Here is a 102,568-nt window from a genome sequence, read left to right on the forward strand (position 1 = left end):
CTGGTTGCGTAGAACCGATACGACCAGCAGATCGTAATGGGGCGGTGTCACGCTCCAGAACTGATCGCAGCGTGGCAGTACGGTCACGGTATTCTTGCCAAAAAGCTCTTCACTGGACCAGCAAAGCGGCGTGACCAGATGCCAATGAGAGTCGGGAAAATGCATGCGTTGAGAGAGTCCCAGATTGGCGCTTTCACGAAACAACCGCACGCTCTTGCTCGATATATCGACGATCTCACCAGAGAAAATACCGGATTCGATTTGGCTGGATTCCTGTTGCCAGCCTTCAAGTCGCTTTGCGTGGTCAACGGCGTCAAGGCAGTGGTGCAGGGCAATTGTCATGAAAGACTCCTTCGAGCCGGTTCTCCGTGCCAATGGCATGCAACTTGCCTTTTTATAATGCACGGTATTCAAAAGATGCTCGTCTCATTCAACGGGACTTGACCAATGAGGGGGTGGTATCGAGCGGCCTTTTTACCTAAAGTGAAAACAACCATTAAAATATTAATGAAAATGGTGACCCTATGCTATCCCCCGCTGCAAATGCAACCTCCATGCCGTTTGATGCCTGGATAGGCGCTCTCCGACAAACCTGCGGCTACTTCGACTGTACGCTCAAGGATCGCCGGAGCTTTCAAGGCAGCGTATCGACCCGTACCAATGGCGGCATCGATATCGCCAACATCGTGACGAATGCCGAGAAGGTGACCAGCAGCCGCTCGCAGCGCAGTAACGAAGATCGTTACTGCTTTTTAATCGTGCAGAAGCAAGGGCGCGCCACCTTAGTGCAAAACGGAACCCCTGTTACGCTGCGTCCAGGCGAGATGGCACTGATGGACTCCATCAAAACGTGCGAGATCATCTCCCACGGCTTGATCGAGCACGACTCGCTCCATCTATTGCGCAGCGAAGTAGTGAGATGCTTTGGTGATACAGCGATTCCGTTCATGAAGATCACGCCAGACTGTGCCAGCAGTCAGATTCTGCAGTTGGTTGTCAATCGGGTGGTCACTGAGCCGCTGGTTTCGGTAGGGAAGGGAGAGGAGGGCGTGGTTAACTCGCTGGCGGCGCTGCTGCCGTCGATTTACCAGCATCAAGCGCAGTCGCCGGCTTTCATGGAGCAGGCCGATGGCACGCTGTTCAACTGCATACAGCAGTTCATCGAGCAGCATCTGCATGAGGAGGATATGGGTCCAGAGCGTCTGGCGAGCGCCTTTCATATTTCGGTTCGCCAACTCTACCGCTTGTTCGAGCAGCATGACGAAACGGTATGTCGTTACGTTCAGCGCCGTCGTCTGGCCCGCTGTGCCGAGGAGTTGGCAAGCCCCATGCTGAGCAAGTGCTCGATCACTCAGATCGCCTACAAGTGGGGTTTTACCGATTCGGCGCACTTCAGCCGATCGTTCAAGCGTGAGTTTGCAAGCTCGCCCCGGACGTATCGTCGCGAACACCTGGAACCCGCCTTCTGATGGGGAGGCACAGCCTGCTTTAGTGAACGTCAGAAAAGACAAAATAGAGAAAGGAAAGAAGCAAGGAAGAGAAGGGCGAAGGATAAAGGCCACCCCCGCACGGGAGTGACCATCAAGCGCAGCAGCCTACCAGGCGCTCGCGCTAGTAGGCGATACAGACCGATTTGAGTTCGGTATAGGCGTTGACCGCCTCGGGACCAAACTCCTTGCCGATGCCGGACATCTTGAACCCGCCGAACGGCATGGCCGGGTCAAGCGTTACGTGGGTATTGACCCACACGGTGCCCGCTTCGATACGCGGCGTCAGCGCCATGGCCTTGGACAGGTTATTGGTCCATAGGCTCGCCGCCAGCCCCAGGTCGCTATCATTGACCATGCGCAGCGCTTGCTCTTCGTCATCGAAGGGAATCACGGTCAGTACAGGGCCGAAGACCTCTTCGCGCGCGACCTCCATATCGTGACTGGCGCCGCTGATGATGGCGGGCGACACGTAGAAGCCTTCCGTAGGCACGTCATTACCTACATGGATCTTTGCCCCCTGCTCGCGGGCGCGGTCGAGATAGCCGCGCACGCTCTCCTGCTGACGCCTGGAGACCAGCGGGTTGACCTGCGCTTCCGGGTCCATGCCGGGACCCGCTTGCATGGTATCGATGGCGCTTGCCAACTGCTCGCAGAAAGCGTCGTGAATGCTGCGATGCACGTAAAAGCGCGAGGCAGCCGCGCAAACCTGACCCTGGTTGAACAGTCCCCCCATCAGCGCGCCGTTGACAGCTTTTTCGACGTCGGCATCTTCAAGCACCAGCATCGGGTTCTTGCCGCCCAGCTCCAGCGAGAAGTGCGACATGTGCTCGACCGCGGCGTGGCCCACCTGCTTGCCGACCGCAGTGCTGCCGGTGAAGGTTACTTTGCTGACATCGGGATGTTCGGCCAAACGAGTACCGACCACTGAACCCGAGCCCAGCACCACGTTGAACACGCCTTTCGGCACGCCTGCTTCGATCGCAAGCTCGGCCAAACGCAGTACCGTCAGCGGCGTTTCCGAGGCGGGCTTCAATACCACCGTGCAGCCCGCCGCCAGGGCCGGGATGACCTTCCAGAGCGCGATCATCATGGGGAAGTTCCACGGCACGATGGCCCCCACCACGCCGACCGGCTGGCGCAGGGTGTAGGCGTTGAACTTTGCGCCTTCCGGCATGCCGATGGAAACGTCGCGGGTGCTGCCTTCTAGCTTGGTGGTCCAGCCGGCCATATAGCGGATGAAATCGATCGAGAACCCCACGTCCACGCCGCGCGAAAGATTGATCGACTTGCCCTGATTGAGTGTCTCTAACTGGGCGAGATCCTCACCGTTTGCTTCTACAAGATCGGCAAAGCGCAGCAGAATGCGCTCGCGCGCCGCCGGCGTCATACCACTCCAACGGCCATCGTCGAAGCTTTTTTTGGTTAGCGCGATGGCCTGGTCGGCCAGCTCGCGGTCGCCGGTGGCGAGTGTAACTAGCGGCTGTCCGTTCGACGGGTCGAGCACGTCAAACGGGGTGCCCTCGGCGACGAAGGCGCCGTCGATGAACGAGCCCGTTGCTCGCTCGAAAAATGCCTGTACGGTTTGTAAGTGCTGGCTCATGAACGATCTCCTGTGTGTGCTGGGTGTCGAACGACCCAAGGCCGTTCAACATGAAAAGGCGTGCTTGTGGCTCAGGCTAAAGTGCTATTTTGACAATGGCTTGTCCGTTCTTGCCCTTGGCATGACGCTCTCTGCCGAGCTCTAGAAATTGAATCCGACCAGCAACTGAGTGTAATAGTTGGGGTCGCTGTCACCGAGCTGCGTTCCTCCTTCGGCAGTCGAAGCATCCGGATCGTAACGGCCTACCAGTGGCATGACCCACCAGCGGTCGTTGATCGCCCAGTTGGCGTAAAGGTCTATCTCGTTACCGTCGAGATTCGGCCCTCGCGTGGTATCGAGCGTATCGAAGCGGTACATGAGCAGGCCAATACTGAGCTGCTCGGTGGGCTCTAGCGCCAGGTTGAGCTGGTGAATGCGCGCGTTGGTGGCGAAGGGGCCTGCGTAGTTAGCCGCCACTTCGCCCTGAAACCAGGTGCCGAGCGCTCGGCCATTGCCGTAGAACAGTGGGTCGTAGCCATCGGAGAAGCGGCTGAAACGGTAGCTGGCGTAGGGCGTGCTAGGAAGCTGATCGAAGGTCCAGCCCGCCTCGAGATACCAGGCATTTTCGCTATCGTCGTTGCCCTTCTCCTGGAAGGCGTACTGGCCGGAGAGAAACAGATTCTCCACGCCCGCGTTACCGTTACCGTAGATCGTGTAAACCCGCGTCCCGTCGCGGTCGGGGTAGAGAAAGGCGTAGTCGTCGTCGGTATCGAGCACCTTGAGGTAGGTCGCCCCAAGGGTTGCCTCGTCGGCCACGTGCTCGATGGTGCCCACCGCCATTTCGGGCTTGGCCTGCGCACGGTTGTCCGACTCAAGCCACATCAGCTCGCCGCGCCAGCCCGCCTCGCCGCCAAGGCGCACCACGGCGGTCTTGTCGAAGGATTGCCGCGCCGCCAGATAGTAGCCGCCGCCGCGGTTGAGCTCCCCGCCCAGCACGCCTTTGCCGAAGTTGAGAGAGTCACCGGAAATCAGAAAACCGTCCCCGGTCTGGATGTATTGACGGCCCACGGAGATATCGAGGCCATCACTGCCGAGCGATGGAATCAGGTTGCCGGACCGCCAGCCGACGGCCAGATCCTCAAGCCGGGTGCGTCGCTCGTCACCGGTGGTGAACCCGCCGGCGTCGCCCTGGCCCCAGGTAGCGCTTGAGGTCCAGGCAACGTTGGCGTAAAGCGAACCAGCCATAGGCGAAGGCGTATGAGTGACATCGAGCCCGTACTTGAGAAAACCTTCCTGCCAGTCCCGGCCGCCGGGTTCGGCGGTTTCCGACTGGGCGTAGCCTTTCTGGCTATGAAATGCACCGGCAACGCCGGTGACGTTGAGGTTGACCGTGGTCTGATCGGTGCTGTGAAGTTCATAAGCAGAGACGTTCCCGCTAACGCAGAGCGCTATCGCGGAGCCAAGAGCGAGCCCCGGCAGTAGGGGTAGGTTGCGTGAATTCGTCATGATCGAATGCTCCCTGTGATTGCGATGCTTGTTGTTATACAGCTTGTTTTAAAGGCGCATGGCGCCTATAGGCGTAGCCTTCGACTGACAGGCTAGCGAGCGGCGGAGCATGGTTCTTGTCTGCTGCTGACGGAAATTGGCCTCGGGCTGCCTGAAAGCAATGAGGCGAAAATTACCTGAGGGTGGCGGACGCAAAATGTAAAAGACCGGCACGAGGGCCGGTCCTTGATGCTTGGAGATAGCGGCTAGTCGAGCCAGACCAGTGAGAGCGCCGGTACGAACACCACAATGGCGATACGCACCAGGTCCGCGCCAAGAAACGGTATGATGCCGCGACTGACGGTGCCAAGCGTCGTTCCACGGCTGTATTTCTGCACGATAAACAGGTTCATTCCCATCGGTGGCGTGATCAGACCGATCTCGACGACCATGAGTGCGACGATTCCGAACCAGATGGACTTTTCCGGCCCGCTCAAACCGAACAGCTCGAGCCCCATGATCACCGGGTAGAAAATGGGAATGGTGAGCAGGATCATCGACAGCGAGTCCATGACGCAGCCCAGCAGCAGGTACATCACCAGAATCAGCGCCAGTACGGCAAGCGGCGCAAAGCCGCTGTTTATTACCCACTCCGCCAGCGTCGAGGGAAGTTGGCCCAGGGCCAGACCACTGTTAAGCAGATCGGCACCAATGACGACCAGATAGATCATGGCCGTAGCCTCGGCGGTACCGATTACACTTTTATAGAACCCGGATAGGCGCATCCCGCCACGCACGACCGCGTAGATACCGCAGGCCGCCGCGCCAATGGACGCCGCCTCGGTGAGGTTGGCCCAGCCGCCGTAAAGCCCGACGATGACCACGATGAATATCACCAGTATCGGTGCGATATCGCGCAGGCTTTTTAACCGTTCGCCCCAGGAGTGACGCGGTGCCCGCTCGACGTCGCGCATGGTGCGCATGGCCATAAGGCGAATGACCACCATGTAGCCGATCATCGCCAGCACGCCTGGCAGTATCGCCGCCATGAACAGGGCCGCGATCGACTCCTGGGTCAGCACCGCGTAGACGATCAGCGGCACCGACGGCGGGATCAATATGCCTAGCGTGCCCGCCGCCGCCACGGTGCCGGTCGCAAGCTTCTTGCCGTAGTGGTAGCGTTCAAGCTCCGGTAGTGCCACTTGGCTCATGGTAGTCGCCGTGGCTAACGACGACCCGCAGATAGCGCCGAATCCTGCGCAGGCGCCTGCCGCCGACATTGCAAGCCCTCCCCGCCAATGTCCGATCCAACTGGCACAGGCGCGAAACAGCGAAGCCGAAAGCCCGCCGTGGATGGCGAACTGCCCCATCAGCACGAAAATTGGAATGACCGCCAGGTCGTAGCTTGAAAAGCGCGCGTAGGCGAGATTGTTGAGCGTGAACAGCAGTGAGCCGAATTCGCCGTCATACACTAGCCAGTAACAGATCGCCCCGGCCAGCAGCATCGCCACTCCCACGTGCAGGCGAATACCCAGCATCACCAGCAGTATGCCAAGGGAAATGGCGCCTATCTCGATGCCTCCCATTCAGATACCCTCCCCGGCGGTGTCGTCGTTGCTGGCGTAATACAGGCTGCGAACGCCCATGTAGAGTGCGCAAACGCCCAGTAAGACAAGCCCCGGCAGCATGGCGGCCTGGGGAATCCACTGGGGGACGCCCAGCTGAGTGCTCTGGGCGTTGTAGGCCAGGCTATCCAGCGCCAGCAGTGCCGTGCGCCAGACCAGCAAGGCGCTGAACAGCGCCAGCGTCCAGTGAGCGATTGCCAAAAGCGCCCGATTCAGCCCGTCGGGAAACAGTGTTCCCACGATATCGACACGTATATGGCGATCGTTGATTTCACAAAGCGGCAGAAAGCAGGCCACGGCGACGGCGATCATCATCTGCAAAAGCTCGATGTCCCCCGAAAGTGGCGCTGACCAGAGCCGCCGGCCCAGCATCGAGATCAGCGAGATACCAATCGCGCAGACCAGCAGAAGCCCGCCGAGTAGCGCCAGGGCAATGGCGGATCTTTTCAGCACTATCCTCATGGCGGTGCTCCTTCAAGCCTGTGTCGTAAGTCGTTCAGAGGACCGATCTACTGATGTGTCGCCCTACTGATGTGAAGCCCTATGCTCGAGCGCCGGCGCTTCTTGCTCGACCAGCGCCGTCAGCGACGCCGCGAGCGCCTGGCGATCAATGCCGCCCTGCTGATCGGCGATCCACTGCGCCGCTACGCCCTGGGTAGCTTCCTCCATGGCCTGCCAGGCTTCATCGTCCAGCGTGATAACTGTGTGAGCATCATCAGAAGCGATATCGTCGCGGGCGCGGGCAATGGCCTCGTCCCAAGCGCGACCAAAGCGCTCCGAAAGTACTTCACCGCTTAATTCATCCAGCGCCTGGCGAGCGGCCTCAGGTAGGCGATCGTAGCTTCGCTGGTTCATCAGCATGGCGAGTACCGTCACGGTCGGGGTGGCCTGATCCTCGGCGGTACCGGTGTGATAAAAGGTCACTTCGTTGAGCTTGGTCGGTGGCACGACTTCCCAGGAGGCTGAGGCGCCGTCGATCACGCCCTTGGCCAGAGTGTCGGCGATTTGTGCCGGTGGCATGCTCACCGCCGAAGCGCCCAGCTCGTCGATGATTTGTGACGCCATGCGCGTCGAGGCCCGCAGGCGCAATCCGCTCATGTCATCCATGCTCGAAATCGGCGTTTCCCGGGTATGCAAAACGCTGCCGCCGTCGCTGTGTACCGCCAGCACCTTAAATTCACGGAAGTCGTCGGCGGCCTGTTCTTGGCTGAATCGCCAAGCGATGCGGCTGGCATCGACACCGCCAGCGGGCAGCATGAACGGAAGCTCCAGCGCTTCGCTGCGCGGGAAGCGCCCGGCGGAGTAGCCAAGCGCGGTCCAGCCGATATCCACCACGCCGTTGCGCACCGAATCTGCCAACTGCGCTGGCGTACCGCCCAGCTGCATGGACGGATAGATCTGACAATTGAGCTCGCCCTCGGAGCGGGTTTCGAGTTCCTCGCACCAGGGTTCGATCACCTGCTGCTGGGCATTCGACATGGCCGGTAGAAAATGCATGATTCTGAGCGTCGTTGCCGCTTGGGCGGGTAGTACTGCCGTCAGCAGAGTGAGCGCAGAAAGTCCCAGCACGGTGCGGCGAAAAGCGAACGAATGGCGCATGGCAGTCTCCGTTATTTTGGAAATCAAGGCGTACGTGAAGAGAACATTCGATCCGGCGGTTCGCCTGATCGGCTCCTGCAAGAAGCGCTCGTTAACGCCTCACTGCAATTTCATTAATATATAAACAATATGCTGTTAATAAAAAGCCATACATTAGTCTCATGCTTTAAAAAACAGCACATGGTAATGACGTTGAAATTACAGGCCCCCTACCCGAGGCCTGTAACGCCGCCCCGGTTATTGATCCATCTTCAATAGCGGGCTGAAAAAACGCGCCAACGTGTCGGTGGCCGATAGCGGCAGCACATCAGCCACGTACTGATCGGGGCGTACCACCACCACCGCACCGCCGCGGTCGATACCACGAGCGTCGAAGATATCCTCATCGGGGGCCACGCCGAACACGTTTTCCAGATCCACCAGCGCGAACGGGCCTACCTCAGGCTTGAAAACGTCCGGTACTTTTTCAATGGCGATCTCCTCGTGGCGCTGCTGATAGATCACCTTGACATCGAACCAGTCGACCCACGTGCTACCCACGAGTGCGGCATTGAGCGGAGAGTCGCTCGAGTTAGCTAGCCACTCGGCCAGGCGCTGGGTGTTGGATGCCGTCTCCAGGGCATCGGCACCGGCGAACACGTAGAGGCGCCAGCGGCCGTCGGCTTTGGCCTGATGGCCCAACTGCAGCGGGTTGCCGTCACATACCCGCGATACCAGGGCTGACTTGAAGCGTTTGCCGACCGGAAAGCCGGTAGCAAGCGCCTGGTGTTCGACGTCGCTGGTAATCATGGACGGCGTGTACTCGGTCATGAAACCCGCCGGAAACTCGATGGTGCGGGTGTAGAACGCCTCCAGCTCGTCGGGGGTGTCGAACTCTTCCGGACGCTTGGCCATCATCGCCGACCACTGCTTGTCGAAGTCGATCAGGTTCTTCGCTACCGTCTGGCGCTCGGCGGAATAGGTGGACAGCAGGCGCTTCGGGGCGATACCGCTGAGCACATGGCCCAGTTTCCACGCCAGGTTGAAGCCATCCTGCATCGAGACGTTCATCCCCTGGCCGGCTTTGGCGCTGTGGGTATGGCAGGCATCGCCGGTAATGAATACGCGTGGCAGACGCCCGGAAGACGGATCCTCGACATCGTCGAAGCGATCGGTGAGGCGATGGCCTACCTCGTAAACGCTGTGCCAGGCCACGTTACGCACATCCAGCGTGTAAGGCGCGAGAATGTCGTTGGCCTTTTGAATGATTTGATCGATAGACGTATTGCGCACGGCGCTGCTGCCGTCGACGGGCACTTCGCCCAGGTCGACGTACATGCGAAACAGATGCCCGCCTTCACGCGGAATGAGCAGGATGCTGCCGCCCGATCGAGACTGAATGGCGCACTTGGTGCGAATGTCCGGAAAGTCGGTCTTCGCTAGTACATCCATCACGCCCCAGGCGTGGTTGGCCTGATCGCCCGCCAGTTTGCAGCCAATGGCACTGCGTACACCGCTTCGCGCGCCATCGCAGCCGACCACGTAACGGGCGCGCACGGTACGCTCACGCTCCTGATCCGTGTCGGCGTTCATGCGCAGCGAGACCTTGACCGGGTAGTCTCCGTCGTCATCGATCGTAAGGCCATTGAAGGCGATGCCGAAGTCCGGGCGAATACGCGCAGGGGCGTTCAGGGCGGCCTCGGCCAGGTAATCGAGTACCCGCGCCTGGTTGACGATCAAATGGGGAAACTCGCTGATGCCTTTCGGGTCGTCCGGCGTGCGGGCGGTGCGAACGATGTGCTCGGGGCGGTTCGGGTCCGGCTTCCAGAAGGCCATTTCGGTAATCCGGTACGCCTCGGCGGTAATTCGGTCGGCGAAGCCAAAAGCCTGAAAGGTTTCGACGCTTCGCGCTTGAATGCCGTCGGCATGGCCGATTTCCAGTCGTTCCGGGCGGCGCTCGATGATGCGGGTGCGAACGTTGGGAAACTGGGCAAGCTGCGCGGCCATGATCATGCCGGCAGGGCCGGTGCCGACGATCAGGACATCGACCTCTTCGGGCAACTCGTCGAGCCGGTCGAGTCCTTCTTTGGTCGCGGGCTGTTTGCGCGGGTCGCCGGACACGTAGCCATAGTGATGAAATTGCATGGTGATTCCTTTTTGAGCGTAGAGACACCCTGCGTTGGACACGCGGCTGTATCGAGATGAGGCCTTGGCATGATCTCGATACCCGGTGCCCTGGGTGCCATGACGCCTTCATGCTGACCATTCGATAAGCCCATGGGGATGTGTTTTAGCTTCCCTCGATTGTACTTTTCATAAAAAAGGCCCCTACCTTGGTCGAGCGTAAATTAACGCATCACGCTAATTCGTTAATTTATAAACAATATAGCTTGATAAAGAATAAATGCCTTTACTTTACTGGCAGTAAGAAGTGAGTAAGCATCGATTCATATATGGCTAAATGATTATCCAAGACTGCTTGACAGCGATGGTCTGCTTGTTCATTAATATGTTAATAAGTAGGCGATGGACCCGCTCATTCCATGGTTTTTTCGGTTTCAAGGAGAACGATGTGCCCCATCTGCATATTGAGTACTCGCCAGACCTCGAGCAGCGAATCGACATGAATGACGTATGCAAGGCCGCTCATCGGGTCATGACGGCGTCCGCGCTTTTTCCAACGGCGGGGATTCGCATTCGTGCCTTTGCCGCCGACCACTGCATCGTGGCCGACGACCACCCCGACAACGATTTTTTAGCCATGACGCTGAGCGTGGGGAGCGGGCGCTCCCAGGCAGACCTGAAAGCCGCTGGCGACCAGCTGTTCGCCGCCGTACAGAGTGTGCTGGCGAGTCCACTCGCTACCCCGCACTTCGCCCTGTCGCTTGAAATCCGTGAAATCGATGCCGCGCTGAGCTGGAAGGACACGCCGATTCACGCTCGGCTGTCCCGCCAGTGAGCCCCACCCCTCTTTCAGGAGAATTTTCGATGAGCCAAATGAACGACAATATTGCCCGCGCTCAAGCGTACATGAAGCGCTTTCGCGACGAAGGCGTCCTGAACCACATCAACGGTGAGTCGGTGCCCGCCGATTCCGGCAAGACCTTCGAGACTCTATCGCCGGTGGATCTTGCGCCGCTGGCCAACGTCGCACACGGTGATGCCAGCGACATCGACCGCGCCGTTCAGGCCGCCGAGAATGCCTTCAAGACCTGGAGCAAGACGCCGGGCAAGGAGCGCCGCGCGATTCTGATCAAGGTAGCCGAGGCGATCGAAGCCCGCGCCGAAGAGATCGCCTTCACCGAGTGCATGGACACCGGGCAGTCGCTGCGCTTCATGTCCAAGGCGGCCATCCGGGGGGCGGCCAACTTCCGCTACTACGCCGATCAGGCGCCCCAGGCCGAGGACGGCCTTGCGCTAAGAAACGACACTCAGATGAACGTGACCTCCAAGCGGCCGCTGGGGCCTATCGGCGTCATCACGCCGTGGAACACGCCGTTCATGCTCTCCACCTGGAAGATCGCCCCGGCGCTCGCTGCGGGCTGCACCGTGGTGCATAAGCCGGCGGAATTCTCGCCGATGACCGCCAAGCTGCTGGCCGAGATTGCCGAAGAAGCCGGGCTGCCCAAGGGCGTGCTGAACTTGGTCAACGGTATGGGTGAGGGCGCGGGCAAGGCGCTGACCGAACACCCCGGTATCAAGGCGATCGCCTTCGTCGGTGAAAGCCGCACCGGCCAACTGATCATGGCCCAAGCCGCGCCGACGCTGAAGCGTTTTCACTTCGAGCTGGGCGGCAAGAACCCGGTCATCGTGTTCGACGACGCCGATATCGAGCGCGCGGTCAACGCCGCCTCCTTCATGATTTACTCGCTCAACGGCGAGCGCTGCACCTCATCGTCACGCCTGCTGGTGCACGAAAGCATCTACGAAGAGGTCACCCGTCGTGTGGCCGAGGTCGCCAACGGAGTGAAGGTCGGCCATCCACTGGACCCGGATACCGTGGTGGGCCCGCTGATCCACCCGGAGCACGAGCAGAAGGTGTTGTCGTATTTCGACAAGGCACGCGAAGAGGGCGCGACCATTGCCGCCGGCGGCGAAAAGGTGGGCGAACAGGGCTGCTTCGTACGCCCGACGCTGTTCACCAATGCGCGTAACGACATGACCATCGCTCAGGAAGAGATTTTCGGCCCGGTGCTGACCGCTATTCCCTTCAAGGACGAAGAAGAAGCGCTGCGTCTGGCCAACGATACTCAGTACGGCCTGGCGGCCTATCTCTGGACCAACGACCTCGAACGCGCCATGCGCCTGACCGATGCGCTGGAAGCGGGCATGATCTGGGTCAACTCGGAAAACGTGCGCCACCTGCCGTCACCTTTCGGCGGCGTGAAGTCCTCCGGTATCGGCCGCGACGGCGGCGACTGGTCGTTCGACTTCTACATGGAGACCGTCAATGTCTCCTTCCCGCGCAAGGTTCATCAGGTGCCGAAGCTCGGGTGATGCCACTTGGGCCGGGCGGTACGTACCGCTCGGTTTTCGAATAGCCGTTGGTTCTGACACTCTTAGCTGGTCCTGAAAAGGAGACACGCCATGCCCATTCCCACGCCCAATCTCTACCCCCCGTTCAACATCATTCGCTTGAGCCACCTGGTGTTCGGCGTCCGTAATCTGAGCAAGAGCCGCCACTTCTACGTCGACACCCTCGGGCTTCAGGTCACCGATGAAGATGATAAGCGCATCTATCTGCGCGCGATGGAAGAGCGCGGTCACCACTGTATCGTGCTGGAGCAAAGCGATAGCGCCACCGTTCAGTCGCTGTCGTTCAAGGTGTTCGATGAGCAGGAGCTCGACAAGGCCCACGACTGGTTCAAGGACCAGGGCCATCCGGTCGAGTGGGTCGAGCGTCCCTATCAGGGCCGTACACTGCGCACTACCGACTGCTTCGACGTGCCGATCGAGCTTTACTTCAAGATGGACCGGCTCGCGCCTATCCATCAGCAGTACGCGCTCTACAAGGGCGTAAAGCCCCTGCGCATCGACCACTTCAACCTGTTCTCGCCCAGCGTCGACAAGGCGGTCGAGTTCTACAACCAGCTCGGCTTTCGTGTCACCGAATACACCGAAGACGAGGAGAGCGGCAAGCTGTGGGCGGCCTGGACCCACCGCAAGGGTGGCGTACACGACATGGCCTTCACCAACGGCCGCGGCCCACGTCTGCACCACACTGCCTTCTGGGTGCCGACACCCCTGAATATCATCGACCTGTGCGATTTGATGGCCACCACCGGCTACGTGAGCAACATCGAGCGCGGACCGGGTCGTCACGGCATCTCCAATGCTTTCTTTCTCTACATTCTCGACCCGGACGGCCATCGTATCGAGATCTACTGCTCCGACTACCAGACCGTCGACCCGGATCTGGAAGCGATCAAGTGGGATCTGAAGGATCCGCAGCGTCAGACGCTCTGGGGCGCGCCTGCTCCGCGCTCCTGGTTCGAACACGGCTCCGAGTTCGTCGACCTCGAACCCAAGGATTCCCAGCTCAACGCCACGCCCATCGTCGCGCCCTGAGCCGACCGACTACCGCGTCGCCACAGTGATTCATAAGGCCCGGATACTCGGGCTTTCAGGAGAGTTTTCATGAGTAACGTTCTACCGCCTCGTCTTGCCTCCTTTCGGGCCAACGGCGCCGACCGCTTCGGGGTCGTCACCGACGGCGGCATCGTAGATTTGACCCCGGAGTTCGGCGCCCGCTTCAAGGGTCTCAAGGAAGTGATCGAGGCCGGTGCCATCGATGAGCTCTTGAACGTCGCCGAAGGCCGCAGCCCCAGCTACCGCGAGGAAGACGTCACCTATCTGCTTCCGATCACTAACCCGGAGAAGCTGATCTGCGTCGGCGTCAACTTTCCCTCGCGTAACGAGGAGTACAAGGATGGCCAGGCCGCGCCGGACAAGCCATCGCTGTTCATTCGTTTTCCGCGCAGCTTCGTCGGCCATAACGAAAATCTCGTGCGCCCGCCGGAGAGCGAGCAGCTCGATTACGAAGGCGAAGTCACCATCGTGATCGGCAAGGGCGGTCGTCGAATCTCTCGCGAGAAGGCCTACGAGCACATCGCAGCACTCACACTGTGCAACGAAGGGACCATCCGCGACTGGGTACGCCACGCCAAGTTCAACGTCACCCAAGGCAAGAATTTCGATGCGACCGGCGCCATCGGCCCGTGGCTGGTACCGTTCAAGCGCGCGGAACAGCTCGACGATATCGAATTGACCACCCGCGTCAACGGCGAAGTGCGCCAGAATGATCGCACCTCGCGGATGATGTTCGATTTCCGCTACATCGTGAATTACGTCTCGACCTTCACCACGTTAGTGCCGGGCGACGTCATCGTGTGCGGCACGCCCACCGGCGCCGGTGCACGTTTCGAGCCGCCGATCTGGCTCAAGCCAGGCGATGTGATCGAGGTCGAGGCCGAGGGTATCGGCAAACTGGTAAACGGCGTGGAGGACGAACGCCATGGCGCTCACTGAAACCCAGGTCAACGAAGCGGCAGAAGCGTTGCTCGAGGCCGAGAAAAGCCGCAAGCAGATCGGCCTGCTGTCAAAGGCTTATCCGAACATGATGCTGGATGACGCCTACGCTATCCAGACCGCTCAGATGGCACGCAAGACCCAGGAGCATGCCATCATCGGTTGGAAAATCGGGTTGACGTCTCGCGTCATGCAGGACGCGCTCGGCATCGACACGCCGGACAGCGGCGTGCTCTACGATTACATGCGCTTTGACACCGGTGCAGTGATCCCCGGGGGCCACTTCATCCAGCCGCGTATCGAGGCCGAGATCGCCTTCGTCATGAAGGCACCGCTTGAGGGTGACGTCACCCGCGAGGACGTGCTGGCCGCCACCGGCTACGTGGCGCCAGCGATCGAGATTCTCGATACCCGCATCGTCAGAAAGGACGACGAGACCGGCAAAACGCGGGTGATCGTCGACACCGTCTCCGACAACGCTGCCAATGCCGGCATCGTGCTCGGCGCCGAGCGCCACGACCCCGAAGCGTTCGATCTGCGCTGGGTTGGCTCGATCGTCAAACGCGATGGTGATGTCATGGCCACGGGGCTGGGCGCTGGCGTGCTGGACGATCCGGTCACCGGCATCGTGTGGCTGGCCAAGCGTATGGCGACCTACGGCCAGCGTATCGAGGCCGGTCAGGTCATCCTTTCGGGCTCGTTCATCGGCCCGATAGAGTGCCCATCGGGCAGTCGAATCGAAGCGGATTACGGTACGTTCGGCTTCGTGGCGTTGACGTTCGACTAAACGGGCCGCCCGCTAGCCAAGGCTTGGCGGGTTGTGGCGGTAATTCGAGGGGGTAGTGCCCGCATGGCGCGCAAAGAATCGGCAAAAGTAAGCGGGGTCCTTGAACCCGAGTCGGTAGGCGATCTCGTTGACGCTCATGCGGGTAAAGGTGAGAAGGCGCCGCGCCTCTTGCATCAGGCGATCGTGAATCACCCGCTTGCTGGGTACGCCGGCGATGCGCCGACAAACGGCGTTGAGGCGCGCCTCGGTGACGTTGAGCGCGCGGGCGTAGGCCGCCAGCGTCCAGTGCGCGGTGAAGTGGGCCTCGATCTCCAGATTGAAGCGACGAAAAAGCGACAGCTCGTCGTGACGCACGCTCTGGGCCTTGAGCGAGTTGGCCGAAAGCCGAAAAAGGCTTACAAAGATCAACCGCGTCAGGGTGATCAACGCGGTTTCGCGGCCAGGGCGGTTGGCCTCGAACTCCAGACGCAGCTCATCGAACAGCCGCTCGACCCGGTTCACCTCCGGCCGCGTGTCGTCGCTGACCCGGCCGGTCGCCACGCACACGGGCGCAACGCTCGAAGCGTCGCCCAGCGTCGGCGTCTCCTCGAGCAGCGACCACACCAGCTGTTGTCGCACCGTCAGTACGTGACCATCGCTGTTTTCTTCGGTCGTGAAGGCATGCGGCACGGTCGGCGGCGTCAGAAAGAACATCGGCCCCTGCTGATGAAACGGCCGCTCGTCCAGATAGACCCGTACCATGCCGCGCATGACGTAGTGCACCTGAAAAAAGCGGTCATGATGATGCACCGGCATGTTGCGCCCATAGAAGTCCGCCATGGGGCCCAGCGCATCGTAGTGCACCGCCGCATCGGCGTACCGCTGATCGTACTCCTGGCCGATCGTGATGTTGGGGATAGGATCCAGCGTCATGGTCATCCTTTTGAGCCTGTGCAGGGCGTCTGCCCGGCAAGCACTTATATTAACCACCAACGGACGCTTGGCTCCATGACGTTGACTGCCTGTTGTTCAGGTCGCTCGATCCCGCCCGTCCCTTACAAGGAGTTTTCTCATGGGTGAAATCGTTCTCGCCGCCAAGATCACGCACGTGCCCTCTATGTATCTCTCCGAGCAGCCCGGCCCGCATCAGGGCTGTCGCGCCGAAGCCATCGCCGGGCACAAGGAGATCGCCCGTCGCGCCCGCGCGCTTGGCGCCGACGTCGCCGTGGTGTTCGACACGCACTGGCTGGTCAACAGTGGCTACCACATCAACTGTGGCGACCACTTCGAAGGTCTTTACACCAGCAACGAACTGCCGCACTTCATTCAGAACATGGCCTACCAGTACATCGGCTGTCCGGACCTTGGTAACGCGATTGCCGAGCACGCCAATCGCTCGGATATCCGCACCATGGCGCACAACATTCAGAGTCTCAAACTCGAGTACGGCACCCTGGTGCCCATGCGCTACATGCACATGGACGTGCCGGATGAGCAGCCCTTCAAGGTGATTTCCATCGCCGCCTGGGATGCTTGGCACGATCTCAACGACAGTATTCGTTTCGGCGGTGCCGTGCGCCGCGCAATCGAAGAAAGCGATTTCAAGGTCATGGTGCTGGCGTCCGGGTCGCTATCGCATCGCTTCAGCGACAACGTCAATGCGCTCGAGAACCTGCACCGCTGGACGCGTGAGTTCGACCGCCAGATGGATATGCGCGTGGTCGAGCTGTGGCGCGAAGGCAGGTTCGACGAGTTTCGCGCCATGCTGCCGGAGTACGCCCAGCACTGCTACGGCGAGGGCGGCATGCACGACACCGCGATGCTGATGGGCCTGCTCGGCGAGGGCTATGACCGTCCGGCGGAGATTCTGACTGCGCCTTTCGGCAGCTCTGGTACCGGTCAGATCAACGCCATTTTCCCGATGTAACGCCATACGCCAACTTTCAAGGAGTGCCTCATGGACATGCCTCGCAATACCTTCAAGCAGGCCATTGGCAACCAGCAAGCCCAGATCGGCCTCTGGCTGGGCCTTGCCAACGGTTACTGCGCCGAGCTTGCCGCCAACGCCGGGTTCGACTGGCTTCTGATCGACGGCGAGCATGCGCCGAACGATCTGCGCACCATCCTCGGACAGCTTCAAGCCGTCGCGCCCTATTCGGTTCAGCCGATTGCCCGCCCGCCGGTAGGTGACGCGGCGACGATCAAGCAGTATCTGGATCTCGGCGTGCAGACCCTGCTGGTGCCCATGGTGGACACCGCCGAGCAGGCCCGTGAGCTGGTGCGCGCCACCCGTTACCCGCCAGAAGGCATTCGCGGGGTAGGTAGTGCGCTGGCCCGCGCCTCGCGTTGGAACTCGATTCCGGGCTATCTCGATCACGCCGATGGCGAGGTCTGCCTGCTGGTTCAAATCGAGACCAAACAAGGGCTCAAAAATCTCGACGAGATTGCTGCCGTCGAGGGCGTCGATGGCGTCTTCATCGGCCCGGCGGATCTCAGCGCCTCTCTCGGTCACCGCGGCGATCCGGGGCACGACGATGTGCAGGCCGCCATCGAGGACGGTATCGCGCGTATCCAGAAGGCTGGCAAGGCCGCCGGGATTCTCTCGGCCAACAAGACGCTGGCCCGGCGCTATCTCGAGCTTGGCGCCACCTTCGTGGCCGTGGGAGTCGATACCAGTCTGCTGATGGGCGCGCTGAAAGCCCTGGCCGGTGAGTTCAAGGGCGGCAACGCCCCGCCGGCATCAGCATCATCGGTGTACTGAGCCTTCCTTTTGATCCATCAGGCCAGGCCTTGGGCCCGGCCCCTATTCGGAACCGACCATGAACCTCACTGATTCGAAACTTCTACGCCAACAGGGCTATATCGATGGCCAGTGGCTGGATGCCGACGGCGGCGATACCTTTGACGTAACCAACCCCGCCAACGGCGACACCATCGCTTGTGTGGCGCGCATGGGGGCGGGCGATACCCAGCGCGCTATCGAGGCCGCCGACACCGCTCTACCCGCTTGGCGCGAGATGACTGCCAAGGCACGCTCGCAAATCCTCAAGCGCTGGTTCGCGCTGATGCAAGAGCACAAGGAAGATCTGGCGCGTATTCTGAGCGCGGAGCAAGGCAAGCCGCTGGCCGAAAGCCGCGGCGAAGTGGATTACGGCGCCAGCTTCATCGAGTGGTTCGCCGAGGAGGGCAAGCGCGTCTACGGTGATGTGATTCCCCATGACAAGCCTGGCCGCCGGCTGGTCGTCATCAAGCAGCCGGTGGGCGTGGTGGCGGCCATCACGCCGTGGAACTTCCCCATCGCCATGATCACCCGCAAAGCGGGTCCGGCACTGGCTGCCGGCTGCACCATGGTACTCAAACCCGCCTCGGAAACGCCGCTTTCCGCGCTGGCGCTGGCCGAGCTTGCCGAGCGCGCAGGCGTCCCGGCCGGGGTGTTCAACGTGGTGGCCGGGCGCGCTGGTGAGATCGGCACCGAGCTCACCCACAGCCCGATTATCCGCAAGCTCTCCTTCACCGGCTCCACCGAGATAGGCCGCCAGTTAATGGAGGAGTGTGCCGGTACCATCAAGAAGGTCAGCATGGAGCTTGGCGGCAATGCGCCGTTCATCGTGTTCGAGGATGCCGATCTGGACGCCGCCGTCGAGGGTGCCATTGCGTCAAAATTCCGCAACAGCGGCCAAACCTGCGTTTGCACCAATCGCTTCTTGGTCCACGACGCGGTTTATGACGCCTTCAGCGAGAAGCTGGTGACCGCCGTTAAAGCGCTCAAGGTCGCCGCCGCCGAAGAAGAGGGCGCCCAGCAGGGGCCGCTGATCAACTCTAAGGCCGTCGACAAGGTACGCGCCCACATCGACAACGCTATCGGCCACGGCGCGAAGGTGCTCTGCGGCGGCCAGTCCCACGCGCTGGGGGGTAACTTCTTCGAGCCCACGGTGCTGGGCGATGTGACCTCGGCCATGGACGTAGCCGGTGAGGAGACCTTCGGCCCGCTGGCGCCGCTTTTTCGTTTCCGCACTGAGCAGGAGGCCGTCGCTATGGCCAACGACACGCCGTTTGGTTTGGCGGCCTACGTCTACACCCAGAATCTGGGTCGCAGCTGGCGCATGGGCGAGGCGCTCGAATACGGTATGGTCGGCATCAACGAAGGCATCATCTCCACTGAAGTCGCCCCGTTCGGCGGCATCAAGGCCTCAGGCGTGGGCCGCGAAGGCTCGCACTACGGCATCGAGGACTACCTCGAGGTCAAGTATCTGTGTATGGGTATCGAATAGGGTATTAATGACCCTTTCGTGACGCCATGCTCGCCCTGTCGGCAAAACACTGGGGCGGGCATGCCGACGAAAGGGTATATATGATAGAATTAAATGTCGTTAAAGTTCTTCTTTACGCAGGTAACCGGCACCTTTTGCGGTAGAAAAGTCGCTATCGTTTCAACGCCGCCGAGCAGACAGCGATAGATACCTTGATCAAGCGGGCCGGCATCGTCTCAGTAGTTTTTTTCAAAAGGCAGCACATGGCGCGACCGACTCCTTCAATGACCTTGGCCCTGCTTCAGGCCCGTGAATCCGCCATGGATTTTTTTCGGCCGCACCTTAACAGCAACAACATTACCGAACAGCAGTGGCGGGTGATCCGCATCCTGTGGCAAGCCGAAGAGCAGACGCTAGAAAGCTACCAGTTGGCCGAACTCGCTTGCATCCTGCGCCCGAGCCTGACCGGCGTACTGGTGCGCCTGGAACAAAACGGCCTGGTCACGCGCTGGAAGCCCGAAAACGATCAGCGTCGGCTGTGCGTCACGCTGACCCCCAAGGGCAACGAGCTATTCGATAGCATGAAAGGGGAGATGATGCGCCAATACCACAAGATTCAACAGCGGCTTGGTCCCGAGAAGTATCGTACGCTGATGAAGCTGCTCGATGAGGTACAGCGGCTCGATTCCCGGGATTGAGACCTGTCTTTCGATCAGCGTGTTTGCCTTGCCATGTCGCGAATGGTGCGCTCGAAAAAAGCGGCCGTGGCTCCTTTTGGCTGCTGCAGTGCGATGAAGTCGTGTAACGGGTCGGCCACTTCGGTGGTTACGCCGGATAACGCCTCGATGGTGGCGTGCCCGCAAAAGGGCACGTAGGCCTCCGAATACCCGCCTTCGTGAACCATCACCAGTCGCCCATCGCACAGTCTTTCGGCGGCTTCTCGAACTTGGCGGGTCATGTCGCTAAAGGCGCTACTCGAGAGCAGCATACGCGCTAGCGGATCCACCGCGTTGGCATCGAAGCCGCAGGCTACCAGAATGAGCTGTGGGCGAAAGCGCTCTAGCGCAGGGAGAGCAATGTCGGCCATGGCCTGACGATAGGCCTCGTCGCCCGCCCCCGGCGGTAACGGATTGTTCAAATTGTAGCCTTCCCCGGCGCCGCGCCCGCGGTCTTCAAGGCCATCGTAACCCGGCGGAAAACAGCCTGCCTGATGCAGGGAGATCGTCAGCACGTCGTCGCGCTCGTAGAAGATTTCCTGGGTGCCGTTGCCGTGGTGTACGTCCCAGTCGAGCACCGCCACTCGCTCCAGGCCAAAGCGCGCCCGGCTCTCCTCGATGGCAATGGCGATATTGGCCAGAAAGCAGAATCCCATGGCCTGGTCCGGCAGGCAGTGATGGCCAGGCGGACGTGACAATGCATAGGCGTTGTCGACTTCGCCGTTCATCACCGCTGACACCGCACCGATCGCCAGTCCCGCCGATAGCCGGGCGATGTCGTAACTACCCGGGCCGATGGGGGCGTGATCACCCAGCTCCCCACCGCCCGCATCGCTTAGCTCCCTAAAACGTGCCAGGTACGCGCGCGAATGTACCCGCAGCAGCTGTTCATCGCTTGCGAGTGGGGCGCTGCGAACCTCGAGCGCCGAGGTCAGGCCAGATATGTCCATGAGGTTCTTGAGACGCCGTTTGGTTTCCGGCGACTCGGCCAGACCGCCTGCCGCCGGTGGCTGCACCCAGCCACCTACCGGTAGGGTTAGCGCATACTGGCCGGCGCTGTGCCAAAGGCAGCGCTCGTCGAAGAAAAAGGCGGTTTTAGCAGACATCACACAGCTCCTTGAGGCGGGGTGCTTCGTGATGAAGCTCCCCGTTGGTCAACGCAAAGCGTTACTTGCTTGGATCCGGCTCGAACAGCCCCTTTTTCATCTTGAACTTGACCCAAACGATGGCAATCAGGCTGACAATGCCGAGTACCACGCCCAGCAAGGTGTAGATCAGCGTGGTCATTTCCGGTGACGGGGAGGCGTTGGCCGCTACGTACGCCATGCCGATGATGCCCAGGATCTGCGGCAGCGGGTAGAAGGGCGTGCGGTAAGGGCGGCGATGATCGGAGCGGCGGCGGCGCAGCACGATGACATCGATATGCGCCACGATATAGGCCAGAAGCCAACTGGTCGCCGCCGCGATCACCAGCGCGATGATCTGGTCGGGCTGGATCAGGAGAAAGGGTACGAGCACGCCGACGGCTATAAAGAGGATGCTGACCCAGGGCGTTTTATAGCGTGGGTTGAGCTTGCCCATGATGGCAAACGCCTGGCCGTTGTCGGCCATGCCGGAGAGCATACGGGGTACGGCAGCCAGCACCGTATTGACCGTACTGCAGGTCGCAGTCACGCCCATTACGGTAGCGATGATCAGTCCAGCCTGACCGAAGACGCCATCGACTAAATCGAGGTACGGCAGAGGCGAGGTGGTGAGTGTCTCTACGGAGAGATAGTAGCCAGCGCCAAGGCAGAAGATCGAAAACAGTACGAAGATGATGCCCAGCGACAGGAACATGGCACGGGGAATGCGTTTCTCTGGCTGACGGATCTCGTTGATCATGGGACAAACGAACTCGCAGCCGACGAACATCCACATCGCCAGCGCGATCAAACCGATAAAGCTGCCATCGGTAATTCCGCCAAGACCCCAGTTGATGCCGGGTGCGGCCTGCGCTACCTCCGGTGTGGGTGGCTGGATCAGCGCCGTGGCACCGACCACTAAAATGGCGACTACCATGGCGAAAGTGAACACGTTTTGCAGTTTGGCAAACACGTCGGTGCCCAGGATGTTGAGTATGGCAATGGTCGCCAGTAGCAGAATCGGCACTACGTGAGAGGGCAGCGTTTCGGGGAAGAGTGTCTGGAGCAGCGCATCGACCAGCAGAAACTCGGCCGGAATCGCAAAGATGGCCACTACCACGTAGCCGGCAAACACCGAAACGATGGCCGGAAAATGGCCGATCGCCTTTTGCGTGTAGGTGGCAAGCGTGCCTGCCTGCGGATACATCAGCGAAAGCTCCGAAAAGCTCATGGCGTTACAAGCGGCCAGCAGCGTCGCCGCTAGCATGGCGGCCAGAAAGCTCAGACCACCGATGCCAAAGCCCAGTAGGGCCGATGCCATGGCGCCCTGGACGACCACGGTTCCTACGCAGATGGCGATCATGGTATTGAAGCCGATCGCTTGGCGCGCCGGAGCGCTGACCAGAGGCTCTGAGCCTGTCTTCGAGGTATCGAGCATAATGAATTGTCTCCTGCCAGTTTAATTATTGTGCGGCCGATTCGGACGGCCTGAGATCAATGTGCACCTTATCTTGGTGTCGTTCTTGTTCGCGGCTGCCAGACAGTTTCCTCTGTCTGCCGTTAACCCGCGCCAAGGGCACGTTTGGTGCTCCCCCATTTGGGGGATTTTCTACCGGCACTACCCGGTAGACCATGAATATGTTCATGATCACCCTGCGTGATCCACGTTCAAAGACCAGGAGACAACAACATGACAACGACCACTTCCCCCTCCGACTGGATTTCGGTGACCGGCTTAGAAAAGGGCTTCGAGACGGACTCTTACGCACTGGATAACTCCGCTGATCTAAGTGGCAAAAAGATCGAATTACACGACGTCAGCGGTAACGTCCGCCGCCTCGAGATCGACCAGCAGACGCTGCGCGTCGACGACGGCGAGGCGGTCAAGCTGCGCCTGACCTCCTTGCGCCAAGGCATTTATCTGCTCGACTGGCTGGATGAATCGGCACGCCCGACCGCGTCCTATACCGTGGTGCTGGATACATTGACCGACAGCTATACGCAGATCCTCGGCACGCTGCCCACGTTCGAGACCATCAAGACCGGTCTGTACGAGCGCGCCCTCGGCGGCCGCGCACTGACCGATGTCAACGTCGAGATCAGCCACGGCGCGGTGAACAAGTCCTTCAGCGACAGCGCCTGCCCGCACGCCCTGACCGATGAACTGATCGGCGTGCGCAATCTCTACCGCTACAGCCCCACCGAGGTGTATGAACACACCTACCTGAACCCCAACTTCTACACCTGGCAGTGCCTGAAGGGCGTAGAGCAGGGCCTGTGCGACACCGATCTGTGCCACTACTACAAGATCGCTGACGACCTCTACCTGTTCGTCTGGCGTGAAAAGATCGTACCGACGCTGGGCATCGTCATGATCGATGAGCAGAACCACAGAAGCGACGGCAAGATCTTCGGCGTGGGCGACACTGAGGAGGCGCCGCTGGCCAACTTCCCGATGGCTTCCTACTGCCAGCGCCTGAGCCGTGCGGAGTACCCCGATGACCTCTGAGCTGCGCACCGTCGTCATTACCGGCGCCGGAACCGGCGTCGGCGAGGCCTGCGCCCGCCAGCAGGCCGCACTCGGGCACAATGTGGTGCTGATCGGCCGCCGCCGTGAGCCGCTTGAAGCGCTGGCTGGCGAAATCGGCGGACTGGTGTTGGCAGGCGATGCCGCCAGCGCCAGCGAGTGGGATGGGTTCTGCCGACAGATCATCGACACCTTCGGGCGCCTCGACAGCCTGATCTGCAGCGCCGGCGGTCACGACCCGGGCGTGTCTGCCGCACCTGATCAAGCAAAACGGCACCATGGTGCTGCTGGGCTCGCTGGCCTCGTTCCAAGCCGGCGGCGACATCTGCGGCTACACCACCGCCAAGCATGCGCTGGTCGGACTGACGCGCTCGCTGGCCCGCGACTACGGCCCCAAAGGCGTGCGCGTCAACTGCGTCTGCCCGGGCTGGATTCGAACGCCGATGGCCGATGAAGAGATGCAGCCGCTGATGGATCACTATCAGGAGTCGCTCGATGACGCCTACGCCCGCGTGACGCAGCACGTGCCGCTGCGCCGGGCCGCCAGCGCCCACGAGATCGCCGAGGTCTGCGCCTTTCTGATCGGCCCGGCCTCCGCCATCATCACCGGTGCGATGATCATGGCCGACGGCGGCTCGCATATCGTCGACATGCCGACGCTGGACTTCGAGGCGCTGTCGTAACCGCCACGTTCCCCCGGTCGGGCCGCCAATGGCCCGGCCGTGTCTCCTTTGTGACAGGAGTCCATCACTCATGAGTATCAGCATCGACTACAGCGGCCGCCACGTGCTGGTGACCGGCGGCGCCCAGGGGATCGGCGAGGCCATCGTGACCCGCTTCGCCCAGGCCGGCGCCCGTGTGACGCTCGCTGACATCAATATCGAACAGGCCCGCGAGGTGGCCGAACGGCTTTCAGCCGAGGGTCATCAGGTGGCGGCCTGCCAGGTGGATCTCGCCGACGAGGCCGGCACCCGCGCCATGATCGAAGGCAGTGATCCGATCGACGTGCTGGTGCACAACGCCGGCTACTTCCCGCTGACGCCGTTCGAGGAGCTCACCCGCGAGCGGGTCGAGCGCACGTTTGCTATCAACGTGCAGTCTCTGTTCTGGATGACCCAAGCCCTGCTGCCCCGCTTCAAGCAAAAAGGCCAAGGGGTAATTCTGTGTACCTCTTCGGTGACCGGCAATCGCGTTGCGTATCCGGGGCTTTCCCACTACGCCGCCTCCAAGGCCGCGGTTAATGGTTTCATCCGCAACACGGCGCTGGAGATGGGCGGCTCGGGTATCCGAATCAACGGCGTCGAGCCGGGCATGATTCGAACGCCTGCGATGGACAACCTCGGTGACGACGAGCACAGCCAGAGCCTTGAGCGCGGCATTCCGCTGGGCCGGCTGGGCGACCCGGAAGACATCGCCAACGCCATGCTGTTTCTGGGCTCCGACCTGGCCAGGTACATCACCGGACAGACCATCATCGTCGATGGCGGCGCCCTGCTGCCGGAGAGCGTCACCGCGCTGGTGTAGGTTCGGTTTGAATAGCGGGCAGCAGATTTCCATTGCCCGCCGGTGGCCGTCTCGCTATGTTGGGGTATCGAACTACATGGAGTCGGCCGCCATGCACTCCCCCCAGCAGTTGGGTGCTTACTGTCTGAACGCCTTTACCCGAGCGGTTCCTGCATCGCTTGCCGCGTTCTACCGTATTAACGATGGCTTGAGCGCGGTCGATTTTCAGCTTCATGGCGATCCCGCACGCATGCACGAAAACTACCTGCGCCGCTACCGCCACCTCGATCCGCTGCAACCTGGCTACTGTCAGCGCCTGGAGCGAGGGGTCGTATCGCTGCGCGATGCCCAAAGGCTGCAATCCAAACAGCGCAATAACGGTTATCAGACGTTTCTAAGCCAGCACGACGTGGTGGATGTTACCGAAGTGTTGTTTTACCGCCACCGGCGTCCGGTCATGGGCATGTCGCTGCTGCGCCAGTCTCGTTTCGGCCGTTTTACCCGTCAGGAGCTTGATATCCTGCAATCACTTCAAGAGATGCTTCAGCTGACAGTGACTGCGACCCCGCTCGAGAACGCCCCGGTGTCGCTGACTCAGCGTGAATCCCAGCTCGTGCCGCTTCTGCGCGCAGGCGCTAGCAATAAGGTCATGGCCCGCGAACTCGGCGTCGCGCCATCGACGATCAAGTCCCACCTCGACAATCTGTACTGCAAATTCGAGGTCAACAATCGCACTGAGCTGGTTGGGCGGCTTTGATAGTGTTGGCGGCTTGACGACGAAGGTTCAAGCCGACCCCCCTTTCTTCATACGCTCCATGAAGCCCTGAGCGCTTTCCATCATCGCGCGGTAGGAGGCTCGTGCTTGAAGACGCTGATGCCATGCGGCGATGTTCGGGTAGCGGGCCGGGTCTGGCAGCGTCCGGGCAAGCTCGGCGCTGGCCAGGTGCGTACCCAGCGCGAGGTCGGCGTAGCTCAATTCGCCCTCCACCAACCATGCGCCGCCGGCTGACAACATGGCCTCCAGACGATTCCAGACCGGCGGGAGCTTGTCTTCGAGTACCGCTTCGACGACTGCCTCGTCGGTCGGCTTGCCCAGTCGTACGGGCTTGACCACGCGTTCGATGAACGCATCGATCAGCGCCGGCGCCAGGTCATCATCACCAAACCGCTCCCAGGCAACGATTTGGGCCTGGCGCGTGGGGTTTTGCCCGCCCATGAGATCACTGCCCGCCTGCATGATCAGATAGCGACTGATGGCCGAGGAGTCCACCAGCTCGAACGCTTTGTCGCTGAATGCCGGAATGCGGCCCATGGGACTGATACGACGAAACGTCGCATCATCGCTGTTGGGCGGCACCTCGATGGTGTCGAGCGAAGTGCCAAGCTCGTTAGCCACCAATAATACCTTGCGAACATAGGGGGATAATGGGACGCCGTACAGTGTCATGACTTCCTCCGGAAAGTGGCTATCTCATCGGTACAGCCCCCGGCAGCGATTTCGCTGCCGGGGGCTGTGCTTGCCGTCGAAACAATCAATAGCAGAGTATCAGCTGCCGCGATAGGTCGAGTAGGCGTACGGGCTTAACAGCAGCGGGATGTGATAGTGCTGATCGACGTTATCGACCTGAAACGGGACGGTGATTTCCGGGAAGAAGGTCGAGATATCCTGCGCCTCGTACCAGTCACCGGTTTCAAAAACCGTCCGATACACGCCCGACTCAAAGGTGTCGCCCTCGGGGAACAGCGCCGAAATGCGTCCGTCTTCGCTGGTCGTATCGGTCGCGACGGTTTCCCAGCCGCTGTCCGTCTGGTGCTCCAGCTTGACCTCGACACCCGCAGAGGGGTTGCCCGTTTGGGTATTGAGGACGTGAACGCTGATCGGGTTGGTCGCCGCCATGGTCAGCGTCGAGGCACCGCTCAGCAGCACGGCAGCGCCCAAGGTTGTCAATGTCTTCATGTCGTTCTCCTATAGTGCTTCGTCGTTGACACGGCCAATATCGTCCACGCGAACGGCCATTACCATTACGCCCGGATTACAGATTTGTAATGGTATCCATCAGGGAAAACGCTGAAGATGAATGGCAATAATCACAGGGGAAGACGGTGCGTATTCTGGTCGTGGAAGATGAAGTCAAGACGGCAGACTATTTACAAAAGGGCCTGAGCGAGTCCGGTTACAGCGTGGATGTCGCGCATGACGGGCTTGCAGGACAGCAGCGGATCAGCGATGAACATTTCGATCTGATCATTCTCGACGTCATGCTGCCCGGCATGAACGGTTGGCAGCTGCTTCAGTTCATCCGCAGCCGCTGGCAGACGCCGGTGCTCTTTCTGACCGCCCGCGATGCGGTGGAGTACCGCGTCAAGGGGCTCGAGCTCGGCGCTGATGACTATCTGGTTAAGCCCTTTTCCTACGTGGAGCTGCTGGCCCGGGTGCGAACCCTGTTACGCCGCGGCCCGCCGCGTGAGACGCAGCTGTTCAGCGTTGGCGATCTGTCCCTGGATCTCGTGCAGCACCGGGCGATGCGCCAGGGCCAGCGACTTCAGCTCACCAACAAGGAATTCGCCCTGCTGCATCTATTGATCAGTCACGAAAACGAGGTGCTGTCGCGCACCTTTATCGCGTCACAGATCTGGAACATGAATTTTGAAAGCGACACCAACGTTGTCGATGTGGCCATTCGCCGGCTGCGCGCCAAGGTGGACGATCCCTGGTCTCATCGCCTGATTCATACGGTGCGTGGCATGGGCTACATGCTGGGGCTCGAGCCATGAGCCGAATCCTGGGCTCATTGACACTTCGCCTGGCGTTTTTATTTGCACTGGTGGTCGGGCTGCTGCTGAGCACTCTCGGCCTTTATCTTTATCACTCCCTGTACAGCGAAATTGCCTGGCGTGACGATCAGATGCTGCGAGGCCGCCTTGAGCGCATGCTCGTACTGCTGGACAACAGCGACAGCATCGAGGCACTGCGCCAGCGCCCCCAACTGTATGCCAACATGCTCGATAACCGCGAAAGCGTGCTCTGGGTGCTGACGGATGACGGCTACCCGCTGATTGAAGTCAATCCGATGCATCAGCCGGTGCCGGAACTGACAGGCCGCGATGAAGTTCAGCTGCGCACCTTCGACAACGACACCCCGGCAAGACTCGCCTGGATTGATACCCGTCTTGATGGCCAACCGGTCACACTCATCGCCGGCAAGCGGCTGGCCGAGCGTAACCGCATGCTGGCGAGCTATCGCACCAAGCTCTGGATGTCGCTGGCGGGTGGTTCTCTGGCGGCCTTTTTGCTCGGCTGGATCGTGACCAGGCGCGGGCTGGCGCCGGTCAGACGCCTGGCGGCCCGCGCGGCCACGATCGATACGCAGCATCTCTATCACCGCTTGCCCGAGCACTCGGAAGTCAGCGAGCTGCGCGACCTGAGTATTGCTCTGAACGGCATGTTGACGCGTCTCGAGGCCGGTTTTCTGCAGCTTTCACGTTTTTCTGAAGATCTCGCCCATGAAATGCGAACCCCCTTGACCAATCTCATGGGGCAGACGCAGCAGAGGCTGCGTCATAATCGCACCGGCGAGGAATACAGGGAGATATTGATCTCCAATCAGGAGGAGTTTGAAAGGCTGGCGCGCATGATCGACAGCATGCTCTTTCTGGCGCGTAACGAGCAGCCCGATGCGAGCCTCGATCGACAGCCGGTCGAGCTTCACGACATGGTCGATCAGCTCTGCGAGTATTTCGAAGGCATGGCCGAAGAGCGGGGCATGACATTGATCAACCGGGCTCGGGGCCGCCTTGATGCCGACCCGGATCTGCTTCGGCGTGCGCTGGCCAACCTGATCGCCAATGCCCTGCGTTACGGCCATGCGCAAACGTCCATCATCATCGATCAGCAGCCGATTGATCGCCAGTGCCACATCAGTGTCTTCAATCAAGGAGAGGCGATTCCCGAAGCGCATCTGCCGCTGCTGTTCGAGCGTTTCTACCGTGTGGATGCGTCGCGCCATACGCCCGGCGATTCCGGCGGCCTGGGGCTGGCGATCGTCCGCTCCATCGCTCAGCTTCACGGCGGCCTGGCGACGGTCAGCAATGAAACCTCGGGGGTGCGCTTTACCTTGTCCCTTCCGGTATCGGCGCGGTCGTGAGTTCTCACAGCAACGGCTGACAGGTCTCAAGCCACAAGCTTCAGGGCTTATCTGCAGAAGGAGACAACGGCTATGGCGCGGCCACAAAGTGGACACGCCCGCGGCGCCACACTCGCTCTGATTACGCTGATCGTCAATGACTGGCCGGTCGTGCGCATCAACCGGGATATGTGATTTTTAATGGCTGCTACACAGAATAAAACACTAACATTTATAATATGAAGTAGATTGAGAGGTATGAATCGACTAATACCAGCGTACGGAGGGTTAATTGGATCGCGGTTTGATAACCTGCAACAAGTGGTTTGATTTTTTTAAAATCAGCTAATTCTTTCATGCGGCTTTGGTAAAAAAGCGCCATGCACGATCATCACACGTCCTACAACCTGGCGTTGGTTCTGCTCTCGTTTGGTGTGGCGAGCATCGCATCGTTCACCGCGCTGGACCTTGCGGGCCGGGTTCGGGCAAGCCAGGGGCTGGTGCGTCATCTTTGGCTGGCTGGCGGCGCCTTTGCCATGGGCACTGGCATCTGGGCGATGCACTTTGTCGGCATGCTCGCCATGGAAATGGGCGCGAACGTCGATTACGGTATTTTTTTGACGCTCGTTTCACTGGTGGCGGCGATTGCTTCCTCGGCGCTGGCGCTGTTTATCGTGCAGTTCGGTCGGCTGTCGATTTCGCGTCTGGTGATCGGTGCGCTGATCATGGGCGGCGGCGTGTGCCTGATGCACTACGTCGGTATGGCCGCGATGCAGATCGAGGAAAGCCTACACTATCGCCCCGGGCTTTTTCTGACGTCCATCGCGATTGCGGTGTCGGCCTCCGGCGTGGCGCTCTGGCTCGCCTTCTGGCTCAACAGCGGGGCCCGTCGCGCGCCGCTATGGCAGCGGCTGGTGGCGGCGCTGATCATGGCCGTGGGCATTTCCGGCATGCACTACACCGGCATGGCGGCGGCGGTGTACCCCGAAGGAGTCGTGCCCTCTACCGATACCGGGTTAACCACGGAGCAGCTCGCCATCAGTGTGGCCCTGGTCTCCACCTGTATCATGCTATCGGCGCTTCTGATATCGCTGTTCGATGCGCACATGTCTTCACGTAACGCGCAGTTGGCAAGCTCCCTGCAGGAGGCCAACAGCGAACTCAAGCAGATGATTTATCGCGATGCGCTCACCCAGCTACCCAATCGGCTGCTGCTCGAGGAGCGGATGGAAGCGCAGCTGGCGCTGCACGAGCCCTTCGCGGTGTTCTTCGTCGACCTGGACCGCTTCAAGCAGGTCAACGATACGCTGGGCCACCACGTGGGCGACACGCTGATTCGTCAGGCGGCGCTGCGCCTTCGAGCTGCCGTGCGCGACCAGGATACCGTGGCTCGGGTCGGCGGCGACGAGTTCATCGTTTTGCTGGGCAATAGCGCTACGCGCGAAGAGGCCGCCGACCTGGCCCGGCGGCTTGTCCACACGCTCGATAACCCGTTCCAGCTTGGTACGAGCCTGGTCAAGGTGTCGAGCAGCATCGGCGTCAGCCTGCGCCCGGACGACGGCAACGACAGACACTCGCTGATGATTCATGCCGATGCCGCCATGTACGCCGCCAAGCGGCGGGGGCGCAATAACTTCCAGTTTTACGAGCCCGACATGACGCTGCACGAAAAACGCCGGGCGGCGCTCGAGCGCCGGCTGCGTGTTGCGCTCGCAGAAGAAGGCTTAAGCCTTGCTTATCAGCCCAAGGTCGATGTCGAAAGCGACCGGATTACCGGCGTCGAGGCGCTGCTTCGCTGGTACGACGAGGAGCTGGGCGAGGTAGAGCCCACCGAGATCATCGCACTTGCCGAGGACACGGGGCTGATCCTGCCGTTGGGTAAGTGGGTACTGCAACACGCCTGCGCCTACGCCCACGCCTGGCAGCAGGAGCAAGGCACGCCGCTTTATATCTCGGTGAACATATCCGCCATTCAGCTCAATAATCGCCACTTCGTCGATACCGTTAAACAGGTGCTCGACGAGACAAACCTTACGCCCACCTGCCTGGAGCTCGAGCTGACCGAAAGCGCGCTGGTGCTCAACCCGGACACGGCGCTCGCTATACTCAACGAGCTGCGTACGCTCGGCATCGCCATCTCGATCGACGATTTCGGTACCGGCTACTCGAACCTGGCGCTTTTGCGTCGCTTCCCGATCGATCGACTCAAGATCGACCGCTCCTTCATCGCCCACACAGGGGGCGACAGCCAGGACGCGGCCATCGTCAAGGCCGTGGTGGCGCTGGCGCAAAGTCTCGACCTGCAAGTCGTGGCCGAAGGTGTGGAAAACGAGCAGCAGCTCGCGCTGATTCGAGAGCTTCGCACCGACGAGTATCAGGGCTACCTGTTCAGCGAGGCGCTTTCGGGGGAAGCGTTGAAGCGGCTCTGGAGCGATAGCCTCTGAGTCGGCGCCTGTCCGCGTACTCGCAATGCTGATCGTCTGTGCCAGGCTGGAACGAGCCGTTGAGATTCCCGACCGGAGGTACGCCCATGGCGCTAACCCTTTACGCTCACCGCCTTTCCCAGCCCTGCCGCGCCGTCGAGATTCTCGCCCGCGAACTGGGTATCGACTACGATTTCCACGAGGTCGATTTTGCCGGCGGCGAGACCCATACCGAGTGGTTCGCGCAGATCAATCCGCTGGAAACCGTGCCTGCGCTCAAGGTGACGCCCGCCACCAGTGACACGTTCTCGCTCGGCGAAAGTCAGGCGATCATGATTTATTTCTGCCGCACGGCGGATAACCGAGACACCGCGCAGCGCTGGTACCCAAATGATGCCGATACGCTCACCTCGGCACGCATCGACCAGTGGCTCGCCTGGCACCACGCCAACGTGCGCCGCTTCGATATGTTCCACCACATCATGAACCTGCACCTGACGCTGCCGATGCTCAAGCGTGAGATTCAATCGACGCTCTTGAAACCGCTGCAGGACGGTCTCGCTCCAGGGCTTGCCACGCTCGAAGTGCAGCTCGAACGCTCCAACACATCCCGCGCCGCCCCCACGCTGCTCGGCGGCGAACACCCCACCCTGGCCGATCTCGCCATCGCCTGCGAGCTCTACCAGATTCGCGCCGTTGGCTACACCTTCGGCCGCTACCCGCACGTTCAGACCTGGCTCGACGCTTTGGCCGAGCGCGAGCACTTCAAGGCGGTGTGCGGTGACATCGACGCGCAAGGGCGTGAGGTTTTTGAGCAAAGTGGGGCGTATCTGGCGTTGGGGGCGTTTGGGTAGCTGGCAGGCGAGATGCGTTAAATGTGAAAGGTAAACGTGGCCTCGAATAAAGGCTGAATCTCGGCCTTGCGTTTGATGGCCTCTGCGTTTGAAACACGTAAAGGGTCGATGATGACGAACCCCCAGAACTGCAAAAACCGTTCGATAAAGCGGGATTCGATCATGTGGCCCAATTGCTTTCTAGGCGTAGTGTAGGAACGCTCTGGCAGGTAAGACAGAATATCCGGAAACGCCGTGATGACCTCATCGATCAGTGGGTCCACTCGGGTGTGGGTATACAGGCGCCACAGCATGAACAGCCAAACGCTGGCAAGGTCGACGCTCTCTTCCCATCCATCGAAATAGCCCCAGTTATAGCGCTGCGTCGCGGCTTCCAGCATGGGGATGAAAAAGGCTTGAAGCCCTTGGGTCTGGTACTGCTTTCGGGCGCTTTTCTTGACATGAAAATGGCCCTTGCGGCGATAAAGAATGCCGGCGATTTCTGCCAGTACGCGGGTATAGTGCAGCGCGTTGACGCTCTCTTCATTGTGCCCGGCAAAGTCGCTGATGCTGATGTGGCCGGCGTATCGAGCGATTGCAAACTCGGGCAAGAGTGCGCTTGCCTGCTTGACCAGTTTGGTGGGCAGGTTGCCCTTTGGGGTTGCCTTGAACGCGCCGCCGTGGTGTTCGGCTTCGTCCAGCATCAGGGCCAGATAGCGCATCACCGGACTGGATGAAAGCGTATCCGGCGTATTGATGGTCACGTTTTTCAGCTCGTGCCACGGGGCGTATAGCCAGTTGGCCATCTGCTCGGGCGATAATCCGCAAAAATCCGGGTTGGGCTGCTGGTTATGTGCCGCTATCTTCTGTTGCACCAACGCCTCGAACTCCTCTTGGTGTGGGGTCTTGTGTGATTAACCACCCGTTTGTTAAATAATGCTGGTCGCTTGGCCTGACACTTCTTCATCGCCGTGATCGATGATGCAGCGCCTTGCGTTTGAGCGTCTGTTCCACATGATCGCCTGAAGTATAGCGCCGGGTCTCCAGCACATCGCTGATGCGGCCGTTGAACCGCTCGACCATACCGTTCGTCTGTGGCCTTCCCGGCTTGATCAGGCGATACTCGATACCATGGGCCTTGCACTCCTTGTCGAAGGGGTGGCGGCCGCTGGGCCTGGGCTTCCCATCATCGCCCGCGTCCCGTCGAGCCAGTTTTGCCAGTGTTAACACCTCACGGCGCGTGAGCATGCGGTGCAAGTCTGAGTGAGACAGTCGAGGGCTCAGGAACTCACGTACCACGACGAGGAGATCATCCAAGCCGAGGCGCAGGAATTCCCGGACGGCGATCAGCACCTCGCTCTGCTCGGACGTGAGGGTGGCCAGCAGGTTGTGACGCGTGTACGGCCGGTCATGGACATCGTCGCGGTACCGCCAGCGCCGAGACGCCATACTGGCGGGCCAGCTCGCTATCCGTGATACTGGCAGGCGCTGCCGAATCTCGGCACGGATCTTCGTATTGTCGTCGCTTGTTTATTCAGTTTCACGTTCGTGAACCTGCTCCCGAATGAAGTGCTTTAGAAGCTCTTTGGCTATCAGAGAGGATAACTCCTGTAGTTCATTTGATCATCCGGGACACTACATTTAGTCAAATAGCACATAAAGCTAATGAGGTTCGCCGGTACCAGCCTGGCGCTTTAAACATTGGAGCTGATTATAACTTTTCGGAGGAGTGGTCACGCGGGTATAAGGGATTTTTCATCGCTATTGCGAATTACCCAACACCTGTCGTCAATTGGGCAACAAGCCTTTGTTTTCCCGCCACGTCTGGTTCAACTGCTGAGTGATCAGCGCTACCGTACTGGCTTTGATCCCCAACTCTTTGGCCGTGTCAGGAAAAGTACTGAGCACGTCGACGATCTCTTGAACGTGTGACTGCGCCTGTTTCCAGCTCGAGAAACCGGCATGCGTTGCCAACTGCTGAATCGCTTTGAGCGGCGGCTGTTTGCCATAGCCTGCAAAGGCAGTGGCGTGTTCTGCGAAGGGACGAGGGCTGAACGTCACGTCATAGAAGGGGGCTGGCGCCCATTGGCCCTGGTCGTTCTGCAAGAACGCCCAGTTTTTACTGTGATCATCCTGGTTGCAGGCGAACAGATTGAACAGCGCGCGCCGGAACTGAAGTTGTCCAACGGCGGGAGATTTACACAGCTGGCGGCTGGCCTTGATAAGGTCGATGTAATCCAGGCTGGGGGTTCGAAAGTCGGCATCCAGTAGCCCGCAGGCACTATGCATATGCACTCGCCCCGGCGTACTGGCATGAGTGATCCAATCGAACCGCTTGATGCCCAGCCAGGCGCGCTTACCCTGGGGCGTCGGTGTGCGTATCAGCTGCCACGTGGGTGGCTCCAAACCTGCTTTTTTAGCCAATGCCAGGTAGGCCGCCTCGCACAGCCCTTCTTCGTGGCCCAGGGGTAAATGCTGTGAGGTGAATTTGACCAGCCACGCGTCATCGCCGGGCCGGGCAGCGGTTCGACACTGGCTCGATTGGCTTGGGGACATGAAAAGCTGTGCTTTGGGTCTTGCCCCTCCAGAGCTACCCGCTGCCACTAGTGCGCTCAGCACCTCGTCGGTTTGCCCATCAAACACGGCCTGGGCCTGAAGCCCGAGCGTTGCCAGGTCTTCGTCACCGCTTGGTGTCGGCGCAGCTTTCGAGGCTGGCTCAAAAGCCAATGCCCCCATGCCGCGCTGACCCACGAATGCCAGCCGATCCATCGCCGTCAGCTGCGTTGGTGCGATGCCATGCTGGCGGAATATTCGGTCTTGTAGCAGTAGTCCCCAGCCATCGGGTAAACAGTCGCCAAACACGCCGTGAAGCCCTTGGTGCGGTGTTTTCGGGGCCGCATGAAGCGCCAAGCCGGGCTGCAACGTAAAGGGCGATAGACTGCCATGGCGCTGCTCATAGCCTTGTGCGTATTGGAAAAATACCCCTTGGCGGTTTTGCGCCAGGACGCCCACAGTGACCTGTTCACCGGTCGATAGCGTACGCGTGACGTTCAGCCGCTGTGTTGGCTTAAAAGCCATGTTGGAGTACCTCATCAATCGAAGAGGGCTGGCTTGCGCTGTTCGTGTCGTGCTGGGTCAGCGCATGTAACCGCGACAGATCATCGAGACTTTGCCAGAGCAGCAGCAGCTGGCGAAACGATATCTGACCGGTCGTTTCGAACTTCTTGATCGTGGGGGCGGGCACGCTACTGCGTTCGGCCAGCGCCGCACGGGATAACCTGGCCTCTTCACGCAGCCGGCGCAGGTGAGCGGCAAAAGCGTGCTGTACATCGGCATCGTCCAGTAGCAGGAAAGAGGGCATGATGTTCACCATTTGGGATATTATGGTGTCTATATTGTCTATTTATACGCTTTAATAGATACCATTGTATCTCTTTTAGTGTTGATCTGCATGGCCGGTGAAGTCTGCATTCTTAAGAAAAAGCGATCACGACCTGGTGATGGCAAGCGTCGCTAGATAAACACCGCCTTCCGGTATTGCCTGGCCCATGACCGGCCCCGGCTATGCCGGTCGGCGAGGCAACACTCGGCGGCGCAAGCAAGATATTCGGGTCAATTTCCTTCAATCAGCCTGCGAAAATTATTCGCTCCTCAGCCGCGCCGCCGGGCTCTACACTGGGCGCATTCTGGATAAAGGAGCGATACATGCCCGCCTCGAATGTTGCTACCCCTCGCCGTGTGATCAAACAGCATCCTGCTCACCGCGATGACATCGGCGATCTCACCACCCGGCGCCCGCTGCCCGGCCCCGGGCTCGATCAGCTCGACCCGTTTCTGTTTCTGAACCACCACGGCCCGCAGACCTACCCGGCGAACAACCAGGGACTGCCCTTCGGGCCGCACCCGCACCGGGGCTTCGAGACGGTGACCTTCATTCTGGAAGGCTCGCTTGCCCACGCCGACAGTACCGATCACCAGAGCGTGATTCATGAAGGCGGCGTGCAGTGGATGACCGCGGGGAGCGGCATCGTGCATGCGGAAGTCTCGCCGCCGGAGTTTCTGCGCGACGGCGGACCGCTGGAGATCCTGCAGCTTTGGATCAACCTGCCCTCGAAACTCAAGATAAGCGCGCCGCACTACGTGGGCCTGCAGCAGGGCGATATTCCCAGGATTCCGCTTGCCGGCGGGGTCGAGCTGAACCTGATCGCGGGGCAGTGGGAAGGCCTTCAGGGCCCCGTCGAGACGCTGACCGGGGTGTTCATGTCGACGCTTTCGCTTGACGCCGGTAGCCGCGAAACGCTGCCCGTGGCCCCAAAGCGGCAGGTCTTTCTCTACGTGGTGAGTGGCGATGTGAGCGTGGGCGGCGAGCCGGTGAAGGCGTGGCATCTGATCGAGCTCGACCGGGAGGGTGGCCATGTCGAGATCGAGGCATCGAGCGATGCGCGGCTGATCTTCGGCCACGGCGAGGTGATCGACGAGCCGGTCTATTCCCACGGCCCCTTCGTGATGACCACCCGGGACGAAATCGTTCAGGCGGTGGAGGATTACCAGGCGGGCAAGTTCGGCGGCTTGAACGCCTGAGAATGAGGGGTTAAAGCGGCTCGCCGCGGTAGTAGTGCCACAAGAAGAGTGAGCCCACGCTGCGCCAGGGCGCCCAGTGCTCGACCAGCTGGCGCGCCTGTTTGGGTGTGGGCTTCTCCTCCAGACGCTTCAAGCGGCCCAGCGCCACGCGCAGGGCCAGGTCGTCTGCCGGGAAAATGTCCGCGCGGCCAAGCGAGAACATCAGGTAGATCTCGGCGCTCCAGCGCCCGAAGCCTCTCAAGGCGGTGATCGCGGCGATCGCCTCTTCGTCGCTCAAGTGCTCGAGCCCGTCGGCGCTGAAGCTGCCGGCAAGCTCCGCCTCGGCCAGCCCCTTGGCGTACTCGATCTTGCGCCAGGAGAGCCCGGCGTCGCGCAGCGCTTGGCCTTCCACATCCATGACCGCTTTCGCGTGTAGCTCCGGGAGCAGTACGTTGACGCGGCCCATGATCGAGCGCGCCGCTTCTACCGAGAGCTGCTGGCTAACGATGGTGGAGAAGAAGGTGGCAAAGCCCGGCTCTCGCTGGCGCGGCGACGGTGCGCCGACCTGGGGCAGGGCGCGGGCGATGTCCGCATCCTGTTGGGCCAGCGTGTTCATCGCGTGGGTGATGGTATCCGGGGTCATGTCGTCGCCTTGGGCTGCCGGCGGGGTGAGCTTTCAAGCTAGCAGCGTTCGCTCAAGAAGCAATTCACCCGATGAGCCGGCCAGGCGATCAGCGCGTCTCGCACGTCAAGCCAGCCGTGCAGGATCCCATTGCTTAACGCGGCGTATTTATACTTTCGTCTAATTCTGCGATCATTCACGCCATTCAACGCAGTCGACAAGCGGGTGCCCGGCACTCGAGGAGCGAAAAGTGCAAGAGTCTACCCAGGGCCAGGCGCGCAACCCGCGGCTGGCCGAACTTGCGTTAGCGCTGGGCGGTTTTGGCATCGGTACCAGTGAGTTCGTGATCATGGGGCTGATGAACCGCGTGGCGAATGATCTGGCGGTCACGGTGCCCCAGGTGGGCTACGCGATCAGCAGCTACGCCCTGGGCGTGGTGGTCGGCGCGCCGATCATTGCGGCGCTGGCCGCCCGGGTGCCCAAGCGGGTGCTGCTCATCGCGCTGATGCTGGTATTTGCCGTGGGCAATATCGCCAGCGCCCTGGCGCCGGAGTTCTGGTCCTTCGTAGGGCTGCGCTTTCTGGCGGGATTGCCCCACGGCGCCTACTTCGGCGTGGCGGCGCTGGTGGCCGCCGGGGCGGTGCCCATCGACCAGCGAGCTCGCGCCATTTCCCGGGTGATGCTGGGGCTGACCATGGCGATTCTGCTCGGCGCGCCGCTGGGCACCTGGGCGGGTAATCAGTTTGGTTGGCAGGTCGCCTTCGTTGCCGTCGGGGTGATCGCGCTGCTAACTGCGCTGATGATTCGCCTGTTCGTGCCGATGCAGCCACCCAACACCCAAGCGAGCCCGAAAAAGGAGCTTTCCGCGCTACTCAAGCAGCGTGTGCTGGTAACCATCGCCATTGCCTGTGTAGGCTGCGGCGGCATGTTCTCGATATTTAGCTACGTCATGCCGACGCTGACCCAGCAGGCGGGCATGAGCGAGGCGCTGGGGCCGCTGGTGCTGGTGATTTTCGGTATCGGCTCGATCATCGGCAACCTGGCGGGCGGGCGCATGGCGGACAAGAACCTGATGCGCGCGATCCCCCGCATTCTGATCTGGTGCGCCGTCATTCAGGGGCTTTACTACTTCGCTGCCAATAACGTCTGGACGGGGCTTGTGTTCGTGGGCCTGGTAGGCACCAGCATGGCGCTGGCGCCGTCGCTGCAAACGCGCCTGATGGATGTCGCCGGCGACGCGCAGACCATGGCGGCCTCGCTCAACCACGCGGCGTTCAACGGCGCCAACGCCCTCGGCGCCTGGCTTGCCGGGCTTGCCATCAGCGCCGGGCTGACGCCGTCGAGCACCGGGTTCGTGGGCACCGGGCTTGCGCTTTGCGGGCTTTTGATCTTCGTCTACGGGCGTAGGCTCGAGAAGCGCACCACAAAAGCGGTGGCGTTTGAAAATAACATGGGTTAAACCAACGTTGATGCGATAAAGCTGGCGAAGGTGGGCAAACCTTTCTAGGGTTATAAGGTGCAAACCATAAGGAGGTGACCCATGCATACTCAACTTATTAAAAGCTCGCGTATCCTCACCCTTGGCGCCATCGCCGCGCTGACCATTGGCCTGGCCGGTTGTGGCTCTACTACCGGTGAACGTACCGCCAGCGGCGCGGGCCTTGGCGCGGCGGCGGGTGCCGGCACCGCGGCGGCGACCGGCGGTAGCATCGGCGGCGGCGCGATCCTGGGTGCCGGCGCGGGTGCCGCGGCAGGCGCATTGACTGACGAAGACGATATCAACCTCGAGTAATCGTCTTCAACGGCACAGCCCGAAGCTGCGCATGCCCAAGTGAAAGTGGTCGGCATGCGCAGCGTTGTAATCCGGCCCAATCACGTTACCAAAGCTTTTACAGGCGCCGTCTCGCGCCGCTCTCAAGAACTCTCCTGCCTCTCCCTCGTCGTTCCAGTCGTTGATCAGCGTGATGCGCTGACCGTTCTCAAAACGAAACCCCGTGACATCCAGCGCCTCGGCGGTGGCGTGTTCGCTGCGCCGCGCGTTCTGGCGGTGATAGATGTTGCGGCAAGCAAAACTCCCCACGTGATCCACCTGAGCGACCCGGCTTCCCATGATCCGGGCGGCGGCGGGTTGAAGCTCGTGGCGCTCGAACATTACCCAGGCAAGCGCCAGCGGGCAGGTGGCGACGAAGCTACGGTTAAAACGCACGCTGCTCGAACTCATGCGCACGATGTTGGTCAACGGGCAGCTTTCAGTGGGCGAGTAGTCCGCCACCGGGGTGACGTTGAGTTCGGCCTCGGGCACGGTGTCAAGCGCGGCCAGACACGCCTGGCGGTCACCGTTAAGGCGCTGGAGCTTGAGTTTGGTGACCGGGGTGATCGGGTCATCGATGTGCAGCGGTGCCCAGGGCGCCCACTGGCGGGGGATCTCGATGATGCCTTTTTGCAGCGCCACGCCGAGTGCGATCAGCGCCAGAAAAAAGATCGTCGTGCGCATGGGTGCTCCTCGAGCGACGGTGGTGGGCAAGGCGCCGGGCTTTGACTACAGACCGCGCGACAGGTATGCGATACTGCCCGCATTTAGCGCGGCATGCGAGCAGTACGCGAGATGGCGCCGGGTTTTACGATCATATTTAACGACTGTTTTGATTAGGGAAGCGCAACATGTCCCAGGGTACGCTGTTTATCATTTCGGCGCCGTCGGGTGCGGGCAAAACCAGCCTGGTTCGCGAGCTGATCGAGAGCCTGGACGGCATTCAGGTGTCGGTGTCGCACACCACTCGCGCACGGCGCGACGGCGAAGTGGACGGGGTGAATTACCACTTCTGCACCCCCCAGGCGTTCGAGGCGATGATCGCGCGCGGTGATTTTTTCGAGCATGCTCAGGTGTTTGATAACTACTACGGCACCTCACGTCAAGCGGTTCAGCGGCTGCTCGAAGCTGGCCAGGACGTGATTCTCGAAATCGACTGGCAGGGTGCGCGCCAGGTGCGCGAGCAGATGCCCGAGGCGGTTTCGATCTTCATTCTGCCGCCGTCGCGCGCCGAGCTCGAGCGGCGCCTGTCGAGCCGCGGCACCGACGAGCACGCGGTGATCGCGCGGCGCATGCGCGATGCGGTTAGCGAAATGGTCCATTTCGACGAGTACGACTACCTGGTAGTGAACGACGATTTCACCACGGCGCTGTCGGAACTCACGGCGCTGATCATCAGCCAGCGGCTCTCCTGTGCTGCCATGCAGCAACGAAACGCGCCGCTGCTCGAAGCGCTCTTGTCACAGGCGCCGGCAGTCGAGTAATCTATCGGGTCACATACCCCATTTTGCCGGGTCGGCAGTCTTTACCCCCTGCCGGCCCGGCGTCGTTGCTAAAGGAAAGCTGTCATGGCGCGCGTAACCGTCGAAGATTGTCTGGAAAATGTCGAAAACCGCTTCAAGCTGGTGATGATCTCTACCCAGCGGGCGCGTCAGCTGGCGCGCGGCTCGCGCGATGCGCAGCTTGCCTGGGAGAACGACAAGCCCACGGTCATGGCGCTGCGTGAAATCGCCGCGGGCCTGGTCGATCACACCGTGCTGGACGAGCCCGTCGAAGCGCCGGTGCGCCCGCGCCCCGCCGCGCCCAGCATCCAGATCGACGACTGAGTTTCAGGCACGGCTTTACACCGAAGAGGCGCGGTACATGTTCACCATCGATGACCTGGCCGACCGGCTCGGCGGCTATCTCCCCCTGGATGAAATCCAGCAGGTCAAACGCGCCTTCTACTACGCCGAGCAGGCCCACGACGGCCAGCGCCGACGCTCCGGCGAGCCTTACGTTACCCATCCGCTGGCGGTGGCCAATATCCTGGCCAACATGCACATGGACCATCAGAGCCTGATGGCGGCCATGCTGCACGACGTGATCGAAGACACCGGTATCTCCAAGCAGGCGCTTTCCGAGCAGTTCGGAAGCTCGGTGGCGGAGCTGGTCGACGGCGTCTCGAAACTGACCCAGATCACCTTCGAGGACAAGGCGGTCGCCCAGGCGGAGAACTTTCAGAAGATGGTGCTGGCGATGTCCCGCGATATTCGCGTGATCATCGTCAAGCTCGCCGACCGGCTGCACAACATGCGCACCCTCGGTGCGCTGCGGCCGGACAAGAAGCGCCGCATCGCCCGCGAGACGCTCGAAATCTACGCCCGTGTCGCCGCGCGCCTCGGTATCAACACCATCCGTATCGAGCTCGAGGATCTGTCGTTTCAGGCGATCCATCCGATGCGCGCCGAGCGCATCAAGCGCGCGGTGGCCAGCGCCCGCGGCAATCGGCGAAGCGCCATGCGCCAGATTCAATCCTCGCTGCAGCAGAGCCTCGACGACGAGGCGCTTCAGGGCACGGTGATCGGCCGCCAGAAGCATCTTCTGTCGATCTACAAGAAGATGCGCGACCAGCGCAAGCCGTTTGCCGAGATCATGGACGTGTTCGGGTTTCGCATCATCACCGAGGACGTAGCGAGCTGCTACCGGATTCTCGGCGTGGTGCACAACCTCTACAAGCCGGTGCCCGGGCGCTTCAAGGATTATATCGCGATTCCCAAGGCGAACGGCTATCAGAGCCTGCACACCACGCTGTTTGGCCAGCGCGGTATGCCCATCGAGGTGCAGATTCGCACCCGCGAAATGGAAGCGATGGCCAACAACGGTATCGCCGCCCACTGGCTCTACAAGGCGGGCCAGACCGAACATCCGATCGCCGAGGGCAGCCACGCGCGGGCACGGGCCTGGGTCAAGGGGCTTCTCGAGATGCAGCGCCACGCCGGCGACTCGCTGGAGTTCATCGAGCACGTCAAGAACGACCTGTTCCCGGACGATATCTATGTCTTCACGCCCAAGGGCGACATCATGGAGCTGCCCCAGGGCGCCACGGTGATCGACTTCGCCTACACCGTGCACACCGATATCGGCAACAGCTGCATCGCCTGCCGGATCGATCGTCATCTGGCGCCGCTCTCCACGCGCCTTGAAAGCGGCCAGACCCTGGAGATCATCACCGCCCCCGGCGCACGGCCCAACCTCTCCTGGCTCAATTTCGTCGCCACCGCCAAGGCGCGCTCGGCGATTCGCCACGCGCTCAAGCATCAGCAGCAGTCCGAGGCGATCATGCTCGGCCGGCGGCTTCTCAACAAGGCGTTGGCCTCTTTCGACACAAGCCTGGAGGAGCTCGACGAGCGTGCTTTCGCCCGCGCCTTCAAGGAGCTCGACGTCAGTTCGCTGGAGTCGCTGCTCGAGTCGCTGGGGCTGGGCAACCGCATGGCCTACGTGGCAGCGCGGCGGCTGGTGGACGCCGCCCAGGGCGCGACGCGAAACGTCAACCGGCTGGAGAACAGCGACAACGCCGTGGTGATCAGCGGCAGCGAAGGCATGGTGCTGAGCTTTGCCCGCTGCTGCCACCCGCTGCCCGGCGACCCGGTGATGGGCCACCTGTCGGTGGGCAAGGGCATCGTCGTGCACCGCAGCGAATGCAAAAACCTGGCGGATCTTAAAAGCGACCCGGAGAAGGTCTTTACCCTCGAGTGGTCGGAGAACATCGACGAGGACTTCCCGGTGGCGCTGCGCATCGAGATCGAAAGCCGGCGCGGGCTGGTCGCCGAGCTTGCCGGGCTCGTCACCGACGCCGACGCCAACATCGAGCGCATCGGCATCGAGGAGCGCGACGCCCGGCTCTCCACGGTGAATCTGACGCTGTCGGTGAAAGGGCGCGTGCACCTGGCCACCATCATGCGACGTATCCGCAATCTGCCAAGCGTCAGCAAGATCACCCGAATCGCCAACTGATCCCTTCGCAAGCTACCGCCGTGCGGTGTTCGCCGCCGGTGGAGGCGGCGTTATTTTTTCGATAAAAGTGCCATAAGGCAGTGATTACAGGAGCAACCGCGCAATGAGCAACAAAGCCGTCATCAATACCGACAAGGCGCCGGCCGCCATCGGCCCCTACTCCCAGGCGATCAAGGCGGGCAACACGGTCTATCTTTCGGGCCAGATTCCGCTCGACCCGGAGACCATGGAGATCGTCGCGGGCGACATCGACGCCCAGGCGCGTCAGGTGTTCACCAACCTGCAGGCGGTGTGCGAAGAGGCTGCCGGCTCGCTTTCCGATATCGTCAAGCTCAACCTCTACCTGGTCGACCTGGATAACTTCGCCACCGTGAACAAGGTGATGGAAGAGTTCTTCACCGCGCCGTTCCCGGCCCGCGCCGCGGTGGGCGTGAAGGCGCTGCCCAAGGGCAGCCAGGTCGAGGCGGAAGCAGTCATGGTGATCGGCGACTAGCGCTCGATCACGCCCGCGCATTAAAAAAGCGAGCCTCGGCTCGCTTTTGCGTTTTGAAACGACGCTCTCGGGAATGAAGCGATCAGGCGTTTTGAGGCTTAAGAAAACCGCCTTCCTTGAGAATCTGGGCGTAGCCTTCACGATAGCTCGGGAAGCGGAACTGGTAGCCGGTTTCGCGGATGCGGCTGTTGTCGCAGCGCTTGCTGGTGCGCCGTTTGAGCGGCGATTGCATGGTGTCGGTACTGGTCGCCTTGAGCTCTCCAGCGAGCCAGCTCATGACGTTGTACATGGTGGCGGGCTCGGAGTCGCTGCCCAGATAAAGCTCGGCAAGCGAGGTGCCGCTCTCCTGGCACTGAATCAGATGGGCGAGGATGCCGGCGCAGTCGTCGCGATGGATGCGGTTGGAGTAGATCGCCGGCGTAATGGCCGCCATGCGTCCATTCTTGACCTGATGAATCAGCCGGTCGCGGCCGGGGCCGTAGATACCGGAGAAGCGCACCACCGTACCGGGCAGCGGGTGATCCAGAAGCGCCTGCTCGGCCTCGCGCATCAGCGTGCCCGAGAAGCTGGTCGACTCGGTGGGGCTCACCTCGTTGACCACCTCGCCCTCCTGCTGGCCGTACACGCTGGTCGAGGAGACGAAGAAAATGCGCCGCGGCGGTGTCTCGTGCTGTTCCAGCACGCCGAGTACTCGCTTCAGGCCGCCCGGGTAGGCGCTCTGGTAGGCGCTCTCCTCGAAGCGGTCGGCGCTGACGGTGTAGATGACGTAGTCGGCCTGGGGGAGCGCGGCGGCGTCGGTCTCGTCGAGCGTGGCGAGATCGAGCGCCAAGGGTTCGATGCCGGTTCCCTCTAGTGCATCCGCCTGGCGACGCACGCCGATCACGCGGTGGCCGTCGCTTACGAGCTCGCGCCCCAGGGTGGTGCCGATGTCGCCGCAGCCGATGATCAGTACAGTGAGTTTCACCTGCGCACTCCTCTTGATTAATATTCCCTATTAGATACAAAGTCCCTTTGAGATGTGCCATCGTCAGAGGTATTTGTTTGTCCCTGCCATCCCGTCGGTCTGCGAAGCGCAGAGCCTGCCACGAGAGGATGCCCACTGGCACCGCTATGACTTTAACAGAACTTCGCTACATCGTAACCCTTGCACAAGAACGTCACTTCGGCCGCGCCGCCGAACGCTGTCACGTCTCCCAGCCCACGCTCTCGGTGGCGGTGAAGAAACTCGAGGATGAACTCGACACGCCCCTGTTCGAGCGCTCCAAGTCCACCGTGCAGGTCACCCCGCTGGGCGAGAAGATCATCGTTCAGGCCCAGCGCGTGCTCGAGCAGTCGAGTCTGATCTATGAGCTCGCCAGCGCCGGGCGCGACCAGCTCGCCAATCCGCTGCGCATCGGCGCCATTTACACCATCGGGCCCTATCTCTACCCGCACCTGGTGCCGGCGCTGGCGAAAACGGCGCCGCAGATGCCGCTGTACATCGAAGAGGGGCTGACCGGCACGCTCAGAAGCAAGCTCAAAAGCGGCGAGCTCGACGTCATCATCGTTGCGCTGCCGTTCACCGAAACCGACGTGGTGACGCGGGCGATCTACGATGAGGATTTCGAGGTGCTGATGCCCAGCGACCACCCCTGGACGCAAAAGCAGACGATCGAGAAAGAGGATCTGCTCCAGGAGCGGCTCTTGCTGCTCGGCGAAGGCCACTGCTTTCGCGACCAGATTCTCGAGGCTTGCCCGGCGATCACCCACAAGCTCAATAGCCCGGCCAATACGCTGATCGCCGAAGGCGGCTCGCTCGAGACCATCCGCCACATGGTCGCCTCTAAACTCGGCATTACGGTGCTGCCGCAGTCGGCGCTGGGTACCGAGAAGCACGAGCAGTCGCTGCTCGCCAGCCGGCCGTTCACGCCGCCCGGGCCGTCGCGCACGGTGGCGATCGCCTGGCGGGCGAGCTTCCCAAGACCGCGGGCGATCGAGGCGCTGATCGAGGCGGTGGCGCAGTGCCGGCAGCCCGTACCATGAACGCGCTCGACGCCCCGGTCACCGAACTCAAGGGCGTGGGCGAGGCGCTGGCGGGCAAGCTCGCCCGCCTTGGCGTCGAGCGCGTGAGCGACCTGCTCTTTCACCTGCCGCTGCGCTACCAGGATCGCACGCGACTGACGCCGATCGGCCTTTTGCGCGCGGGCAGTGAGGCGGTGGTGGAGGGCGAGGTGACCGCCAGCGATATCGTGAAGGGGAGAAGGCGCAGCCTGCTGGTACGTCTGCGCGATCAAAGCGGCATTCTGAGCCTGCGCTTTTTCCATTTTTCACCGGCCCAGAGCCAGCAGCTGCGCCCGGGCGTGGTACTGCGCGCCTTTGGCGAGGCGCGCGCCGGGGCGACGGGGCTCGAGATCTATCATCCGGAGTACCGCCCGGTAGGCGGCGCCGAGGCGCCGGTCGAGGAGCACTACACGCCGATCTACCCGACCACCGAAGGTTTGCATCAGACACGGCTGCGTGCGCTGGCCCTTCAGGCGCTCGAGCGACTGAAGGCAGCGCCTGAGGAGCTTCCGGACATGATCCCGCCAGCGCTGGCCCAGCGCTTTAACCTGCCCGGGCTGCACGAGAGCCTGGCGCTTTTACACCAGCCGCCGCCGGAGGTGGACCTCGACACCCTGGCCCAGGGCCTGCACCCGGCCACCCGGCGACTGGCGCTCGAGGAGCTTCTGGCCCACCAGCTGAGCCTTCGTGAAGTGCGCCTGCGCATCCAGGCCGACGGCGCCCCGCGCCTGCCTCCCGGAGGCACGCTACAGACGCGCTTTCTGGCCAAGCTGCCCTTCGCGCTCACCGGCGCCCAGCGCCGGGTACTCGAGGAGATCGAACTGGATCTCGCCGAGCCCGCCCCGATGCTGCGCCTGGTGCAGGGCGATGTCGGCTCCGGCAAGACCGTGGTTGCCGCCATGGCCGCACTCGCGGCTCTCGCCGGCGGCTGCCAGGCGGCGATCATGGCGCCTACGGAGATTCTCGCCGAGCAGCACTACCGCTCGTTCAAGGCCTGGTTCGAGCCGCTGGGCATCGAGGTCGCCTGGCTCGCCGGCAAGCTCAAGGGCAAGAGCCGCCTCGACGCCAAGGCCGCCATTGCCGATGGCCGGGCGCGCATGGTGGTCGGCACCCACGCGCTGTTTCAGGACGACGTCCATTTCCAGTGCCTGGGGCTTGCGATCATCGACGAGCAGCACCGCTTCGGCGTCCACCAGCGCCTGGCGCTGCGCGAGAAGGGCGAGGCGGGCGGGCTGACCCCGCACCAGCTGATCATGACCGCCACCCCCATTCCCCGGACGCTGGCCATGAGCGCCTACGCCGATCTCGACGTCTCGGTCATCGACGAGCTGCCGCCGGGGCGCACGCCGGTCAAGACCGTGGTGGTGTCTGATGAGCGCCGACCGGAAGTGGTCGAGCGCATCCGCCGCGCCTGCAGCGACGGCCGCCAGGCCTACTGGGTGTGTACGCTGATCGAGGAGTCCGAGGTGCTGCAGTGCCAGGCCGCCGAGGTCACCCGCGACGAGCTGACCGAGGCGCTCTCGGAGCTTGCCATCGGCCTCGTTCACGGGCGCATGAAGGCGGCGGAAAAAGCCGAGGTGATGGCGGCGTTCAAGGCGGGCGAGCTCGATCTATTAGTGGCCACCACGGTGATCGAGGTCGGGGTGGACGTCCCCAACGCGAGTCTCATGATCATCGAAAACCCGGAGCGCCTCGGGCTTTCACAGCTGCACCAGCTGCGCGGGCGCGTGGGGCGGGGAAGCACCGAGAGCTTCTGCGTGCTGCTCTACCACCCGCCGCTCTCCAAAAGCTCGAAGGAGCGCTTGGGCGTGATGCGCGAAACCACCGACGGCTTTCGCATCGCCGAGAAGGACCTGGAGATTCGCGGCCCCGGCGAGGTGCTCGGCACCCGCCAGACGGGCCTTGCCCAGATGAAGATCGCCGATCTCGAGCGCGACGCCGACCTGCTCGATCGGGTCACGGCGCTGGCCAAGGCGCTGCAGGACGAGGGCGACGCCACCGCCGTGCTGGTGCGCCGCTGGCTGGGCGAAGCCGCCGGGCGCTACGGGCAGGTCTAGCCGGGGGAGCCCGGCCGCCGGGTCAGGCGGGCCGCGCTCTCGGCCAGCGGCGTGAGCTGCTCGGCGATCAGCTTGAGCTGGCTCTGAATTGGGCGGTAGAGCGTGACCGCGGTGGCGCGCTCGTCGCCTGCCGCTGCGTCCGCCGCCGGCGCATCGCCCAGCGCCTCCAGCAGCTCGTCGATGTGCGCCTCGAGCGGCGCGATCGGCTGGCGGCCGTGTAGCTCCTGGGTCATCGCCGCGAGCAGCTCGCTGATGCGTTTGGCCTGGGGCATCAGCGCGGCGTCGTCCTCGTCTTCGGCCAGCCGGTGGCGGTGGGCGCCGAGTGCCGAAAGGTGGCTCAACAGCGTGTTGGAGAGCACCAGAAAGCGCAGCCCGCTGTCCGCGTCCAGCTTGCGGTAGTGGCCGGGCTCGTGAAGCATGTTGGTCAAGAGTGTCGAGAACGCCGCATCGGCGTTGTGGGCATTGCGCCGCGCCAGCCGGTACGCCAGATCGTCCTGCTTGCCCTCTTCGTACTGATGAATGATCTCGTCGAGATAGCCGCGGTGGCTGGTAAGCACCTTCGCGGCCTCGCGGTAAAGGCGCCGGCCCTGCCAATCCGGCAGGATGAAGAACACCGCCAGCCCCGCGATCACCGAGCCGATCAACGTATCGAACAGTCTGGGCCAGATCAGATCGAAGCCGTCGCCCACCTGGTTGAAGCTGCACAGCACCAACAGCGTGATCGACGCCGTGGCGATCACGTAGTGGCGCTCGCGGTTGGCGAAAAAGCAGACCCCGGCGGCCACCGCAATCAAACTCTGAATACCGGGCTGGGGGAAGAGCGAGATCGACGCCCAGCCCACCACCAGCCCGAGCACCGTGCCCAGGATGCGCTGGGAGAGAAAGCGCCGCGTGGTGGCGAAGTTGGGCCGGCAGACGAACAGCGTGGTCAGAAGAATCCAGAACCCTTGCTCCGGGTCGAGCCAGTGCAGCAGCGCATAGCCCGCCACCAGCGCAGTGGAGAGGCGCAGCGCGTGGCGAAAAGTCGGCGAGCCCAGCGTCAGGTTCATGCGCACCCGGCTCCAGGCCTCCTTGAGACTGCCGGGCGAGCGATCGAACAGGGCGCTGTCGCGGCGCTCATCGCTACTATCCGGGTTGTGGGCGCTGGCGATCTGGGTTTCGAGCGTGGCGAGGTTGTCCGCCAGGGCGTTGAGCGGATGGAGCAGCGGCCGCCACTCGGGGCGGCCGCGGTCCTGCAGGTTGTCGATCGAGGCGCGCAGGTCGACCAGCGCCTGCTCGCTGAGCTCGTGATCGAAGGGGCGGTTGAGCAGAAGCGACTTGGCCAGCTGGCGGCACGCCCGGCCCTGCTGATCGAGAAGCCGCTGGCAGCGAAACAGCACGTCGTGGTGAAAAAATGCCTCGGTCAGCGCGCTATACGGGTAGTGGGTGGAGCTTGCGCGCTCGTGAATGTCCTGGGCGATGAAGTAGATACGCAGGTAGCGGTTGAGCTTTGCGCTACCGCGCTGCCCCTCCAGGCGGCGAAAGATCATCTCCTTGGCCTGGTTGAGCGCGGCCACCACCTGGCCGTTCTGGCGCGCCAGTGCCACCCGCCGCGCCTCCACATCCACGCCGCGCACCGGCTCGAACAGCGCCGACTTCAGAATCAGGAACTCGCCCAGGGTCTTGTAGACCCGGGCCATGCTCTGCTTCACCGGCTGGCGGGAGAACAGCGCGCACCAGATCACCGAGATCACCCCGTACCAGGCCGCCCCGCCCAGCAGAAGAAGCTGGCGCGAGGCGACGTCCGCGTCCACGCCGCCGTGCTGCTCGATATTGATCATCGAGTAGATCGAGAGAATCAAGGTGCCCGAGGCAATGGTGGCGTAGCGCTGGCCGATGGCGCCGAGCATGATCAGCGTGAAGACCGACACGCCGAGCCCGAGCGCGAACAGCCACGGCCAGGGGAACAGCCACTGAACCACGAAAGAGGCCAGCGCAAAGCACACAAGCGTGACGGCCAGCGCCTGAAGCCGCCCCTGCCAGCTATCGTCGGTTTCCGAGAGCGCGCAGGCGATGATCCCCAGAAACAGCGGGATCACCAGCGCCACCTCGGCTTGGAACACGCTGAACAAAAGCGCTCCGCTAAAGGCGATGAACACGCGCAGGCTGTAGGCGAATTTATCCAGGGTCCAGAGGCGGCGAAGCGGCAGGGCAAGAGGCATGGCAGCTCGTCGGTAGAAGATTAGACTTTAGTATAATTGGTCGGGCGATCTTTTATAACCAGCGAACTTTACTTGAGCTTAAAAAACGTAGATTTTTAACGTCAACACAGGGAAATCCTGCCCCGTATAACGCAAAAACCCGCCATCATCGGTGGCGGGTTTTTGCGTTTCGAGCATCGGTACCGCGGGGCGGTCCGCCGCTACAGATACTTCAAGAGTTTCTGCAGCTTGTTCATGTCGCTGGAGTCACCGACCAGGCGAACGTCGCCGTTCATCATGCCGTGCAGAAACGCTTGCTGGGTCGGTTTCCTGAGAATCCTGATCGCTGCGTCCTGATCGCGAAAGCGAAGCTCCAGATCGAGATCGATCGGCAGGCCCTTGCCGGTGGCGATGCCCTTGGGCGTCATCCGGTAATGGCGGGCGGTACGCAAATCCTCGGTGGCGATACCCCAATCGAGGCCGCGCATGCGCTCGAGCTGCTCCTTGAAACGCGGCTTGCGCCGCAGTGCTCGCTTGAGCATCACGCCCAGTAGCCACAGCGCCAGCCGCAGTTTCATCAGGAAACGGCGTCCTTGAGCGCTTTACCGGGCTTGAATGCCACGTTCTTGCTGGCCGGGATGTTCAGCGGCTGACCGGTTTGCGGGTTCTTGCCGGTGCGGGCAGCGCGCTCGCGTACGGTGAAGGTACCAAAGCCGATCAGGGCGACGTCTTCGCCTTTCGCCACGCTGTTGGTGATTTCGTCGAGAATGACGTTCAGCACTTGGCCTGCCTTGTCCTTGGACAGGTCGGCGTTTTCGGCGATGGCAGCGGCCAGGTCAGGTTTGCGCATAGAAGGTATCTCCCTGATAGAAAAAATAAGCGTAACGCTTATGAGTGCGATTGAAAACGAACGAGTGTTTTAATTTGATTGTCTCGAGCGCGAGGCCGGGCTCGAGCGCTACTGCGTTGCGATTTAGCCTAGCAGCGCGGGCACTGCTCTGGAAAGCTCCACTTTCCTTTTGACCGCGCGCCCTGTCAATGCAAACCCGACTAATTGCCCATCTTTATCTTTTGCAAAGGCGGCGAGCGCATCGGCCTCGCCTTCGACCTGCCAGTGACTTGCCGGCTCGACCGGCGGGTAGGCCACCACCGGCAGAAGCGGCGTCTTGACGATGACCGGCCAGGCGCCGAGGCGCACCCGGGTCGGCTCGCCGGTCAGCGTGGCGGCCAGCGCCTTGACGCTGGCCTGAAGCGGCTGAACGTACATGGCGTTGACCCCGTCGATGCACGCCGCGTCGCCCAGCGCGTAGATGCGTTCACAAGAGGTTTGCAGATAGCGGTCGACCTGAATACCGCTTGGCTGCGTCTCGAGTCCGGCCTGCTGGGCCAGTTCGATGCGCGGCGCCAGGCCCGTGGCCATGAGAACGGCATCGACGTGGTGGGTCTGGCCGTCGTCGAGGGTGAGGGCGATGTCGTCGTGCTCGCCGGGGGTGATGGCGGCCACCGTGCGATGCAGGGCGAGCGCGATGCCCGCCGCCTCGAAAGCATCAATCAGCGCCTTGCCCAGCGGCGGGGGCAGAAGGCGGGGCAGCGGCGTGGCTTCCGGGGCGATCAACGTGACCCGGTGGCCGCCGGCGTGCAGGTCGTTGGCGAACTCGCAGCCCACCAGCCCCGCGCCGATCACCGCCACCCGCGCAGGGCCGCGGGTGAGTGCTGCGTGAAAGCGGCGGTAGTCGTCGAGGTCGTTGACGCTGAAAAAGCGCTCGGCCAGCGCGTCGGGCACCTCGAGGGCAGCGCGCGGGCGGGCGCCGGTGGCGAGCACCAGCCTGTCGAACGCGAGAAGCTCGCCGTTTTCGAGCGTGAGCTGGCGGGCCTTGGCATCGAGGCCGGCGACTCGCGCGTTGGCACGCAGCGTGACGTTCAGCTCGTCGGCGAGTGCTTCGCCGCTCTGGCGGGCGAGCGCCTCTGGCGCAAGGCGCTTGCCAAACCCGGTGGAGAGCAGCGGCTTGCTGTATTCGTCGCCGCTGTCAGCGCTCAAAAGCGTAATCGAGCGCGTGTCGCCGCGGCGGCGCAGCTCGCGGGCAAGACCGATGCCGGCCATGCCGGTGCCGACGATGACCAGGTCGACCGGCGTTGCCGTTTTCAAGGAAGTGTGAGCCATGGCATCACCCGGGTGAAAAGCGAATGTCTACAAAAGCGTGCCAAAGCCCCATGTTACACTAACGCCCACCCCATGACCGCCCTGGAGATCGCGTGGCTTCACACCCTCTCACTGCCCACCCTTACCCGCGATGGCGCCCCGTCAGCGCTCTGCGCCCGGCGATGAGCGCGCCCTGGTGGCAGTGGGTGGCCTCGACCGACTCTCTGACCGCGCGGCTGATCGACGCCGGCCACCCAAGTGACTTTCGCGTCACGCTGCTGGGCCAGCGGGTGGGCGTGCCCGCCCGCGACGAAGCCCGGGCGCTGGGGCTTGCGCCACGGCGGCTTGCCTGGCTTCGCGAAGTGGCGCTCGGCGCGAAGGGCCGCCCCTGGGTCGTGGCGCGCTCGGTGGCGCCGCTTGACGCGCTGACGGGCCAGCATCTCGATACCCTGGGCGAGCGCTCGCTGGGCAGTTGGCTGTTTCGCCAGCCGGATCTGGTGCGCGGCCCGCTTTACGCTACGGCCCAGCCCACGGCCTTCGCCGAGCGCCAGGCACCGGCAGGCGTACAGGCCCTCTGGGCGCGGCGCTCGGTGTTCTATCACGGCGGGCTATCGCTTCTGGTGCAGGAGGCGTTTTTATCCACCATGGCGGATGATCTTGGCATGGCTTCGCGCTAGGCTAGAGGCGATTTTATCTTCGTGAGGTAGGCATGGACCGTTCTCTGCTGCGCCCGACCGGGTGGTCCCGGCTGGGCGACTTCATCACCCTGATGCGCCTGGACCGGCCCATCGGCACTTGGCTTTTGATGTGGCCGACGCTCTGGGCGCTGTGGCTGGCCGCCGAGGGCGTACCGGGGCGCAAGGTGCTGTTGATTTTCGTCGCCGGCGTTTACGCCATGCGCGCGGCCGGGTGTGTGGTCAACGACTACGCCGACCGCCACTTCGACGGCCACGTCAAACGCACCAAAAATCGGCCGTTGGCGACCGGGCGCATCGGCGAGGCCGAGGCCAAGGTGCTGTTCATCGCGCTGGTGGCGGTGTCGTTCATCCTCGTGCTGTTGACCAACTGGTTTACCGTGATGCTCTCGGTCGGCGGGCTGGCGCTGGCCGCTGCCTACCCCTTCATGAAGCGCTATACCCACTTCCCCCAGGTGGTGCTCGGCGCGGCGTTCTCCTGGGCGATCCCGATGGCCTTTGGCGCCACGCTTGGCTACGTGCCGCTCGAGGCCTGGGGGCTGTTTCTGGCCAACGTACTCTGGACCGTCGCCTACGACACCCAGTACGCCATGGTCGACCGCGACGACGACCTGAAGATCGGCATCAAGTCCACCGCGGTGCTGTTCGGTCAGGCCGACCGGCTCATCATCGGGCTCTTACAGCTGGCCACACTACTGTTGCTGGCCTGGGTGGGCTGGCGCACGGGCCTTGGCGGCTTTTTCTGGCTGGGGCTGGCGGCGATGGCGGCGACCTTCGTGCACCAGCAGCGTTTGATCGTGCAGCGCGAGCGCGACGCCTGTTTCCAGGCCTTTTTGAACAACCACTGGTCGGGGCTCGTACTCTTTGCCGGGCTTGGCTTGAGCCTCTGGCCGGTGGCGGGCTAATGTTACCGTTGTCATAAAACTGTCACCCGCTCATGGTGTGATTGTCACCGAGACGTCATCGACCCCTTTTTGCCTTTACACCGTGAGGCCCGCCCATGACCGCCAGGACCGTTCTGATCGTCGACGACGAGGCGCCCATCCGTGAAATGATCGCGGTGGCCCTGGAGATGGCCGACTATCGCGTGCTCGAAGCGGACAACGCTCAGGATGCCCACGCGCTGGTGGTGGATCACCAGCCGGATCTGCTGCTGCTCGACTGGATGATGCCCGGCACCAGCGGTATCGAGCTGGCCCGGCGCTTGAAGCGCGAGGAGGCCACCGCCGAGCTTCCGATCATCATGCTCACCGCCAAGGGCGAAGAGGACAACAAGATCCAGGGCCTCGAGGCGGGCGCCGACGACTACATCACCAAGCCGTTCTCTCCCCGCGAGCTGGTCGCGCGGCTCAAGGCGGTGCTCCGACGCACCACCCCGCGCGGCATGGAGGACCCGGTCGAGATCAACGGGCTGCTGCTCGACCCTGTGAGTCACCGGGTCAGCGCCCACGGCAAGGCGCTCGATATGGGGCCGACCGAGTACCGCCTTTTGCAGTTCTTCATGACCCACCAGGAGCGCGCCTATACCCGCAGCCAGCTGCTCGATCAAGTGTGGGGTGGCAATGTCTACGTCGAGGAGCGCACCGTGGACGTTCACATTCGTCGTTTGCGAAAGGCCCTTGGCGATGCCCATCAGAATCTGATTCAGACGGTGCGTGGCACGGGTTACCGCTTCTCCGCTCGGGCGTAAGCCGTGCATCTGTGGAGCCGGGAGTTATGGCGCGTCGCCTGGCTTGCCACGCTGGGCGTGATCGTTGGATGGCTGTTCGATGCGCCGGGCATCGGGCTGGCGGCGGGGCTGGCCGTTTGCCTTTACTACCACTTACGCCAGCTGCGCGCGCTCTACCGCTGGCTGACCCTCACCCCTAATCAGGAACCGCCCGCGGCGGCGGGGCTCTGGGGCGATCTGCTCGATCGCCTTTACCGCTACCAGAAAAGCCAACGGATCACCCAGAATCGGCTGCGGGCGACGCTTTCGCGCATTCAGGAGTCTTCTGAAGCGATGCGCGACAGCGTAGTCATGCTCGACCGTCACGGGGACCTGGAGTGGTGGAACAGCGCCGCGACCGACATGCTGGGATTACAGGCTGCCCACGATCGCGGCCAGCATATTACCAACCTGGTGCGTGATCCGGCCTTCGTGCGCTACTTCGCTTCGCTGAGCTACGGCGAGCCGCTGACGATCACGTCACCAATCGACGAGCGTCGCATTCTCGAGTGTCAGATCACCCTGTACGGCGATGACGAGCGCCTGCTGATGGCGCGCGACATTACGCGTTTGCACCGCCTGGAGCAGATGCGCCGGGACTTCGTCGCCAACGTTTCTCACGAGCTTCGAACACCGCTGACGGTGCTCTCGGGGTATCTGGAAACCTATAGCGATCTGGCCGAGACGCTGCCGCCACGACTCGGCCGCAGCATTACCCAAATGCAGGCGCAAACGCGGCGTATGCAGAATCTGGTCAACGACCTGCTGCTGCTTTCACGCCTTGAAACCGATCAGGGCGGCAAGGACCACATGCCATTGGCGCTGGCGCCGCTTCTGGAGAGCATCTGCCAGGACGCCCGGGCGCTTTCCGCTCAGCAGCACGAAGCCCCACAGCAGATCGAGCTCGAGATCGAAAGCGATGCCCGGCTTCTTGCCAGCGAGCAGGAGCTTCGCAGCGCGATCTCCAACCTGATGTTCAACGCCGTGCGCTACGCGCCGCCGGAGAGTCGGATCACCCTGCGGTTCGTTGACCTTGAAGAGGGTGGCGCCTGTATCGAGGTAGAGGATAACGGCGAGGGTATCGACCCGGTGCATATCCCCAGGCTCACCGAACGTTTCTACCGCGTCGACAAGGGCCGTAGCACCGCAACCGGTGGAACGGGCCTTGGTCTCGCCATCGTCAAGCACGTACTGCTGCGTCACGACGCCAAACTGCAGATCGATTCCCACCCAGGCCTGGGCGCCCGCTTTCGCTGCGTATTTCCCGTCTCAAAAATTGCCCCCGTACTCACGGCTCGTTAAAAGCTTTACAAGTGTGTCAAAGTGGCAGCGTTAACTTGTACAAAAATGCTCATGTGTCATTTTTAGCCACTATCCACGTGCTCTTGTGGCATCAGCAACATGCCTTGTACAACTTGTGTAATATTTTAAGTTTTTGATTTTATTTGTTATTTAATTAAATTGGCACGCATGGCATACGATCTGCAAAGATTTGAGTAAGAAAGAAAACGGTGAACGACACGGATTGCACGTCACTGTCTCTTACTTCAAGCGGTACCCACAGCAATTCAGGAGGTGGATTATGATGTCCAAGGAACTGCTCAAGAAAGCTGGAATTCTCGGTATCTCTTTCGGTCTGCTGGCAAGCCCGATGGCCTTTGCCCAAACCACGGATCATCCTTCCATTGATGAAAATCAGGACAGCATGGTCGAGCAGGACGGTACGCAGGATCACGGTGTCAATATGAACACCAACGAAGCTCCTGATTACACTGAGGAAGAGCTCACAACCGATCATCACACCCAAGGCCCGAACGATGAAACCATCGGCGAGCCGGACTCCATGGGTACAGCACCGGATTCAATCGGAGGAACTGACCCGGGCGCAGAACTGAGCCCTGAAGAAGTCGTAGAGCGCAACTCCGATTCGTAAGTAACATTTAGTTGCAAAATAGGTACAAAGGTTTACGCTTAGAGGATGAGCAAATAAGGGACAAGGATGTCTCATTGCAAGGATGCTCACCGGTTCAAGGATTGGACCAAGCGATGATCAAAGCGTTAGTCAGGGAAGATTCCACGGTTGGAAACCCGCACACGGATTGGAAGCTAGCGTTACGTATCAAAATCGCTGACACCATCAAGACCCCGCCTTTAGCGGGGTCTAATTTTTGCCGGGTACAAAACCGGTTTGGATTGTGCGCACGCCTTCCGGGCTCAATGAGCCTGGTGGTGAGAGAGCCGTTTCAAATCGCGGTAGTGCGCGTCCCACATCAGCACGGCCCCTGCCACCGCACCCGGCATTAAAAACAGGTTGGCCAGCGGTATCCAGGTGATCAGTGTGACTAGCCCGCCGTAGCTCAGGCTCGGCCACCAGCGCGCGCCAAGACGCCAGCGCATCTCCTTGAAGCTTACCTTGTTGTTATCCATCGGGTAGTCCAGATAAGTGATCGCCATCACCCACGCGGAAAACAGCGCCCACAGCAGCGGCGCGGCCAGGTTGAGCCCGGGAATCCAGCTGATTACGAACAGTAGCGCGGCGCGCGGCAGAATATAGCGCAGTTTCAGAAGCTCGCGGCCCAGCGCGTCGATGGCCGTTCGCGTCAGGCCACGGTCGTCAAGAGGCTCCACGCCGGTGGCGGTGCGCTCCACGCGGGCGGCGAGAAAGCCGTAAAACGGCGCGGCGATCAGGTGCGTCACCAGCGTGAAGGTAAAAAAGATTGCGACCAGCAGGCTCAACACGAACAGCGGCCAGATCAGCCAGTCCAGCCAATCGAGCCAGGTGGGGATGCTTGCCATGGCGTGATCCAGCCAGCCGGAGAAGCGCTGCGCGGTGAAGCGTACCAGCGCGATATAGACGATCAGGTTGATCACAATGGGAAGAAATACGTAGCGCCGCTGGCCTTTCTGGTAAACGAGGCGAATACCCCTGCTAAGGGCGGAAACCGCTGTCAGCATCGTCGATCCTTGTTTGTACACCCGGGCGATGTGCCCGGGCGTATTGCAGGACCCACGCGCTAAAACGTCAAGATTTTTTTAGCATCTTCTGATCGACGCTGTCCGGGGCGGTGTGGCGAATGTCGAGCCCCTTGACCAGGTAGACCACGTACTCGGCCAGGTTGTTGGCGTGATCGCCCACCCGCTCGAGCGCACGCAGAATCCACATGATGCTCAAGACAGAGGTGATCGAGCGCGAATCCTCCATCATGAAAGTCATCAGCGAGCGCATGGCGCTGCCGTACTCGTCGTCCACGGACTCGTCCTCGCGCACCACCTGCATGGCAAGGTCGGTATCGAAGCGGGCGAAGGCGGTCAGCGCGTCGCGCAGCATCTTGCGCACGTGTTCGCTGATATGGCGAACCTCGACCAGCCCGCGCACGCCGCTGCCGCTTTCGGTGAGCAGTAGCGCGTTGCGGGCGATCTTGCTCGCTTCGTCGCCGATACGCTCGAGATCCGAGGTCGCGCGAATCACCGCCAGCACCAGGCGAAGATCCGAGGCCGCCGGCTGGCGCCGCGCCAGTACCCGGGTGCACTCCTCGTCGATCTGAAGCTGCAGATCGTTGACCTGGCGGTCGTTGTCGCGCACCTGCTCGGCCAGGTGGCTGTCGTTTTCCAGAAGCGCATGCACGGCGTTTTGCACCTGTTTTTCCACCAGCCCGCCCATGGCCATCAGGTGGGTCTTGAGCTCCTCGAGCTCCTGGTTGAACTGGCGCGAGATGTGCTGGCTATGGGTATCGCTTGTAATGTCCATCGAGCCCTCCTGCGGGTAGCGAACCGGATCAAATGACCCGGCCGGTGATGTAGTTTTCGGTACGTGCACGCCTGGGGTTGGTAAAGACCTGATCGGTCGGGCCGTACTCGACGAGCTCACCGCTGTCGAGAAAGGCGGTGTAGTCGGAGACGCGCGCGGCCTGCTGCATGTTATGGGTCACGAGCACCAGCGTGAGCTCGCTTTTGAGATTACGAATCAGCTCCTCGATCTTGAGCGTGGAGATCGGGTCCAGCGCCGAGGCCGGCTCGTCGAGCAGCAGCACCTCGGGCTTGACGGCCAGGGTGCGCGCGATCACCAGCCGCTGCTGCTGGCCGCCGGAGAGCTGCCACGCCGAACGGTGCAGGCGATCCTTGACCTCGTCCCAGAGCGCCGCGGCGCTCAGCGCCCACTCGATGATGTCGTCGCGCTGGCGCTTGGCCAGCCCGCGCTCCAGGCGCAGTCCGAAGGCCACGTTTTCGTAGATCGACATCGGGAAGGGGTTGGGGCTTTGAAACACCATCCCCACCCGGCGGCGAAGCTCGCTCACATCGCGCCCCGGCTCGAATATGCCGTGCCCCTCGAGCTCGATACGCCCCTGGTGGGAAACGCTTTCGTTCAAATCGTGCAGCCGGTTGAAGGAGCGCAAAAGCGTCGACTTGCCGCAGCCCGACGGACCGATGAACGCGGTCACCCGGTGTCGCGGCACGGCCAGTGAAAGCGCCTTGAGCGCCGGTTTGCCGGCGTAGCTCAAACTGAAGGCGTCGACGTTGAGGCAGCGCTGTTCGGCGGCAAAGGTCACGATGGGCGGTGCGGCTTGTAGGGGCGCGTTCATGGTTCTCCTCGCTGACGCCTTAAATAGTGACGCAAGAATATGGCAGTCAGGTTAAGCACTAGCACGATCAGTACCAGTAGAGCCGCCGTGGCGTAAACCAGCGGTATCGCCGCCTCGACGTCGTCGCCGTGAAAGGCGGTATCGAATAGATGATAGCCAAGGTGCATGAATTTGCGCTCGAGGTGCAGGTAGGGAAACTCGCCGTCCAGCGGCATCTGCGGGGCGAGCTTGGCCACCCCGACCAGCATCAGCGGCGCGACCTCGCCGGCGGCGCGGGCCACGGCGAGAATCACGCCGGTCAGCATGGCCGGCGTTGCCATCGGCAGCACGATGCGGGTCAGCATCTCGAGCCGCGTGGCGCCCAGCGCCACCGCGCCTTCGCGCTGGGCGTCGGGGATGCGTGAAAGCCCCTCTTCGGTGGCCACGATGACCACCGGCAGCGTCAACAGCGCAAGCGTCAGCGACGCCCACAAGAGCCCGCCGGTGCCAAAGGTCGGCGAGGGCAGGGCATCATCGAAAAACCACGTGTCGATGGTGCCGCCGATACCGTAGACGAACACCCCCAGCCCGAACACGCCGTAAACGATCGACGGGACGCCGGCGAGGTTGCGCACGCCGATGCGCACCAGCCGCGTCAGCCGGTTCTGGTGGGCGATCTCGTTGAGATAGACCGCCGCCAGCACGCCGAAGGGTGTGACGATGACCGACATCAGAATCACCATCAGCACCGTGCCGAAAATGGCCGGCCACACCCCGCCGCCGGTGTTGGCCGCGCGCGGCCCTTCGCTGAGAAAGCGCCACACGCCCTGACCCCAGAGCACGGTTTTTTCCCATATTGAGAGCGCGTTGGGGGCAACGAAGGTGCTCACCCCGGCCAGCGGCTGCACCAGGCCTTGCCCATCGGCGGAGAGCAGCACCAGCTCGCCGGTGCGTGCCGCGGCGGGTGTTTCGAGGGCGCGCAGGATACGCTCACGCGCGGCGCGCCCGCTCAACCGCTCGCCGTCGATCTCGAGCGCCACCAGCCGGCCGATGAAGTCGCCCCAGGGGCTGCGCTCCAGGCGCACCACGTCGGCGGGCGTGGCTACATCGACGATCTCATCGAGCGGCAGCCAGCGCCAATCGGCGCCGGTAAGTTCGCGGTTACCGGTAAAGTAGAGCCGCTCCGTTCCCGCGTCTTGCGGCAGCGCGGCTTCGCGCATTGGCTGGCCGACGACCTGCTCGCCGGAGCGCAGCGTCACCTCCTCGAGCGTGGCCGGCCAGAAGTGGCCGAATCCCTTGACCGTCAGCAGCACGATCAGCGTGGCCAACATGAATAGCGACAGCGCCACGCACCCGGCGCAGAGCCAGGCCCACAGCGCATCGCCGGGCCACCCGCGTCGCTGATCAGGCATCACGCGCCTCCCAGCCGCTGGTAGCGGCGGCGAAGGCGCTGGCGCACCACCTCGGCCAGGGTGTTGACCAGAAAGGTGAAGAGAAACAGGATCAACGCCGCCAGAATCAACAGGTGATAAGTAAGCCCATCCGGCGGCGCCTCGGGCAGCTCGATCGCGATCGCCGCCGAAAACGAACGCAGCCCCTCGAAGGGGCTCAGACTCATCAGCGCGGCGTTGCTGCTCGCCATCAGTACGATCATGGTTTCGCCCACGGCGCGTCCGGCGCCGATCATCGCCGCCGAGAAAATGCCCGGCCCCGCCATCGGCAGCGCCACCTTCCACAGCGCCTGCCAGCGGCTGGCGCCGAGCGCCTGGGCGCCTTCCATCAGCGGGCGAGGAATGTCGTAAAGCGCATCCTCGGCAAGCGTATAGACGCTCGGGATGATGGCGAAGCCCATCGCCAGCCCCACAATCAGCGTGTTACGCGTGGTGTAATCAATGCCGAAGCGCCGGTCCAGAAAGAGTGTTAAGTCGCCGTCGAACAAGCGCTGCTCGACAAGCGGCGCCGCCCACAGCGCCAGCGCCGCCATCGCCGCAAGCCAGGGCAGCAGCCACAGCCCGGCCTGGCCAAGCGAAAGCCCGCGGCGAAGCGCCGCCGGCGCCTGGTGCCACAGCACGCCCGCCAGCACCGCCGACAGCGGCAGCCATGCCAGCAGCGCCAGGGTGCTGACCAAATGGCGCTCGACCCAGGGCGCCAGCACCAGCCCGGCGACGAACCCGATCACCACCCCGGGCACCGCCTCCATCAGCTCGAGGCTTGGCTTGATCCGGGCGCGCAGCCGCTCGGTCATGAATAGGGCAGAATAGATCGCCGCGCCCAGGGCCACCGGGACGGCCAGCACCAGCGCGGCGATCGCCGCCTTGAGCGTTCCCCAGGCAAGCGGGGTCAGCCGGTCAAGCGGCAGCACCTCGAACCGGGTCAGAAGCGGCAACGTCTCCCATAGAAGAAACACGCCGATCGCGAGAATCGCCAGCAGCACGCCGATGCCCGCCGCCGTGATCACACCGGTGGCGAGGCGATCCTTGACGGCGCGCAGAGACGAAGCGCTGAAAGAGGCGGGTCGTGTCATGAAGACGCTACGAAAGGGGGCCGATGAAAAGGCGCGTGAAATACTCAGAGCGGGACATACGCTCTCCTTAGCTTACGTCGTTTTGATGTCAGTTTTGTGACGGTCAGTTTTGTGATGATAGCGGCGAGAGCCGCTGAGTCGCCGCCAGCGGCACGAACCCCGCCGCCCGCACGATCTGCTGGCCCTGGTCGGAGAAGATCAACTCGATAAAGGCGCGCTCCACCGGCGGCAGCGGCGTGTTCGGCGCGGCGTTCACGTAAAGGTACAGGTTGCGTGCCAGCGGATACTCGCCGCTTTGAATCGTCGCTTCAGAAGGAAAGACCGCCTCGCCTTCGGCGTCGATGAGCCCGAGCGCGCGCACCATGGGCGTCAGGTGATGATAGCCGCTGTAGCCCATGGCGTTGGGCGCGTTGCCCACCGCGCTGATCACCGCAGACGACCCCGGGTACTCGCTGATATCGACGCGAAACTCCCCGCCGCACAGTGCGCGCTTTTGAAACAGATCGAAAGTGCCCGAGGCCAAGTTGCGACCGTTAAGCGCGATATTGCCGTAGGGCCAGTCGGGTTCGAGTGCCTCCCAGCGGCGAATGGGCGCGTCAGCGCCGCAGGCGAGGGTGGTGGAGAAGATCGCATCGAGGGTTTTCAGGTCGAGCGCCTGCAAGGGGTTGTGGCGGTGCACCACGACCACCAGCGCATCGCGGGCGACGCGCAGCTCGAGCGGCGGATAGCCGTAGCGCGCCTCAAAGCGCGCGCGCTCGTCTTCGGTCATCGGCCGCGACATCGGCGCCAGCCGGGTAGTGCCGGCCACCAGCGCCGCCGGCGCGATCGAGGAGCCGCCGGCCTGAAGCTGCACGGTGATGTCAGGGTAGCGCGCGCTCAACGCCTCGCCCCAGCGCAGTACCAGGCTCGCCATGGTATCCGAGCCCGTTGCCCCCAGCGTGCCGCTGATCGGCGCCGCCCACCCGGGCGTCGCCACCAGGCACAAAAGCCAGGTCACGAAAGCCCAAACGCCTTTATCCACCGCGCCCGCTGTTCGACTCTTCAAACGGTTTCCCTCTTGTGCTTAACTGGCCTGTGTTTGGCGGGCGCTTGGCGCCGATGCGTCTATTCGACACCCACGTACGTTACAACAACAAGCCCTTGAAGCGACACTTTCATGACACCGCTTGAAAACGATCTCGATGATGCCCCCGCCCCGCGCGGGCAGCTGACGCTGAAACTGCTCGCCTCACGTCAGGACACCAATCTTTACGGCGATATCGCCGGCGGCTGGCTGGTCAATCAGATGGACCAGGCCGCGGAGCTCGCCGCCGGCCGTGAGGCCGGTGGGCGCACGGCGACCGTGGCGATCGAATCGATGGATTTTCTCAGCCCGGTGCGCGTCGGCGCCACGGTCAGCGTTTACACCCAAGTGCAGGAGATCGGGCGCAGCTCGATCAAGATCGACGTTGAGGTTTGGGTGCGGCCACCGCTGGGGCGCACGCTCGAGGAGCGCCAGAAGGTGACCGAGGCGCGCTTCGTGGTCGTCGCCCTCGACGACAACGGGCGTATCCGCGCGGTCCACAGCGACTAACTCGCCCAGCGCCGCAAACGAAAAAGGGCGCCGGAGCGCCCCTGGTTACCGCTTTTTCTGCCTCAACGGCTATCTGCCCCAACGGCTACGCGCCGATGTTTTCCCGGCCCTTGAAGTAGGCGTACTCGCCGATGTCGCTGAACGGACGCATCAGCTGCTGGAAGGCCGAGTAGGATTCGTAGACGCGGCGCGACTGCTCGTCGTTTTCGGTCTGGGTCTGAATCACCTGCTGGGAAGCCTCGAACAGCGCCTGCATGACGTCGTCCGGGAAGGTGCGAAGCTGGACACCGTGCTCGTCGACCAGGGTTTCCAGCGCCTGGGCGTTGTGGAAGGCGAACTCGGTGAACATGGCCAGATTCGACGCCCTCGCGGCTTCGCGAATCACCGCCTGCAGGTCTTCCGGCAGCTCGTTCCAGGCATCCAGGTTGATGAAGCTTTCGACCAGCGCGCAGGGCTCGTTCCACACCGAGGTGTAGTAGTAATCCGCTACCTGGTGCAGGCCGAAAGCCATGTCGTTGTAGGGGCCGACCCAGTCCGCAGCGTCGAGCACGCCGGTCTGCAGGGAGGTGAAGATCTCCGAGCCCGGCATGTTGACGGTGCTCACGCCGATGGCGTTCATCGCCTCGCCGGCAAGGCCCGGCAAGCGCAGGCGCAGGCCCTGCATGTCGGCAAGCGAGTTGATCTCCTTCTTGAACCAGCCGGCCATCTGCGGGCCGGTATTGCCCACGGCAAACGGCTTGAGGTTATGGTTGGCGTAAACCTCGTCCCACAGCTCCTGGCCGCCGCCGTGGTAGATCCAGGCGTTCATTTCGGTGGTGGTCATGCCAAACGGCACGGCGGTGAAGAACTGCGCCGCCGCGACCTTGCCGCGCCAGTAGTAGGGCGTGGAGTGGCCCATTTCGGCGGTGCCGGCAGAGACCGCGTCGAATACCTCGAGCGCCGGTACCAGCTCGCCGGCGCCGTGCACGCGAATGCGCATGCGCCCGTTGGAGAGCTCCTCGACCCGGCGGGCGAAGTCGTTGGCACCGGTACCGAGTGCCGGGAAGTTCTTCGGCCAGGAGGTGACCATGTCCCAGGTAAAGGTTTCCTGGGCCTGGGCGGTGCTCACAAAAGGAGCGGCGGCGACACCGGCGGCCCCGAAGCCGGCGGTCTTGATGAATTGGCGGCGTTGCATGAAAGGGTTACTCCGAGAGAATTCGTTTTTTTATAGTTGCACCTGAGCGCAAGCATCCGGGCTGAGTATGCGCCAATCCGCTTTTATTGGGCAAGTTAGCCTAAAGGGGAGTGAGCTTTGCAAAGCCTAGTACCAGCCACTTGTCGCCTTCGCCTTCGAAGCTCACCTGCACTCGGGCCCGCGCGCCTTGGCCTTCGGCGTTCAAGATCATGCCTTCACCGAATACCGGGTGGCTGACGCGCTGGCCGACGTGAAGCTCCGGCAGCTCGCCTTCGGACTCGATCGAGGTTTGGGCGTAGCTCGGCCGCGCGGTGGCGGTCACCGGGCGCGAGACATGGCCGCGCAGGCGCACCTCTTCCAGCAGATGCGGCGGCAGCTCGCGCAGAAAGCGCGAAGGGCGCGGAAACACCTCCTTGCCGTGCAGCCGTCGGGTTTCGGCGTGGGTAAGATAGAGCTTCTGCATGGCGCGGGTGACGCCGACATAGCAGAGCCTGCGCTCCTCTTCCAGGCGCCCCGGCTCCTCCACCGACATCTTGTGCGGGAAAAGCCCCTCTTCCACACCGGCGATGAAGACCACCGGAAACTCCAGCCCCTTGGCGGAGTGCAGCGTCATCAGCTGCACGCTATCCTCGAACTCCTCGGCCTCGTGGTCGCCGGCGTTGAGCGCGGCTTCCGATAAAAAGGCTTCCAGTGCGACCATGCCCTCGCCGGCCTCCGGGGTCTCGAAGGCGTCGCCCTGGGTGAAAGCGCGCGCAGCGGTCACCAGCTCCTCGAGGTTCTCGACCCGCGCCTGGCCCTTCTCGCCGCGCTCGCTCTTGTGGTGCTCGATCAGCCCGGTGTGCTCGATGACGTGGTCGATGATCTCGTGAAGAGCAAGCCCCGCAGCGTCGTTGTCGAGCTGCTCGATCAGGTTGGCGAATTTTTGCACCGCGTTGCCCGCCCGGCCCTTGAGCGTGGCGTCACCTAGGGCGTCGTGCAGCGCCTGCCAGAGCGATATGCTCTCAAGGCGCGCGCGGTGGCGCACGATTTCGACGGTGCGGGTGCCGATGCCGCGGGTGGGCACGTTGATCACGCGCTCAAGCGAGGCGTCGTCGTCGCGGTTGAGCAGCAGGCGCAGGTAAGCCAGCGCGTTCTTGATCTCCAGGCGCTCGTAGAAGCGGTGACCGCCGTAAATACGGTACGGCATGCCATGGCGGATCAGCGTCTCCTCGATCAGCCGCGACTGGGCGTTGGAGCGGTACAGAATCGCCACATCGCGGCGGTTGATCCCTTCGTCGACCTTCTCCTTGATGGTATCGACGATGTAGCGCGCCTCTTCCAGATCGTTGAAGCCGGCGTAGACCGAGATCGGCTCGCCTTCGACGCCGTCGGTCCAGAGATTCTTGCCCATGCGCTCGCTGTTGTGGCTGATCAGCGCGTTGGCGGCGTCGAGAATCGCGCTGGTGGAGCGGTAGTTCTGCTCGAGACGCACGGTTCTGGTGTTCGGGAACTCCTCCTCGAAGCGGCGGATATTCTCGATCTTCGCTCCGCGCCAGCCGTAGATCGACTGGTCGTCGTCGCCCACCGCGGTCATCGGCGTTTCAAGGCCGGTCAGAAGCTTGAGCCAGGCGTACTGCAGGGTGTTGGTGTCCTGAAACTCGTCCACCAGCACGTGGCCGAAACGCTCGCGGTAGTGCTTCAAAAGCGCCGGGGAGTCGCGCAGAAGCTCGAGGCTCCTGAGCAGCAGCTCGCCAAAATCGACCAGACCGCCGCGCTCGCAGGTGAACTGGTAGCGCTCGTAGAGCTCGACCATCTGGGCGAGATAGCCGTCGCCGTCGACGTTGACTTGGTGCGGGCGCAGGCCTTCTTCCTTGCAGCCGGAGATGAAGCCCTGCACCTGGCGCGGCGGGTAGCGTTCGTCGTCGACGTTGTAATCCTTGATCAGGCGCTTGATCAGGCGCAGCTGGTCGTCAGAGTCGATGATCTGAAAGTTCTGGGGAAGCCGGGCGTCCTGCCAGTGGGTGCGCAAAAGCCGGTGGGCGATGGAGTGGAAGGTGCCCACCCAGACGTGGCGCATCGAGATGCCCAACAGCGCCTCGAGGCGGGTGCGCATTTCGCGGGCGGCCTTGTTGGTGAAGGTAACGGCTAAAAGCGCGTAGGGCGACAGGCCCTCGGCCTGCATTAGCCAGGCGATGCGGTGCACCAGCACCCGGGTCTTGCCCGAGCCCGCCCCGGCGAGCACCAGAAGGTTGCCCTGGGGGGCGCTGACCGCCTCGCGCTGAGCGGTATTGAGCTGGTCGAGAATCGCCGTTACATCATCCATGGTCGCCGCTGCCGGTTTGCAAATGGGCGCTCAGTCTAGCACAGCCCCGCCACTGGACGACCATACAGTAGCGCGCGGTGCGCGCCGATTAACCCTCTTCCGGGTAGCGCAGCGTATTGAGGCTCTTCTTCACGGCCTTCAACTGCTCGGCGAGCTTCGGCCCGCGGGTCTTGGCCACCCCCACCGCCAGCACGTCGATCAGCACCAGGTGCGCGATGCGCGAGCTCAAGGGCGTGTAGATCTCGGTGTCCTCGTGGACATCGATATAAAGCGGCAGGCTCACCTCGTCGGCCAGCGGCGACTCGCTCGGGCACAGGCCGATCACCGTGGCGCCGGCTTCGCGGGCCAGGCGTACGCTTGCCACCAGCGCTCGGGTGCGCCCGGTCTGGGAGATCGCCACCACCACGTCGCCCTCCTGGAGTGTGACCGCCGACATGTTCTGCATGTGCGGGTCGGCGTAGGCGGAAGTGGAGATTTGCAGGCGGAAGAACTTGTGCTGGGCGTCGAAGGCTACCGCGCCGGAGGCGCCGAAGCCGTAGAACTCGACCCGGTTGGCCATCGCGAGTGCATTCACCGCCTTACCCAGCGCGTCGTTGTCGAGCCGGTCGCGCACCGACAGCAGCGTGCCCACAGTGGAGTCGAAAATGCTGTGGGAGAACTCGGCCACCGAGTCGCTATCGTTCATCGAGAACTGGGCGAACTGGCTGCCCGAGGCGAGCATCTGCGCCAGCTGGAGCTTGAAATCCTGAAAGCCGTTGCACCCGAGCGCCCGGCAAAAGCGCACTACCGTGGGCTCGCTGACCCCGGCCTCGGTGGCCAGATCCACGATGCGCATGTGGATTACTTCGTCCGGGTTGCGCAGCACGAACCGCGCGACCTTTTGCTCGGAGCGGCGAAAGTGCTCCATGCGGCGTCTCATTTCATCGAACAGGGCGCGACTCACGGTGAGCTCCTTATCGTCAGGGCACGGCCTGGGGCCATTGGCGTTTGCGACAGTATGCCTGAACCCGGTGCGCTGTGCGCCCCGGCCCATTGGGCTGATTGATAGCGTTTAAAGGCCGTTGGCCTCTTTCTTTCCAAGCCGTCATCATTTTGTCAACCAGGTTATAGTAATAAGTGTCGTGCCGCACTGCATCATGCAACGGTCGTCACGGATGCAGGTGGAGCACACTCTTTTCACCCAAGGGAGCATCGATGATGAAAAACGTCGAACGAATGACGTCGATTAAAAACGAACTGCTCGAACTATTCATGGGAATGGAAGTCGCCGAACACACCCAGCGCCGGCGCAGCGCCGCTCAGCGCAACCTGCGCGCCCGCCGCGGGATCGAACTGCACCGAGAATCGCAAAAACTCTCGCGCGATATCGCCCCGCTGCCGGAAGACGAAGAGGTTAAGCCCAGCGCCCTGCACTGATACGGCCATCGAGCGAATCCCGCTCGCTCGCCAACCGGATACAAAAAAGGCCCTGCCAGCGGCAGGGCCCTTGAAGCACTTCTCGTTCATTATCGGGGCTTAGAGAAAGCCCGCCACGAACACGGCCACCACGCCAATCGGCGCGACGAATTTGGTCAGCACACTCCATACCCCGAAAGCCGACGTGCCGAGCCCAAGCTCGCGGCGCGCCTCTTCCTGGTTCAGGCAGTACGAATAGAACAGGATCGCGCCGAGCCCGGTCAGCGGCAGCAGTATCTTGCCGGTAAACGTATCGAGCAGATCGAAGATGTTCAGCCCGAACAGCAGCACGTCACTCCACACGTTGAGCGACAAGAGTGCGGCCACGCCCACCAGCCAGACCGCCACGGCGCTTGTCACCGTTGCGCCCAGTCGGCCAAGCGCCGTGCGCTCCTCCAGGGTTTCCACCACCGGCTCCAGCAGCGAGATCGCCGAGGTGAGTGCGGCAAAGGTCAAAAGTAAAAAGAACCCCAGCCCTAGAAGGCTGCCGCCGAAGATATTGCCAAAGGCGATCGGCAGCGTGATGAAGATCAGCCCCGGACCACTCGAGGCGTCGAGCTCGGTAGCGAAGACGATCGGAAAGATCGCAAGCCCCGCCAGCAGCGCGATGGCGGTATCCAGAATGATCACCGTGCGCGCGGTGCCGAGCAGATTCACGTCTTCGCCCAGGTAAGAGCCGTAGGCCATCATGATACCCATGCCCAGCGACAGGGTGAAAAATGCCTGCCCCATCGCGGCCAGCATCACGCTTCCATTCAGCGCGCTCCAGTCCGGGCGGAACATGAACGCGAACGCCTCACCAAAGGAGCCACTCATGGCGCCGTAACCCACCAGCACCAGCAAAAGCACGACCAGCGCCGGCATCAGCACGCGCGCGGCGGCTTCCAGCCCCTTGGTCACACCGCGGGCGACGATGCCCACCACCAGCACCATGAACAGCGTGTGCCAGATCAGAAGCGAGCCCGGATTACCCAGCAGCGCGCCGAAGGCCGCCTCGCTCGCTTCGGCATCCTGGCCGCTGAAAGCCCCCGTGATCGAACCCAGCGTATAGTTGAGCGACCAGCCGCCGATCACGCTATAAAACGACAGAATCAAGAACGCCGCCAGTACGCCGCTCACACCCACCGCCGCCCAACCGGAGGAGCGGCCGTGGCGTTTGGCGAGTTCCGCCATGGTGTTGATCGGGTTCTTCTGCCCGCGCCGGCCAATCATCCACTCGGCGATCAGAATCGGCAGCCCCACCAGCGCCACGCAGGCCAGGTAGACCAGCACGAACGCCGCGCCGCCGCTTTCGCCGGTCAGGTAAGAAAATCGCCAGATATTGCCAAGACCCACCGCAGACCCTGCGGCGGCCAGCACGAAGCCCATTTTCGAGGACCACTGTGCATGTGCCAGTTTTGCCATACATCACCTTGCTGGTTCAGTTGTAATAGGTTTTTAACATCAACTTTGATCATCCCACCGCCCAGGCGGTGGCGAAAGTACGCGCAATTTATAGGAACACGTTCCGTCTTGCCAGTCACGCGCCCGCGCGGTTTACTCGCCTGGCGTTCGCCGCTCCACCGGATCAAAAAAGCGGAGCCTGGGTCTCGCCGGGAAAGGGCTCGAGCGGCGGTAGAGAAGCGTTTTCGCACAAGGCGTTATAGAGCAAGCGCGCCATCTGCGGCGACTCGCGGTTATCCGCAGTATGCACAAACAAGAAAGGGGTTTTCCCCTGACTTATCCACAGCTTGAGGCGCTCGATCCAGGGCGTGAAGTAGCGGCTATTGATCGCCTTGTCAATATGGCCAATGAAACGAATCACCGGCTCGTTCGCCGTTGAAAGCACGTGTAGCGGGAGTCTCGGCTTTTCGCCCTGCGCCTTGGCAAGGCCCTCGTGGCCGCCACTCGGCGTCGAGAACACCGGGCGCACGTCGAGCATCACCCGGTTGGCGCCAAAAGTTATCAACAATTGGTTCAGCGCCTTTTCTGCCTCGCCCTTGTGGAAAAATACTGGATGGCGTACCTCCACGGCGCAGGGCAAATCCGCCGGCCACTGCTCGAGCAGCGCCTGAAGCCGGGGCAGCTCATCGACGCCAAAATCCCGCGGTAGCTGCACCATCGTCGGCCCCAGCCGATCGTGCAGCGGCGCAAACGCTTCGAGAAAGGCCAGCGCCTGGTCTGGCCGAGTCAAACGCTGCTCGTGAGTCACCCGCGCGGGCAGTTTCAGGCAGAAGCGAAAATCCTTTGGCGCCTGGCGCGCCCAGGCGGCGATAGTCTCCGCCTTCGGTGCGCCGCTGTAGAAGGTGGTATTACCCTCGACACTCGAAAACACCGCTGCGTAATCGCTCAATAGATCGGTTTTTGCGTGGGGCGGGTAGAGTGTGCCCTGCCAATCCGCATTGGCCCACATGGGCAGGCCGAGGTAGAGGGGTGGGATCATACGTTGATCGCGCCGCGAATCAGGCGAGCTTTCTCCTGCAGTAGCGGCAAGTAGGTCGTCAGTAGCATGTCCATGTCGATGCGCGCGGCGTTGGTGCTAATGTTGAGTGCACCCAAAAGCTTACCCTTGGCATCGAAGGCGGGCACCGCCACCGAGCGCAAGCCCGGATCAAGCTCCTGGTCGGCCACGGCGTAGCCCTGCTGGCGCACCTCGGCGATGGCCGCTTTCAATCGTGCCGTGTCGGTGATCGTCTTGTCGGTGTAGGGCGTCAGTACCAGGCGCTGGAGGTAGGCGTCGAGCTCGTCTTCGGGCAACTGGGCCAGCAGCACGCGACCCATGGAGGTGTGCGCAGCGGGTAGGCGCGTGCCGACCGAGAGGCTAATTGCCATCAATCGATGCGGCGCCGCCGAGCGGGCAAGATAGGTCACATCGTCGCCGTCGAGCATGCCCAGCGATGAGGATTCACCGATACGCGCCGTAATCTCTTCCAAGTGCTGCTGAATGACGCTGCGGTAGCCGTTGGCGGACAGGAACGCATAGCCAAGTTGTAGCACCTTGGGGGCGAGTTCGAAGCTGCGCTGCTGCTTACGCACGTAGCCCAGTGCATGCAAGGTCAGGAGAAAACGTCGCGCCTTGGCCCGGTTCATGCCGGTACGCGCGGCCACTTCGCTCAGGGTCATACGCGGATGAGCATCATCGAAGGCCTGAATAACGTCCAGGCCGCTGGCAAGCGCGGCGACGAAATCGCGATCGTCGGGCTTGAGGGTCTCTTCCTTGGAAAGGTGTTCCATGACACTCTACTCGTAGCGCGGTGAATGAAGCGACGACAATGTAGCACAATGTTCGAATAGCGAACACGGGTTCGCTAGATTCGATTCCGACTTCGCCCGCCAGTTATCGACACGAACCGTTCAACCGCTGCGGAGCGCCTCATGGCCCACAAGATTACCGTACTGCACGGCCCCAATCTCAACCTGCTCGGCACGCGCCAGCCCGAGATCTACGGCCACGAGACGCTAGAAGACGTCAACAATACCCTGCGCGAAATCGCGGTCCTTGCTGGCTGGGAGCTTCTTTGCCAGCAGAGCAACCACGAAGGTGCGCTGATCGATGCGATTCATGCCGCACGTCTTGACGGCACTCACGCGATCATCATCAATCCGGCGGCCTATACCCACACTTCGGTCGCTATCCTCGATGCCCTGAACGCCTTCGACGGCAAAGTGATCGAAGTGCATATCTCCAACGTGCACAAGCGCGAGGCTTTTCGCCACCACTCCTATGTGTCGCTGCGCGCCGATGGCGTGATCGCAGGGCTCGGCACCCACGGCTACGTGGCGGCGCTGGAGGCTGTCATCAACGCCGCCGATAAGTAGGAAATAAGCGCTAGCTAATCAACAGTGAGGTGTCGAGCAACCCGATCACAACGCTCAGTGTGAAAAATGAGACCACTGTTGCGAGTAGCAACGCCGCCGCGCTGATATCGCCAACGCCATAGCGCTGGCCAAAAAGCGGGTAGATACTGATCATGGGCGCGGCGGCGAACAGCACCGCGCCCGCGATGAAGACAGGCTCGATGCCCGGCACCAGCAAGAACGCACTTAGAATGATCAACGGATGAAGCACCAGCTTACCCGCCACGATCTGCCCCACGCGACCGGCAAGGCCCTTGAGCTCTAGCCCGCACAGCGCCCCGCCAATGACGAACAGCGCCGCTGGCCCCGCCGCCTCGGCCAGCATATCGATGGCTTTGAGAGCTGGGCTGGGAATGGGTGTCTGCGTTATGGCCAGGAAAAGCCCCATCAATAGGCCGATCAGCACCGGATTCTTGCTCAAATTGAGCAGTGTCGTACGCAGGGTCTTGCCCAAGCTGGCGCTGCGATGGGTGGCCATCTCGGCCAGAATCAGCGCCGTGGGAATGATCAGTAGCGTCTCGACTACCATGTTCAGCGCCATCATGACCGCCGCTGGCGAGCCGATCACCATGGCAGCGACCGGATAGCCAATAAAACCGCTGTTGGACGCCGCCATGCCTAGCGCCTGCATCGCCCCTGTTTGCAGGGGCTCACGCTGAATTTTCAGGCTCACGAACAGACCGAAAGCAAAGACCAGCGCCGAGCCGAGACCGTAAGCCAGCAGGTAGTTGAACTGCAGAATCTCCTCCAGCGGCTGCTGGGTGAGTGCGCGTATCACCAGCGCAGGCAACGCCAGATACATGACGAAAATGCCCACGCCCTTCATCTGCTCGTGGTCGATCAACCGCGTGCGCCGCGCGGCATACCCCGAACCAATCAGGAGGAAAATGGGGGTGGTGATCGTTAGAATGGCGAGCATGTCAGGGGAACCTTTCCCTTCAGCATGGCAAAGCAGTACCGCAGTGTACGCTATGTTTAGCGTGCCCAGTGGCCGCTAACGGGTGCCGACTATGCCGTTTGTGAAGCAAGAAGCTGCTCAATGTAATAGTTGCGTAGCGTTATCACGTGTTGATCGACCTGTTTGGTATCAATGCGCTCCTGAGCGAAGAACTTGAACGCATCTATACCCTGAAAAACGAATAGATCCACCCCTGAAAGGGTGCTGGCCTTGGCGTGAGAGGCTGCCATCAATAGCTCGGTATGCGCTGGAATATAGACGGCATCGAATACCCAGTGCTGCTCACTGAGGTCGCGTGTGTCGATTGGACAGCCGGGATGATTGACGTGTCCGATGGGCGAGCAGTTGACCACGCCTTGCCAGGTCGATAAAGCATGCCTTACCTGTTCTTCGTCGACACAATCGGCCGAGATACCCATGGCAATTAAGTCGTCGTTGAGACGCTGCGCACGATCGGCGCTGCGCTCAAGGATATGGATCGTCGTGGCGCCAAGTTCACCCAGCGCACAGGCGATGGCGCGACCTACGCCTCCCGCCCCAATTAAGAGCACGTCGCCTGCCGGACGGTCGCCGAACGAGTGGCGATAGGCGCTAATGAAACCGGTGTAGTCGGTATTTTCCGCGCGTAGGCCGTCGGCATCGAAAAGTAGGGTGTTGGCGGTCCCGACTCGACGAGCACCCTCGCCGAGGAGATCCGCTAGTTGGGCGGCTCGCTCCTTGAACGGAAAGGTGACGTTGGTGCCGCGATAGCCCTCGGCGCGCAGTGTCTCGATGGCGCCGGGAAAATCGAAGTTCTCGATGCCGCGGCTATCGACCAGGTCGTAGCGGACCGTTTCGTTCAGCGCCGCTCCCAGGCGTACGTGCAAATCGGGCGACTGCGATTGGGCGATACCTTCGCCCACCAGGCCGAGCTTGATCATGCGGGATTCTCTTTTGTGTCGTCGGATGGCGTTCTTGGGGCGGTGGCCTCGATTTCCGCTTCCAGGCGCTGCTGGGCGGTCACGCGCACGAAGGCGTTCGGCGCGCCCAGCCCCTGGTAGCCGTCGCGCTGTACCAGCTCGAAGAAAAACGCCTGGCGCCCGGGTTGTGTATAGAGCTGGTGGAAGTCGCCCTCGTCGTCCCGGTCGAAGAGGATATGGTGATCCTGCATCCAGCGATGGGTCTGGGCGGGGAGATCAAAACGCGCGGCCAGATCACGGTAGTAGTTTCCGGGAATCGGCAGCAGCGGCGTGCCGGCCTCATGCAGCGCGGCGCTGGTCTCGCGCATGGAGGTGGTGCGCAGCGCCACGTGGTGAATGCCCGAGCCGCCGTACTGGCGCACGAAACGGTTGCTGGTGGTATCCGGGGAGGCGCTGGCGTTGAAGGCCAAGCGAAAGCGCCCGTTATGGTTTTGCAGCACCTGACTCTGGATCAGCCCTCTCGGGTCGGTCACATCGAAAGAGGGGGTGGTCTCCAACTGAAAGATCGCGCGGTACTGCAGCATCAGCGAGAGATAGTCGTGATACGACAGCGCCACGCTGATGTGATCGATATCGACCAGCGCTCCGCGTGGAACGGGTTGCGCGTCGAGCGTGAATTCCCGGTCCCAGGTGCGGCTCAGCTGGGAGTCATCGATGATGTAGGAGAGGCTACCGTCAATGTTGCGCAGGGCGCTCATGCGATGGCTGGCGCCCACGTCTTCGGGTTCGACGATATCGTAACCGAGTTTGTCGGCGCGTTTGAACGCCTCGTAAGCGTTGCCTACCCGCAGTCCGATCGCCGTCACCGCCGTGGCGTCGCGACCGGGTACCCGGCCGGTGAAACTGGTTTCACTATTGAGCACCAGATTGACATCCCCCGCCGCCCAGCGCTCGACGCTCAAGGTGTGGTGGCGGCCCACGCACGCCATCCCCAGCGCGGTCAGCATGTCGCGCAGCGCCGCGAGGTCATCGGGCTCGACGGCGATCTCCAGAAAGGCCACCGACTCGATCGGCTGCGGCGCGGGAATGTCGCTGTCGCCTTGCATGCTGCGCAGCAGATGATAGGAGCGCAGGCCGTCGCGCGCCGTCTGCTCGCTATGGCCCATGCGGAAAACGTCGTTGAAGATCTCGTGGGAGAGCGGGCCGTCGTAGCGCGTCTCCTTGAGCATGGTCATGAAGTTATCGATATCCAGTTCGCCCTGGCCGGGAAAGCAGCGGTAGTGGCGGCTCCAGGAGAGATGATCCATGGAAAGCCGCGGCGCATCGGCGGTCTGGACCAGAAAGATCCGGTCGCCCGGAATGCGGCCGATGGTGCCAAGCTCCGTCTGGCGCGAAAAGATATGAAAGGTATCCAGCACCAGCCCCACATGGGGATGCGCGGCGCGGCGCACCACCTCCCAGCTGTCGCGGTAGTCGTGAATGTGCCGCCCCCAGGCCAGAGCCTCGAAGGCCACGCGCAGGTTGCGCTTGGCGGCGCGCTCGCCCAGCTCGAAGAAGTCGTCGGCTGCGCGGCTCAACCCCGGTAGCGCCTCCGGGTGAACCGTGCTGCACGCCATGAGCAGGTCGGTGCCCAGCTCTTCCATCAAATCGAACTTGCGTTCCGCGCGATCGAAGGCTTTGGCGCGCGCGCGGCCCTGTAGCCCTTCGAAATCACGAAACGGCTGCAGCGTTACGAGCTTGAGCCCGCGATCGCGAATCAGCGCCCCGGCCTCCTGCGGGGTCCCGGGAAACGCCGTCAGGTCGTTCTCGAAGAGTTCGAGGCCCTCGAAGCCTGCGTGGGCGATGGCGTCGATTTTTTCCTCGAGCGAACCGCTCAGGCAGACGGTGGCGATGGATGAATACATGGTCGCGCTCCTTGAGTGATGACGATCAGTAGCCCACCAGGCGAGGCAGGAACGTGACCAGATCAGGTACGAACGTGATCAGCAGTAGAACCAGAAACTGCACGGCGAGCAGGGGCAAAATGCGCCGGATGATGGCGCTCATTCCTACCCCGGCCACGGAGTCGGCGACGAACAGACAAAGCCCCATCGGCGGCGTGATGAGCCCCATCATCAAATTGAAGATCACGACGATACCGAAGTGCAGCGGATCGATGCCCAGTGCCATGGCAATAGGATGAAGAATGGGGACGAGCACGAGAATGGCGGCGATACCTTCGAGAAACAGCCCCACGACCAGCAGCAGTAGGATGACGGCGATCAGGAAGGTCCACTGGGTATCGATGCTGGTCAGCGCCCATTCGGTCAAAAGGTTGGGAATGCGCTCGAAGGTGAGCACCCAGTTGGCGGCCGCGACCGCCCCCATGATGACCATGATGACGGCGCTATCGCGCATGGCGCGGGCAAAGATGGCGGGTAGATCGGTCAGTTTGATGTTGCGATAGAGCAGCACCCCGAGAATGAGCGCGTACACGACCGCGAAGGCGGCAGCCTCGGTCGGAGTGACGACACCGGCCAGAATGGCGCCCACGATGAAAACCGGCATGAGCGCGGGTAAAAGCCCGTGCAAGACGGCGTGGCGCCGTGAAGCGGGTTGCGACTGGGTCGCGCCCAGGTCGCCGGCAAAGAAGTAGACGTAGATCGACAGGCCAAGCGCCAGCAGCAGACCGGGTATCACCCCCGCAAGAAACAGACCCGGTACCGAGACGCCCGAGACCGTCAGGGCATAGATGATGACCGGAATACTCGGCGGGATGATGGGGCCGATGACCGAAGACGCCGCGGTGAGGGCAGCGGCGAAGTCACGGGGATAGCCCTCCTTCTCCATGGACGGTATGAAGACGCGTCCCAGCGCCGAGGTATCGGCGATCGCCGACCCGGAAAGCCCGGCAAATATCACCGAGGCCCAAATGTTGACGTGAGCCAGCCCCGCCCTCAGGCGCCCCACGATGGCGGTGGCCAGGTTGATGATCCGATGGGTGATCCCCGCTTCGTTCATCAGCTCGCCGGCGAGGATGAAAAGCGGTATGGCCAGTAGCGGAAACGATGCCATGCCGCCAAAGAACTGCTGCGACACGATACGAATATGGTAAGGCAGATCGCCAGTGCTCATCAGCACCGTCAGGGTGCCCAGGATGGCGAAGGCGAACGGCACGCCCAGCAGCACCAGGGCAATCAGCAGCACGAAAATCATGACGCCACCTCCTCGTCATCGGCGCTCAAGCGGCATGCGCCCATGACCAACGCCGACGTGGCCAGCAGGCCACCGCCCAGGAGCATCGACGCCTGGAAAAGCCACATGGGCATGCCGGTACTCGATGACGTGCGTCCACCGCGCGAGGCAAGGAACTCGACGGCTGATACCATCAGGCCGATGCCCACGGCCAGTACCACGAGATCGATGAGCACGGCCTGCCAGCGCAGCCAGCGCGGCGGAAGCAGGCGCCGGACGAGATCGAAGCCGATATGCTTGTCCTGCAGATAGGCCCAGGCCATGCCGAACATCAGCCCATAGATCATCAGATAGATGGCGGTATCTTCTCCCCAGCTAATGGAGCCGCCATAGGTGTAGCGGGCAAAGGCATTACCGGCGACGAGTAGAAAGATGAGGATCAGGGTGAGCCCCGCAAGGCAGGCATTGAACAGGATCAGACCCTGACGCACGCGGTCGAGAAGCGGTGACATAAAGTACCTTCCTTCATTTGTCAGGCACGTGAAGCGGTGAACAGGCCCGCTGGCCCGTTCACCAAACGCTCGAGTCTCGGGTTTAGAAACTCGCCGAAGCTTCCTCTACGGCGGTGGAGAGACGATCGATCCACTCCGCGTCATCGCCCAGCTCATCGCGCAGGTACGCTTGGACGGGCGGTTGGGCCGCTTGGCGGAAGGCTTCCATCTGCTCGGCGTCGGGTTGGGTGACTTCCATCCCTTCTGCCTGGAGCTTGGCAATGCCTTCCGCGGAGTTGAATTGCTGGATGGCGCGGCCGGTAGTGCCTGCCACCACGGCGGCACGTCTGACGGCGGCCTGCTCTTCCTCGGTGAGGGACTGGTAGATCTCGTCATTGATCAGCAGATGATCCACGCCGTAGACATGCCCATCCAGCGTCAGAAAGTCCTGGAACTCGTAGAAGTTATTGCCATAGATCACCGAAATGGGGTTTTCCTGGCCATCGACAACGCCAGTGGCCAGCGCCGTGGGCACTTCACCCCAACTGATGCCCTGCGGCTCGGCGCCCAGCGCTCGCACCAGCTCCAGGTACAGCGGAATGGTCTGGACACGGAACTTCAGGCCTTGCATGTCTTCGGGTGAGCTGATGGTGCGCACGGAGTTGGTGAAATGCCGAAAACCCGTTTCACCGTAGGCCAGGGTGCGCAGGCCGGTTTGCTCCAGACAGTGTTCGGCAAGCGCGGTGCCGAACTCACCGTCCATGACCGACCAGGCCACCGGCGCGGAAGGGAAGGTATAGGGAATATCGGTGACCGCAACGGCAGGGCAGAAGTTGGCGTAAGAGCCCGATACCATGGCGATGCTGATGGTGCCGTCCTGAGCGCCCTCGATCAGCTCGTTCTCACCGCCCAGCGACGCGGCGGGGTAGATCTCGACGGTCAAATCGGTTTCCGCCTCGACCAGGTTCTTGAAGACCTGCGCCGCCGAGCCCTTTTTCGATGTGGTCCAGTCGTCGGGGTCGACGTGGGCGAAGCGCAGCGTCTGAGCCGACGCGGTGGAAGCCATACCCACGGCTGCCGCCACGGCGGTCAACACGAGCGCATGTTTGAGCGATATTTGCTTGGCGTATAGAGACATTGTTGTTGTCCTCTTATCGGTTGGCGAGAGGCCTGGAGGAGTTGGCGTAAACGTGCAGTAGGCTTTGCTCTTGCTAAAATGTACGAAATGGTACGTTCAGTCAACGTATGGCATACTAGACAAAAGACGAACATGACAATAACGGCACGCAACGACAGGCACGCATGATGACCACTTCCTCCCAGGTAAAAAGCCCGGCGCGTCCGGGTCGACGGCGCAAGAACGATCCTGAACGGGTGCGCGCGGATATCCTCGCAGTGGCGACCCGGGAGTTCGCGGAAAAGGGCCTCTCGGGGGCGAGGATCGATACGATAGCGGAGCAGACCCGCGCCTCGAAACGGATGATTTACTACTATTTCACGGATAAAGAGACGCTTTATCGGCATACGCTCGAAGCCGCGTATCAAAAAGTGCGCTTACAAGAGGCCGAACTCGAACTCGATCATTTCCCGCCGCTCGAAGCGTTGAGCCGACTGGTGCGCTTTACCTTCAATCATCACGCCAACAACCCCGACTTCATTCGCTTGGTCATGATCGAAAACATTCATCAAGGCCGCTATCTGTCGCAATCCTCTCTCATCCAATCGCTCAATGCGGGGGTGATCGATGCGCTGACGCGCGTCTACCAGCGCGGTGTCGAGGAGGGGCGCTTTCGCCCGGGGCTCGACCCGCGCGAACTGCACTGGCTGATCAGCGCGCTCTCCTTTTTCAACGTCTCGAACCAGCATACCTTTTCGCAAATCTTCGATTGGCAACAAATGGCGCCCGACAACCAATCCAGACTCGCCACCCATGTAACGGACATGGTCCTGCGTTATGTGAGCAAGGAACTGACCTGACCTGATTTGGCCTGACGCGCGCGGCGGGCAAGTGAGTGCCGGAAAGCGACTCCGCGCACATGCCGTCTGCATGACGAACATATGTACGTTTTTTTGAGTGCGCCGGGATTTGCGCTATCCTGGGGCTCACCCGAATGCGTTTTAGAGGCCCTGCCATGTTCGCCACGATGATAAAACACCCTTTCATGAGCCAAACGGGCCTTGGTGCCTGCGACGAGCGTGCGCTGCTCGATGCCATGGTGGCCTTCGAGCTCGCCCTTGCCGAGGTGCAGGAGCAAAGCGGCGACGTCCCCCCGGGCGCGAGTAGCGAGATGCGCGCTTGGCTTGCGAAGGCCGAGCTCCCGGTTGCCTCGATCAGCGAGGGCGTCATGCAGGGTGGCAATGTGGCGATACCCTTCGTCAAGGCGGCCCGAGCCGTCCTGCCCGAATCGCTCAAGCGTTACTGGCACCAGGGGGCGACGAGCCAGGACGTGGTCGATTCGGCCTTGATGCTGGTGATCAAGCCGCGCCTTGAGGCTCTCGATGCGCTGCTTTTGCGCTGTCGCGCCGCCGCCATCGCGCTAATGGACGAATACGCGCAAACCCCCATGGTGGGGCGCACGCTGATGCAGCAGGCGCTGCCCATCACCTTCGGCGTCAAGGTGGCCCACTGGGCGATAGGGCTCGAGCAGGCGCGACGCCGATTGAGCGAACTCGAGCTGCCGGTCCAGTTTGGCGGCGCCGTGGGGGTGCATTCGGGCTGGGATACCCAAGGGCTTGACTGGATGGACGCGCTGGCAAAGCGCTTGGGGCTTGCCACGCCGGTACTGCCTTGGCACACCGATCGCCAGCCGATTCAGGCGCTGAGCGCGGCGCTTTCCCAAACCGCCGGAGCGCTGGACAAGCTGGCCCTGGATATATCGCTTTTGACTCAGACCGAAGTGGGCGAAGTCGCCGAGCCCGCTGCCCCGGGCATGGGCGAATCTTCCTCCATGCCCCACAAGCGCAACCCGGTGCGCTGTGCGCTGATCCGTGGCGCCGCGCGGCAGGTTTACGGCCACGCCAGCGTGCTGATCAACGCCAACGCCCAGCCGCTGGAGCGGGGCCTGGGCGAGTGGCACGCCGAATGGGCACCGCTGGTAGAGAGCGTGCTGTTCGTCGAAGGCGCGCTCGAGCAGGCCGCCACGCTGCTCGAAGGCCTGAACGTTTACCCCGAGGCCATGCAGCGTAATCTGGCCGCGACGGGTGGCGGCATCATGGCCGAGCCGGTCGCCAGGCTGCTGGCACCGGTGCTGGGGCAGGATGGCGCCAAACGCGTTGCCGCCGAGGCCGCCGAGAGCGCTCGCCGAACAGGGCAACCCTACGCCGAGGTGCTGGCCGATGACCCGGAAGTGGCCCAAGGCGTCAGTAAGGATGAACTACGAAAAGCGTGCGACCCCGCCCTATACCTTGGTAGTAGTTCCGCGCAGGTGGCACGCGCCAAAAAATGGCTGTCTAACTGATAATCTATTAATAATAAAAGGTTAAATCAGGCGTTTGATTGATGGCCTTACATTTCGAGTAAGTCTCTTGTCGAGGTATAGGGTTTGACGCCTCTTCGCGGTCGCAGTAACTTGTTCGTATAAAGAATCTAAGTTCGTTATGCGAACATTTCAGCCGCTGCGATCTACCCGTACGGATCGCAGGAGCGAATAACTGGACCCAAGAGGCAATCCCATGGCCGAGTTCCTCAGCCTGCATGACGCGGTGGCGCGCTTCGTTGAAAACGGCGCTACCGTTGCCATGGAAGGCTTTACCCATCTCATCCCCTTCGCGGCGGGTCACGAAGTGATTCGCCAGCAAAAGCGCGATCTCACCCTGATCCGCATGACCCCGGACATCATCTACGATCAACTGATCGGCGCGGGCTGCGCCAAAAAAGTGATCTTCTCCTGGGGCGGGAATCCGGGCGTGGGCTCGTTGCACCGGCTGCGCGACGCCGTCGAGAAGGGCTGGCCGCATCAGGTCGAGATTCTTGAACATAGCCACGCCGCCATGGCCTGCGCCTTCGAGGCCGGTGCGGCGGGCCTGCCGCTGGCGGTCTTTCGCGGCTACGTGGGAAGCGAATTGCCCAGCGTCAACGACCAGATCAAGTTCATCGAGTGCCCGTTCACCGGCGAGCGGCTGGCCGCCGTGCCTTCGGTGCGCCCGGACGTCTCGATCATTCACGCCCAGCGGGCGGACCGCCAGGGTAACGTGCTGGTCGAGGGCATCGTCGGCGTACAGAAAGAGGCCGTACTGGCCGCCAGGCACAGCATCGTCACGGTCGAGGAGGTCGTCGACGATCTCGCTGCTCACCCCAACGCCTGCGTGATTCCCGGCTGGGCGATCAGTGCGATTGCGGTCGCCGAAAAAGGCGCGCTGCCCTCCTATACTCACGGCTATTACGGGCGCAGCAACCGCTTCTACAAGGAGTGGGACGCCATCGCCCGTGACCGCGATACCTTCACCCAGTGGATCGAAGACAACGTGCATCAAACAGGGGAGAGCGCCCAATGAGTCTCGAGTACACCTCTTCTGAAATGATGACGGTCACCGCCGCGCGGGCGCTGGCCAACGGTACCACCTGCTTCGTGGGAATCGGGCTCCCATCGGAAGCCGCCAACCTGGCGCGGCTCACCCACGCCCCGGACGTGGTGCTGATCTACGAATCCGGCACGCTGCAAACCAAACCCAACGTGCTGCCGCTCTCGATCGGCGATGGCGAACTGGCCGAAACCGCGTTGACCACCGTGGCGGTGCCGGAGATGTTTCGCTACTGGCTGCAGGGCGGCAAGGTCGACGTCGGCTTTCTGGGTACCGCCCAGATCGACAAGTACTGCAATCTCAACACCACGCTGATCGGCGACTACCGCGCGCCGAAAGTGCGCCTGCCCGGCGGCGGCGGCGCGCCGGAGATCGCCACCAACGCCGGCGAAGTGTTCATCACCCTCAAGCACTCCAAACGCGCCTTCGTCGACAGGGTCGATTTCGTCACCACCCTGGGCTTTGGCCGCGACGGCAAGGGCCGCGATGGCGTGCCCAACATCGGCAAGGGTCCGAGCCGCGTGATCACCGATCTCTGCGTGATGAAGCCCGACCCCGAGACCAAAGAGCTGGTCGTGGTGTCGCTGCACCCGGGCGTCACGCGCGAAGACGTTATCGAGGCCACCGGCTGGGACATTCGCTTCGCCGAGCAGCTCGACAGCACGCCCGAGCCTAGCGAGAACGAACTGACCATTCTGCGCGAGCTGAAAACGCGCACCGAACGCGCCCACGCCGGGCAGTAGGAGCGACTCATGAGCGATGTGTTTCTTTGCCACCCCCGCCGCACGGCGATCGGCCGCTTCGGTGGCACCCTCGCGCCGGTACGTCCGGACGATATGGCCGCGACGATTTTCAAGGCGGTGCTGAGTGAGGCCCCGGAGCTCGACCCGGCCGCCATCGAGGAGGTCTTCATGGGCTGCGCCAATCAGGCCGGCGAAGACAACCGCAACGTGGCGCGCATGTCGTCGCTGCTGGCGGGCATTCCCACCAGCGTGCCCGGCACCACCATGAACCGGCTGTGCGGCTCGGGTATGGATGCCGTGGGCACCGCGTTTCGTGCCATCAAGGCGGGTGAGATGGCGCTGGCCCTCGCCGGCGGCGTGGAGTCGATGTCCCGCGCGCCTTACGTGATGGGCAAGGCGGACAGCGCCTACTCCCGGAGCCAGAAGATCGAGGACACCACCATTGGCTGGCGCTTCGTGAACCCGGTGATGAAAAAATCCTTCGGCATCGACTCCATGCCGGAAACGGCGGAAAACGTCGCCGAGCAGTTCGACATTTCCCGTGAAGACCAGGACGCCTTTGCACTACGTTCCCAGCAAAAAGCCGCTGCCGCTCAAAAAGCGGGGCGTTTCGCGCGTGAAATCACCGCCATCGAGATTCCCCGCCGCAAGCAGGAGCCGCTGGTCTTCGATACCGACGAGCACCCGCGGGAAACGACGCTGGAGAAGCTCGCCGGGCTCCCCACGCCGTTTCGTAACGGCGGAAGCGTCACCGCCGGCAACGCCTCCGGGGTCAACGACGGCGCCGCCGCCATGCTGGTGGCAAGCGAAAAGGCGGTGAAACAGCACGGCCTCACGCCGATGGCGAAGATCATTGGTATGGCCACCGCCGGGGTCGAGCCGCGCATCATGGGCTACGGCCCGGTGCCGGCGGTGAAAAAGCTTCTGGCGCGTACCGGCGTATTGCTCGACGACATCGATGTCTTTGAGTTCAATGAAGCCTTCGCCGCCCAGGCGCTGGCCTGCATGCGCGATCTGGGCCTTGAAGACGACGACCCGCGGGTCAACCCCAACGGTGGCGCGATTGCGCTGGGCCACCCGCTCGGCATGTCCGGCGCGCGGCTTCTGCTCACCGCCGCCCATGAGTTACAGCAAAGCGGCAAGCGCTTCGCGCTGTGCACCATGTGCGTCGGCGTCGGCCAAGGCATCGCCACGCTGATCGAACGCGCCTGAAGGAGGTTTTCATGGCCTATCTGGATATGAACGGCCGCAGCGTCGCCTATCGGCTGCTCGGCGCCCAAACGAATCCGCTGGTGGTGCTGGCGCATCCGCTGGGCATGAGCCAGGCGGTGTGGGATGACGTTCTCCCGGCGCTGTTGCCGCGCTACCGGGTGCTCACCTGGGATCTACCCGGCCACGGCGCAAGCCAGGCGGTGAGCGGCGAGCGCATCACGCCCTCGGATCTCGCTCAGGACGCGCTAACGCTGGTCGAGCAGGCGGGAGTCGAGCGCTTTCACTTCGTTGGCACCTCCATCGGTGGGGTCATCGGACAGCAACTGGTCAAGGCGTACGGTGACCGGCTACTCTCGGCCACGCTGACCAATACCGGCGCGGTGATCGGCAATCCCGAGCTCTGGAACACCCGCGCCGCCCGAGTACGCGACGAAGGGCTCGCCGCCATGGCTCAGGAGATCGTGCCGCGCTGGTTCGGCCCCCAAGCGCTGGAGGCGAGCCCTGCGCTCAAAGCGGGCTGGTGCGTGCAGATGGGGCGCGGCGACGATGAATCCTACGCGCAGCTGTGCGAGATGCTGGGACGCGATACCTTCACCGGGCAACTGGCCGGTAAAGGTGTGAAGAGCCAACTGCTGGGCGGCAGCGACGACCTCGCCACCCCCCCGGATACGCTGCAAGCGCTGGCCGACGAACTCGGCGGTGCGCCGCTCGAGATCTTCGACAACGTGGGGCACGTGCCCTCGGTCGAGGCGCCCGAGCGCTTTGCCGAGACGCTCCTGGGCGCCATGGCCAGAGAGCTTGGCGACGTCGCCAACGACGGGGTGGCCTATGCCACCGGCCTTGAAACGCGCAAAGAGGTGCTGGGCGAGGCCCACGTCGAGCGCTCCACCGCCAACGCCAACAGCCTGGATACGCCCTTCCAGCAGATGATCACGCGCCTGGCCTGGGGAGAACTCTGGAGCAACGAGGATCTGACCCGGCGCGAACGCAGCATGATCACCACCGGCATCTTGGCGGCGCTTGGCCGTGAAGAGCTGACGCTGCATCTGAAAACGGCTCAACGTATCGGTTTGCGCGAGGCGGAGCTTCGCCAGGTGCTCATGCACGTGGCCATCTATGGCGGCGTACCGGCAGCCAATCACGCCTTTGCGCTGGCCAAGGAGCTGGGCTGGGGGGGGTGAGCGTCGCACCGTCGACCTGACACCAATAACAATTCATGTATTTATCGGAGCCATGCCATGACCACAGTTCAGCTATTGATCGACGGCCAGTCGTGCCCCGCCACGGAGGGCACCACTTTTGATCGCTGTAATCCACTCAGCGGTGAGAAGGTTACTCGGACGGCGGCGGCGTCGCCTGCCGACGTCGGCCGCGCCGTGGAGGCGGCCGAGCGCGCGTTCAAGACCTGGTCGCAAACGGGCCCGGGCGAGCGGCGCGCCAAACTCAACAAGGCCGCCGACCTGATGGAGGCGCGCCAGCAAGCGTTTATTGATACCATGGTCGATGAAACCGGCGCCACGCCGGGCTGGGCCGGTTTCAACGTCATGGTGGCAGCCAACGTGCTGCGCGAGGCGGCCTCAATCTCCACCCAGATCCAGGGGGATGTAATTCCCTCCAACGTGCCGAACAACCTGGCGATGGGCGTGCGCGTACCCTGCGGCGTGGTGGTCGGTATCGCGCCCTGGAATGCGCCGATCATCCTCGGTACGCGGGCGCTGGCCGGGCCGCTGGCCTGCGGCAATAGCGTCATCCTGAAAGCCTCGGAAATGTGCCCCCACACCCACGCGCTGATCGGCGAGGTGCTCGTTGAGGCGGGCTTGGGCGACGGCGTGGTCAACGTCATCCACAACGATCCGGCCAAGGCGGCGGAGGTGGTGAGCGCGCTGGTCGAGCACCCGGCGGTGCGGCGAGTCAACTTCACCGGCTCGACCCACGTGGGGCGGATCATCGCCGAGCAGGCGGCAAGGCACTTGAAGCCTGCGCTGCTCGAACTGGGCGGCAAGGCGCCGTTTCTCGTGCTCGACGATGCCGATGTCGACGCGGCGGTGGAGGCGGCGGCCTTTGGCGCCTTCTTCAACCAGGGCCAGATCTGCATGTCCACCGAGCGCTTGATCGTCGATGAGGCCGTGGCCGACGAGTTCGTCCAGAAGCTCGCGACGAAAGCGAAGACCTTGCGCGCCGGGGATCCGCGCGATGAGAACAACGCGCTCGGTACGCTGGTGAGTGCCGCTTCCGGCGACAAGCTCAACGAGCTGATCGATGACGCTACCGGCAAGGGCGCGCGGCTCACGTGTGGCGGAAAGGCGGAAGGCGTGGTCATGCAGCCCACCCTGCTCGATGGCGTGACCACCGAGATGCGTTTGTACGCTGAGGAGTCCTTTGGGCCGCTGGTCGCCATGATTCGCGTCAAGGGCGAGGAGGAGGCGATTCGCATCGCCAACGATAGCGAGTACGGCCTCTCCGGCGCGGTATTCACGCGTGATAGCGCCCGCGGACTGCGTGTGGCCAGCCAGATCGTCACCGGCATCTGTCATATCAACGCGCCCACGGTGCACGACGAGCCTCAGATGCCGTTTGGCGGCGTTAAAAACAGCGGCTACGGCCGGTTCGGCGGCAAGGCGGTGATCGAGGAGTTCACCGATCTGCGCTGGATGACACTTCAGACCGGCCCGCGCCACTACCCTATTTGAGGCTAACGCCCTGGCCCACCTCTAGTCACCACCCTGAAAGCGGCGCCAAGTGCGCCGCTTTTTTGCACTGAGCTACACCCGCGCTACGCTCGCTGCGCGGCGGTGACGGCGTTGATCAGAGTCGCGCAGAACCAGCGCTGGGACGCCGCGCGACGGGGTTGGGCGTGCCAGTGCAGCGCCACCTCGAAGCCAGGCACCGCGAAGGGCAGCTCGTGAACCGTGAGACTGGCATCCGCGAAACGTGCGGCGATCTGCAGCGGCAGGATCGCGATAAGGTCGCTGCCCTTCAGAACCTGCGGCAGTACCGAGAAGTGCGAAAGCGACAGGCTCACCTTGCGCTCGATGCCGCGCTGAGCCATCACCTCCTCGACCAGGCCGTGGCCCGATGAGGAGGCGATCGATACGTGTCGGCCATGAATGAATCGCTCTAAGCTCAAATCGTCGGCTGCGCCGCCTTGACGGTCGAGTAGGCAAACATAGCGATCCTCAAGCAGCACCTGCTTGTCGATACCAGCGCCGCCGAGCGTTCGGCTACAGATCACCGCGTTGACCTTCCCGGTCGTTAGCCACTCTCGCGCCTTGTCGATTTCCAGCGGTACGACCTCGAGCTCGGCCCCGGGCGCCTGGGCGTAGAAGGATTGCAAAATGGCAGGCAGTAGCGCCATTTCCCCCAGATCGGTCAGCGCCAGGTGAAAACGGAGCTTGCAGCGCTCGGGCGTAAAGTGACGGCTGCCGTCGATGGTGTCGTTGATCTGGCGCAGGGCCTCTTTCAGCGAAGGATAGAGCTGGTGCGCCACCGTGGTGGGCTCCATGCCTCGGGCGGTACGCACGAACAGCCGGTCGTCGAACAGCTCACGGAGCCGGCTCAAGGCGTAGCTGACCGACGGCTGGGTCACGTAAAGCTGCTCGGCGGCCTGGGTCACGCTGCCGGTTTCATACAGCATCACCAGGGTGCGCATCAGATTCAGATCGACCTGCGCCATTATCTATAATCCTCATCTATTTTAATAAGAAATAATATTGATTTGATTGATTATAGGCCGGCCCGCTAGCGTAAAGGAAACAAATCCAGACAGGAGCAGCCGATGCCCAGCGTTCACGCGATAACCTATGAACTCCTGCGCCGCCAGGGAATCACCAAAATTTTCGGTAATCCAGGGTCCAACGAGCTGCCGTTTCTCAAGGATATGCCAGCGGATTTCGAGTACATCCTGGGCCTGCATGAAGGCGTGGTGGCCGGAATGGCGGACGGTTACGCGCTGGCAAGCGGTAAGCCCGCCTTCGTCAACCTGCACGCTGCTGCGGGCACCGGCAACGCCATGGGAGCGCTGACCAACGCATGGTACTCCCATTCGCCGCTGGTGCTGACTGCCGGTCAACAGGCGCGCTCGATGATCGGCGTGGAATCGATGCTCGCCAACGTGGATGCACCACAGCTGCCCCGGCCGCTGGTCAAGTGGAGCTATGAACCGGCCTGCGCCGAAGATACGCCGCGAGCGCTGAGCCAGGCGATCCACAGTGCGAACGCGCGACCCCGGGGCCCGGTCTACGTCTCGATTCCCCACGACGACTGGCAACATGAGACCGGCGATGACGCCAGGCATCTGCTAGAGCGTGAGTTACATCATGCCCAGGTACCGCAGGTGGCACAGGTCGAACAGTTGGCTCAGCGCCTTCAGGTAGCGTCCAATCCGGTGCTGGTGCTGGGACCGGAAGTCGATGCCGAGCAGGCCAATGCGCTGACCGTCGAGCTTGCCGAGCGCCTGAAAATGCCGGTATGGGTGGCGCCGTCTGCGTCGCGCTGCCCGTTCCCCAATCGCCATCCCTGCTTTCGCGGCGTGCTCCCAGCGGCCATCGCAGGAATCAGTGAGCAACTCGGTGGTCATGATCTAGTCGTTGTCGTAGGTGCGCCGGTATTTCGCTATCACAAGTACGCGCCAGGATATTACCTGCCGGACGGAGCGCGCCTTGTACACGTTACCTCGGACGCGGACGAAGCCGCTCGGGCACCGATGGGCGAAGCCTATGTGGGCGGCGTACACGACATGCTCGACGCGCTGTTGGCGCAGCTGCAGACGAGCGAGCGGCCAATGCCCGACGCGCTTCCCGCGCCCGGCCCGGTGGTGGACGAGGAGGGTCGAATGGCTCCGGCCAACGTGTTCGAGGCGGTCAACGCCTTGGCGCCGGAAGATACTATCTACGTCAAGGAAGCCACTTCGACGGTGGAGATCTTCTGGGAGCGGGTCGAGATGCGCCACCCCGGCAGCTACTTCTTCCCCGCTGCGGGTGGGCTCGGTTTCGGCCTACCGGCGGCGGTGGGCGTCAAACTTGCCCGACCCGAGCGTCAGGTGATCGGCCTGGTGGGGGATGGCTCTGCCAACTACGCCATCACGGCGCTCTGGAGTGCCGCGCAGTACCGCGTTCCGGTGGTCTTCATCATCCTGAAGAACGGCACCTACGGCGCACTGCGCGGCTTTGCCAGGCACATGCAGGCGGAGGATGCGCCTGGGCTCGACGTGCCCGATATTGACTTCTGCGCGCTGGCCAACGGCTATGGCGTGGAGGCGGTATGCGCCAGCAATCGGGAGAGCCTGGAGGCCGCGCTGAGAAAGGGCCTGGCCATGGATGCACCGCTGCTGATCGAGGTACCCACCTTACAGACCTAGTGGCGGGCGCCGCCACGCTTTTGCGACACGCCAATCACGACCATCGCTTTACAACGACAAAAAGAGGATGACCTAATGAAACGTGCCATCTCACAAGGTTTCATCGTAACGCTGGCCGCCACCGTATCATTGGCCGCTCACGGTGAAACGCTGCGCCTGTCTCACTTCTGGCCGTCGGCCTCCGCCGTTCACAAGGAGATCTTCGAGGTCTGGGCCGACAGCGTCGAAGAGGCCTCCCAGGGAGAGCTCGACGTTCAGATATTTCCCTCTGGCACGCTTAGCAAACCGGATCATGCCTATCAGGGAGCGGTCGACGGCATTTCTGACATCGCCGCTTCGCTTCAGGGCTATACCGCTGGACGCTTCCCGCTCTCCGAGATCGTGCAACTGCCGGGCGTCTCCAGCAGCGCCACTCAGGGCTCCTGTATTCTGCAAACGATGTTTGACGAGGGGCTCATCGACAATGAGTACCAGGACGTTAAGGTGCTATTTCTGTTCACCACGGGGCCGGCGTACCTGCATACACGTAGCACCGATATCCAGTCGCCTTCGGATCTGGCGGGGCTGCGCATTCGCCGGCCAAGCGACGTGGCCGGAGAAATGCTGTCGAGCCTGGGGGCCAACCCGATCGGCATGCCGGCCCCGGATATCTACACCTCGCTTCAGCGCGGAGTAATGGACGGCTTGAGCTTCCCCTGGGAGGCGATGCGCGTGTTCGGAATCAACGAGCTGGTCGATTACCACCTGGAAGTGCCTTACTACTCCGGCGCGGTGATGGCGGTGATGAATCGCGACGCTTATGAGGCGCTTTCCGACCAAGCGCGTGCGGTAATCGATCAGCACAGCGGGATGACGTGGTCCCAGGTGGCTGGCGAGGTATATCACCACCTTGACGCGGTGGGCCGCGAAGAGGCGCTGGAGCAGGGTGATACCATCCATACCGTTGAGGACCCGCTCAGTGACCCGATGTGGGCGGGGCCGCTGGAGGAGGGCACCGAGCGCTATCTGACGCGACTCGAGGAGCGCGGGCTGGAGAACGCTCGCGAGGTTTATGAGCGTGCGCTAACCCTGCGCGATGAGTGCGGCGAGTAACGCGATGGTTTTCATGCGCGCGTGAATCGGCGATGGTAGCGCTTTCGTTTCGCGGATAGAGCGCCATGCTGAACGCCCGTATCAAACTGCGCCACCTGACGGCGTTTCTCGAAGTCGCCAAGCGGCGCAGTTTCGCTCGCGCCGCCGAGGCGCTTTCGATCAGCCAGCCGGGGATCTCCAAGGCGATCCGCGAGCTCGAGGAAATTCTCGAAACACCGCTGTTCGAACGGGGGAACCAGGGCGTTTCGCTTAGCCAAGCGGGGCTGACGCTTTTGCGCCACGCTGGTCCCGCGCTACGAGCACTCGATGAAGGCGTAGGGGCCATTGGCGACGGCCATCGCGGCACCCGCTGGCTACGGGTGGGGGCGCTCTCTACCGTCGAAAGCCGTTTACTGCCGCTGGCGATCCAGCGCTTTCATGCCGCACCACCGCTTGGCGTGAGGGAAATTGGCGTCTCGGTCGTGACCGGGTCCAGCGCCTATCTGCTTTCGCGTTTGCGCTTGGGCGAGTTGGATATGGTGGTGGGCCGGATGACCGAGGCGCGGGAGATCGGCGATCTCTACTTCGAGCATCTCTATTACGAGCCCCTTGTGATTGTCGCCCGCCGTGGCCATCCGCTGGCCCGAGTAGCGCCGGTCGCTGCCGACCAGCTCGTCGACTACCCCTGGGCACTACCGCCGCCGCAGACCACGCTGCGCCAGCAGGTGGACAGCTTCTGCGTGCGCCACGCCATTACTCTGCCACCGCTGTTACTTGAAACGCTGTCGCTACCAGTCAGCCAACGCTATACGCTGGAAAGCGACGCGCTCTGGATCGCCCCACGCGAGGCGGTGATTGGCGAACTCGAAAAGGGCGAACTCGTCGAGGTTGCGCTGCCCTTCGAGCCCCACGGCGGGTCGGTAGGAATCTGCACCAACGCGAGCATGGAGGCCTCGATGAACCGCGACGCGTTTTGCGAAACGCTGCGCCAGGTCGCTGCAGAGCGCATTCGACAAAGGTCCTAGCGCCCATAACCCATGGGTTATGGGCGGCCATGACTCTTCAATTGGCAAACGTGAGGCAGCGCGCCACACTCGCGGTTTACCGGCGCAGGCCTGGCCGATCATATAACGCCATCAAGAGCCTCTTCCATGACTCAGCACAATAACCGCTTCGTGACCCGTGATCGTAACTGGCACCCTCCGGCCTACGCCCCCGGCTACAAGACCTCGGTGGCGCGCTCGCCCCAGCAGGCGCTGATGAGCCTGCAACAGCCAACCGCCTCGGAGCTGACCGGCCCGGACTTTCGCCACCTGCGCATGGGGCGTTACGACAACGACCTGTTGATGAACTTTACCCAGGGCGAAGGGCTGCCCCAGGGGGAACGGATCATCATGTACGGCCGCGTGGTCGACCAGTTCGGCAAGCCCGTGCCGCATACGCTGGTGGAGATGTGGCAGGCCAACGCCGGCGGGCGTTACCGCCACAAGAAGGACGCCTACCTGGCGCCGCTGGACCCGCACTTCGGCGGGGTGGGGCGCTGTTTGACCGATGACCAGGGCTTTTACCGTTTTCGCACCATCAAGCCCGGCCCCTACCCTTGGCCCAACGATGTCAACAGCTGGCGACCGGCGCATATCCACGTGTCGGTCACCGGTGAGTCGATCTCCACGCGCTTGATTACACAGATGTATTTCGAAGGCGACCCGCTGATTCCGCTGTGCCCGATCGTGCATACGCTCAACGACCCCGAGGCCGTGGAAACGATGATCGGGCGGCTGGACATGGCCCAGAGCCGGCCGATGGACTGTCTCGCCTACCGCTTCGACATCGTCGTGCGTGGCGCGCTACAGACCTACTTTGAAAACCAGTAAGGCAGGGGAAACCACCATGAAACAGCCCAACACCCAGCCGATGCACGAGCTGATGCTGCGTGAGACCGCCTCGCAAACCGCCGGGCCTTACGTTCATATCGGCCTGGCACCCGCCGCCGCGGGCAACCCGGAGCGCGATGAAGAGATCTGGAATGAGATGGCCAGGCCCGGCGCCCAGGGTGAGCACATCGAGATTCGCGGCACCGTGATCGACGGCAACGGTGACCTGGTGCGCGACGCCTTTCTGGAGGCCTGGCAGGCCGATGCGGATGGCGTTTATCAATCGCATTACGATTTACGTAAAGATTTCAACAGCTTCGGACGGACCGCCAGCATGGCGGAAGAGAACAGCGAGTGGTCGCTGAAAACCATTAAGCCCGGCGCGGTGCTCCACCCTAGCGGCAAGCCGATGGCGCCGCATATCAACCTTGCGGTCTTCGCCAGGGGGATCAATATCCACCTGCAGACCCGGCTCTACTTCGACGACGAAGTTGATGCCAACGCGGCGTGCCCGGTGCTGTCCCGCGTCGAATCGGATAGCCGTCGTCAAACGCTGATCGCCAGGCGAGAAGAGGCGAACGGGGTAGTGCGCTACCGCTTCGACATTCGCCTGCAGGGCCCGGGTGAGACGCTCTTTTTCGATTTTTGAGCCTCCAGCCGGATACAAAAGCGCCAGGGCTCTGCCCTGGCGCTTTTGTATCCGGCGGGCCTGGAAGACCGCCTCGTTTTCCCGGTTTTTAACGAGTGTCAGGCGTCGCTCACCGCGCACTCCGTCTTGAGACTCATGGCGGTATCGTAAACCTCCTGTGCGTTACCGCCGACCTCGCCGATATAGCGGTCGATGGTTTCCTGTAGCACCGGGCCCCAGTCGGGGTCGTTGAGCGCATCGTCGATCTCGATGAAGGTGTGGCCCGCCTCGACGGCTTCCTGACGGCCTTCGGCAATCAGCGTGTCGTAGACCTCGGCGGCGCGCATCGACCACGCCATGCCGCTGTACTCGTCGATGACCGCTTGAAGGTCGGCGGGCAGGTTGTCGTAATTGCGCTGGTTCATGACGGCAAACAGCGAGAGATCGTAAAGCGGGACTTCGGTGTGGTAGTTCGCCAGCTCGCTGAGTCGGAATGTCTTCATGCCCTCCCAGTTGAAGCTCAAGCCATCGACGACGCCGCGCTGCATGGCGGTGAAGACGTCCGGCGCCGGCATGCCGACGGCCTGGGCGCCCAGGCGCTCCATCATGTCGCCGACCAGCGAGGTGGGCCGGCGCAGCCGCAGCCCGGCCAGGTCATCGGGCTTTTCGATCTGGCGCTCTTTGGTGTGCAGATAACCCGGGCCAGTGGTGAAGAAGAACAGCGGCCGGGTGTCGGCATACTCGTCCTCCAGGTAGCCCTGGTCATAGAGCGACTGCAGAATGCAGGCGCCTTCGCTGGCGCTCGAGGAGACGCCGGGCAGCTCGACGATCTGCGTCAAGGGGAAGCGTCCGGACGTATAACCCTAGGCCGAGGCGCCGATATCGGCAATGCCGCGGGCAGTGCTGTCATACGTCTGGGCGGACTTGGCGAGCGTTTGGCTGGGAAACACCTCCACGTCGAGCTCGCCGCCGGACGCTTCGCTGACGCTGTCGGCCCAGGCCTGAAAGAGCGCGCTGTCGACCATCGAGCCGCCGGGCCAAACGTGGGCCAGGCGCAGCGTGGTCTGGGCCTGGGCGGCGGCGGGTAAGAAAACGAGCGCGCTCATCAGCGCGGCACGTGCCACGGTCGTCGGGATTTTTTTCATTATAGTTATCCTTTTGCTTTCTCGAGCAGGATCCGGGTTGATGAAAACTTAAAGGTCCAATACGAGTACGCTGCTTTTAGCACGTGAACAGCACGGCGTGAACTGGTCGTTGGCCGCATGCTCGTGCTCCTCGAGATAGAGGTCCCGGTGATCCGGCTCGCCTTCGAGCACGCGGGTCAGGCAGGTGCCGCACACGCCCTGCTCACAAGAGACCATGATCTCGATACCGTTTTCGGCCAGCACTTGATGGACGGTCTTGTCCGCCGGCACGGTGAAGCTTGCACCGCTGCTGGCGATGCGCACCTCGAAGCTACCGTCGTCGTCACTCGAGATGTCGGCGCCGCTGAAGTACTCGGTATGCACCTGATCCTCCGGCCAGCCGCTAGCCTTGCAGGTGGTCATGACCGCATCGATGAAACCCTTGGGGCCGCATACGTAAACGTGGGTATCGGCCCTGGGCTCGCCAAGCAGCGCATCGAGGTTCAGGTGCTGGCTCGCCTCGCCATCGTCGAAGTGAAAATTCACGCTGTTGGCGAAGCTCGAATCCTGCAGGCGCTGATAAAACGCGGTGCGCTCCCGGGAGCGGGTGCAGTAGTGCAGCTCGAACTCGCCGTCGGTATGCGCCATGCGCTCGGCCATGCACAAAAGCGGCGTGATGCCGATGCCGCCGGCCAGCAGCAGCGTGTGCTCGGCGGGCTTGAGTGGAAAGTGGTTTTTGGGCGCGCTGATTTGCACCAGATCGCCGACCTGGATCTCATCGTGCATGGCGTGGGAGCCACCGCGCGAGTGGGCGTCGCGCAGCACGCCGATCAGGTAACGATCGCGATCCTCTGAATGGTTGCAAAGCGAATACTGGCGCACCAGCCCGTCCTTGATACGCACATCGATATGCGCGCCGGCGCTGAAGGCCGGAAGCTCCCGCCCGTGGGGGTCGGCGAGCTCGAAGGTGACGATATCGCGCGCCTCGACGTGGCGCGCTTTCACTTCCACGATCATCGAAGGGGCGGTGTGAGTCATGCGCTCGCCTCCACGCGAGTGGCCTCGCGCTCCTCAGAAAGGATGCGGTCGATGATCCGGCGTGCCTGTACGCCGCCGCCGTCGATGTTGAGCTTCAGAAGCTGGCGGTCCGGGTACCTGAGCAGATTGCGCTGTTGCGCCTCGAGCATCTCCAGATCCTCCTCGAAAATCTTGCCCTGGCCTTCGCGGATCTTGTCGGTCAGCGCCTGATCCTCGGGTTTGAAGTTGCGCGCCATGCCCCAGAAGTACCAGATCGAGGTATCCGACTCCGGTGTAATGAAGTCGACCACGATACTCGACGCCTTCTTGTCTGCCGGCGCCTTGGCCCCGCCATTACCGGCATGAGCGACGCCCACTTCGATCAGCACGTGGCTTGGCGGGGTGAAGCGACAGATCTGCCAGCGGTCCACCGGGACATCGTCGGCCAGGCCGTTGCCGCGCAGCGCCGCTTGCCAAAACGGCGGGGCCGGAATGTTCTCCATCTCGCGGCGGGTGACGACTTCATCGCCGTTGACGTTGGTATCCGGCGCGGCCTCTTCGATCTCCGGCTGGCCGATACTGGAGGCGTGAACGTAGGTCTCGTGAGTCAGATCCATGAGGTTATCGATCATCAGCCGGTATTCGCAGCCAATATGATAGAGTCCGCCGCCATAGGCCCACTCGGGGTTATCCGCCCACTCGAGCACGGGAATGAGGCTCGTGTCCGCCTTGTCAGAATCGCCTGGCCAGATCCAGATAAACCCGTAGCGCTCCTCGACCGGATACGTCCGGACGCTGGGAAAGCCGCGTACGCGCTGGCCGGGCATGCTGTCGCACTTGCCGCTACAGTTCATTTCCAGGCCGTGATAACCGCACACCAGCTTGCCGTCGCACACGAAGCCCAGGGAGAGCGGCGCGCCGCGGTGGGGGCAGAAGTCGTCCATGGCGGCGACGCGGCCTTCGTCGCCGCGAAAGAAAACGACCGGCTTGTTGCAGATGGTGCGCCCGAGCGGCTTGTTGTCGATTTCGTCAGGCGTGCAGGCAACGTACCAGGTGTTCAGGGGGTAAGGGGCTTGTCGAGTCACGGTGGTATCCTTTTTGGAATTCATTGGTTTTTTATTATTGGATCCAAAGTAAAGGAGATAGGCGTTTTAACCGTCAACCCATACTTTGGTTTAGCTTGCCTTGAAACAGCCACTTGATGGTCAATGGCGGAGGGCCCGAATGAGTAACAACGATAAGAGTGTCGCTAGCCGGCTGCGCAAGTTGATCGAGGATGGTCACTACCCTCAAGGCGAGCGCTTGGGTGAAGAGGCGGTTGCCGAGCGGCTCGGAGTGTCGAGAACCCCCGTCAGACTAGCGTTTCGCAGTCTGGAGCAGGAAGGGCTTCTACAGCGCGCTGAAAAGCGCGGTTACAGGGTGCGCCAATTTACCGAAGCCGACATTCGCTGCGCGGTGGAGGTTCGCGGCGTGCTGGAAGGGTTGGCCGCACGCCGGCTGGCCGAGCGTGGGATGACCGACGAGCAGCGTCATGATCTGATATTGTGGATCCAAAAAGGGCGAGACGTTATTGGAAAGGGGGCTCTGCAGGAGGAAGACATCGACAGCTGGATAGAGCTCAACTACCGGTTTCACGAAAAGATCGTGAGCTCCGCCGATAGCAGCGTCATCGGCGATGCCATCGCACGCAATAACCACCTGCCCTTTGCCGCTGCCGCCTCCATCGTGATCGATGAAAACGATCTGGCCAGCGAATTCAAGAAGCTTCAGCTTGCCCAGCTACATCACGAACTGATTTTCCAGGCACTCGAGTCGGGCGAAGGGGCGCGTGTGGAGATGTTGATGCGAGAACATGCGCTCATCGGCATACGCTACCAGGCGTTTTTTCGATGACGGTTTGAGCGTTCGCTATCAGCAGCTTCGTTGAAATAGCGTGGCAGGGCCTTGTTTGAGCCTGAAAAATGACGGTGTATAGACCAAGGTCGATTAGCGACAGGGCGGTGACTGGATTAAGGTGAATCTAAAGGACGAACTAATATTCGTTATGCGAACATCGTTTGTTCCAACGACCCGACTGGAGCTCCCCATGAAAGCAATGTTTACCCGGTGTGCGCTTGCCGCCACCATCGCTGGCCTCTCCATCGCATCCGCTCAGGCGGCCACCACGCTGCGCATGGCGCACTTCTGGCCCGGCGCATCTGCTGTCAATGAAGATGTGCTGCAGGCCTGGGCCGATACCATCGCCGAAGAGTCCGATGGTGACCTGACGGTACAGATGTTCCCTTCGGGCACGCTCGCCAAGCCGGACTCCATTTATGAGGCAGCGGCCAACGGCATTACTGACATCGGCGCGACGGCCCAAGGCTATACGGCAGGACGCTTCCCGCTTTCCCAGATCGTCGAGTTGCCCGGCGTCGCCCGCTCGGCGACCCAGGGCGCCTGCGTACTGCAGACGCTTTATGACGATGGCCTTCTCGACAGCGAGTACGAGGATACCCGGCCGCTGTTCATGTTCACTACGGGCCCGGGCGGCATTCATACCATCGATACCGACGTGCAGACCCCGGCGGATCTCGAGGGGCTTCGTATTCGTCGCCCCACCGCCGTGGCCGGTGAAATGCTCGAGAACATGGGCGCAAGCCCGGTGGGCATGCCGGCGCCGGACATCTATACCTCCATGCAGCGCGGTGTGATCGACGGCTTGAGCTTCCCCTGGGAGGGGCTTGGCAGCTTTCGTATCAATGAGCTGGTGAGCTATCACACCGAGGTACCGTTCTACACGCTGGTCTTCGTCGCCACCATGAACCAGCGCGCCTATGACCGTTTGACCCCGGAACAGCAGGCGGTGATCGACGCCAACTCGGGCATGAAGTGGGCCGAGAAGGCCGGCGAGGTCTTCGATCGTCTCGATGTGGAAGGCAAGCAGGAGGCGGTCGACGCCGGGCATACGATTCGCGAGATCGAGAACCCGCTTGAGAACCCGGATTGGCAGGGCCCGCTCGAGGAGGGTATCGAGACCTACCTGAGCCAGCTCGAAGCGCGTGGACTCGATCAGGCGCGCGACGTTTACCAGGCCGCGCTCAGCGCCAGCGCCTCCTGCGAAAGCCCCCAGGAGTAAGCAATGCAGCGTTCTCTGGAAAAGGTCAGCCACTGGCTGGCCTTTTGTTGTCGTGTGGTGGCCGGGGTGGCGCTGGTCGCACTTTTGATGGTGACCATCGCCGATGTCGGCACCCGCTATCTCTATCGCTTGACCGACGGCGCGTTAGCGCTTCGCGTGAGCGGCAGCGTCGAGCTTGTGAGCTATCTCATGCTGTGCTCGCTGCTCGCGGCCATGGCGGCCAACGTCGAGAAGAGCCAAGTGGTGGTCGAGGCGTTTTCACACCGGCTTCCCCAGTGGATAAAAAATCGCGTTCACGGCCTATACCTGCTGGGGTTTGCCGCCCTGGGCCTGGTGCTTTTTACCGGCCTGCTGGATTCGGCGGCGGCGGCCTCGCGCCACGGTGAGGTAACCCAGGATCTGCGCCTGCCCATGGGGCCCATTTACTACGCGGCGGCGGCGATAAGCCTGCTGCTCGGGATTCGCAGCGCCCTGCACGCAGTGCTCGGTGCGCTCTTTGGTGTCGATGTGGAGGTGGCCGATGGGGAGTGAAATGATCGGTGCCATCGGGCTTGGCCTGTTGCTGGTACTCATGGTGCTCCGGGTGCCCGTTGCGCTGACCATGCTGATCATCGGCGTGGGGGGCTTTGCCTCGATCATCAGCTTCGACGCCGCTATCGCGCAGCTCAAGACCGTGCCCATCGAGGTGCTGTCGAACTACAGCTTCAGCGCCGTACCCATGTTCATCCTCATGGGCGTGCTGGCGGCGCACTCGGGCATGGCGGGCAAGCTTTTTGACGCCACGCGCACGATCTGCGGCGGCTGGAAAGGCGGTTTGGCGATTGCCGCGGTTGGCTCCTGCGGGGTGTTTTCGGCGATTTCAGGCTCGTCGCTGGCCACCGCCAGTACCATGACTCGCGTGGCACTGCCGGAAATGGAGCGCTACGGCTACAACCGCGGCCTGGCCACCGGGGCGCTGGCCGCGGGCGGCACGCTCGGCATCATGATCCCGCCCAGCATCGCGCTGCTGATCTACGCAATTTTGACCGAACAGTCCGTCGGCGACATGTTCATGGCGGGGCTGATTCCCGGCCTGATGGGGCTGGTGATGTACGCGCTAACCGTAACGGTAGTCATGCACCTTCGTCCGAGCCTGGCGGTGGCCGGCGAGCCGACCTCCTGGCGGGCGAAACTGGGTTCGGTCTCCGGCCTCATTCCCTTTTTCGCCGTTTTTCTGGTGATGATCCTGGGCATCTATTTCGGCCTGTTTACGCCCACCGAAGGCGCCAGCGTCGGGGCGTTCGCCACGCTACTCTACGCGCTTTTCAAGGGCATGCGCGGGGCCGGGCTGTGGCGTAGTCTGCAGGAGACATTGGCACTATCGGCGGTGGTGTTCTTCATGCTGGTCGGCGCCGAGACGCTGGGCTACTTCATCTCGGTCTCGCGCATCTCGTTCTCCATCAGTGACTTTCTTTACGGCCTGGATCTGGCGCCCATCGTGGTGGTGCTGTGCATTCTGCTGCTCTACTTCGTGCTCGGCATGTTCATGGACTCGATCGCCATGCTGGTGATTACCGTGCCGGTGGTCTATCCGATCATCCAGGCGCTGGGTATCGATCCGGTATGGTTCGGCATCATCACTGTACTCACCGTGGAGCTTGGCCTGATCACCCCGCCGGTGGGCATGAACGTGTTCGTCATCAAGGCGATGGCGCCGCACGTCGGGCTTGGCGAGATCTTCAAGGGCGTGGCGCCGTTCATCGTGTCGGACTTCGTTCGCTTGGCGCTTCTGGTGGCGTTTCCCGTGCTGAGTACCTTTTTCCTGCTATAGCGTCGAGGGACTAAAACGGTCGGCTGTCGTGAATGCTACGGCTGCTCTGCCAGGCGCTTTCGAAACGCACGCGGTGCCAGTGTCATATTGCGTTTGAAAAAGCGCGTGAAGTAGGCCGGCTCGGAAAAGCCCAGGCCGTCGGCGATCTCGGCGATGGTCATGTTGGTATAAGTGAGCTGGCGTTTGGCCTCGAGCAGCAGCCGGTCGTGAAGTATCTGCAAGGCGCTCAGGCCTTCCTGCTGACGGCACAGCAGGTTGAGGTGCGCGCGACTGAGCCCGAGTTCGCGCGCCAGCGCCTCGATGCCGGGCTGCTCCCGAAAGCGCTGCTCGACCAGCGCATGAAACCGCTCGAGATGCCGGCGACCCTTTTCCCGCACCACCGGCACCTTCCGTTGAGGCGTTGGCTTGAGCGGCAGCAGCAGACGCTCGAGTTCGATGGCCAGCGCCAGGGCCAGCACCTCCAGCAGCTGGCGCCGCCCCGGCGCCGGATGACGATACTCACGGTCGATCTGCCCCACCAGCGTAACGATTTGCGCTCGATTCGACGCCGCCTCTAGAGCGTAAAACCCCGCCTGCCTCAGCGCTTTGCCATCGTCGAGTGCGCCCCCCAGGTGATCCACCAGCGGCTGGGCCAGAGTCACGATGTGTCCTTCCACGTCCGGCGAAAAGCAGAATCCGTGAATCGTCATCGCCGGTACGACGATGACCCCCGCCTCCCAATGATGGTGATGCGACCCCTCCAGCTCCAGGTCGACGCTGCCGCAAGTGATCAGCAGAACGTGAACCAGGTCGGTATGACGATGCGGCCGAATACGCCAATCGTGCAGCCGGCTGCGCTCCTGGATGGACTCGCAGTGCAACAAGTCCGGCGTCGGCCAATGGCGGGTTTCACCGTAGAGCTTGAACACGGGAACGAGGGTGGCGAGTGACATGGTGGGCTCCGCTGGTGCGTGTGACTAAAGTCGACTATTTATGCGCCAAAAGTCCAGATTTAAGCCGATATGTTGCCTTACCCAAGCGCTTCTTTCGATCAAAAATACAACTCATGAGTGGTTGTGACACCATCTTTGGGGAGAATTTCGATGAAGACTCAGGTAGCGATTATCGGTGCGGGTCCGTCGGGCCTGCTGCTCGGGCAGCTGTTGCAGCGCCAGGGTATCGACAACGTGATTGTCGAGCGGCGCAGCGGCGAGTACGTGCTGAGCCGTATCCGAGCCGGGGTGCTCGAGCAGGGCACGGTGGATCTTCTGCATGAAGCTGGCGTCGACCGGCGCATGAACGAGGAGGGACTGCCCCACGATGGCTTCGAACTCGCCTTCGACAATCGTCGCGTGCGCGTCGCTCTCGACGAGCTGACTGGCGGCAGCCGGGTCATGGTTTACGGCCAGACCGAAGTGACGCGCGACTTGATGCAGGCGCGCGAGGCCGCCGGGGCCACCACGCTCTACGAGGCGGACAACGTTCAGCCGTTCGACATGGAAAGCGACGCCCCTTATCTCACGTTCGAGCATAACGGCGAAACGGTGCGGCTCGACTGCGACTACATAGCCGGCTGCGATGGCTACCACGGCGTGTCGCGTCAGAGCATTCCCGAGGACCGCCTCACCGAGTTCGAAAAGGTCTACCCCTTTGGCTGGCTGGGGCTTTTATCGGATACGCCGCCGGTGTCCGACGAGCTGATCTACGCGCGTCACGCGCGCGGTTTTAGCTTGTGCAGCATGCGCTCCGCCACCCGCAGCCGCTATTACCTGCAGGTGCCGCTCGATGAAAAAGTGGAGGAGTGGTCCGACGAGCGCTTCTGGGAAGAGCTGAAACGCCGCCTGCCCGACGAGGTCGCCGATAAGCTGGTGACCGGGCCTTCCATCGAGAAAAGCATCGCGCCGCTTCGCAGTTTCGTGGTGGAGCCCATGCAGTACGGCAAGCTTTTTCTGGTCGGCGACGCGGCGCATATTGTGCCGCCTACCGGCGCCAAGGGGCTCAACCTGGCCGCCAGTGACGTGAACACGCTCTACCGGCTGATGGTGAAGATCTACCAGGAAGGCCGCACGGATTTGATCGAGCGCTACTCCGAGACGTGTCTCAAGCGTATCTGGAAGGCTGAACGCTTCTCCTGGTGGATGACGTCCATGCTGCACAACTTCTCCGATGAAGACGACTTCGATAGCCGCTTGCAGCTCGCCGAACTCGACTACGTCACGAGCTCACCCGCGGGTTTGACCACGATTGCCGAGAACTATGTGGGATTGCCTTACGAGTCGCTCGAGTAACGTGTAGTCATGCCTGGACGCTAGTCCGG

The 102,568-nt window shown here is 62.2% G+C and carries 95 protein-coding genes and 3 pseudogenes (1 of these 98 running past the window's edge); 52 read left to right on the top strand and 46 right to left on the bottom strand.

Annotation, left to right across the window (positions count from 1 at the left end; translation table 11 throughout):
* On the bottom strand, nt 1-342 hold the 5' portion of the coding sequence (locus ACGK9R_RS13975; protein ID WP_394582262.1) for a helix-turn-helix domain-containing protein. Its footprint begins 600 nt before the window's first position; only the first 342 of its 942 coding nucleotides appear in the window; it begins with the start codon at nt 340-342; its stop codon lies beyond the left edge, outside the window.
* A gap of 212 nt (nt 343-554) precedes the next feature.
* Between ACGK9R_RS13975 and feaR the strand changes: the two genes are divergently transcribed.
* On the top strand, nt 555-1,469 hold the full coding sequence (feaR, locus tag ACGK9R_RS13980; RefSeq protein ID WP_394582264.1) for a transcriptional regulator FeaR: 915 nt from the start codon (nt 555-557) through the stop codon (nt 1,467-1,469).
* 142 nt (nt 1,470-1,611) lie between these two features.
* Here feaR and ACGK9R_RS13985 read toward each other — a convergent pair whose 3' ends face one another.
* The 6 genes from ACGK9R_RS13985 to ACGK9R_RS14010 form a co-directional block, all read right to left on the bottom strand.
* Nucleotides 1,612-3,090 (bottom strand): aldehyde dehydrogenase family protein, encoded by a 1,479-nt coding sequence (locus ACGK9R_RS13985; protein ID WP_394582266.1) that lies wholly within the window; start codon nt 3,088-3,090, stop codon nt 1,612-1,614.
* Between the two features lie 141 nt (nt 3,091-3,231).
* Nucleotides 3,232-4,575 carry a hypothetical protein gene (locus tag ACGK9R_RS13990; protein WP_394582268.1) on the bottom strand — a complete coding sequence of 448 codons (1,344 nt, stop codon included), beginning with the start codon at nt 4,573-4,575 and terminating at the stop codon, nt 3,232-3,234.
* Nucleotides 4,576-4,820: 245 nt separating this feature from the next.
* Nucleotides 4,821-6,140: a TRAP transporter large permease gene (locus ACGK9R_RS13995; protein WP_394582270.1), complete on the bottom strand. Its 1,320-nt coding sequence runs from the start codon at nt 6,138-6,140 to the stop codon at nt 4,821-4,823.
* Nucleotides 6,141-6,641 carry a TRAP transporter small permease gene (locus ACGK9R_RS14000; protein ID WP_394582272.1) on the bottom strand — a complete coding sequence of 167 codons (501 nt, stop codon included), beginning with the start codon at nt 6,639-6,641 and terminating at the stop codon, nt 6,141-6,143. It abuts the gene before it with no gap.
* A gap of 63 nt (nt 6,642-6,704) precedes the next feature.
* Nucleotides 6,705-7,778: a TRAP transporter substrate-binding protein gene (locus tag ACGK9R_RS14005; RefSeq protein WP_394582274.1), complete on the bottom strand. Its 1,074-nt coding sequence runs from the start codon at nt 7,776-7,778 to the stop codon at nt 6,705-6,707.
* Between the two features lie 237 nt (nt 7,779-8,015).
* On the bottom strand, nt 8,016-9,902 hold the full coding sequence (locus tag ACGK9R_RS14010) for an FAD-binding monooxygenase (protein WP_394582276.1): 1,887 nt from the start codon (nt 9,900-9,902) through the stop codon (nt 8,016-8,018).
* Nucleotides 9,903-10,329: 427 nt separating this feature from the next.
* Here ACGK9R_RS14010 and ACGK9R_RS14015 point away from each other — a divergent pair, with 427 nt between their 5' ends.
* From ACGK9R_RS14015 to ACGK9R_RS14035, 5 genes are all read left to right on the top strand, one after another.
* Complete coding sequence (locus ACGK9R_RS14015) at nt 10,330-10,716, top strand: 5-carboxymethyl-2-hydroxymuconate Delta-isomerase (protein WP_394582278.1); 387 nt, start codon at nt 10,330-10,332, stop codon at nt 10,714-10,716.
* 29 nt (nt 10,717-10,745) lie between these two features.
* Complete coding sequence (hpaE, locus tag ACGK9R_RS14020; RefSeq protein ID WP_394582280.1) at nt 10,746-12,254, top strand: 5-carboxymethyl-2-hydroxymuconate semialdehyde dehydrogenase; 1,509 nt, start codon at nt 10,746-10,748, stop codon at nt 12,252-12,254.
* A gap of 90 nt (nt 12,255-12,344) precedes the next feature.
* Nucleotides 12,345-13,325: a 3,4-dihydroxyphenylacetate 2,3-dioxygenase gene (gene hpaD / locus ACGK9R_RS14025; protein WP_394582282.1), complete on the top strand. Its 981-nt coding sequence runs from the start codon at nt 12,345-12,347 to the stop codon at nt 13,323-13,325.
* A gap of 69 nt (nt 13,326-13,394) precedes the next feature.
* Complete coding sequence (locus tag ACGK9R_RS14030; RefSeq protein ID WP_394582284.1) at nt 13,395-14,285, top strand: fumarylacetoacetate hydrolase family protein; 891 nt, start codon at nt 13,395-13,397, stop codon at nt 14,283-14,285.
* Nucleotides 14,272-15,072: a 2-oxo-hepta-3-ene-1,7-dioic acid hydratase gene (locus ACGK9R_RS14035; protein ID WP_394582286.1), complete on the top strand. Its 801-nt coding sequence runs from the start codon at nt 14,272-14,274 to the stop codon at nt 15,070-15,072. Before ACGK9R_RS14030 ends, ACGK9R_RS14035 begins: the two co-directional genes overlap by 14 nt.
* Before the next feature lie 12 nt (nt 15,073-15,084).
* Here ACGK9R_RS14035 and hpaA read toward each other — a convergent pair whose 3' ends face one another.
* Nucleotides 15,085-15,984 carry a 4-hydroxyphenylacetate catabolism regulatory protein HpaA gene (gene hpaA, locus ACGK9R_RS14040; RefSeq protein WP_394582288.1) on the bottom strand — a complete coding sequence of 300 codons (900 nt, stop codon included), beginning with the start codon at nt 15,982-15,984 and terminating at the stop codon, nt 15,085-15,087.
* A 139-nt stretch (nt 15,985-16,123) separates the two neighbouring features.
* Between hpaA and hpaD (ACGK9R_RS14045) the strand changes: the two genes are divergently transcribed.
* The 4 genes from hpaD (ACGK9R_RS14045) to hpaR all read left to right on the top strand — a co-directional run bounded on the left by hpaD (ACGK9R_RS14045) (nt 16,124) and on the right by hpaR (nt 19,999).
* Entirely contained in the window at nt 16,124-16,978 is an 855-nt protein-coding gene (gene hpaD / locus ACGK9R_RS14045; protein ID WP_394582290.1) for a 3,4-dihydroxyphenylacetate 2,3-dioxygenase, read from the top strand.
* A gap of 30 nt (nt 16,979-17,008) precedes the next feature.
* Nucleotides 17,009-17,812 carry a 4-hydroxy-2-oxoheptanedioate aldolase gene (gene hpaI, locus ACGK9R_RS14050; protein ID WP_394582292.1) on the top strand — a complete coding sequence of 268 codons (804 nt, stop codon included), beginning with the start codon at nt 17,009-17,011 and terminating at the stop codon, nt 17,810-17,812.
* 58 nt (nt 17,813-17,870) lie between these two features.
* A complete protein-coding gene (gene gabD, locus ACGK9R_RS14055) occupies nt 17,871-19,322 on the top strand; it encodes an NADP-dependent succinate-semialdehyde dehydrogenase (protein WP_394582294.1) in 1,452 nt (483 codons plus the stop codon).
* A 263-nt stretch (nt 19,323-19,585) separates the two neighbouring features.
* Entirely contained in the window at nt 19,586-19,999 is a 414-nt protein-coding gene (gene hpaR, locus ACGK9R_RS14060; protein WP_394582296.1) for a homoprotocatechuate degradation operon regulator HpaR, read from the top strand.
* Between the two features lie 14 nt (nt 20,000-20,013).
* Here hpaR and ACGK9R_RS14065 read toward each other — a convergent pair whose 3' ends face one another.
* Together ACGK9R_RS14065 and ACGK9R_RS14070 are read right to left on the bottom strand one after the other, a co-directional pair.
* Entirely contained in the window at nt 20,014-21,123 is a 1,110-nt protein-coding gene (locus ACGK9R_RS14065) for a class II histone deacetylase (protein ID WP_394582298.1), read from the bottom strand.
* A gap of 61 nt (nt 21,124-21,184) precedes the next feature.
* Nucleotides 21,185-22,579: an APC family permease gene (locus ACGK9R_RS14070; protein WP_394582300.1), complete on the bottom strand. Its 1,395-nt coding sequence runs from the start codon at nt 22,577-22,579 to the stop codon at nt 21,185-21,187.
* A gap of 252 nt (nt 22,580-22,831) precedes the next feature.
* On the opposite strand from ACGK9R_RS14070, the gene ACGK9R_RS14075 reads away from it, so the two are divergent.
* The 4 genes and pseudogenes from ACGK9R_RS14075 to ACGK9R_RS14090 all read left to right on the top strand — a co-directional run bounded on the left by ACGK9R_RS14075 (nt 22,832) and on the right by ACGK9R_RS14090 (nt 25,928).
* Entirely contained in the window at nt 22,832-23,650 is an 819-nt protein-coding gene (locus ACGK9R_RS14075) for a MoaF C-terminal domain-containing protein (protein WP_394582302.1), read from the top strand.
* Nucleotides 23,640-24,351: pseudogene (locus ACGK9R_RS14080) on the top strand (SDR family NAD(P)-dependent oxidoreductase). Before ACGK9R_RS14075 ends, ACGK9R_RS14080 begins: the two are co-directional and overlap by 11 nt.
* A 70-nt stretch (nt 24,352-24,421) precedes the next feature.
* Nucleotides 24,422-25,192 (top strand): SDR family oxidoreductase, encoded by a 771-nt coding sequence (locus tag ACGK9R_RS14085; RefSeq protein ID WP_394582304.1) that lies wholly within the window; start codon nt 24,422-24,424, stop codon nt 25,190-25,192.
* A gap of 91 nt (nt 25,193-25,283) precedes the next feature.
* On the top strand, nt 25,284-25,928 hold the full coding sequence (locus ACGK9R_RS14090; RefSeq protein WP_394582306.1) for a response regulator transcription factor: 645 nt from the start codon (nt 25,284-25,286) through the stop codon (nt 25,926-25,928).
* Between the two features lie 27 nt (nt 25,929-25,955).
* Here ACGK9R_RS14090 and ACGK9R_RS14095 read toward each other — a convergent pair whose 3' ends face one another.
* Nucleotides 25,956-26,618: a glutathione S-transferase family protein gene (locus ACGK9R_RS14095; RefSeq protein ID WP_394582307.1), complete on the bottom strand. Its 663-nt coding sequence runs from the start codon at nt 26,616-26,618 to the stop codon at nt 25,956-25,958.
* A 99-nt stretch (nt 26,619-26,717) separates the two neighbouring features.
* Nucleotides 26,718-27,128 carry a hydroxyisourate hydrolase gene (gene uraH, locus ACGK9R_RS14100; RefSeq protein ID WP_394582309.1) on the bottom strand — a complete coding sequence of 137 codons (411 nt, stop codon included), beginning with the start codon at nt 27,126-27,128 and terminating at the stop codon, nt 26,718-26,720.
* A gap of 146 nt (nt 27,129-27,274) precedes the next feature.
* Here uraH and ACGK9R_RS14105 point away from each other — a divergent pair, with 146 nt between their 5' ends.
* The 4 genes from ACGK9R_RS14105 (at nt 27,275) to ACGK9R_RS14120 (ending at nt 32,572) form a co-directional block, all read left to right on the top strand.
* Nucleotides 27,275-27,946: a heavy metal response regulator transcription factor gene (locus ACGK9R_RS14105; RefSeq protein ID WP_394582310.1), complete on the top strand. Its 672-nt coding sequence runs from the start codon at nt 27,275-27,277 to the stop codon at nt 27,944-27,946.
* The gene (locus tag ACGK9R_RS14110; RefSeq protein WP_394582312.1) at nt 27,943-29,316 is read left to right on the top strand and encodes a heavy metal sensor histidine kinase; all 1,374 of its coding nucleotides are present in this window, start codon (nt 27,943-27,945) and stop codon (nt 29,314-29,316) included. Before ACGK9R_RS14105 ends, ACGK9R_RS14110 begins: the two co-directional genes overlap by 4 nt.
* A 359-nt stretch (nt 29,317-29,675) precedes the next feature.
* Nucleotides 29,676-31,739: a putative bifunctional diguanylate cyclase/phosphodiesterase gene (locus ACGK9R_RS14115; RefSeq protein ID WP_394582314.1), complete on the top strand. Its 2,064-nt coding sequence runs from the start codon at nt 29,676-29,678 to the stop codon at nt 31,737-31,739.
* A gap of 86 nt (nt 31,740-31,825) precedes the next feature.
* Nucleotides 31,826-32,572: a glutathione S-transferase family protein gene (locus ACGK9R_RS14120; RefSeq protein WP_394582316.1), complete on the top strand. Its 747-nt coding sequence runs from the start codon at nt 31,826-31,828 to the stop codon at nt 32,570-32,572.
* A 17-nt stretch (nt 32,573-32,589) separates the two neighbouring features.
* On the opposite strand, the gene ACGK9R_RS14125 is transcribed toward ACGK9R_RS14120, so the two are convergent.
* The 4 genes and pseudogenes from ACGK9R_RS14125 to ACGK9R_RS14140 form a co-directional block, all read right to left on the bottom strand.
* Nucleotides 32,590-33,426 (bottom strand): hypothetical protein, encoded by an 837-nt coding sequence (locus ACGK9R_RS14125; RefSeq protein WP_394582318.1) that lies wholly within the window; start codon nt 33,424-33,426, stop codon nt 32,590-32,592.
* Nucleotides 33,411-34,095, bottom strand: a pseudogene (locus ACGK9R_RS14130) (integrase core domain-containing protein). The gene ACGK9R_RS14125 and the pseudogene ACGK9R_RS14130 overlap by 16 nt, the downstream one beginning before the upstream one ends.
* 244 nt (nt 34,096-34,339) lie before the next feature.
* Nucleotides 34,340-35,629, bottom strand: coding sequence for a type II toxin-antitoxin system HipA family toxin (locus ACGK9R_RS14135; protein WP_394582320.1), 1,290 nt, complete (start codon nt 35,627-35,629; stop codon nt 34,340-34,342).
* Nucleotides 35,619-35,912, bottom strand: coding sequence for a helix-turn-helix domain-containing protein (locus ACGK9R_RS14140; protein ID WP_394582322.1), 294 nt, complete (start codon nt 35,910-35,912; stop codon nt 35,619-35,621). Before ACGK9R_RS14140 ends, ACGK9R_RS14135 begins: the two co-directional genes overlap by 11 nt.
* A 344-nt stretch (nt 35,913-36,256) precedes the next feature.
* Here ACGK9R_RS14140 and ACGK9R_RS14145 point away from each other — a divergent pair, with 344 nt between their 5' ends.
* Nucleotides 36,257-37,132, top strand: coding sequence for a pirin family protein (locus ACGK9R_RS14145; protein ID WP_394582324.1), 876 nt, complete (start codon nt 36,257-36,259; stop codon nt 37,130-37,132).
* Nucleotides 37,133-37,142: 10 nt separating this feature from the next.
* Here ACGK9R_RS14145 and ACGK9R_RS14150 read toward each other — a convergent pair whose 3' ends face one another.
* Nucleotides 37,143-37,754, bottom strand: coding sequence for a DNA-3-methyladenine glycosylase family protein (locus tag ACGK9R_RS14150; protein WP_394582326.1), 612 nt, complete (start codon nt 37,752-37,754; stop codon nt 37,143-37,145).
* A gap of 229 nt (nt 37,755-37,983) precedes the next feature.
* On the opposite strand from ACGK9R_RS14150, the gene ACGK9R_RS14155 reads away from it, so the two are divergent.
* Together ACGK9R_RS14155 and ACGK9R_RS14160 are read left to right on the top strand one after the other, a co-directional pair.
* Nucleotides 37,984-39,192 carry an MFS transporter gene (locus tag ACGK9R_RS14155; protein ID WP_394582329.1) on the top strand — a complete coding sequence of 403 codons (1,209 nt, stop codon included), beginning with the start codon at nt 37,984-37,986 and terminating at the stop codon, nt 39,190-39,192.
* Nucleotides 39,193-39,273: 81 nt separating this feature from the next.
* Nucleotides 39,274-39,525, top strand: a complete 252-nt coding sequence (locus ACGK9R_RS14160; protein WP_394582331.1) for a hypothetical protein — start codon at nt 39,274-39,276, stop codon at nt 39,523-39,525.
* A 6-nt stretch (nt 39,526-39,531) separates the two neighbouring features.
* Here the strand turns inward: ACGK9R_RS14160 and ACGK9R_RS14165 are convergent, their stop codons facing one another.
* Nucleotides 39,532-40,227 (bottom strand): extensin family protein, encoded by a 696-nt coding sequence (locus ACGK9R_RS14165; RefSeq protein ID WP_394582333.1) that lies wholly within the window; start codon nt 40,225-40,227, stop codon nt 39,532-39,534.
* A 167-nt stretch (nt 40,228-40,394) separates the two neighbouring features.
* On the opposite strand from ACGK9R_RS14165, the gene gmk reads away from it, so the two are divergent.
* The 4 genes from gmk to ACGK9R_RS14185 all read left to right on the top strand — a co-directional run bounded on the left by gmk (nt 40,395) and on the right by ACGK9R_RS14185 (nt 44,032).
* On the top strand, nt 40,395-41,027 hold the full coding sequence (gmk, locus tag ACGK9R_RS14170; protein ID WP_394582335.1) for a guanylate kinase: 633 nt from the start codon (nt 40,395-40,397) through the stop codon (nt 41,025-41,027).
* Between the two features lie 84 nt (nt 41,028-41,111).
* Nucleotides 41,112-41,369, top strand: a complete 258-nt coding sequence (gene rpoZ, locus ACGK9R_RS14175; RefSeq protein WP_394582337.1) for a DNA-directed RNA polymerase subunit omega — start codon at nt 41,112-41,114, stop codon at nt 41,367-41,369.
* Between the two features lie 37 nt (nt 41,370-41,406).
* Nucleotides 41,407-43,539, top strand: a complete 2,133-nt coding sequence (locus tag ACGK9R_RS14180; RefSeq protein WP_394582339.1) for a RelA/SpoT family protein — start codon at nt 41,407-41,409, stop codon at nt 43,537-43,539.
* 103 nt (nt 43,540-43,642) lie between these two features.
* Nucleotides 43,643-44,032, top strand: a complete 390-nt coding sequence (locus ACGK9R_RS14185; RefSeq protein ID WP_394582341.1) for a RidA family protein — start codon at nt 43,643-43,645, stop codon at nt 44,030-44,032.
* Nucleotides 44,033-44,114: 82 nt separating this feature from the next.
* On the opposite strand, the gene ACGK9R_RS14190 is transcribed toward ACGK9R_RS14185, so the two are convergent.
* Complete coding sequence (locus ACGK9R_RS14190; RefSeq protein WP_394582343.1) at nt 44,115-44,996, bottom strand: SDR family oxidoreductase; 882 nt, start codon at nt 44,994-44,996, stop codon at nt 44,115-44,117.
* Between the two features lie 146 nt (nt 44,997-45,142).
* On the opposite strand from ACGK9R_RS14190, the gene ACGK9R_RS14195 reads away from it, so the two are divergent.
* Nucleotides 45,143-46,054 (top strand): hydrogen peroxide-inducible genes activator, encoded by a 912-nt coding sequence (locus tag ACGK9R_RS14195; RefSeq protein WP_394582345.1) that lies wholly within the window; start codon nt 45,143-45,145, stop codon nt 46,052-46,054.
* Nucleotides 46,051-48,129: an ATP-dependent DNA helicase RecG gene (recG, locus tag ACGK9R_RS14200; protein WP_394582458.1), complete on the top strand. Its 2,079-nt coding sequence runs from the start codon at nt 46,051-46,053 to the stop codon at nt 48,127-48,129. The genes ACGK9R_RS14195 and recG overlap by 4 nt, the downstream gene beginning before the upstream one ends.
* On the opposite strand, the gene yccS is transcribed toward recG, so the two are convergent.
* The 4 genes from yccS to ACGK9R_RS14220 all read right to left on the bottom strand — a co-directional run bounded on the left by yccS (nt 48,126) and on the right by ACGK9R_RS14220 (nt 52,470).
* Complete coding sequence (yccS, locus tag ACGK9R_RS14205) at nt 48,126-50,330, bottom strand: YccS family putative transporter (RefSeq protein WP_394582346.1); 2,205 nt, start codon at nt 50,328-50,330, stop codon at nt 48,126-48,128. The genes recG and yccS overlap by 4 nt on opposite strands.
* 200 nt (nt 50,331-50,530) lie before the next feature.
* Nucleotides 50,531-50,887, bottom strand: coding sequence for a hypothetical protein (locus ACGK9R_RS14210; RefSeq protein ID WP_394582348.1), 357 nt, complete (start codon nt 50,885-50,887; stop codon nt 50,531-50,533).
* On the bottom strand, nt 50,887-51,159 hold the full coding sequence (locus tag ACGK9R_RS14215; RefSeq protein ID WP_394582350.1) for an HU family DNA-binding protein: 273 nt from the start codon (nt 51,157-51,159) through the stop codon (nt 50,887-50,889). Before ACGK9R_RS14215 ends, ACGK9R_RS14210 begins: the two co-directional genes overlap by 1 nt.
* A 123-nt stretch (nt 51,160-51,282) precedes the next feature.
* Nucleotides 51,283-52,470, bottom strand: a complete 1,188-nt coding sequence (locus tag ACGK9R_RS14220; protein WP_394582352.1) for an NAD(P)/FAD-dependent oxidoreductase — start codon at nt 52,468-52,470, stop codon at nt 51,283-51,285.
* Between the two features lie 92 nt (nt 52,471-52,562).
* Between ACGK9R_RS14220 and ACGK9R_RS14225 the strand changes: the two genes are divergently transcribed.
* The 5 genes from ACGK9R_RS14225 to ACGK9R_RS14245 all read left to right on the top strand — a co-directional run bounded on the left by ACGK9R_RS14225 (nt 52,563) and on the right by ACGK9R_RS14245 (nt 56,785).
* Nucleotides 52,563-53,126 (top strand): chorismate--pyruvate lyase family protein, encoded by a 564-nt coding sequence (locus ACGK9R_RS14225; protein ID WP_394582354.1) that lies wholly within the window; start codon nt 52,563-52,565, stop codon nt 53,124-53,126.
* Nucleotides 53,127-53,158: 32 nt separating this feature from the next.
* The gene (gene ubiA / locus ACGK9R_RS14230) at nt 53,159-54,049 is read left to right on the top strand and encodes a 4-hydroxybenzoate octaprenyltransferase (RefSeq protein ID WP_394582356.1); all 891 of its coding nucleotides are present in this window, start codon (nt 53,159-53,161) and stop codon (nt 54,047-54,049) included.
* Between the two features lie 95 nt (nt 54,050-54,144).
* A complete protein-coding gene (gene phoB, locus ACGK9R_RS14235; protein WP_394582358.1) occupies nt 54,145-54,834 on the top strand; it encodes a phosphate regulon transcriptional regulator PhoB in 690 nt (229 codons plus the stop codon).
* Nucleotides 54,835-54,837: 3 nt separating this feature from the next.
* Nucleotides 54,838-56,154 carry a phosphate regulon sensor histidine kinase PhoR gene (phoR, locus tag ACGK9R_RS14240; protein ID WP_394582360.1) on the top strand — a complete coding sequence of 439 codons (1,317 nt, stop codon included), beginning with the start codon at nt 54,838-54,840 and terminating at the stop codon, nt 56,152-56,154.
* 283 nt (nt 56,155-56,437) lie between these two features.
* Entirely contained in the window at nt 56,438-56,785 is a 348-nt protein-coding gene (locus ACGK9R_RS14245; RefSeq protein ID WP_394582363.1) for a hypothetical protein, read from the top strand.
* 281 nt (nt 56,786-57,066) lie between these two features.
* On the opposite strand, the gene cysZ is transcribed toward ACGK9R_RS14245, so the two are convergent.
* The 6 genes from cysZ to ACGK9R_RS14275 form a co-directional block, all read right to left on the bottom strand.
* Nucleotides 57,067-57,807 (bottom strand): sulfate transporter CysZ, encoded by a 741-nt coding sequence (gene cysZ, locus ACGK9R_RS14250; protein WP_394582365.1) that lies wholly within the window; start codon nt 57,805-57,807, stop codon nt 57,067-57,069.
* Between the two features lie 67 nt (nt 57,808-57,874).
* Entirely contained in the window at nt 57,875-58,600 is a 726-nt protein-coding gene (phoU, locus tag ACGK9R_RS14255; protein ID WP_394582367.1) for a phosphate signaling complex protein PhoU, read from the bottom strand.
* A 28-nt stretch (nt 58,601-58,628) separates the two neighbouring features.
* The gene (pstB, locus tag ACGK9R_RS14260; protein ID WP_394582369.1) at nt 58,629-59,432 is read right to left on the bottom strand and encodes a phosphate ABC transporter ATP-binding protein PstB; all 804 of its coding nucleotides are present in this window, start codon (nt 59,430-59,432) and stop codon (nt 58,629-58,631) included.
* The gene (pstA, locus tag ACGK9R_RS14265) at nt 59,429-60,823 is read right to left on the bottom strand and encodes a phosphate ABC transporter permease PstA (protein WP_394582371.1); all 1,395 of its coding nucleotides are present in this window, start codon (nt 60,821-60,823) and stop codon (nt 59,429-59,431) included. Before pstA ends, pstB begins: the two co-directional genes overlap by 4 nt.
* Nucleotides 60,823-61,935: an ABC transporter permease subunit gene (locus ACGK9R_RS14270; RefSeq protein WP_394582374.1), complete on the bottom strand. Its 1,113-nt coding sequence runs from the start codon at nt 61,933-61,935 to the stop codon at nt 60,823-60,825. The genes pstA and ACGK9R_RS14270 overlap by 1 nt, the downstream gene beginning before the upstream one ends.
* A gap of 103 nt (nt 61,936-62,038) precedes the next feature.
* Nucleotides 62,039-62,980 (bottom strand): PstS family phosphate ABC transporter substrate-binding protein, encoded by a 942-nt coding sequence (locus ACGK9R_RS14275; protein WP_394582377.1) that lies wholly within the window; start codon nt 62,978-62,980, stop codon nt 62,039-62,041.
* 111 nt (nt 62,981-63,091) lie between these two features.
* Between ACGK9R_RS14275 and ACGK9R_RS14280 the strand changes: the two genes are divergently transcribed.
* Nucleotides 63,092-63,508 carry an acyl-CoA thioesterase gene (locus ACGK9R_RS14280; RefSeq protein ID WP_394582379.1) on the top strand — a complete coding sequence of 139 codons (417 nt, stop codon included), beginning with the start codon at nt 63,092-63,094 and terminating at the stop codon, nt 63,506-63,508.
* A gap of 85 nt (nt 63,509-63,593) precedes the next feature.
* Here ACGK9R_RS14280 and ACGK9R_RS14285 read toward each other — a convergent pair whose 3' ends face one another.
* From ACGK9R_RS14285 to hexR, 3 genes are all read right to left on the bottom strand, one after another.
* Nucleotides 63,594-64,682, bottom strand: a complete 1,089-nt coding sequence (locus ACGK9R_RS14285; RefSeq protein ID WP_394582381.1) for a TRAP transporter substrate-binding protein — start codon at nt 64,680-64,682, stop codon at nt 63,594-63,596.
* Between the two features lie 100 nt (nt 64,683-64,782).
* On the bottom strand, nt 64,783-66,984 hold the full coding sequence (gene uvrD / locus ACGK9R_RS14290; protein ID WP_394582384.1) for a DNA helicase II: 2,202 nt from the start codon (nt 66,982-66,984) through the stop codon (nt 64,783-64,785).
* 88 nt (nt 66,985-67,072) lie between these two features.
* Nucleotides 67,073-67,927: a transcriptional regulator HexR gene (gene hexR, locus ACGK9R_RS14295; RefSeq protein ID WP_252108005.1), complete on the bottom strand. Its 855-nt coding sequence runs from the start codon at nt 67,925-67,927 to the stop codon at nt 67,073-67,075.
* Between the two features lie 254 nt (nt 67,928-68,181).
* On the opposite strand from hexR, the gene ACGK9R_RS14300 reads away from it, so the two are divergent.
* The gene (locus ACGK9R_RS14300) at nt 68,182-68,400 is read left to right on the top strand and encodes a PA3496 family putative envelope integrity protein (RefSeq protein WP_394582387.1); all 219 of its coding nucleotides are present in this window, start codon (nt 68,182-68,184) and stop codon (nt 68,398-68,400) included.
* 99 nt (nt 68,401-68,499) lie between these two features.
* Here ACGK9R_RS14300 and ACGK9R_RS14305 read toward each other — a convergent pair whose 3' ends face one another.
* The 3 genes from ACGK9R_RS14305 to ACGK9R_RS14315 form a co-directional block, all read right to left on the bottom strand.
* Nucleotides 68,500-69,843: a sodium-dependent transporter gene (locus tag ACGK9R_RS14305; RefSeq protein ID WP_394582390.1), complete on the bottom strand. Its 1,344-nt coding sequence runs from the start codon at nt 69,841-69,843 to the stop codon at nt 68,500-68,502.
* A 163-nt stretch (nt 69,844-70,006) separates the two neighbouring features.
* Nucleotides 70,007-70,861 carry a DUF72 domain-containing protein gene (locus ACGK9R_RS14310; RefSeq protein ID WP_394582393.1) on the bottom strand — a complete coding sequence of 285 codons (855 nt, stop codon included), beginning with the start codon at nt 70,859-70,861 and terminating at the stop codon, nt 70,007-70,009.
* The gene (locus ACGK9R_RS14315; RefSeq protein WP_394582395.1) at nt 70,858-71,652 is read right to left on the bottom strand and encodes an IclR family transcriptional regulator C-terminal domain-containing protein; all 795 of its coding nucleotides are present in this window, start codon (nt 71,650-71,652) and stop codon (nt 70,858-70,860) included. The genes ACGK9R_RS14310 and ACGK9R_RS14315 overlap by 4 nt, the downstream gene beginning before the upstream one ends.
* A gap of 141 nt (nt 71,653-71,793) precedes the next feature.
* Between ACGK9R_RS14315 and aroQ the strand changes: the two genes are divergently transcribed.
* Entirely contained in the window at nt 71,794-72,237 is a 444-nt protein-coding gene (gene aroQ, locus ACGK9R_RS14320; RefSeq protein ID WP_394582397.1) for a type II 3-dehydroquinate dehydratase, read from the top strand.
* A 10-nt stretch (nt 72,238-72,247) separates the two neighbouring features.
* Here aroQ and ACGK9R_RS14325 read toward each other — a convergent pair whose 3' ends face one another.
* From ACGK9R_RS14325 to ACGK9R_RS14350, 6 genes are all read right to left on the bottom strand, one after another.
* Entirely contained in the window at nt 72,248-73,195 is a 948-nt protein-coding gene (locus tag ACGK9R_RS14325) for an AEC family transporter (protein ID WP_394582399.1), read from the bottom strand.
* Between the two features lie 89 nt (nt 73,196-73,284).
* The gene (locus tag ACGK9R_RS14330; RefSeq protein ID WP_394582401.1) at nt 73,285-74,154 is read right to left on the bottom strand and encodes a shikimate dehydrogenase family protein; all 870 of its coding nucleotides are present in this window, start codon (nt 74,152-74,154) and stop codon (nt 73,285-73,287) included.
* Nucleotides 74,151-76,037, bottom strand: a complete 1,887-nt coding sequence (locus ACGK9R_RS14335; RefSeq protein ID WP_394582403.1) for a bifunctional sugar phosphate isomerase/epimerase/4-hydroxyphenylpyruvate dioxygenase family protein — start codon at nt 76,035-76,037, stop codon at nt 74,151-74,153. The genes ACGK9R_RS14330 and ACGK9R_RS14335 overlap by 4 nt, the downstream gene beginning before the upstream one ends.
* Nucleotides 76,038-76,062: 25 nt before the next feature.
* Nucleotides 76,063-77,328, bottom strand: coding sequence for a TRAP transporter large permease (locus ACGK9R_RS14340; RefSeq protein ID WP_394582405.1), 1,266 nt, complete (start codon nt 77,326-77,328; stop codon nt 76,063-76,065).
* Nucleotides 77,325-77,819 (bottom strand): TRAP transporter small permease, encoded by a 495-nt coding sequence (locus ACGK9R_RS14345; protein ID WP_394582407.1) that lies wholly within the window; start codon nt 77,817-77,819, stop codon nt 77,325-77,327. The genes ACGK9R_RS14340 and ACGK9R_RS14345 overlap by 4 nt, the downstream gene beginning before the upstream one ends.
* 82 nt (nt 77,820-77,901) lie before the next feature.
* Nucleotides 77,902-78,936: a DctP family TRAP transporter solute-binding subunit gene (locus ACGK9R_RS14350; protein ID WP_394582409.1), complete on the bottom strand. Its 1,035-nt coding sequence runs from the start codon at nt 78,934-78,936 to the stop codon at nt 77,902-77,904.
* 164 nt (nt 78,937-79,100) lie between these two features.
* On the opposite strand from ACGK9R_RS14350, the gene ACGK9R_RS14355 reads away from it, so the two are divergent.
* From ACGK9R_RS14355 to ACGK9R_RS14385, 7 genes are all read left to right on the top strand, one after another.
* Nucleotides 79,101-79,775 carry a TetR/AcrR family transcriptional regulator gene (locus ACGK9R_RS14355; protein WP_394582411.1) on the top strand — a complete coding sequence of 225 codons (675 nt, stop codon included), beginning with the start codon at nt 79,101-79,103 and terminating at the stop codon, nt 79,773-79,775.
* Between the two features lie 185 nt (nt 79,776-79,960).
* Complete coding sequence (locus ACGK9R_RS14360; RefSeq protein WP_394582413.1) at nt 79,961-81,256, top strand: adenylosuccinate lyase family protein; 1,296 nt, start codon at nt 79,961-79,963, stop codon at nt 81,254-81,256.
* Between the two features lie 214 nt (nt 81,257-81,470).
* Entirely contained in the window at nt 81,471-82,292 is an 822-nt protein-coding gene (locus ACGK9R_RS14365) for a CoA transferase subunit A (RefSeq protein WP_394582415.1), read from the top strand.
* On the top strand, nt 82,289-83,062 hold the full coding sequence (locus ACGK9R_RS14370) for a CoA-transferase subunit beta (RefSeq protein ID WP_394582417.1): 774 nt from the start codon (nt 82,289-82,291) through the stop codon (nt 83,060-83,062). The genes ACGK9R_RS14365 and ACGK9R_RS14370 overlap by 4 nt, the downstream gene beginning before the upstream one ends.
* A 9-nt stretch (nt 83,063-83,071) precedes the next feature.
* Entirely contained in the window at nt 83,072-84,274 is a 1,203-nt protein-coding gene (gene pcaF / locus ACGK9R_RS14375; protein ID WP_394582419.1) for a 3-oxoadipyl-CoA thiolase, read from the top strand.
* An 11-nt stretch (nt 84,275-84,285) separates the two neighbouring features.
* Nucleotides 84,286-85,455 (top strand): alpha/beta fold hydrolase, encoded by a 1,170-nt coding sequence (locus tag ACGK9R_RS14380; protein WP_394582421.1) that lies wholly within the window; start codon nt 84,286-84,288, stop codon nt 85,453-85,455.
* 57 nt (nt 85,456-85,512) lie between these two features.
* Nucleotides 85,513-86,964 carry an aldehyde dehydrogenase gene (locus ACGK9R_RS14385; RefSeq protein ID WP_394582423.1) on the top strand — a complete coding sequence of 484 codons (1,452 nt, stop codon included), beginning with the start codon at nt 85,513-85,515 and terminating at the stop codon, nt 86,962-86,964.
* Between the two features lie 83 nt (nt 86,965-87,047).
* Here ACGK9R_RS14385 and ACGK9R_RS14390 read toward each other — a convergent pair whose 3' ends face one another.
* The gene (locus ACGK9R_RS14390) at nt 87,048-87,947 is read right to left on the bottom strand and encodes a LysR substrate-binding domain-containing protein (RefSeq protein ID WP_394582425.1); all 900 of its coding nucleotides are present in this window, start codon (nt 87,945-87,947) and stop codon (nt 87,048-87,050) included.
* Between the two features lie 102 nt (nt 87,948-88,049).
* On the opposite strand from ACGK9R_RS14390, the gene mdlC reads away from it, so the two are divergent.
* The 5 genes from mdlC (at nt 88,050) to pcaG (ending at nt 93,224) form a co-directional block, all read left to right on the top strand.
* A complete protein-coding gene (gene mdlC, locus ACGK9R_RS14395; protein ID WP_394582427.1) occupies nt 88,050-89,630 on the top strand; it encodes a benzoylformate decarboxylase in 1,581 nt (526 codons plus the stop codon).
* Nucleotides 89,631-89,705: 75 nt separating this feature from the next.
* Nucleotides 89,706-90,722: a TRAP transporter substrate-binding protein gene (locus ACGK9R_RS14400; RefSeq protein ID WP_394582429.1), complete on the top strand. Its 1,017-nt coding sequence runs from the start codon at nt 89,706-89,708 to the stop codon at nt 90,720-90,722.
* A 65-nt stretch (nt 90,723-90,787) separates the two neighbouring features.
* Nucleotides 90,788-91,726: a pca operon transcription factor PcaQ gene (gene pcaQ, locus ACGK9R_RS14405; protein WP_394582431.1), complete on the top strand. Its 939-nt coding sequence runs from the start codon at nt 90,788-90,790 to the stop codon at nt 91,724-91,726.
* A gap of 126 nt (nt 91,727-91,852) precedes the next feature.
* Nucleotides 91,853-92,575, top strand: coding sequence for a protocatechuate 3,4-dioxygenase subunit beta (pcaH, locus tag ACGK9R_RS14410; protein WP_394582433.1), 723 nt, complete (start codon nt 91,853-91,855; stop codon nt 92,573-92,575).
* A 16-nt stretch (nt 92,576-92,591) separates the two neighbouring features.
* The gene (gene pcaG / locus ACGK9R_RS14415; protein ID WP_394582435.1) at nt 92,592-93,224 is read left to right on the top strand and encodes a protocatechuate 3,4-dioxygenase subunit alpha; all 633 of its coding nucleotides are present in this window, start codon (nt 92,592-92,594) and stop codon (nt 93,222-93,224) included.
* Between the two features lie 98 nt (nt 93,225-93,322).
* Here pcaG and ACGK9R_RS14420 read toward each other — a convergent pair.
* The 3 genes and pseudogenes from ACGK9R_RS14420 to ACGK9R_RS14430 form a co-directional block, all read right to left on the bottom strand.
* A pseudogene (locus ACGK9R_RS14420) lies at nt 93,323-94,348 on the bottom strand (TRAP transporter substrate-binding protein).
* Nucleotides 94,349-94,396: 48 nt separating this feature from the next.
* Nucleotides 94,397-95,365 (bottom strand): PDR/VanB family oxidoreductase, encoded by a 969-nt coding sequence (locus ACGK9R_RS14425; protein WP_394582437.1) that lies wholly within the window; start codon nt 95,363-95,365, stop codon nt 94,397-94,399.
* Nucleotides 95,362-96,429: a Rieske 2Fe-2S domain-containing protein gene (locus ACGK9R_RS14430; protein WP_394582439.1), complete on the bottom strand. Its 1,068-nt coding sequence runs from the start codon at nt 96,427-96,429 to the stop codon at nt 95,362-95,364. Before ACGK9R_RS14430 ends, ACGK9R_RS14425 begins: the two co-directional genes overlap by 4 nt.
* 139 nt (nt 96,430-96,568) lie before the next feature.
* Here ACGK9R_RS14430 and ACGK9R_RS14435 point away from each other — a divergent pair, with 139 nt between their 5' ends.
* The 4 genes from ACGK9R_RS14435 to ACGK9R_RS14450 all read left to right on the top strand — a co-directional run bounded on the left by ACGK9R_RS14435 (nt 96,569) and on the right by ACGK9R_RS14450 (nt 100,272).
* Nucleotides 96,569-97,237 carry a GntR family transcriptional regulator gene (locus ACGK9R_RS14435; RefSeq protein WP_394582441.1) on the top strand — a complete coding sequence of 223 codons (669 nt, stop codon included), beginning with the start codon at nt 96,569-96,571 and terminating at the stop codon, nt 97,235-97,237.
* Nucleotides 97,238-97,430: 193 nt separating this feature from the next.
* On the top strand, nt 97,431-98,462 hold the full coding sequence (locus tag ACGK9R_RS14440) for a TRAP transporter substrate-binding protein (RefSeq protein WP_394582443.1): 1,032 nt from the start codon (nt 97,431-97,433) through the stop codon (nt 98,460-98,462).
* 3 nt (nt 98,463-98,465) lie between these two features.
* Nucleotides 98,466-98,993 carry a TRAP transporter small permease gene (locus ACGK9R_RS14445; RefSeq protein WP_394582445.1) on the top strand — a complete coding sequence of 176 codons (528 nt, stop codon included), beginning with the start codon at nt 98,466-98,468 and terminating at the stop codon, nt 98,991-98,993.
* Nucleotides 98,983-100,272, top strand: coding sequence for a TRAP transporter large permease (locus ACGK9R_RS14450; protein WP_394582448.1), 1,290 nt, complete (start codon nt 98,983-98,985; stop codon nt 100,270-100,272). Before ACGK9R_RS14445 ends, ACGK9R_RS14450 begins: the two co-directional genes overlap by 11 nt.
* A gap of 35 nt (nt 100,273-100,307) precedes the next feature.
* Here ACGK9R_RS14450 and ACGK9R_RS14455 read toward each other — a convergent pair whose 3' ends face one another.
* Entirely contained in the window at nt 100,308-101,204 is an 897-nt protein-coding gene (locus tag ACGK9R_RS14455; RefSeq protein ID WP_394582451.1) for a helix-turn-helix domain-containing protein, read from the bottom strand.
* Between the two features lie 150 nt (nt 101,205-101,354).
* On the opposite strand from ACGK9R_RS14455, the gene pobA reads away from it, so the two are divergent.
* Nucleotides 101,355-102,539 (top strand): 4-hydroxybenzoate 3-monooxygenase, encoded by a 1,185-nt coding sequence (pobA, locus tag ACGK9R_RS14460; RefSeq protein ID WP_394582454.1) that lies wholly within the window; start codon nt 101,355-101,357, stop codon nt 102,537-102,539.
* Nucleotides 102,540-102,568 lie beyond the last annotated feature (29 nt).

The organism is Halomonas sp. HNIBRBA4712 (assembly GCF_043558675.1).
In the GTDB taxonomy this organism is placed as follows: domain Bacteria; phylum Pseudomonadota; class Gammaproteobacteria; order Pseudomonadales; family Halomonadaceae; genus Vreelandella.

Coding starts and splice junctions, on each gene's coding strand:
- feaR (WP_394582264.1), top strand. CDS start 555: ATGCCGTTTGATGCCTGGATAGGCGCTCTCCGACAAACCTGCGGCTAC.
- ACGK9R_RS13985 (WP_394582266.1), bottom strand. CDS start 3,090: ATGAGCCAGCACTTACAAACCGTACAGGCATTTTTCGAGCGAGCAACG.
- ACGK9R_RS13990 (WP_394582268.1), bottom strand. CDS start 4,575: ATGACGAATTCACGCAACCTACCCCTACTGCCGGGGCTCGCTCTTGGC.
- ACGK9R_RS13995 (WP_394582270.1), bottom strand. CDS start 6,140: ATGGGAGGCATCGAGATAGGCGCCATTTCCCTTGGCATACTGCTGGTG.
- ACGK9R_RS14000 (WP_394582272.1), bottom strand. CDS start 6,641: ATGAGGATAGTGCTGAAAAGATCCGCCATTGCCCTGGCGCTACTCGGC.
- ACGK9R_RS14005 (WP_394582274.1), bottom strand. CDS start 7,778: ATGCGCCATTCGTTCGCTTTTCGCCGCACCGTGCTGGGACTTTCTGCG.
- ACGK9R_RS14010 (WP_394582276.1), bottom strand. CDS start 9,902: ATGCAATTTCATCACTATGGCTACGTGTCCGGCGACCCGCGCAAACAG.
- hpaE (WP_394582280.1), top strand. CDS start 10,746: ATGAGCCAAATGAACGACAATATTGCCCGCGCTCAAGCGTACATGAAG.
- hpaD (WP_394582282.1), top strand. CDS start 12,345: ATGCCCATTCCCACGCCCAATCTCTACCCCCCGTTCAACATCATTCGC.
- ACGK9R_RS14030 (WP_394582284.1), top strand. CDS start 13,395: ATGAGTAACGTTCTACCGCCTCGTCTTGCCTCCTTTCGGGCCAACGGC.
- ACGK9R_RS14035 (WP_394582286.1), top strand. CDS start 14,272: ATGGCGCTCACTGAAACCCAGGTCAACGAAGCGGCAGAAGCGTTGCTC.
- hpaA (WP_394582288.1), bottom strand. CDS start 15,984: ATGACGCTGGATCCTATCCCCAACATCACGATCGGCCAGGAGTACGAT.
- hpaD (WP_394582290.1), top strand. CDS start 16,124: ATGGGTGAAATCGTTCTCGCCGCCAAGATCACGCACGTGCCCTCTATG.
- hpaI (WP_394582292.1), top strand. CDS start 17,009: ATGGACATGCCTCGCAATACCTTCAAGCAGGCCATTGGCAACCAGCAA.
- gabD (WP_394582294.1), top strand. CDS start 17,871: ATGAACCTCACTGATTCGAAACTTCTACGCCAACAGGGCTATATCGAT.
- hpaR (WP_394582296.1), top strand. CDS start 19,586: ATGACCTTGGCCCTGCTTCAGGCCCGTGAATCCGCCATGGATTTTTTT.
- ACGK9R_RS14065 (WP_394582298.1), bottom strand. CDS start 21,123: ATGTCTGCTAAAACCGCCTTTTTCTTCGACGAGCGCTGCCTTTGGCAC.
- ACGK9R_RS14070 (WP_394582300.1), bottom strand. CDS start 22,579: ATGCTCGATACCTCGAAGACAGGCTCAGAGCCTCTGGTCAGCGCTCCG.
- ACGK9R_RS14075 (WP_394582302.1), top strand. CDS start 22,832: ATGACAACGACCACTTCCCCCTCCGACTGGATTTCGGTGACCGGCTTA.
- ACGK9R_RS14085 (WP_394582304.1), top strand. CDS start 24,422: ATGAGTATCAGCATCGACTACAGCGGCCGCCACGTGCTGGTGACCGGC.
- ACGK9R_RS14090 (WP_394582306.1), top strand. CDS start 25,284: ATGCACTCCCCCCAGCAGTTGGGTGCTTACTGTCTGAACGCCTTTACC.
- ACGK9R_RS14095 (WP_394582307.1), bottom strand. CDS start 26,618: ATGACACTGTACGGCGTCCCATTATCCCCCTATGTTCGCAAGGTATTA.
- uraH (WP_394582309.1), bottom strand. CDS start 27,128: ATGAAGACATTGACAACCTTGGGCGCTGCCGTGCTGCTGAGCGGTGCC.
- ACGK9R_RS14110 (WP_394582312.1), top strand. CDS start 27,943: ATGAGCCGAATCCTGGGCTCATTGACACTTCGCCTGGCGTTTTTATTT.
- ACGK9R_RS14115 (WP_394582314.1), top strand. CDS start 29,676: ATGCACGATCATCACACGTCCTACAACCTGGCGTTGGTTCTGCTCTCG.
- ACGK9R_RS14120 (WP_394582316.1), top strand. CDS start 31,826: ATGGCGCTAACCCTTTACGCTCACCGCCTTTCCCAGCCCTGCCGCGCC.
- ACGK9R_RS14135 (WP_394582320.1), bottom strand. CDS start 35,629: ATGGCTTTTAAGCCAACACAGCGGCTGAACGTCACGCGTACGCTATCG.
- ACGK9R_RS14140 (WP_394582322.1), bottom strand. CDS start 35,912: ATGCCCTCTTTCCTGCTACTGGACGATGCCGATGTACAGCACGCTTTT.
- ACGK9R_RS14145 (WP_394582324.1), top strand. CDS start 36,257: ATGCCCGCCTCGAATGTTGCTACCCCTCGCCGTGTGATCAAACAGCAT.
- ACGK9R_RS14150 (WP_394582326.1), bottom strand. CDS start 37,754: ATGACCCCGGATACCATCACCCACGCGATGAACACGCTGGCCCAACAG.
- ACGK9R_RS14160 (WP_394582331.1), top strand. CDS start 39,274: ATGCATACTCAACTTATTAAAAGCTCGCGTATCCTCACCCTTGGCGCC.
- ACGK9R_RS14165 (WP_394582333.1), bottom strand. CDS start 40,227: ATGCGCACGACGATCTTTTTTCTGGCGCTGATCGCACTCGGCGTGGCG.
- gmk (WP_394582335.1), top strand. CDS start 40,395: ATGTCCCAGGGTACGCTGTTTATCATTTCGGCGCCGTCGGGTGCGGGC.
- rpoZ (WP_394582337.1), top strand. CDS start 41,112: ATGGCGCGCGTAACCGTCGAAGATTGTCTGGAAAATGTCGAAAACCGC.
- ACGK9R_RS14180 (WP_394582339.1), top strand. CDS start 41,407: ATGTTCACCATCGATGACCTGGCCGACCGGCTCGGCGGCTATCTCCCC.
- ACGK9R_RS14185 (WP_394582341.1), top strand. CDS start 43,643: ATGAGCAACAAAGCCGTCATCAATACCGACAAGGCGCCGGCCGCCATC.
- ACGK9R_RS14195 (WP_394582345.1), top strand. CDS start 45,143: ATGACTTTAACAGAACTTCGCTACATCGTAACCCTTGCACAAGAACGT.
- recG (WP_394582458.1), top strand. CDS start 46,051: ATGAACGCGCTCGACGCCCCGGTCACCGAACTCAAGGGCGTGGGCGAG.
- yccS (WP_394582346.1), bottom strand. CDS start 50,330: ATGCCTCTTGCCCTGCCGCTTCGCCGCCTCTGGACCCTGGATAAATTC.
- ACGK9R_RS14210 (WP_394582348.1), bottom strand. CDS start 50,887: ATGAAACTGCGGCTGGCGCTGTGGCTACTGGGCGTGATGCTCAAGCGA.
- ACGK9R_RS14215 (WP_394582350.1), bottom strand. CDS start 51,159: ATGCGCAAACCTGACCTGGCCGCTGCCATCGCCGAAAACGCCGACCTG.
- ACGK9R_RS14220 (WP_394582352.1), bottom strand. CDS start 52,470: ATGGCTCACACTTCCTTGAAAACGGCAACGCCGGTCGACCTGGTCATC.
- ubiA (WP_394582356.1), top strand. CDS start 53,159: ATGGACCGTTCTCTGCTGCGCCCGACCGGGTGGTCCCGGCTGGGCGAC.
- phoB (WP_394582358.1), top strand. CDS start 54,145: ATGACCGCCAGGACCGTTCTGATCGTCGACGACGAGGCGCCCATCCGT.
- ACGK9R_RS14245 (WP_394582363.1), top strand. CDS start 56,438: ATGTCCAAGGAACTGCTCAAGAAAGCTGGAATTCTCGGTATCTCTTTC.
- cysZ (WP_394582365.1), bottom strand. CDS start 57,807: ATGCTGACAGCGGTTTCCGCCCTTAGCAGGGGTATTCGCCTCGTTTAC.
- phoU (WP_394582367.1), bottom strand. CDS start 58,600: ATGGACATTACAAGCGATACCCATAGCCAGCACATCTCGCGCCAGTTC.
- pstB (WP_394582369.1), bottom strand. CDS start 59,432: ATGAACGCGCCCCTACAAGCCGCACCGCCCATCGTGACCTTTGCCGCC.
- pstA (WP_394582371.1), bottom strand. CDS start 60,823: ATGCCTGATCAGCGACGCGGGTGGCCCGGCGATGCGCTGTGGGCCTGG.
- ACGK9R_RS14270 (WP_394582374.1), bottom strand. CDS start 61,935: ATGACACGACCCGCCTCTTTCAGCGCTTCGTCTCTGCGCGCCGTCAAG.
- ACGK9R_RS14280 (WP_394582379.1), top strand. CDS start 63,092: ATGACACCGCTTGAAAACGATCTCGATGATGCCCCCGCCCCGCGCGGG.
- ACGK9R_RS14285 (WP_394582381.1), bottom strand. CDS start 64,682: ATGCAACGCCGCCAATTCATCAAGACCGCCGGCTTCGGGGCCGCCGGT.
- uvrD (WP_394582384.1), bottom strand. CDS start 66,984: ATGGATGATGTAACGGCGATTCTCGACCAGCTCAATACCGCTCAGCGC.
- ACGK9R_RS14300 (WP_394582387.1), top strand. CDS start 68,182: ATGAAAAACGTCGAACGAATGACGTCGATTAAAAACGAACTGCTCGAA.
- ACGK9R_RS14305 (WP_394582390.1), bottom strand. CDS start 69,843: ATGGCAAAACTGGCACATGCACAGTGGTCCTCGAAAATGGGCTTCGTG.
- ACGK9R_RS14310 (WP_394582393.1), bottom strand. CDS start 70,861: ATGATCCCACCCCTCTACCTCGGCCTGCCCATGTGGGCCAATGCGGAT.
- ACGK9R_RS14315 (WP_394582395.1), bottom strand. CDS start 71,652: ATGGAACACCTTTCCAAGGAAGAGACCCTCAAGCCCGACGATCGCGAT.
- aroQ (WP_394582397.1), top strand. CDS start 71,794: ATGGCCCACAAGATTACCGTACTGCACGGCCCCAATCTCAACCTGCTC.
- ACGK9R_RS14325 (WP_394582399.1), bottom strand. CDS start 73,195: ATGCTCGCCATTCTAACGATCACCACCCCCATTTTCCTCCTGATTGGT.
- ACGK9R_RS14330 (WP_394582401.1), bottom strand. CDS start 74,154: ATGATCAAGCTCGGCCTGGTGGGCGAAGGTATCGCCCAATCGCAGTCG.
- ACGK9R_RS14335 (WP_394582403.1), bottom strand. CDS start 76,037: ATGTATTCATCCATCGCCACCGTCTGCCTGAGCGGTTCGCTCGAGGAA.
- ACGK9R_RS14340 (WP_394582405.1), bottom strand. CDS start 77,328: ATGATTTTCGTGCTGCTGATTGCCCTGGTGCTGCTGGGCGTGCCGTTC.
- ACGK9R_RS14345 (WP_394582407.1), bottom strand. CDS start 77,819: ATGTCACCGCTTCTCGACCGCGTGCGTCAGGGTCTGATCCTGTTCAAT.
- ACGK9R_RS14350 (WP_394582409.1), bottom strand. CDS start 78,936: ATGTCTCTATACGCCAAGCAAATATCGCTCAAACATGCGCTCGTGTTG.
- ACGK9R_RS14355 (WP_394582411.1), top strand. CDS start 79,101: ATGATGACCACTTCCTCCCAGGTAAAAAGCCCGGCGCGTCCGGGTCGA.
- ACGK9R_RS14360 (WP_394582413.1), top strand. CDS start 79,961: ATGAGCCAAACGGGCCTTGGTGCCTGCGACGAGCGTGCGCTGCTCGAT.
- ACGK9R_RS14365 (WP_394582415.1), top strand. CDS start 81,471: ATGGCCGAGTTCCTCAGCCTGCATGACGCGGTGGCGCGCTTCGTTGAA.
- ACGK9R_RS14370 (WP_394582417.1), top strand. CDS start 82,289: ATGAGTCTCGAGTACACCTCTTCTGAAATGATGACGGTCACCGCCGCG.
- pcaF (WP_394582419.1), top strand. CDS start 83,072: ATGAGCGATGTGTTTCTTTGCCACCCCCGCCGCACGGCGATCGGCCGC.
- ACGK9R_RS14380 (WP_394582421.1), top strand. CDS start 84,286: ATGGCCTATCTGGATATGAACGGCCGCAGCGTCGCCTATCGGCTGCTC.
- ACGK9R_RS14385 (WP_394582423.1), top strand. CDS start 85,513: ATGACCACAGTTCAGCTATTGATCGACGGCCAGTCGTGCCCCGCCACG.
- ACGK9R_RS14390 (WP_394582425.1), bottom strand. CDS start 87,947: ATGGCGCAGGTCGATCTGAATCTGATGCGCACCCTGGTGATGCTGTAT.
- mdlC (WP_394582427.1), top strand. CDS start 88,050: ATGCCCAGCGTTCACGCGATAACCTATGAACTCCTGCGCCGCCAGGGA.
- ACGK9R_RS14400 (WP_394582429.1), top strand. CDS start 89,706: ATGAAACGTGCCATCTCACAAGGTTTCATCGTAACGCTGGCCGCCACC.
- pcaQ (WP_394582431.1), top strand. CDS start 90,788: ATGCTGAACGCCCGTATCAAACTGCGCCACCTGACGGCGTTTCTCGAA.
- pcaH (WP_394582433.1), top strand. CDS start 91,853: ATGACTCAGCACAATAACCGCTTCGTGACCCGTGATCGTAACTGGCAC.
- pcaG (WP_394582435.1), top strand. CDS start 92,592: ATGAAACAGCCCAACACCCAGCCGATGCACGAGCTGATGCTGCGTGAG.
- ACGK9R_RS14425 (WP_394582437.1), bottom strand. CDS start 95,365: ATGACTCACACCGCCCCTTCGATGATCGTGGAAGTGAAAGCGCGCCAC.
- ACGK9R_RS14435 (WP_394582441.1), top strand. CDS start 96,569: ATGAGTAACAACGATAAGAGTGTCGCTAGCCGGCTGCGCAAGTTGATC.
- ACGK9R_RS14440 (WP_394582443.1), top strand. CDS start 97,431: ATGAAAGCAATGTTTACCCGGTGTGCGCTTGCCGCCACCATCGCTGGC.
- ACGK9R_RS14445 (WP_394582445.1), top strand. CDS start 98,466: ATGCAGCGTTCTCTGGAAAAGGTCAGCCACTGGCTGGCCTTTTGTTGT.
- ACGK9R_RS14450 (WP_394582448.1), top strand. CDS start 98,983: ATGGGGAGTGAAATGATCGGTGCCATCGGGCTTGGCCTGTTGCTGGTA.
- ACGK9R_RS14455 (WP_394582451.1), bottom strand. CDS start 101,204: ATGTCACTCGCCACCCTCGTTCCCGTGTTCAAGCTCTACGGTGAAACC.
- pobA (WP_394582454.1), top strand. CDS start 101,355: ATGAAGACTCAGGTAGCGATTATCGGTGCGGGTCCGTCGGGCCTGCTG.